The sequence below is a fragment of the Sphingomonas sp. M1A8_2b genome, from assembly GCF_053345535.1.
Map to the genome: position 1 here is coordinate 400926 of NZ_JBKFAH010000003.1, position 115343 is coordinate 516268.

Sequence of the window (115343 nt, forward strand, 5' to 3'; positions counted from 1 at the left end):
GCCACGGCGATAGTGGCGGCGATGCGGGTTCGGTCGAGGAGGATCACGGCGAGGACTCGCCAAGGCGGCGTGTCGGCGTCGAAGCCCTCAAGCGCCTCCGCGAGCCTGTCCAACGCGGCATGGCCGTCCGCGGAGATCGGCAGGTCCCGTCGCGCGGCAAGCCAATCGAGCGGCTCCCGCTCGTCGTCGCGCAGAGTCGCGAGTATGGCGCCGACGTCGTCGAGCGACATGGCAAATTCAGTCATGCCTGCGGCGCGAACGAGGCCCATCGCCCGGCGGTCGGCGAGCAGCGACAACATCGACAGAAGGTCCTTGACCTCGCCGCGCTCGAACAGACTGCCGAGGAATAGAACTGGGACGCCCATTCGCTCGAGGTCCCGGGCGATCACGCCGAGCCGCTCGTTGCCGGTGCACAGCACGACTTGGTCGCGGTAGGCGAAGCCGGCCTCGTGCATCTCGGCGACGCAGTCGGCGATCGCGACCGACTGCTCGTCCTTCATGGCGCGGGTCCTGAGCTCGATCGGGATCCCAGAGTGACCACGGTCCGCCTTAAGCAGCGTCTCCGTCTTGCTCGCCGTCATTCTGACCGCGAAGGCGGAGTAGGCCGTGACGATCTCGTCGAACGAGCGGTAGTTGACCTTCAGCCTGCCCGACACGGCACCAAGGAAATCCTCCGTCGTGAACTTGGAGGTACTGATCGGGGACGCTCCCCGGAACCGGTAGATGGACTGCCGCGCGTCGCCGACGACCCAGAGGTTATCGCCGGTTGGGCGGATCGCCTTGAGTAGCCGAACGCTGGCGCGGTTGACGTCCTGATACTCGTCGACGAGCAGATGGTCGTACATTCCGCCGAGCTTCGCGGCGATGTCAGTGCGCCGCTCGAGGAGTTCGACGGGGAGCGATACCAGGTCGCCGAAATCGACCGCCCGCCGTTCGCGCTTGATCCTCTCGTATAGCGCATAGACCCGCGCCACCTCGGTGGACTTGAGCGCCTCGGTCGTCCGTGCCTCGTCTCCGACCGCAGCGACGAGCATGGCCTCCGCGTGCCGCGCATATTCCTTGGCGGTGACCACCTCGTCCTTCGCTCGCGAGATCGCCGCGAGGATGTCGCCGATCAGCCGCGTCGGGTCATAAAGATCCTGATAGTGTTCGAGCGCCAGCTTCGGGAACTCCCGCTCGAGCAGCTCGACCGCCTCGACCCTGTCCATCAACTGCGGATTGTCGGGAAGCGAGAATTCGGCGCTGAGGCGTCGGATGAGGTCGAGCCCGAAGGCGTGGAACGTGCCGATCCACATCGCCGCTGCCTTCTCGGGACGCTCGGCCGCAATGCGGTCGGCCATCTCCCCGGCTGCCTTGTTCGAGTAGGTGAGCACGAGGAGCCGCTTGGGATCGACGCCCTCGTCGAGCAGCTGAACGACCCGCGCGGTCAAGGTTTGAGTCTTGCCGGTGCCGGGCCCTGCCTCGAGCAAGTAGGGGCCGCCGCGATGGGCCGCAGCGATCGCCTGGGCCTCATTCAGCGGATGGAACTCGCGGACTTTGTCGTCGGGTTCGATCACGGGGAGTAGGAGACCGTCGAACAGCTGCTGCGCTACGACGTCGAACGGGGCTTGCATCCGCTCGGCGATGTCGGACGCGGTCAGACCATCTTCGAGGTGGAGGCGGCACACCACTTCACGGGGTAGGAGGAGCTCCCGGCCGAAGAGGTCCATCTGGACCTCGCGTCTTTGCCGGCGGCCATAGTCTACCACGCGGTCGATGCCGGTCGGCGAGGGCTCCGAGCCACGGGCCGGATCCGCCTCAGTGACCGTCGGGGACGAGGTTCCGTCCCCCAGCTCGTGATGCCCGATCTCATGAGCGACGAGGAACGCCCGCTCGAAGGGCGACCCGATGTTCTCATGGATGATGAGGTCATCCTCCGGAACCAGCGTCGCGCGTCCGTTGTCGAGGACCGTGGCACCTGGATTCGCTGAATCGACGTCGAGGCCGCGATCCTTCGCGATCGCGACCGCGAAGGCGTAGGGATCCGTCGGATCGAGTCCCCGCGCGACCGCGCTGGCGTGCAGTTCCGCCGCGCGTCGGCGTCCTAGCTCGATTGCGTCCACGGGTCAGCCGTCGGCCATCAGCCGAACGCGGTCGGCTTCGGATACGCCGGCATCCGTCAGCACCTGCTCGAACGTGGTCTGCGCGACGGACCCGGGTGGACCGTCCGACTTGTAGCTTCTGGTCGCCGCCATCCCCGCCGGAGGTCGCGCCATTGCGGCGATCACGTGCGGCTGAGGAACGCCCAGCGCCACGGACAGCTCGCGCGTCACGGGCGTCGGGACGCTGGAGGCCAGCACCCTATGCTCGCGGATGCAGGTGATCACCTGCCGCGGCACGCCGAGCTTAACGGCGAGAGCCTTGCCCACGTCGCCGGAAAGGCGAGCCAAGGGATCGGCGTTAGTCGCGGCTTTGGGCCGGGCTGCCTGATGCGTGATCCACGCCGCGTCGACGCGGGACTGCTCGGTCGCGGTCAGGCCGCCCTCGTCCTCGGTGTCGGGCGTGGCGATTAGACGGGAGAAGTCGATCAGCTGCAGCGCGAACTGAGGATGGGCCGCGACGTAGCGGGCGAGGACATCGCCGTCGTGGACCTCCTCCATCTGGAACAGGTCGAGCACGGCGTCGAGCGCGAGCGGCGGGTTGGTGGCGGTCATTCGTCGTCCCCAGGATTGAAAAGGGCGCCAAGCGTCTTTAGCGCCCGGTCCCGATAGTTGCGAACTGACCGATCCGAGCAGTCCAGGGCCCTAGCGATCGTCATGACCGACGGGTCGCTCGAATGGATCTGCCACCCGATCAGCAGGAGATGCATGGTCCTGCTTTGTTCTGGTGGCAGGGCGTCAATCGCGACGTAGAGCCTCTCCCGGAAAAGCGGATCGGAAAAAATTTCGGCGTCCAGCGGGTCGGTCGTGCCGGCGGAGGCTGCCGCCTCAGCGGCGCCGCCCTCCTCGTCGTCCATGGAAACGCCGCGGTTCGCTTCGCGCCACACCCGCTCTTGGGCGTCGAGCCGGAGCCGCTTGATGGCGAGATCGAACCGCGCCTCAAAGAAGTCGAGCCTGTCGTCGGGCTCCGCGCGGTCCTTGGCGAGCAAGTCGACGAAGTTGTCGAAGACCGCGTCGCGGATGCGCTCGTCAGTGGCGGACACGGTGCCGCCCGAAGCGATCGGCACCGCCCGCATGACGCGCTCGGCGAGCGCCTTGTAGAGGCGCTCGAACGAAGCGTCGGAGTTTTCGCAACGACTGGCGCGGATGAAATGAACCAGACATTCGCTGGGCACGTAGCCAGGATCCTTTCGATTGCGGATCCGGGCCCGCTCGAGCAGTCCATCGCGCGACAGGACGCCAAGGGCGGGGAGGAGCGCCTCGACTTTGTCGGGGCGCGTATACAGCGTCCCGTCCTTCTTCTTCCGGGTGAGCGGGGCGATCAACTTGTCCTCCCTTTCGAAGCATCAGCATAACTGCGTTTCAGGGGTAATCGCCATGGAAACTGAAACCGGAACGGCAGAATGGATTATTTGGAACGCGTCGGCGTGTGCCCGACCAGATCATCGCACCTCTTGCGCTGACAACTCAACGGCAGCTTTCCGCGGAGAAGCACCGAGGACCGGACTGTCGGCAATCGGCCCACTTCCTGCCGCACCGTTTCACCTGAACGAGCGACCGCTTTCGAGACGCCTTCAACCGGCGCCGAACGACCGACACTGGGTCTCGGCACTTGCGATCATCCGAAGCTATCGTTTCATCCCGATCGATTTCTCCCCGTATTCGCAGTCTACGCTTCTTCGTCAGTGAGGTATGTCATTCTGCAAAAGTCAGCTGACGCTGGCAGCACCCTCTGGTCCACCCGGCCCGCAAGTTCCACAGATCGTGGTGCCCAGAGATTGGCGTGAAGCCGCATGGGAAGGTGCGGGACCGGCGTCGGATCCCAGCTTCGGCGCTCGTGAACCGTGACGCCGTCCACTGACCATGAAATGCGATCGGGAGACCATTCGATAGCATAGACATGGAAGTCGGCGGATGCGTCGAAGCCAAGGTCGACGCGGCACGGTGACCCGCGGTAGCCGTAACCAATCGCGGCGCCTTCGTTTCCCGGGTTGAAGTAGACGTTGACTAGCATCCGCCAGGGATCATTGCCCATCAGCTCAATGTCGATCTCTTGTCGCGGCGCATCGCGATGGAGGAAGAAGCCTGTCACGAGACCAGGCCCGGCAGCTGCCCTGATCTCCGCCTCAAATCGCCCGTGGCCGAACCTACGTGCCGACGCGAACGCGCCGGAGCGGAAGGGTCTGACGTCCCCAGCCGCTGCGACCGACAAAACAAGCCGCTTCCCCTCAGGCAACTCGATGACGCCTTCCCGCGTAAAGTCTGCCAAGTTGCCCGGAAAGGTCTCGACCAGAGTGACGAGCTTGGGTGAGCAGGGTTTCGTCGACGTCCGCGCGCTCCCGCTCATGCTCAAGTCTTCCTGCTTTTCGATAGGTCGCGGTCGCCAGGCAGCGTTCAGCGGAAGCACCCATGGCGAGTTATCCATAGGCATAGCTTTGACCGCCACGGTCGCCTCCGATGGCTGGGATGGATCCGGCCGGCCGTCGTAGAACATTTCCGTGCCCGCCGGCGCACCGGCTGGGAAGTCCTCTGCCGGTTGATCGAGACCCAGGAGGCGGCACACAGGTTCCCAGCGCGGATTGGCGCCATCGATGACGGCAGTCCGCGCCACCGGAAGCCGCTCGACCCACGGGCCGTGCAACCCGTTTACTCCGGTTTCGACGACGAATTGAACGTCCAGCCGATCGATTATCGCGCGGACCGCGTCTAGGTCCAGTGGAGGATTGACGATGGCGTCGAAAACGTCGCCGATCGCTACGATTTGGAGGGCCGAGAGTTTCGGCTCAGAGCCGGAGAACGCCCTCGTTCGCAGACCCAGCATAGAAAGCGCCATTGCGAGACCGTCGCCTTCACCGACGGACCAGGCGATCGTAAAGCCGTTCGGCAATCCTTCCGGCCGGACCGGCGGGGCGCCGGCATCAACCGTTCCGGCTCGGGCGAGGAAAGGCAGGATAGAGTACGCATTGTCCGATGGGCCGTCCTCTCGCTGGAGAATTGCCGGACGCGTCAAGGCCAGCGCGCCGAGTTCGACGAAGCGATAGTTCATCCAGAGGTCTACTGGGCCGACGACTGGCATCGCCCTAAGCAGCATGGCTGCACCATCGCGTGACAGCACGTAGCCGGATAGGAACCAGAGTCCACGAACGGGTCGGAAGAGTGCGGCGCAGGCCTCCGTCCTAGTCGCCGCCCCATCCGCGTCTTTGAAAGAGAGGTAGAGGAGATGTGGTTCTCTAGCGGATCCGCGTCTCCGCAGTGCCGCGCGCCATCCAGAGTTAATCGCTCTTGCCGCGCGCCGCCGAAACCAAACGTCATCTTCCAGCACGAGGACGTGCCGGTGTGGCCCGGCGGCGACCGCCTTCCATGCCTCAACGTGCGAGCGCGCGACTGCGACCTCCTGCCGCGTCATTCGGATCGGGTGCTCAGCGCCGAAGCATTCCGCTAGCCTTGCATCGGGCTGTACGAACAACTGGTCACCAAGACGATACATCACGTCGACGTCCGCGGTCGCTGCCACAGCGCGACCGTCGCGAGCGTCCACCGCAGACATCCGTTGAACAATCGTCGGCAGGCGTTCCCCGGTAGCAATCCTGAAGCGCCCGAGCTCTCGAAGCAGTCTTTGCCAGCGCAAAGGCTGTCGATCGAGATTGATGGCTAAGATAGACCCGATCTTGTCATCGCCGGGGCCGAACGCGGAGATGCGCCCTCCCGGCAGCGAACACGCGATAAGCCGCGTGGCCCGGAACGCGAGACGTCGCAGACCCCCAGACGTTTCTTGAAGGTTCACGCTGAGGTAGTCCTAGCCGCCATGCCTCAGTCCATATCCATGTTGCGCCAGTTTCTAGCGTCGCCACGGTAAGAAAGCTCCCAGCGGGTTTCCGCAATAGCGTCCCAGTCACGGATAAAACGGAAGTCGGATATGCGGCCAGATTCATTAAGTTCGCGCGCGTGAGCGGCGAGGGCTGCCGTCAGATTACCAGGCCCTGTAGTCGACTGTATCTCCGGGCGCGGGTCGTCGCCGAGCAGCAGCATAGTACAGCGCGCCAATGCTCGAGCGAGAATTGGGTGGTCAGGAGCAGCTGCCAAAGGGTTATTGTTTGCGTAAAAGATTCGATGTCCTGCCGGTAAGTCCGGCCGCCACAAGTCCCCAGTCGGCGCCATTGCTTGCGAGTCTACGTCGTAGCAAAGCGGTTGAAGCTTGAGCCTACCATCTGCTACCATATCTTCTACGTTGAAGCGGACGAGTACGTCGTCTGCGTCGACGTAGAGGCCGCCCTCTCGTAGAATGAAGCACATCCGCAAATAGTCGCTGCGCATAGCCGGATGTCGGCAACGACTGAACGCGTTTGATTCGCGATGTGTGTAGTTTTCTCGGATGTATGCGGCAGCTGATACGTCATCAAAGGTCCGCACCTCGAATCCGTCATTTTGGAGCCGGTCCCAGCTGGCGAGGCAGGCCCGCACATCGTCTGGGAGGTCGTTAGGGTCGTGCCAGTAGCGCACCAACGTCCGTGGTGTTGAAGGCCCGGCGGGCGGATAGACCGTATCCACTTCCTCGCCCTGGCGAAGCACGAGCTGCCGGACGAAAGCAGACCGCAGGTCATCGTCTTCCTCAAAGCCGGGTGAAAAGACGTGCGCGTCCTCGTTCAATGTCCCTCGTCCGTTCTCTTTGGTTGCGGTCTCCGCATCAGTGCACCTCCGGCGAGGGGGTTAGGGGGTTACTTTCCTGCATACGCCGCTTCGCCGGTTTGAAGTGAACCTACGCGGCCAGCATGAGCTTGATACCGCGGGGAAGATTTTAGCAGGTAAGCGCGACCTTGAACGACGAAGCCATCGAGGCCGTGTTCGACCGCGTACGTGTCGAGGTCGGCGATGTTGTTGATAAACCCCTTCCCGTTGAAGTTCAGCGAGGTGTTGCACAGAACGCCATAGCCGGTGAGATCCCTGAATGCGGCAAGGAGGTCATAGAGCGGGGCGTTGGTGGCCTTCGTAACGGTCTGTAAGCGTGCAGTGCCGTTGACGTGAGTTACGGCTGCCAGCGCATCGGTGGTTGCTCGGTGCGTGAATAGCATGTACGGACTGTCGTTGATGCAGCCGAACCAGCGCGCTGCGTCCTCGCGCAGGCAAACGGGTGCAATGGGTCGAAACTGCTCGCGCTGCTTGATCTCGTTGAGTCTGATCCGTGTGGCGTCGGCGAAGGGCGCGGCGAGGATCGACCGATTCCCGAGCGCCCGTGGGCCGATTTCCCAGCGCCCATTCACCCAACCTAGGATTAGGTTGCTTGCTAGCAGGTCCGCGACGAGTTCAGGAGTCGCGTCTATCATGTCGTAGCGGCTGGTCTCGAACGCCCTGTCTACCTCGAACTCGAGCCCGGCATAGACATCCCATTCGATCGTGGCGTCGCCAGTAAACTGGAGCTGGGCATCAATAGCAGTTCCTATCGCGGACCCAGAGTCGTTAGCGACCGGTGGGACAAATACCTGCGGAAAAATTCCGGTCTCAACCCACTTCGTGTTCCAGTCGCAATTAAGCCCGCATCCTCCGGCCACAATTAGCGGGAGGCCTTTGCGCATGTTGGCTCGTGCGAAGACCTGGAATGCGTCGAAAATCCGATCGCTGTATATGCCCGCGAAATCGCGAAACTGTGCATCGTCCACGCCTACGTCGAAGTAGGGCGAGTTCGCGAGCTTGTCGTACATGTCGAGCCGCACATCAGGAGCTGAAAGTAGAAACTGCATCAGCTCCTCCTCCGCCGGCGTGGCTTCGCTCCGCCTTGAAAAGGATGCGAGCGCCATGAGCTTGCCGGCGTCGGAGAACCGGGAGAACGGCGCATTCTTTGGGAAGGTGGGATCTGCTAGCCCATATATCGAACAGTACCGGTTCCCAGGTTGATTCATGACATCACCAAGTAGGGTGACGTTTGCCTCTGCGTCGATTTCGTAGAAGGCGCCGAGTGCTCCCTCCCAAATCAGCGCGTAGCACGGAGTGCCTTTGGGTAGGCCGGACATGCCGTACGCGCAGAGCAAGTGTGAACGCTCGTGAGACGACGAAAAGTGCCGGATGAATTGTCCGAACATTTGCCGTTTCTCGACTATAATGCTCGAAGCTTCGATCCCGCGGTAGTTGGCATGTGCGGCTGATCCCACCGGCCGGGCCTCGTGGGACCACCAGCCCCCGACGCAGACGACATCGGGGATCTCGTCCATTAGTCCGAGAGACGCAAGCACGTCATTGGCGGATATCGGCATGTACCGGTAGTTCGAGTCCTTCTCCGCCTCGATCGAGAAGACGAGTTGGCCGTCCCGAAGGTAAGCAACGGCCCCATCGTGCCCTGGATTGTAGGAAAGGATTCTCATGTCCGGCGTGACCTCACCGAACCGTTAGTCCCCAACGCGTGCGCCTGCATGTTGATAATCGCGACCCATTATTATCCTTTTTAGAAGCCTACTGCTTTTCATCTGCAAGGAAAGGGCAGACCGGTCCAAATCTGCCCGAATTGTTGAAGGACGTACGATCATCGGCATCGCTCACGCATACCTAAATGGATGTCTGATTTTGGGAGGCGCCGAATGGACTGCGAATGTCCATTCCGGGTCGATTCTGTCAGGCCAAGTCTAAATTTATGGCTTCTGCTCTGCCTTGTCAGGTTGGAGCAAATGAACGGCAGTTTCGCGAAGGCGTATCCCAAATCGTTGATCATAGCTGAGCCAAGTGCCGGTGATAAGCATTGCCCAAAATACACTGAACAACGAGCCGACAAGAAAGTATTCCGCCGGCAGTTTAGTATCAAGCTCTTTGAACCGAGCGACTGACTTCAGTGCAATGACTGCAGCAAGAACCTCCCAACTATGGGCGATGATGCCGATCGCAAGGATGAGACGTTCTAGCCATCCGATAATACGACCGGCTGAATAGGCCTCTTCGGGCGTCGCGGCCATCGCTTCCTTCATCCCCGTCAGCGATAACAGACTGCGGCACGCCCCATTGCCAACCCCAGTAAGCAGCCATAGGGCAAGTCCAGAGTAAAGGGCGCAATGAAGGTAGGTAAGCATCAGTTCATCCCACGCTGCGCATCAAGGCGCGCTAAGGTTTCTTGGATAGCATGCCACTGGACAACGTAGGTGTCGAATTCCCCCGAACTACGCACCTTATAGACGGTATGAACCGAAACGTTGCGTCGCTTGGCAATGTCGGCGGCAGTCGCTCCGCGGAGTAGCTCGGCGATGTCCTCGCGCTGCCGGCCTGTCCAGCGGCGTTCAATCGAGGTCAGGCCAGCGCCTAGTGCCTCCAGGGTTGTTTCGACAAGCGGATCGTCTGTTACTGCGAACCGGTAGAGCGAGCCGGACCGCTTCTCGTTGAGCTTCTCGCGAGTGCGAGCCAAGCCCGGACCCATCATATTCCAAGCTTTGTCTGTGTTGAGAGGGGTTTGCAGTTCAACGTGCCCGATCGCGAAACGGCACTCGATATCATGGGCCATGAGTTGGAGGCGAATGTCGCGTATGAGCGACAGCATCGCGGTAAGCGATGTGCCTAGGCCCTGAAACTCATCGCCAAGGGTGATAGTAAGGGGGGACGACAGCAGATTCTTGTAGTCGCGGTTCTGCTTTTCAACTGCTTCGTTGAAGCGGGTGTGGAGCGATGTTGTAGCGAGAGTTTTCTCGCTGCCGACCAAGTCGCCCATGACGACGGCATATGAATGTGATGTACCCGCCATGGGGTCACTTTAGATATGTGCCCGCATACGGGTCAATATGTGATTTGACCCGTATCTGGGGAAATACACTGGCTAACTGATCAGTGCGTCAGTCCAAGCACCAAGGCCGACAAAGCGAAACAGGCGGGCAGGTAGAGTGCAGACGACCAATCCCGACATGAACGGGTAGCTGGATCTGGGTCATCTGGGCTGAAGCCCCTGCCGAGATTCTCAGGGAAATGGTTGATATAGCGGCGATCAGCTAGCGTACCGGGGTTCGGGCTAGCGTGCCGCCTCCTTGGCGAGGTCAGCAAAGCTTGTTCCCCTTGTGTGCCGCCCCGCCGTCCCCCACTATCCTTGGAGGGCGGAGGACCGAGATGGCCAAGGTATTCTTTTCATACTCGCACGCTGACGAAGCGCTGCGGGACCAGCTGGAAAAACAGCTGTCGCTTCTAAAGCGGCAGGGGATCATCGAGACTTGGCATGATCGGCGGATCGGAGCCGGGCAGGAGTTTGCACGTGAAATCGACCAGCATGTCGAGACTGATGACATAATTCTGCTTCTGGTCAGCGCCGATTTCATTGATTCCGACTATTGCTACGAGCTGGAGATGCGGCGGGCAATGGAGCGACATGAGGCAGGCGACGCAATCGTCATCCCAGTGATTCTTCGCGCATGTGACTGGCATGGTACGCCATTCGGCAAGCTCAACGCGACGCCACCCGACGGGAAGGCAATCACCACCTCGCCTGATCGTGATCAGGCGCTGCTGGAAGTTGCGAAGGCCGTGCGTAGCGCAGCTGACCGGCTTAGCGGCCGCTCGTCGCCGACGAGTGTTACGGAAGCTCCTGGGACCACAGCTGTCAGTGTAGCGCTGCCGCTATCCACCAGAGGTCCGCGGTCGAGTGCCCTGGCTCTGGCTCGTACATTCACCGAACGGGACAAGGACACTTACAAGCTCGAGACCTTCGAGTATATTTCCCGGTACTTTGAGAATTCAGCGGCGGAGCTAACTGCTCGCAACCCGGGCATTGATGCAACGTTCCGCCGGATAGACGCGAACCGCTTCTCGACCATCATTTACCGTGACGGGCAGTCGATCGCACGCTGCTCGATATTCATGGGCGAACGCCCATACTCCTATGGGATCGCGTATTCATCGTCCGACATGTCCACGAATGGATACAATGAAGCGTTGAACGTCGAAGCAGACGACCAGAGCCTGTTTCTGATCAGCATGGGCATGGCAGCAATGGGTGGCCACCGCGGCGGGTCGGGTAAGCTAACCCAGGAAGGCGCCGCTGAGCTCTATTGGCAAATGCTTATAAGGCCGCTGCAGCCACGAATGTGACGTACAGCGCTCAGGACGTACAGCGCTCAGAAGGCCGTACGGATAACATTCGGACGCTTAGGGACGGGCATCGCGTCCTGTTTTTAGCTAGAAGCTCAGGCTTCTGCGCCTCTCCATTGTATCCCAAAGACGATCCGGGGCGCCTTAGCCCGCTGTGACGTTCGATGTGCTGAGATGAATGAGTGCGTGAAGTTGGGAAGCGGGGGAGGGCACGCGAATGGCCAATAGTGGTTCGTAGCTGCGGATATCGAGCAGCTTCACTGATGGCTACACATCAAAGCGAACGTCTGTTCCATTAAATCTTGCCGGTCGCAGAACGCCAAAGGGTGGGTTGCGGACGCGAGTACGCGGTTGCCGGCGACGCATTAGATCTACGGCAAGTATTTGAGCGGTAGGGAGGCACCATGTCACGTGTCGACCCTCTTCCTCGCCTCGCCGTCCTGATTGACGCTGAGAACATATCGCCCCGCATTGCGCAGCGCCTTTTCGAAGAGATCGCAACTTTCGGTGAAGCGAGCGTGCGACGCATCTACGGCGATTTCTCGGAGGAGCGGCTCAAGGGTTGGGCTCAGATTCTCGCCGACCACGCTATCATTCCTCAGCAAAACTTCGCGCTGACCGTTGGCAAAAACGGGGCCGACATCGCGCTAGTGATCGACGCGATGGATCTGTTGCACAGCGGGCGTTTCGCAGGGTTCTGCCTAGTGTCGTCGGACAGCGACTTTACACGCCTTGCTGCTCGCATCCGTGAGCAGGGTCTCGACGTGTTTGGCTTCGGCGAGGCCAAGACCCCCAAAAGTTTCCGTCAGGCCTGCAAGCGCTTCGTCTTGACTGAGAACCTGCTTCCTCAGCCTGGGACCCTCGCACCAATCGCCAGCGAAAAAGCTGCGGGCGGGTCAGCTGCGACGCCCACCCTGGCACCGCGCAAGCCTACGCAGGCCACTGCTATGGTCCGACGCGCGATCGCGCAACTCGAGGACGAGGATGGCTGGGTCCATCTCGGAGGCCTCGGATCGCGGCTCCTGGCGATGGACCCCGAGTTCGATCCGCGGACATATGGTTGCGCGAAGCTGACGACACTGATTGAGCAAGCAGGCGGTTTCGAAGTACGCCGTGGCGGCGGCATGTCGGTGCAAGTTCGGCAAAGGAGCGCCGCGAATTAATCTACTTCGTCGTCTACCGGCGCGCCATGGCAACCGAGACGCGGGCAAATCGAAACATGAACGAACGGCGGCTTTCGGGAGGCGGGCTGGCCAGCCAGAATGTCGTGTATTGGGTCTCGCTGGATCTGCACTGCTGGCCGTCTTGGCGCCTTGCGGCCAAACGGAGAAGTTGATCTACCGGAGTCGGATTATGATGGGAGCCGTTGAGATGCCCGACTTAGCTACGCCCAACCTTCCTTCTAGGCAGTTCGAGATTACAGCCCATTTCTACGAGCAGTTTGGATTTGAGCCGACTTGGAAAGACGCTAGTTGGATGATCCTTAAACGGGGTGATCTCATCCTGGAATTCTTTCCGTTCCCCGATCTTGATCCGGCACAGAGCTCGTTTAGCTGCTGTTTTAGGATGAACGATGTTGGCGCGTTTTTCGAAATTCTATTATCTGCAGGTGTACCCGAAACCACGAAGGGCTGGCCGCGCATTCATCGGCCGAAAACGGAGCCGTGGGGTGGCCTCGTTGGCGCGCTAATCGACCCGGACGGCTCGCTAATCCGGCTAGTTCAGGCTCCGAATTGAATGTCCATTATCCCTCCATGGCGACATTCGCGAGTGCGAAGCCGGGTTTCGAATTTGGTCACATCGCGAAGTTGAACCAGCGTCTGAAGTTGAGGAGCTTGGGAAGGCACGTGAACGTCCAGATCTGGGTCAATGCGCACCGGCACGCACGGGCTGCGGCAAAGGATCTCCGTAAAAGATGCCTCGGCCATCGGTTGCCAAGTAGACGCGGCCGAAGAGGCGAGGATCGCCCGTGATGACTCGGTATCTAAGACCCCATTGGTGCGCGTCGTCGTTAATCCGGAACCAGCGCGCGCCCGCGTCGGTCGAGCGCCACAGCCCGCCAAACGTCTTCGTGACCCCGAAGGCGTAGAGAGTCGGCACGTGCCCGCCGGGCGCCGCCTTGCCGAGACCGAAGCTCACGAAATACATGTCACGCAACACCGGATCGACTGGCGTGGACGCCACGAACGTTCGGGCACCGTCGCTGGTGTGGAAGAAGCGGCCGCCTAGGATCAGCCAGAGCTCGCCGGCCGTCCCCGGCGTTGCCGCCGCCATTGGTTGAAACTCCCGTGCCGCCGGGCGCGAGCTGGCAATGCCGGCCGGGAGTCCCTGCGCGGGTGCCTGCGTGAACGTCTTCGCCCCGTCACGACTGACGAAGATACGCGCGCCAGCATAGTCGATCGCGTACCAGGCGAGGGGATCGACCTTGTCGGCGACCGCATAGGTTCGTTCCGGTAACCCCTTGGGTCTCCACCAGATCCGCCCCCTATCGGCCGTGGCGAGCGTCACTAGCCCAGACACCAGGAAGGTGCTTCCATCCGCCGAAACAGTGATCGGTGCCTGGCCATCGGCGTCGATCCGCCGTGGCGCGGCGGACCCGATCGCGACTGGCGACGCCAGCATCTTATGCCAGCTGCGGCCTCTATCCTCCGACCAGCCGAGCGACGCCCCCTCAGGATCGGGGGAATAGCCTGATGCGCTCCGAACGATGAGCTTGGGCACCACGCCGGCATAATCGACATTGTTGGTCTGCGGCAGGTCGGGATCGGCAAAGGCCCGCTCCGGCGCGCGGTCGAGCTGATCGTGGACGAAGCCGTGCGTGTCGCCGATGCCGGAGATCAAGTGGGGCCCCTCGGGCGGGCTGACGAGGCTGAGCGGCACCGCCTCTTCGATCCCGGCGACCCAGGGCCGCCAAACCATGTCGGCCTTGTCCGCTTGCCTGGTCCGGAACACCGTCAGCCCCGTAGCATAGGCAAGCGTGGCACCGTCGAACGGATCGAACGCCAGACCGGCGATCCAGCCGCCAAACCCGCCCTTGTCGAGCCGGAGCCAGGGCGCCGGCGAGAGATCGCGTGAACTCCGCTCCCGCAGGCTCGACCAGTGCGCGCCACTGTCGGACGACAGCCAGACGGTATCGCGATGGTTCCAGCGATCGACCGTCGACACCGCCAGCCGGCCGGGATGGAGCCGATCGAGGCTGAGCCCCATGTAGCCGCCCTCGGCCTCGTCACCGCGCGCAGGCGTGATGTTCGTCCATCCGCCCGACCTCGGGTCGAGCTTCCAAACCTCCCCTAGTGCGACCCCGTTCGGACCGATGTCGGAGCAGTAATCGATGTAGAGCATGCCCTGTTGGTCTACTGCCGCCTTGACGGGCAGCATGGTCGAGGCCGGACCTCCGGCGACGGCGCTCCAGCTTCTACCGGCGTCGGTCGAGCGGTACAGGTGTTGCACCGTTGCGTCTGCGACGCCGGCATACATCGCGCGCGACCGGCCAAGGGCAGTTTCGCCCGGCGGGCCGAAGACGACGAAGGAGACGCCGCCATGGGTGTGGTTCGCGGCGGGACGGCCAAACCCCTTCCACGGGAAACTCTCGACCTTGTGCCACGTCCGGCCGCTGTCCTTACTGTCCCAAAGACCGTCGTGCCGCGATCCGAAGAACAGGTGCGTCCGCCGATCCGGATCGATCGCGAGGCGCTCGCCCAGACCGCGACCGTCCTCGTTGCCGCCCATGCTGAAGGGAACCGGCGTTATCTGCCAGGACGCGCCGCGATCGGCGCTCCGCATGATCGCCGCAGGCTGGCCGAAGTACATGCCTGCGGCGAGGTAAATGATGTCTGGGTCTACCGGGTCCGGCGCGATGCTTTCGACGCCCATGTAGCTGTTCTGCGCTTGGCCGTCCTGAAGCGCAATCCAGCGCTGCGTAAGGGCATCCCAGCGATAGGCGCCACCCACATCGGTGCGCAAATATGCAAGGTTCCTTTCAGCGACGCTGAACACGATGGCGGGCGAGAACCCGCCGCCACCAATCAAGACATTGTTCCATTGGTACGGCAGTTGGGAGGGAACAGGCAAAGTGGGAGCGGCAGCGAGCGAAGCCGCCGCGAGTCCAAGAAGCCGGATAACAAGTCTCACGCGGTCACCCTCTCCGATGTGCCCATGTTAGCGAAGCAGGATCGGAACGGATAGTCGAGTCGTCTCACATATCGGCCTAGCCCCGCCAGAAACGCTACACTTGGTTCAGGTGCTGATTCGTGGTTCGAAAACAACTGTGAACTGGTTCGTATCGTCGGATTAACGTCCGTCCGTTTTTGGGCGCGGTACGATCGATCACGAACGGCCGTATGTGGGTCTTCAAGCCAAGATAGCATCAGAACGCCTCTACAGTCGGCCTTGCTCGGAAATTTCAGCGATGCGATCACGAACAGTCTGAAGGCATTCATCCGCTCGAATACCAATCAAAAGCTCATTGCATTGATCAGCAATATAAACGGCGTTCTGGGCGGCTTGCTCGATCAAGGCCAGCTGCTGCAAACGGGCTTTCACTTCTGGCATATTTTTACCTCCGTCATCTCAGCAGATTTCGCGATGCCCTCTAGCGAACTCGATGTTCGCCGCCTCGTTTGAGATCTGTTTTCCAGCCATATTCGGGTCTCTTCCCGAAACTCAGCGGGAACCCGCGTGGCGGCATGATCAGCCATGTCGCGAAGTGTTCTCGCTTTCAGAACATCCTTCATCCGCGCGTCGGCTTCCAGCATCACGGCGTGGATCCCGCATACGCCGGACGTCGCCCAGGCAGGGGGCGTTTGACCGTACAAGGGGCATGCATGCCTAACATTGCGGCAGTCGAAGAGCGCTTTTTGGCCGTCGACTGCGATCACGACGTCATAAAACGATATTTCTTCAGCCGATCGGGCGAGGCGAATGCCGCCCCGCATACCCTCGGTCGCGACGACTATCCCCGCCTTGTTAAGCTTGGTCGTCACGCCTGCCATGAACTTCACTGGCAGTGCGCGCAGCGTAGCCAGATCCTTTGAACTTGGCGCCGCTGCGTCGTCAGGCAAGTCAATGATGTAGAGCAGGGTATGAAGTGCATACTCGACTGCCGTACTGATATGGCTCACGTGAAACTCCGACCCGGCGGGTAGTAGTTAAACCAATCGCTCGCTCACGGCAAACGCTGAGTTTCTCACGCTACCGAGCACCTGAGCGTTCACCTCCGCCCACGCTTTGACGCGAGCGGCAAAGGGTCTCACCGCGGTCGATTGCCAACAGCATCAAACCCCAGCATCTTTGTGCGTTTTCGATCGTCTTTTAGTTGTGCTAGATGGGGGGGTAACAACCGGTAGCAGTCACGTGCCAAGCATACGAAGTAAGCCGATCTCGCAAACCTTGAGAAAATCAACTTAAATTATTCGAAAGGCGCTGAATGCCCGTCGCTCATTGTGTATCCAGCATGGCAGGGATCATTCTAGATTTCGATCACGGGTTCTGTCGACTGGTTCAGCGCAGGCCTGATCGGTTAATTGGTATATCGTACAAAGCTATTACCGCTCCTGCTGATCTCTCCAGAAGCAGTAAAATGCTTACGGGGCTGATAGATAAGGCCGCTCCAACCCATCTGCGCAAAGCATATGTACGTCCCGATGGCAGCCTTATAAAAGCGGATCTGTTGGTATCCAAGTTCGGCGACGAAGGACGTTTGATAACGACATTGTCTTGGATTGACGGGAGGCAGGAACCGTCACCGTCACGGCTTTGGAAAGCAGCCCTTCGGGTCAAGCATGTTTATGACGCGCGGCTCATCGAGTTAGGAAAAGATCTTTTTAGCGATCATGTGGGCCTGATTCTACTTCACATGTATCTGGCAGAGGCGGAAGGTCGTGTGGTGACGGCTTCACAAGTCGCAAAATTAATTAATCTTCCAGAACAATCTATGGATCGATGGTTAAAAGCTCTGGTTCATCGTGGCCTCGTAGAAATCCCGGTCAGTAATTTGGGATACATTCAGCTCAGCCAGGATGGAATTATAAGGCTTGAACGCCTGTTTTTCGCGACGTTAGCGCCTGAGCCGCTGGCAGTTGCCTAGGCGGACCTTCCTTTTTCGCGTTTTCGCCGCAAGTAACAGTTAGATGGCTCTCTCACCCGACTATTATTCTGTTTTAGGTGTGCGCTCGACGGCAAGTCGCGAAACTATTCACGCCGCGTGGAAAGCGCTTCTTCGTCAATATCACCCCGATGCCAATCATGGTGCGGATGTCTCTGCTCGTGCGAAAGAGATCAACGAGGCGTATTCCGTTTTGGGGAAGAAGGAAGCACGCGCCGCCTATGATCGGTCGCAGATCAGGCCGTCTGCCCACCGAGCGACCGCGGATCGCCCGTTTCACCCTAGGAAAGCCGGCAGGCGCCCTATGCGACCTAGCCCGTCGATGCAGCCCAGCGGTGGCTTCTCGCAGCCGCTACAGCCCAACGAATGGCTGATGGGCCTTTTCCTGCTGATCCTCACCGCCGCACCGATCGCTACAATCCTGGTTCTGTGGAACGAGGAATCCGGATTGGCACCTACGGTTCGACGTAGCGTCGCCGCTCATCCCGTGCGTGAGCCTCTCGCAAAAGCCGTCGGAAGCTCATCGCGCACAAAACTTCGACCTGGACAGCCTGCTCCTTAAACTATTGCCCTGTCACGACATTCGAGTTCGCAGGGTCAGGCTCCCAAAGCGGTCGTAACCCCGGGATGAACGAGCGGCCGAAGCTGGGAAGGGGGCGGGGACGTCTGCTTGTGGGTCAACGTGGCCTGGTCAGTTTTTGTTCGTGCTGGCGCGGCGTCATGCCGCGTTGCACGGTTCGGTCATGCATCCCAGAAACCGCTTTTTCGTGGGTGACGCCGTTTGAGGTCTTCTACATAATTAGCGTGGGTTGAATGCCCCGCAAAATTGTCGATGCGCCGGGCAAGATGCTCGCAAGTCTGGAGATGGCGGGCGGCGTGGCCGTAGCGCTTGTACTTGGCGGCATCTAGCGACAGATCGATCATCGCCCTGAGCACAAGCGTAGCAGCGAGCGGATGTCGCTGCTCAAGCGCGTCGGCTGCCGGGGTTAGCAGACCATAATCGTTGCCATCAAGTTCGTCGATCCGCGTCAAGATGAGGCTGGCGGCACGGTCGAGAGCGGGCCAGTCGATCAGGAAGGCGAGTGCTTGGTGAACGGATGGATGGCGTGAGACGACGCCGAGCGCCCGCTCCTCTGCTTCTATGTCGTCGAAGTCCGGCAGCCGTTTGAGGTGCGCCCGGAGGTATCCCGCATCGAGACCGCGCTCGAACGCCTGCCAGCGTTCTTCCTGGGCGTCGCTGGAGCGCCCTAGTGCGTCGAGCACCTCGATCCGCGCACGCTGCCAGTTGGGCCAGTAGCCGCCCTGTCGGAAGGCACTGTCCGCTTCGTCAAGCGTCACTAGTGCCTCCTGGCTGCGATCGGCGGCCAGCAGCCGCTCCGCAATCGCTGCCGCAATTGCGGGGTTGGCCCGCTCTGCTTCCGAATAGCGGCTCACGAACCCATCGACGTCGCCGAGCGCATCGGCGATCTCGGTCATCGCCGAGCGGACAAGACGTCCACGATAACCGCGCTCGTAATCGTCTTGGTAGATCGGCCCGCGTGTACTCAAACCGATTACCCTGCGTTCGCCGCCTGCGCCCGTGGGTGCGTTCGCCTCCAGCTCCTCGAACTGCGCCTTGAGCCGGCTCAGCCCATCAGCCCCAAGCGCCTGCGCTGTCAGGCTGATCAGCTCGTCAAACTGGCCATAGTCGTTCGCGCAGACAGCCGCGAACACCCGATCTACCAAGGCGCCCACTGGCTGTCGGGCTTCAACGGCGATAGCGCCGAGATCTTCCCGCGCATCTGCGATGATACTGCCGATCGTGCCGTTGCTATCGTCGCACCGCTCGTAGAGCGAGGGAGCCATCTCCAGCATGCGCCAAAGAAGGTCCAACGCCTGATCGGGGTTCGTCGCCGCGACGTGGACTGCGATGGCCTCGCGCTGCGCCGCGAGGTCGCGAGCGAGTTCCTTAACCTTGCGCCAGTCGACGAACGAGCGCGACTTAGCGATGGAGATCAGCCGTTTGCGGATCTCGCTCGTGACGTTACCGCCTCCGCAGCTCGCCAGCTCGAGCCGCAACCTGCGCTTGGCCACCGCGTCACCGGCGGTTACATCGAGCAACAGCTCCGCCAAGCGCTCGGCTCCAACGGCGGCGAGGTTCTTAGCATTCAACGTCGTCTCGGACGGCATGTCCTTCCGTCGCGATCAGAGCTTGATTCGTCAAGCGGCTCGACAAGTTGGAGACCGGCGAAAGCCGTGTGATGCCGCTAGATTGGACAACGGAGATCGACCGCCCCGTGCGGTTCAGGCGACTCAGCTAAAACCCCCACACCATCTGCTTTGCCGAGGTGAACGAAGGACCGGAGTTGGGAGGGGTAAGCTCGCTCTGAATGTCGCTTTATGGGTCACAGGTCCCCAGTTGGGAAAGCCGGCCCAAGCAGAAACCTGTTCACTCCTCTAGGGTTGAGCGACAAAGTAGAGCCTCGGCTGCCGTGTCGGCGACGGCAAGCAGTCTTGGCTCGTCCCATCCCTCTCGCGCTGCAGCCGATAGGCCGAGCATTGTCGTAGCAACGTAATCTGCGACACGTCCGGAAGCTTTAATTCCCGCATCGTCCAGAAATTCCGCCACCCTACTGCGGTTTTCTCCCGCAATTTGTTTGGCTGCGATGCCCCAATCCGTTGTGCCCGCTTTTGCGTGTTCAAGGATCAGGCAACCACGCCGCTGCGGACTATTGGTATAAGCGTGCGCCGCAGCTCGCAGCATGTCGCCAAGCGCCGCCATCGGCGCTGCACCCGGCGTCAGGAAGCGGTCCAGCGGCACCACGGTGGCCGAGTAAAGCCTTAAACACTCTTTGAAGAATGCGGCCTTGCCGCCGAACGCTGCATAAAAGCTCGGCGGGGCAATCCCGATCGCCTCGGTCAGCGAGGCCACGCTGACGTTCTCATAGCCGCGCTCATGAAACAGATGCTGCCCGGCCTCGATCGCAGCCTCAAGCGCGAAACCACGGGGGCGCCCCCGTTGTCGCTTATTTACATTAACGTTCATTACAGAAATCGCTTGCCTTGGAAAGTCGTATTTATATAGCGGGCATTAACGGAAATAGCGATGCCTCCGGATCGTCACGATGCAGAGGCGGGCATTACATCGACGAACTAGGACACTCATGCAGCCCTCCTCCAACAAAACCGGCGTTCAAGCGGGCTCAGCGGCGCGCGCCGCACTCCCGATCGCGGCCCTTGCCGGCCTCGCCGCCAGTGGCTTCCTGTGCATCGTCACCGAGACGCTGCCCGCTGGCCTACTCCCGCAGATCGCATCTGGCCTGGGAATCTCCGAGGCGATCGCGGGACAACTCGTTGCCGTCTATGCGCTTGGGTCCTTACTCGCAGCGATCCCGCTCACGAGCATGACCCAAGGCCGTCGCAGACGACCGGTACTGCTTGCTACCATCATCTGCTTCGTTGTGGGCAACACGCTGACCGCTTTAGCCGGATCGATCACGGTCGTGCTGGTCGCGCGGTTCGTCGCCGGGTGCGCGGCGGGCCTCGCCTGGGGGATCCTTGCGGGTTACGCGCGCAGCATTGTGCGTGCCGATCAGACCGGCCCGGCAATGGCCCTCGCCATGGTCGGCGTGCCGCTGGCGCTTTCACTCGGTGTTCCCATAGGCACCTACCTAGGCGGTTTGGTTGGGTGGCGCGGATCGTTCCTGATCCTCTCGGCACTGAGTGTCGTGCTGATCGGCTGGATTATCTTCAAGGTGCCCGATGCTCCCGGGCGGACGGGTGACGATCGTCTTTCTCTGCGCCGCGTAGTCGCGACACCGGGTATCATACCGATCCTGCTCGTCATCCTTGCATGGATGACGGGCCACAACATCCTCTATACCTACATCGCGCCGTTCGCGACCGCTGCGTCCGCGCGGGTCGATCTCGTCCTGCTGGCGTTCGGCATCAGTTCGCTCGTCGGCATCTGGATCGTCGGGCGACTGGTCGATCGGATGCTGCGCATGCTGGTATTGCTCGCGATCGGATCGTTTGCGGCCATTGCAGTTCTTCTGACGTTTGCCGGTGGGCAAGGCCTTGCCGTCTATGCGGCAGCCATCGTCTGGGGCCTTGGCTTCGGTGGTGCCGGGGCGATGATGCAGACGGCGTCGGCGGACGCAGCAGGGGACGGCGTAGATCTGGCGCAGGCGATGGTGACCACGGCCTGGAACCTGGCGATCGCGGTCGGCGGGGCGCTGGGCGGGGTGCTCCTTACAACGGGAGGGACCACGCTGCTGCCGCCCGCTGTCGTCGCGCTGACCCTGATCGCCTTCCTTATCGCGCTTGTCGCACGCCGTTTCGCCTTTCCACCGGGTCACCGCTTAACGCCGGCCAGCCAACGCTAAAATACTCTCAGAATACCGTTCCCATTGAGAACGCCGGCCCGACATCGAGTTGGAATTGGTTCAGCACTCCTTAGCCACCAACATGAATGGACGGCAGAAGTTGGGCGGCGGTAAAGGGGCCGCGAACGGCCGTTTCTGGGTCTGGCCGGCAGCATGGGCAGGTACTCCCGCCCCGTAGCTGACGTTCTTAGCTAAGCTCCCTCCAGCGGCTCGAGCCTCCATTTGGCAGCAAGCATCGACTGCAAAAGATCAACGTAGCTCCAACCCTTGCCGCGGGCGGCGATCGCTGAGAGACAATCCTGATCTTCGCGCCCCGGGCGGCCTGGCCCCGTCATGTTGGGTTTCATGTTGAGGTCGAACAATTTGAACAGACCATGACGATCGGCGCGGCAATCGATCCGGATCGCGGTGCGGGCGTCGACCAGCGCGGCCGCCGAGACGCAGCTGTCGATCATCGCTACGATGGCCGGATCGAGCAGCCGCTCGGGAGCGATTGCGATGCTGTTGGCGGTAACGGGAACGTCGCCGTTATACGGAGCTACGCCGGCGTGCTGATCGAAGCGGTACACGGGCGGCAAGGCCCAGTGCGTCGGTGCCCGCGAACCGTCTGGACGCGGAGACGCGGGCGGCATGACGGTGACGGTCATCTCGTCACCGCCGAGAAACTCCTCCACCATCAACATGTCGCCGAAGGTGGCGGCTGCGATCAACGTAGTCGCGGCATCGCGCAGGGCACCCAGGCTTTCCACCAGGGTGACGCCTTGGCTGCCACGTCCGCGCACCGGTTTGACGATCATCGGAAAGGACATGCCGCGCGAAGCACACGCGTCCTCGACATCGGCCAGCGCGCAGACGTTCTCCTTCGCCGTGCCGGACAGCAGAAACGACCGCGCTACCGGCAGGCCAGCCTCGGCCAGGAGTTGGTTGGTCTCGAACTTGTCGTCGAACGCCTGCATTGCCGCGGGAAGCTGCCCGACGATGTCGAAATCGGTCATTGCGGCCTCGAGCGGATGTCCTTCGAACAGGACCGTGTTCGCCCACAGGACCGTAGCGCCGGCCGCGCCCGCGCTACGGATGCCCTCTGGCGTGTCCGGGAAGACCCAGTCGAGTGCCTTGGAAGGGTGTGGCGAGGAGGTGGGCGTGACCACTTTTACCCCGGCCCTCCGCAAGGCGAACGCGATGTCGGCGCCGCCATCTGAATATCCGCCCGGTTTTGCGTCCTTTCGCAGTCCGTCGATCAACGGTGGTGGAAGCGCTTGGTAGAGAAGGGCGACCGGCGCTGTTTTCATGAATAATCTCCTACGCACCGCGCATTAGCCCGCAGCGGCGCGCGCATGAAAGGGGCATCGATTGCGGTCACGCGGCAGTGATACCTCATGCATCGGCTTGACCTTGACGGTGGCGCCGTTTGCGCTGGGGTATCCTGAGGATCGGACCGGCTAACACCCGGCAATCCGCTCGACGATGGTCTTGATCGCATCGCGCTCTAGGGGGGCGCGGTCGATCGAATTGTGGATGCCGATACCCTCGATCAGCGCGTCGAGCGCGCGCGCCGTGAGCGGGTCGAAGAAGCGGCCCAGCGCGGCTCGGCTGCTGTCCATCCAATTTTGCATGACCGCGCTGACTGGTGGGTGCCGGGCTGCGAAAGCGTAGAGTTCGTAGCTCAACAATAACGTGCGCGGTTCCGCCCAAATCTGGTTCGCGATGATGTCGATGACTGCCGTACACGCCTCTGCGCGGTCCGTCGCGGCTTCGAGGCGCGCGCGGAAGGCAGCGGATGAGTCCGCGGCCAGTTGCAGGAAGGCTGCCGTGAGCAGGTCCTCCAGGGTCGCAAAATAATAGGTGACCGAGCCGAGCGGCACCTGCGCCGCCTCGGCGATGCGGCGATGAGTCGTTGCCGCGGTTCCAAGATCGGCAATGACCGCGAGAGTCGCATCGATGATGCGTTGCCGCCTTGCCGGATCGTTGCGCCGGGACTGTTGGGTCATCGCCTCTTTACCTCGATCTTGGCATGTGTACATATGTACATAACATCAAGGGTGATTGGAAGGCAGCGGCTATGACGGACGATCGGGTGAGCAGGCGGGCGGTGATCGGAGGTGCTGCGGCGCTGACGATTGCGGGCAGTGCCGGCGTCGTAACTGCGCAGGGTTCGGCAATCTCGGCGCTTGGGCGGAATGATGGTCGCTGGCTGAATGCGCCTAAGTCTTGGAAAGTCGCACCCGGCGGAGACCTGACGCTCTTCACCGACAAGGGCAGCGATTTCTGGCGCGAGACGCATTACGGCTTCACCCGGGACAGCGGTCATTTCCTCGGCTTCACCGCGCCTGCAGCGTTTACCGCCCAACTGCGCATTCGCGGCCAGTATCAAAAACTCTACGATCAGGCCGGCATCATGGTGCGGGTCGACGAACGACGCTGGGTCAAGGCGGGGATCGAATTGTCCGACGGGCGCACCATGCTGAGCAGTGTGCTGACCGACGGAAAGTCCGACTGGGCAACCGGCCCCTATGAGCATGACGCGCAGGATTTCTGGATGCGCGCGACCGTCGCCAAGGGCGTCCTGCGTTTGCAGGTCTCGGCGGACGGCAAGACCTGGCCGTTGGTCAGGCTCGCGCCCTTCCCGATCGCGTCCTCCTATCAGGTCGGGCCGATGGCATGCACGCCCGAACGCGCCGGACTGGAAGTGCACTTTTCAGACCTGAGCATCACAGCCCCGTTGGGCAAGGACCTCCACGACCTGAGTTGATCGCGATGACGCAGAAGGAACGGATGCTGGCGGGCCAACTCTACGTCGCCGACGATCTGGAACTCGTCGCGGACGCCGCGCGTGCCGCTGCGTGGTGCGACCGCTATAATCGCGCATCGACAGCTACTGTGGCGGAGCGTCATGCGCTGCTGGTGGAAGGGCTTGGTCACGCGGGGCGCGGTGCGACGATCCGACCGCCGTTCCACTGTGACTATGGCTATAACATTCACCTCGGTGAGGGCGTGTTTCTCAATTTCGGATGCACGGTGCTCGATGTAGTGCCAGTTCGGATCGGTGCGGGCACGCAGGTCGGTCCGGGCGTGCAGATTCTAACCGCCGACCATCCGCGCGATCCGGCTCAGCGTAGCCAAATGCTCGAGCTCGGACGGTCGGTCACCATCGGTCGAAACGTCTGGATAGGCGGTGCGGCGCTGATCCTGCCCGGCATCACAATCGGTGACGATGCGATTATCGGCGCAGGCAGTGTTGTAACACGGGATGTTCCCGATTGCGTGACCGTGGCGGGCAACCCCGCTCGCCTACTAAGATAGGGTCCGATTACTTACATGCCGGGTTTCGCACCGACATGAATGAATGTCCGAACTTCGGAAAGTCAAAAGCGCCCGCGAACGTCCGCAACTGGGTCTACCAGCCCCGCGCTACGGAACAACCTTGTCCAATTGCGGACGCTCTAGTTGCAGATTGAAGCGCCCGATTCTGTTAATCGTTCAGGCCAATCTGACCTGCTCGGGCCATGGTGGATGACAAGCCAGAACTCATGCGACTGCTGCTCCATCGTCGACGGCAGAGGGCTTCAGCAACATCGTACGACGAACGCGATCTGGCTCGGCCAACGTCCGCGATGGTTTACCAATTAGGTAGCCCTGGATCGCCGAGCATCCCTCCCTTGCGACAATCGACAGCTGTGCGGGCTGTTCGACGCCTTCGGCCAGTACCGGGATGTTCAACGTCAGGCCCAGCCCCGCAACCGAACTTAGAATCGCTACCGCTTGATCATCACGTTCGATCTCAGCCACGAAAGACGCGTCCAGCTTGATGCGGTCGAACGGAAAAGACCGAAGAACGTCGAGGGACGAATACCCCACGCCAAAGTCGTCCAGGGCAATGGCAATACCCATGGCCTTGAGAGCGTTAAGCTGGCCCAGCGCGAACCGGCGGTCGTGGATGATGGCGCTTTCAGTCAGTTCAAGCGACAGCCGTTCGGGCGGCAGGCCGCTGTCCTCCAGTGCCGACCGGACCGTGTCGACCAGTCGCGGATCGGCAAGGTGTATCGGCGAAAGATTGACGGCGACGGGATGCCTGTTGGGCCACAGGGCGGCCTCAAAGCATGCTTGGCGTAAAATCCAGATGCTGAGCGGGACGATGTCCCCACTCTTTTCTGCCAGCGGGATAAACTCGGATGGTGGAACCATCCCCCTGGTCGGGTGCCTCCACCGGACCAAAGCCTCGTAACCCGAAATCTCCCCCGAAGGGAGCGCCGCCTGGACCTGATAGTGAAGCTCGAATGCTTCGTTATCGAGCGCAGTCCTGAGGTCGGCGATCAGCTCGCGACGCTCTCGTATCGCGTCGTCCATCTGGCTCTCGTAGAAGCAGGGTTCGCCGGAATGCGCGGATTTGGCGCGGTACATGGCAAGGTCTGCCTTGGCGAGAAGCACGTCGGCGTCGAACCCGTCATGTACGGCGAGCGCGACGCCAATGTTGGCTGAAATCGCTGCAGTAAAGCGGTCGAAAACGAAGGGTGCGTCGCATGCAGCGCGTAACCGATCCAGAAAGTCATGCAGGTCGCCTGCACCTTGGTATGAAATGACCGCCGCAAACTCATCGCCGCCAAGGCGTGCAACACATTCGCCCGGCTGCAGGAACGCGGTGAGGCGCGCGGCAAGCGCAACAAGCAACTGGTCGCCCGCCTGATGGCCGTAGGTATCATTCACGACCTTGAAGCGCGATAGGTCCATCATGACCACGGCCATGCAAGAATAACCACCCTTGATCAGAAAACGCTGCTCAAGCTCCTCGATGAAACTGATGCGGTTCGGCAGATCGGTCAGACCATCGTGCATCGCCATCCGGCGCAGCCGGGTATAGGATTCGGTCTGGGTGTGACCGTCGATCAGGGCGCTGATCGCTGCGCAACCGACGATGATACAGGTCGCTACCGCTGTGGTAATGGCAAGCGCAACCATCGTCAGATCCGACAGTCCCTCACCGAGTTGCAACACGGTGACCTGCATGGCGGCCATGCCAGTGAAATGCAGAGCTGCAACCGCGAGCGCGAGCAGCCCTATCGCCTTGGAGTTACGCAGTCGGCTGTGGCCCTTTAGAGTATGAAATGCGCTAGCGCTTAGTCCACACGAGAGCACGACTGACGTAAGGACATAGCGCCAGTCCCATGTAACGATACCGTCCACACGGTACGCCGCCATGCCGACATAGTGCATCACAGCGATGCCAGTACCGATGACGCCTCCACCAGCCGCGCCGCTCCAGGAACGACGTTGCGCAGCGAGAGCCAAGCCGGGCACCGCGAGGAAGGTCACTGCGAGAAGCGAAAAGAGGGTGAGGATGGGATCCAGAACCACTGGCGCAGTCGCACGGAACGCCATCATGGCGACGAAATGCGTCGCCCATACCATCGTACCTGCGCTGACCGCGGTGAGCACCACCCACCCGAAGCGACTGTAGCCCGCGGCCGCCCTCACGCGATGGAAGAGCTGAACGGTTGCGGCAGAACCGATCAGGCAAATCAGCAAAGCCAGCCCAACGAGGCGCAAATCATGCTCCTGCGTTATGCAAAGTGCTACCCGCATCATGCGGCAGCACCTCGCTGGAGCAGATCCAATCGCGCCTCAAGTGCGGTCGACGCCTGCCGCGCCAGCCCAATCAGATAGGCTTTCTGATCTGGCGATGCGGCGGGCCGACGCTTGGTGTCGAGGATGCATAACGCCCCTACATCGATACCGCTTACTCGTCGAAGTGGCGCCCCGATATAATAACGGATGTGAGGTTCGGCAGCAACGACAGGTAGGGTCGCGAACCGCGGATCGCCCTGAGGGTCTGCAACTTCGAGTATGTCTGGTCGATCAAGCGTGAAGCTGCAAAACCCGCTGTCGCGTGGGATACAATCGATGACGAGGCCGTGCCCCGCCTTGAACCACTGTTGATCATCATGGATCAGTGACATGAGCGCAATCGGCGCATCGAACGCATTGGCCGCAGAAGTAACCAAACGGTCGAAAGTTGGTTCGGAGGCAGAACCCAGAATACGTAGGCCACTAACGGCGTGAGAGCGTTTTCGCTCCCTGAACAGGCTCTTCAGCATTCGTCTCTCGTCATCGCGCGCGGTGACAATCGTAATCGCTATGAACGATTAAAGAACCGTTTCGAGCGAATTCGCGACGCATTCGCTGCTATGAACGTGTGCGTCGTCTCCTCCAGCGGACCGCCTTTTGGAACACGCGCGATAACTGCTCGATCGAGTAGGGCTTGTGGAGCAGCTCGAAGCCATGCTGCCCGTTCTGCGCCAGCACGTGGCTGTAGCCGCTGGTCAGGATCACCGGCAGGTCAGGATGGCGGCGTCTGATCTCCTGCCCCAGCTCCAAACCGCTCATGCCCGGCATCACCACGTCGGAGAAGATGATGTGGAAGCGGTCGCAATCGCTTTCCAGCTCCACCAGCGCCTCGTCGGCGTTTGTCGCTAGAATCGTCTGATAACCTAGCTCGGCCAAGGCCTGAACGGCGAACTCGCCCACCCCCTTGTTGTCCTCGACGACCAGCACGCAGATACCGTCGCCATCGACACGCGCCTCAGGCTCGATCACATCCTCTTCGACCATGCCGTCGGCGCTGACGCGGGGCAGGTAGAGGGTGAAGGTGGTGCCCTGACGCTCGATGCTTTCGGCGCGAATGTCACCGTCCGACTGTTTGGCAAAGCCGATAACCTGGCTGAGGCCAAGACCAGTGCCTTTGCCCAGCTCCTTGGTGGTAAAGAAAGGCTCGAAGATCCGGTCGAGGTCGCCGACAGTTATCCCGCTGCCGGTGTCCGTGATGGTGATCGCAACGAAGCTGCCGGCGATCGGCGGATGCGTGCGGATCGCCGGGATGCCGGACACCGGACCGACGGCGATCGTCAGCCGTCCCGCACCGTCCATCGCATCGCGGGCGTTGATGCTCATGTTGATGATCGCCGTGTCGAACTGTCCGCGATCGGCGAGAACGAAGCAGGGTTCATCCGGCGTGACGATGTCCATCACGATCCGCGACCCGGTCAGTGTCCTTACAATGGAGGCGACCTCGGCGAGGCTCGCGCCAGCATCGAACGTTTCTGGCTTGAGCGCCTGACGCCGGGCAAACGCGAGCAGCTGTTTGGTGAGCTTTGCGGCTCGATCCGCGGTTTCCGCGATGGCATCGACGTAGCGCTCGCGGCGTTCGTCGGTGATGCCGGGACGACGCAGCAGATCGACCGAGCCGCGGATCACGGTGAGCAGATTGTTAAAATCGTGGGCCACGCCTCCGGTGAGTTGGCCGACCGCCTCCAGCTTCTGTGCCTGCCGCAATGCGTCTTCGGCCGTCGCCAACTCTTCGGCCTGCCGGCGCTCGATCGTGACATCGCGTGTGCTGCTGTAGAGTTTGCCCTCGAACGGCACCGCGACCCAGGACAGCCAATGCCAGGAGCCGTCCTTGGCCCGGTAGCGATTTTCGAACCGCGGGACCGGCTCGCCCGAACGAACCTGCTCGAAGGCGGCGGCACTGCTGGCGATATGGGCCGGATCGACGAAGTCGGAATAGGCCGCGCCTTCCAGCACTTCCGGATCCCAGCCCAGGGTCTGCCATGCCGGATTGACGCGGTCGAACCGGCTGGTGGCCAAATCGATGACGGACAGCAGTTCGGGGCTGACGTTCCAGGTGACGGCGCGCTCGCGGCCGCGCGCGACGACCTGATTTTCCAGATCGGCATTGAGCGCACGCAATTCGGCCTCGCGTGCGGCGAGCTTTTCTCGTTCCGCGACGAGCCGCCGTTCGTTGAGGATCTTGGCAGTGGTCTCTGTCGCAATGTCGAGGAAGCCGGCGACGCGACCGGCGTCATCGCGCAGCGGGCTATAGGAGAAGGTCCACCACGTCTCTTCGGTGTAGCCATGGCGCATCATCGTAAGTGGCAGGTCTTCATAGCCCACCGCTTCGCCTGCCATGGCCTGCAGGATGGGTCCCTTGATATCGTTCCAGACGTCGGACCAGACCTGCGCAATCGGTTGTGCCAGCGCTGCGGGATGCTTGCCGCCGAGGAACGGCACGTAGGCGTCGTTGTAGAAGAGCGTCAGCTCCGGCCCCCAACCTATGCACATGGCGAATTTTGACGACAGCATCATGTCGATGATCGTCTCGAGCGATCGCGGCCATGCGTCACGACCGCCCAGCGGCGTCGCGGCCCAATCACATTGGTCGATCATCTCACGCAGCGTCGGCATGGCCATGTCCCTGACGCCCTCGTCGACGTGACGACGGTGTAACCGGACGCCGGCTTTACGAACAGCACCGATTGGCCGGGGTTTTCAGGGCATCATGTTTGGGGGGGGGTATCAATAAGTCGTATGTTATCCATCGCTTCATCATCCTGAAACGGACTCGGGCATGCCAGCTTCAGCCTTCGGCCGGTGCCCCGACGAACACCGCCACCAGGCAGATCAGGCCGATTACCGCGAAGCCGATCCGTTGACCGATGCCCCCGGCCCGATGCTTGATCGACACCAGCAAGGCGAGGACGCACTGCATCGCGTAAAACAGCGCGAACGCCCGCGACGACAGGGCGACGACCTCGAACGGGTCGGTCAGCCACACCACCAGTACGGCAAGTATCCCGGCGAGGGTGAAAGCGAGTGGAACGCTGATCTTGCGGCGCGATACCTCGTTGACCAGGCCGCCCGATCCGATCGAGTCCGCCACTGCCGCGCTCAGCTGGCTAGACACGGCCCCCGCCAGCACAAAGATGCCGAGCGCCGGCGCAATTAACCCCATGATGTCGAGGATGCCGGCGACCCCCTCGGTCGCCGCGGCGCGCGTCAGGAACGGCGTGAGCAATGCGATGAAGGCGAGGTAGATCGCCGACGCGATCCATTGCGCATGCCGCATCGTCTTGATGCGTAGATCAGCGGGGTAATCGTGGCCGAGATACCGCGACGTCTCGAACCCCTGTACCGTGATGATGAGCCCGAGCAGCATCGGGATGCTCGCCCAGGACAGCCGTGCGGGCGGCAGCGGACCGGACATACCACCCGTCGCCCAGGCGATGCCCAATGCGACCAGCAGGCCGGCGATAATGCCGATCTTGATCGACACCGTACCGTGCGCGAGATGCTCGACCTTGCGCAGGCTGCCGCCCAGCGCGAGCAGCGTCATCAGTCCGATGATGACGGTCACGATGATGTTGGCCGCCATCGGCTGCCACGCAGGGTTGATGGCGACCGGTTTTAGCGAGAACTCGGCGAGCAACTTCAGGTAATAAGCGACCGAAACCGCATAGGCGAGCGCGAGGACGCCCTGGGTGATCCGCGCCGTCCAGGCGATCGGATCGTTAAAGGGCGCGGTCGCCAGATGGTTCTCGACATGCACGATGTTGAACCGGATCACCCATCCGGCGGCATAGGCAATGGCGAGAAGCGCAGCCATCGCAAGAAGCGCGGCGCTGCCGAACTCGCGGGCAAGCAGCGGCCCGCAGATCAGGAACCCCGATCCGATGATTGAGGCGAGGGGCGTGACCGTGGCGCGCCATCCGTCGCTGCGGGCGAAGCGGCTGAGAGTCAACGCGAGCGTCACGATGACGGCGACGATGAGGGCGATGGCGACGATCATGCGGTTTCTCCCAGACAGGCCTGCCCGTCGCGCAGCCGGCGTTTGTGGTCGGGCGCGGCGAGCGCGTGCAGCAGCTCGTCGGCGCGTTGCAGAACGACATCGCGGTTCACGCCGGTCAGCGCCGCGTCGGCTAGATCGCGGAACTCGCGGGTCAGGCTGGCCAGCTTTTCGAGCCGGTCGGGTGCATCGCAGCCGAGTGCCACGTCGCCCAGCACCGCAAGGAAGCGCTTGCCCGCGATCATGTCTGCCGATGCATATTGCGACAGCGAGCCGAACGCCCGGTCGACGAACCCTGCGAACGTGACCGGGTGCGTGATAACGCGAAGCTGCCCACCGTCATCGGCCCGTAACCGCGAAGGCAACTCTCGTCCGGCAAGATCGGCCAGCGCGGCGCCGAGCCAGTCGAGGCAAGAATTGGCGGTGAAGGGATCGTTGACGCCCGGCGACAGCGCACGGGCAGCGATCTCGACCAGCTCGTCGATAAGGAAGCGGAGGTCCTGCAAGGCCGTGCGGCGCGATCCCGAGGCGAATGTATCGCGCAACGCGTCGATGGCATCATCGTCCAGTCGATCGGCGGGCCAAACTTCGAGCAGCGTGCTACCACGATGGACGAAGTCGCCGGGCTGATATTGCAGGCGGACGATAAGATCCCGGTTGCGCGCGACCCGGAGCAGCGTCTCCGCATCGACCAACTGGACATAGCCCGCATCCTTCGCACGGACGCAGGCCCGCTGTGGGAGCATGGCTGGTGGAGCATCGCGGGCGAACGCCGCGGGAATCGCACCCTCGCCATCCGCCCGTTCTGCCTCGTTGCCGATCGGCTTCGGGAAGCGGTGTTCGATCTCCAGCAGCAGCCGGTCGCCGATCCGCTCGATCACGCTGTTAATATGGATGCGGCTGGGCACGTGGTGGATGAAATAGATCAGCACCGCGATCGAGCAGAGCACCAGCAGCACTCCCACCAGCACGGCGAGCTGGGGTACGAACGCAGCCTCGCCCGCGGTCTCGTCGGGCGATCGGATCGTGCGCAGGACGATGAGCGAATAGAGGAAGGTCGCGATGAAGGTGCCGAGCGTCACCTGATTGCCGCGATCGGACATGAAGTTGCTGAGCAGCCGCGGACCGTATTGGCCCGAGGCATAGACCACCGCGGCGATCGTCACCGAGAAGGTGGTGCCGGCCACCCCGATCATCGACCCGCCGATCGACGACAGTAGGCTGCGCGCACCAGACGGCCGCGCGGCATAGAGCCACGGCAGCCTGTCCATCCATGTCGCCATGTGATGGCTGTCGAGCCACACCATCGCCGCGGCGAGCAGCAGCGCGGCGATCGCCATCACAGTCGGCACGAACCAGTAGCTCTCGCCGAGCCCGTTCGCGAACCTGAGCAATCGGGCCCTCATTGATTTGTCTCCCCGGCCGTGATCCCGTTCGCGGCCGCCAATCCCGCGCCGGGCACGAGCGCGAAGCGCTGGCCTGCAGGGGGCATGGCGTTGGCGGTGATTCCCTGTGTCCGCAGCATCGCGGCGACGGCCAGTGCGCGGCGTTGCGAAAGGTTCGGTCTCGCCGGCGGGTCGCCTGCCGGAAGGCCGGGCACGCCCAGCGACGGCACGTTCCAGCGCTTTGCCGCCCAGATCGAGGTCGCGACGGCGTCGCGGGCGGCTGCATCGAGAGTATCGACGTCGTCGGCGAACGCGATCGGCGGCAGCAGCGACTGCGGCGGTACGACCGCGACCGACCATCCCGTATCCTCCGCGGTGGCGCGAGCTTCGAGCACGCGATAGGTCTCGAGGCTCGCACCGGGCAACGCGCGCGCCGAGGCGACTACGCGGTGATGATCGCGATCGATCGTCACATCGTCCGCTGCGACACCCGTGATGAGCCCTACCATGCGGGCGAGCGATGCGCTCCGTTCGGCCTCCACCTTCGCGAAGTCGCCCGCCTGCCGCAGTTCCTCCCTTTGCGCCTCCAGTGCGCCGGCACCGGGTTCGAGCAGGATCTGGTCGAGATCGAGCCTGATCCTGCGGTCGAGCCGATCGGCCAGCGCCTTCTGCAGGGCGAGCGTCTTCTGCATGGCACCACGCGGTGCGATGACGACCGCGCGAACGATCAGCGGGTCCGCAGCGAAATCGAGGTCGAGTTGCGTCACCCGCGCCTCTTCGCCGAACCGGTCGTTGAGCAGGGTCCGCGTCTGCGAGACGGCCACCGCCTCGCGGCCGATCCGGTTGAGCGAGATGCCGAGCGGGACCGCCATCACGACGAAGACGAGGAAGAGCAGTATCGTCTGCGTCCAGCTCTGCCGGCGCGACAGATGGTGGCCGAAGCCGTAGAAGCGCGCCATCAGCGTCGCCGACAGCGCGATCGTGATGAAGTTGGTGACGAACAACGCGAACGCGCCTGCGCCCACCGGCATGTTGTGCGTGGCGATGCCGTAGCCGACGACGGCCAGCGGTGGCATCAATGCGGTGGCAATCGCGACGCCGACGATCGTCTCGCCGCGGCCGCGGATGATCGCGAAGCTGCCGGCGAGCGCGGCGAACAGCGCCACGGCCAGATCGAACAGGTTCGGCCGCGTCCGCGCGACGATCTCCGCGGTAGGCGCTTGTAACGGCGAGATCAGCACGATCAGCGCGGTGAACGCGACCGCCGCGACCGAACCGATCGCCAGCGCCTTCAGCGACCGGCGCAACTCGCGAAAGTCGAACAGCGCGAGGCTGAAGCCGAAGCCAAGGATCGGGTTCATCAGCGGCGAGATCAGCATCGCCCCGATCACGACCGCCGGCGACGAGAGGAGTAGGCCGAGGACAGCGATCCCGGCGGACATCATCGTCATGAAGGCGAAGCGGGGCGACCAGCCGCTTTCCTCGACAATCCGCGCGACGACGGCTTCGTGATCGACCCGCGCGACTACCGCTCGACGCCACCAGCGATACAAAGCCAGTCGGGCGATCCGCCCGTTCAGATCGATTCGGCTGACCGCTGCATCGCTCATGTCGCTCCCCGTCCGGTGGTCGTCTTGTCCGGCGCAGGTGACGTGCGACGCCGCCCGCCGAGGTACAACACGCAAGAGCCGGCAAGTGCCGACAGGACGGAGCCTGCAAGGACGCCGAGCTTCACCTCCCGCTCCAGCGTGACATCGGTGAAGGCGACCCCGCCGATGAAGAGGCTCATAGTGAAGCCGATGCCGCAGAGCAGAGCCGTGCCATATATTTGCATCCACGACGCGCCGCGAGGTTTGCTCGCCCAGCCCATGCGTGCGGTGCCATAGACCGCGCCAAGGACGCCAACCTGCTTGCCCACCAGCAGGCCCGCGGCGATCCCGAGCGGCAGCGGGGCAAGCAGCGTGGACAGGCCGAAGCCCGCCAGCGATACGCCGGCATTGGCAAAACCGAACAGCGGCACGATCGCATAAGCGACCCAAGGCTGCAGGCCGTGTTCGAGCCGATGCAGCGGCGACCCTGCCGCATCTGGCGCACCCGGCGAGCGGCGGATCGGGATCAGCGCCGCGGTGACCACCCCGGCGATGGTGGCATGGATGCCCGACATCCAGACCGCGATCCACAGGAGGAGCGCCAGCGCGAGGTAGGGCAGCAGCCGCACTACCCCGAGGTGGTTGAGGACGAACATCACGCTCGCGATGACGGCCGCGGCGAGCAGTGCCAGGCCACTGATCTCGCTGGTATAGGCGAGTGCGATCACGGCGACCGCGCCCATGTCGTCAACGATCGCGACGGTGGTCAGGAACAGCTTGAGCGACGCCGGTACACGGCTGCCGAGCAGGGCCATGACGCCGATCGCGAAGGCGATGTCGGTGGCGGACGGGATCGCCCAGCCGCGTGCCAGTCCGGGCGTGCTCCCGGCAATGGCGAGATAGACGGCCGCGGGCACCGCCATGCCGCTCACCGCCGCGATGGTCGGCAGCACGCGATCGGACCAGCTCGCCAGGTGGCCGACGACCAGTTCGCGTTTGATCTCCAGGCCGACGAGCAGGAAGAATAGCGACATCAGCGCGTCGTCGATCCAGTGGAGTACCGACAATGGGCCGATATGGGCGTTTAGAACGCCGAAGTAGCTATCACGGACGCCGCTGTTGGCGATGATCATCGCGGCGAGTGCAGCAGCCATCAATACGAGCCCGCCCGACGCGCCGCTGCGCAGGAATGCGCGCAGCGCCGACTTTGGCTTCAGACGGACCACCAGTTTGGCTGCGGTGGCAAGCGTCGGCAAATGTGTTGAATCATGATCGGGCAAGCCGACACTCCGGGCACAAAGATTCTTCGTTGGCGGCCCGACCAACGGAGAAACCTGCCGACTCTCGCAAGAGCTGACACCCATTTCCTTACTGACACTTGAGGAAGCGTATCACAACCCAATCGCGCACTTTCAGAATGGGATTCCGCCTGCATCGCGCTTCCAAGAGCTTGAAATCTGCCCTCGTTCTGATTTCCCGTCCTTTGCGGGGGGGGGGGGGGGCGGCACAACCGTCCGGGGGGACAACGACGCGTAAGCCACCGTTTGTTACGAAGTTTGGGGTGTCAGAAATCTGCGTCAGATTGCCTGCTGGGGGGAGAAAAGTCGGCGAGCCGGTGTAGCCCACCTTTTGCACTCGGTTCGTACCTGCAGAGATGAACAAGCGTCCGTTTCCGGGAAAGGCAAAAACACCGCTGAATGACGGCAATTGGGTCCTATCAGCCCCGCGCTGCCGGGCAGTTCCGCCCAAATTCGAACGTTTGGGCGTGCGATCAGATCTCCCGATAGCCGCCATCCGTTAAGCTAGCTTACGAGCAGTAGTAGAAATTGCAGTGAGCGTCGCGCATCCATACTATCGACGTCGCCGGGTTAAGACAGATACATTGTCTCTATGAGCTCTGATGACCCGCTGACGGCCCAAGATTTGAAGGACGAATTGGAAGTGTTACTACAGCTCGCGGACGACCTCGGCCTCACGGTCGTTGGTGCGTTGCTAGCTTCTGCAATAAACGTGATCCCGATTGTTCGACACTGATATCATTCCTTCGCATCTCGACCATTTCGCTTTTAACCAATAAGCTGTGTCGTTGATCAAACCGCCTTTTTAAGCGGCTCCGGTAATTTGTTGTCCGGGAGCATGTTCCGCAAATGCTCGTGTACCATGTGCTTGTTGAACGGCTTGGAGATGAACGTAGCCTTTTCGGGCATCTCGCCCGCTTTCGGTAGAACATGGCCGGATGCGATGACGATTTCGATCGCAGGCCAGCGTTCGGCGACATGCCGCGCCAACGCAAAACCGTTGGTATCGCCGGGCATGTCGACGTCAGAGAACAACAGTACGATGCTTTCCCAGCTGGTTGCTAAGACGCGCTTTGCCTCGTCGCCGTCCATGGCTTCGTAGAAGCGAAATCCGGCGTCTTCGAGGATGGCAGTCGTATCCATCATGATGAGCGGATCATCATCGACAACGAGAGCGTAGGGCACAGTTGAAAGGGTCATGGAGCCCTAACCCTCCCGCCATAAGCAGAGTTGCGGCGCGCGAGGATATTTGGTTGATTTTCTTAGAATGCGACTGCGGCATGGCCGCATTTGCGGGCCATGCCGGGTCTAGTTTGCAGGCTGTTAACCGAGTAGTTTTGTCACAATGGCCATCGTAGCCTACTGACACTAAAGAACTAAAAAAACATAGCGTCCAACGACATAAGGCCCGTTGAGCGTGTGAACGGAGTGACGTGTGCGAGATATCCAGGAAGAAGCGCGGATCGTCCGCGAACTGACGCGCGGCGATAGCGGATCTGACCCTTTTGCATCGGCCGTGCGGGCAACGCGCATGCCGATGATCATCACCGACCCCCGGTTGCCTGACAATCCCATCGTGTTTGTGAACGACGCCTTTGGGAAGCTGACCGGATATGCCCGCAGCGAGATCATGGGTCGCAACTGCCGGTTTCTGCAGGGACCGAACACGGACATGGCCGACGTCGGCCGCGTTCGAGACGCGATACGTGCACGGGAGTCGATCGAACTCGACCTGCTGAACTACAAGAAGGACGGCACGCACTTCTGGAACCGGTTGCTGGTTTCGCCCGTGTTTAACGATGACGGGGTGCTGCTCTATTTCTTTGCCTCGCAGTACGACGTCACTCTTGAGCGCGAACGCCTCGTCAATCTTCAACTCGATCGCGATGCCCTCGAAGCAGAGGTAGAACGCCGCATAGCCGAGCTCCAGGAGAGCGAACAGCGGCTTCAATTTGCCTTGGATGCGGGCCGTCTGGGATCCTGGAGCATCAATCTCGCTACGTACAGGCTGACGGCATCTGCCGAGTGCAAGAGGATATGCGGTCGTGCACCAACCGATCCTCTGACCCTCGACGAACTGCGAGGTTCGATCCATCCGGATGACCGGCAGATGCAGGTTGATGGCATAGAGCGCGCCGTGCGCGACCGATCGCTGCTGGACCTCGAGTACCGCTTGCGGACGCCGGCAGGCGAGGAGCGCTGGGTACAGATCCGGGGACAGGCGAGCTACCGCGCCGATGGCACACCGTTGGCAATCGTCGGTACGACACAGGACGTGACCGCACGGAGGCGCGCTGAGGAGCATCGGACCCTTCTGGCTAATGAGCTGAGCCATCGGGTAAAGAATACGCTCGCGTCCCTTCAGGCGATCGTCTCGCAAACGATGCGCCGGGCAACCTCTGTGGCGGAGGCCGGCACGACGCTGGAAGCACGGATACACGCGATGTCTGCCGCCAATGACTTGCTGATCAGTGGCAGGTTCGAGAGCACCTCCCTGCGGGCGCTCATTGAACGCACGCTTATTCCCTTCGGCGTGGAGGACGATCAACGGTTCAAGATTACCGGCGAAAACCTTCAGCTCCCGCCCCGCCTTGTTGTCGCATTCGCGCTTGCCCTCCATGAGCTTGCAACCAACGCGGCAAAATATGGCGCGCTATCGACCGCCGATGGCGTGATTGAGCTAAGCTGGAAGGTCATGGACGGCTGGCAGCCGCATGATCTCCACCTCACCTGGGTTGAGTCAGGGGGCCCACCGGTTACGCCCCCGACACGGACCAGCTTTGGCACACAGCTCATTCAGCGTGTTTTGGCACACGAAACCGGCGGAACGGCTAAAATCTCATACCTTCCTGGCGGCGTCGTGTTCGAAGCCGTCGCACCGTTGGTCGACAGCGCCGACAACGACAACGAGCAGCATAATAGAGCCGAAGAAAGGAACTAAGGGGCTGGCCTCTCACAAACCACTAAGCACAATGCTTTCAGCTCGGCGTGATAGCCCCTATCCGTTTTGCCACTGATGGGTGAACAACGGCCCGTTCCCACAGGGTAGCAGGGACGGACCGGCCACGGCCGGAGGACGACCGCGGCAGGGTATAAACGATACCCATCAGATTAGTTCCCGACGGTTTTTGCCGTTTTGCTTCGACTTCCCAACCCGGCCATTTCCAAAAACTCGATCCTCTTTGGGAAAGCCGACAGCTGCCCGATGTCTGCTATCGCCGCCCGCCTTCCCGAAAGCAGCCTGTCCGCTTTCCTCCCCATTCACGACATCCATGACGGTCGATCATGCGGCAAGCCATTCAGCGCGGAGATGAACGAATGTCTGGAGATGGGGAGCGGGGGAGGGGGCGCGAATGTCCGGGTTTGGGTCCTCCCAGCAACTGAGCGGTCGATGACAGCATTATTCAGCGTCAGCGGCTTCCTGACAGGTGCCGCCTTCCAGTTTTCTGTCGGCCTCTCAGTGTCGGGAACCCACCCACACTCTGGCCGACGGCGCATCAACCAAGACCGGTAGGAAAACAACGGCTTGAAGCTACAGCCCAAGTTCCTCCAGCCCCGGATGATCCTCGGGCCGTGGCCCGAGCGGCCAGTGGAACAGTCGCCCCTTTTCGGAAATCGGAACGTCGTTAATGCTCGCCATCCGGCGCGCCATCAGGCCATCGAGCGTGAATTTCCAATTCTCATTGCCGTAGGAGCGATGCCACGCGCCGGCATCGTCATGCCACTCATAGGCGAAGCGCACGGCAATTCGATCGCCGTCATGCGCCCACAGGCCCTTGATAAGCCGATACTCGTGCTCGCGACGCCACTTTGCGGTTAGGAAGGTGACGATAGAATCCCGCCCCCGAAGGAAATCAGACCGGTTTCGCCACTGGCTGTCCTCGGTATAGGCGAGCGCGACCCGCGCTGGATCGCGGCTGTTCCAGCCGTCCTCGGCGGCGCGGACCTTTAGCGACGCAGTCTCATGGGTGAAGGGAGGGAGGGGCAGTCGTGGCATCGAACGGATCCTTTCAGTCAAAGGGCGTGGCAAACTCCAGACGGATCCCGCCCGGAATGAGGATCAGGAAGTGGCGCGCCGTTGATCCGGGACGGATGGCGCCCGGCGCTGCGTCGACCACGACTTCTGGATGCGCCGTCACGGCGGCCCACGCCGCTGCCAGTGCAGCATCGTCGGCGACCGAGAGCGAGAGATGATGGAGACCGATATTGGCGCGCCGGTCAAAGGCGCGGGCCGTCACGGGGTCGGCCGCGCGCCACAAGGTCAGCAGGATTGTGCCGTCCGATACGAAGATAGCAGGATAGTCGGGCACGCCGCCTACTTCATCGAATCCGAGCGTGTCGCAGAAGAAGGCGCGTGCCTGATCGAGGTTGGGCATGGTTAGCCCGACATGGTGGACGCCGCGTGTGAGTTTGCTGGTCATGATGCTGCCCGTTCAAGTTGAGCGATGTGGGCTCGAAGCACCGCAATCTCGTCAATGAGCGGCTGGGAAGTGCGGCGCACTTCCGCCTCGGTGAAACGCGGCGTGATATGCTGCGGGCAGTTCCAGTCGAACCCGACGACATCGATCAGAAAGCCACGCTCCGGCTCGGCCGCGTAGCCGGACGGCATGAGCGCTGCGATGACGGCGGGGTCTTTGCTCACGTGGGCATGGCCGATGATCTTGAGGCGCCGGCGGTTCGGATAGTCCATTAAGAACAGCGCAACCCGGTCGTCGGCCGCAATATGCGCGACGGAGAGATATTGTCGGTTGCCGCGAAAGTCGGCGAACCCGAAACAATTGCCCCCGAGGTGTCGGACGAAGCCGGTTGCCCCGCCGCGATGCTGGACATAGGGCCAGCCATCTTCGGACGTGCTCGCCAGGTAAAAGCTGTCGCGGGCGGCGATGAACGCAAGTTCTTTGGCCGTAATCCGGTCGACCGTCTCCGCGCCGGCTTCCATGCGTGCGTAGGACGCTCGCGACCCCGCTGCTTCTTGCATCGCGCGAGCGCGTGGTCCGAAAAGGGTGTGGAGATATGCCTGCGCCATGGCCACGAGGATGGCGAGTTGCCCGCGATGTGATAATTCGCAATTACTGATACGGACTATTGCGATACGGGGAATAATGGACCGCTTCGAGAGCCTTTCCGTCTTTGTCGCGGTGGCAGAGCAGCGCGGCTTCGCGGCTGCGGCGCGCGTCCTCAATCTGTCGCCTCCTGCCGTGACCCGTGCGGTCGCGGCGCTGGAGCGGCATCTGGGCGTGACGCTGTTCCACCGCTCGACGCGAGCGGTGTCCCTGACGGACGACGGGGTAAGCCTGCTCGATCGGGCGCGGCGCATACTCGCGGACATTCGCGAGGCGGAGCAGATCGCCATGGGCGGTCGCTCGGTTCCCCGGGGGCAGCTCTACGTAACTGCGCCGGTCATATTCGGGCGGCTGCATGTGTTGCCGGTCATCAGCGCGCTGCTGGCCAGCCACACCGGCCTCAACGCGCGCATGATGCTGCTCGATCGTAATGTCCGCATCGTCGAGGAGGGTGTCGATGTGGCGGTGCGGATCGGGACGCTGGCGGACAGCACGCTGCGCACCGTGACGATCGGTTCGGTCCGTCAGACCATCGTGGCAAGCCCGGGCTATCTTGCCGAACATGGCTTGCCCATCGATCATGGCGACCTGGCCCAGCATCGGTGTATCATGGGTAGCGGTGTGCGCGCCGGCACCCGATGGTCGTTTGGCGCGCGCGGCGAGAGGCTGTTGGAAATCGTCCCCCGCCTGACCGTCAACGGCATCGATGCGATCCTCGCTGCTGCGGAAGCAGGCGTCGGCCTTGCCAATGTACTGAGTTACCAGTCGGCCGCGCATATCGCGAGCGGGCGACTCATTGAGGTTTTGGCCGATCATGCTCCGTCCGCCATGCCGGTAAGCCTGCTCTATGATCCCGGTCGAGCCGCTATGCCCGCGGTCAGGGTGTTCATCGACGCGATGCGGGAACAGGGGCGGCGGGGCGTGTGGTCCTGACCGGGACCGCCGGACAAGCTATTTCGCGGCGAAGGCTCGGCAGATTTCCATTTCAGCATTCCTCCCGGTGAAGGCTCAAACGCAGGCCGGCGGCGTTCCGGCGGCGTTCGCCCATTGATCGCGGCGTCGCCGGCGCCTGAACGAACTGCAAATGTGTGGATGGGCGAGAGCGGTTCGGCAATGTCGCTTTCTGGGTCGGAGCGGTTGAAGGGCAGACGATCCGCACCTAGCCCACCTGGCGCCATTCACTTAATGCGCTGGCGTAGTCATAAGCGGACAATTGTTCATAACCGGATCCGGCGTAGGTATGTCTCTCATCGATCGGTTTGAACTCTCGGTGCCCTTGATCCAGGCGCCGATGGCAGGCGTCGCCACACCTTCGCTGGCGGCAGCGGTATCCGAGGCGGGAGCCTTGGGATCGATCGGAGTAGGCGCGACCGACGCCGCCGGCGCACGGGCGATGATCGAGGAGGTGCGCAGCAGCACGACCCGCGCGTTCAACGTCAACGTCTTCGTCCACGCTGGCCCAAAGGCCGATCTGTCGCGGGAAGCGCAATGGCTGGATTGGCTTGCCCCGCTGTTCGCCGAGTACGGCGCACAACCCCCGACGGCACTCATGACCATCTACAAGAGCTTCGCAGATGATCCCGACATGGTGGCGGTACTGCTCGACCTCGCGCCGCCAGTGGTTAGCTTCCACTTCGGGTTGCCGTCCGCCGACGTGCTCTCGGCGTTGCGAGCGCGTGGTATCTATCTCATGGCGACCGCAACCAGCCTCAACGAAGCACACGCGATCGAGGCCGCCGGGATCGATGCGGTGGTCGCGCAAGGGATCGAGGCTGGCGGGCATCGGGGTGTCTTCGACCCCATCGCGCCTGACGACGCGCTCGGCGTATTCGCGCTGACCCGGCTCCTGGTGCGCAAGAACAACCTACCAATCATCGCTGCTGGCGGGATAATGGACGGCGCCGGCATCGCCGCGGCGCTCGACCTGGGCGCATCGGCAGCGCAACTGGGAACTGCCTTTGTCGCGTGCCCGGAGTCGGCCGCAGACGATGCATACCGGGCGGCCCTCACCGGTGCGGGCGCTTACCACACCGTCCTCACTTCGCTAATTTCTGGTCGACCCGCGCGTGCGCTGGCCAACCGGTTCACGGCTCTGAGTCTGTCGGTTGATGAACGCCGACCGCCTGATTATCCTATCGCCTATGATGCGGGAAAGGCCTTGCACGCGGCTGCCAAGGCGCAAGGCGAGCACGGTTTCGGAGCGCAATGGGCGGGGCAAGGTGCGCCGCTTTCTCGTGCCATGCCGGCAGCAGCCTTGGTCAGGGTGCTGCGAGAGGAATTTGAATTGCGACGGATTAGAGGCTCGGTTGAGCGTTGCGACGTTCCTTGATCGGACTGGCCGTTTCCCCACTAGAAGCCGTATAAGCAGACCTTTCAGCGTACTGAAAGCCTCAAATCATGATGAACCAGCGCCCGAAGTTAAGAAGCAAGGTAAGGGGCGCGGGCGTCCTTTTGTTGGTCTCCGCGGCCGCTGGTTGCCTGATCGCAGCATGATCACGCTCGTCTGCTCCCAAGGTCTTTCGCATCCTGGAACTCGCTGCTTTAAAAGGCTCAAAGCCTTTCCGTTTCTCCGTGTCCACCAGCCCATGTTGGGAAAGTGTATGCGGGAAAGGGTTTAGGGAAAGCGGTTTACGATGGTGAACGGTCGCGTGGTAAGCACGGGCGGCATACCAGTGAGAGGGCAGTAATGACGGACGCCACAAACGTAATTGCCGTGGACCACACAGGCTTCGCTGTGTCTTCTTTGGACGAAGCCGTTCGGTTCTGGACGGGAGCGCTCGGTTTCACACTTGAGCGGCAATCGGAGATGGGGGGCGACTTCCTGCATCAGGTGACAGGTGTCGATGATCCGAAAGTGAGAACGGCAATCGTCAAGGCACAAGACGGCTACGTGGTCGAACTGTTGGAATATTCAAACGGGCTCCAGAACGGGACGGTGCCCAGCGGCGCGGGATCGATCGGAGCGGCCCACCTGGCTCTGACCGTAAAGGACATTCATGTCGCCATTGCCCGTGTCGAGGCAGCAGGATGGAAGGCGAAAGGTAATCCGCTGCCGATCCCAGGTGGTCCACGGAAGGGAACGTTGGTGGCCTACGTTTCAGGCCCCGATCATATCACGATAGAGCTTATGCAGCCGACAGCCCGTTAATGGGCCGGCAAAAGCTTTGCCGCCTCATCATCCTTTGAAAGCTGGCGAGTCAGCGTGCAGGGCCGAGGCTCAGCACCTTCTCTGCTGCAATACTGAATGGATGGCAGAAGTTGGGGAGCCAGAAAGAGGCCGCGAATGACCGCAAGTGGGTCTCTCAGACCTCGGTGCGTTCGGCCAATTCCAAAGCGTCCTCCACGTCAACGCCCAAGTAGCGCACCGTGCTGTCGATCTTGGCATGGCCGAGAAGGATTTGAACGGCGCGAAGGTTGCCAGTCGCCTTGTAGATGATCGACGCTTTCGTGCGCCGTAGCGAGTGCGTCCCGTAATCCTGCGCCGGTAGGCCGATGCCGACCACCCACTCGCGCACGAGGCGGGCATATTGCCGCGTGCTCATGTGGTCCATGTAGTCGTTGCGGCTCGGGAAAACGAAGTCGTTCAGTGTCCCCCCACGTCGCTCCAACCATGCTCGCATCGTCTTTCGCGCCGTGTCCATTATCTCGAACTGAACCGGTCGTTTGGTTTTCTGCTGAACCACGACGGCGCGGTCACGGACGCGCCCGCCGGAAACTACATCGCCAATCCGCACCCTGACCACGTCACAGCCGCGGAGCTTGCTGTCGATGGCGAAGTCGAACAGCGCTCGGTCGCGCAGTCTCCTCTGCTGGTCGAGCCAGAAGCGAATGGCCCAGACCTGTTGCTGTTTCAGCGCCCGCTTCGCACCAATCAGCCGGCCTTCGTTCCAAGGCCGAAGTTCGTGAAAGGCGGGGTCCATTGACGAGTGACCCATCGATCATCTCCATCGGCCCAGATCGGTCGATCGAGTATACGCATGCGCAGTAAACCGCCGGTTTAGAAATGTGGTTGATCAGCCGTCGATGATGCTGAACGAGTTGTCGGTTTCGGGCGGCGCCTGGCGGCCTCTGTGCGGCCGGAAGTGGGTCCTCTCTCAACTCTGAGCTACGCTTGGTGGCCTATGGCTTTGCCAAGCTCGTCTGCCGATTTGTCCAGTGTTTCTCGCTCGAGAACCGCGTGGCAGCGAGCAGGGCTACGACCCCCTAACCATAAAGTAACGCTTTGGCGTCAAGCGGGGTTCGGGGGAATAGCCTGTGCGACTATCGATATCGGCGCGCGTATCCATAGCCTGCACATCTGTCATCGTGATGGCGCTAGCATTGCTGGCTATCGGCCTTTCGGTTGGCAACAAGATTCATCAGGCTGACCTCCGTATCACTTCCCTCAGCGACGCGTTGAGCCGCGAGGATCGGCTGGACCAAGCACAGCGCCGGTTACGCCAGGATGTTGGCCGCCTGACCCGGGATGCTGAACATGGGGTGAAGGTACCCGATGCACGCTGGAAGAACCTGCACGAGCGGATCGGGCGGTTCAAACTGGAATCGTCGCAAGGGGGCCAATCGCCTAATCGCGGATCGAAAGCTGCAGCGACTCCCATTCAGGAGGAGCAGAAGGCCGCAGCGGTATTTGCCACGGCCTCCGACCAGCTGATCGAAACGAGCCGGCTCCGACCCTCCGATATCAAAGCGACCATGCCACGGTTCCTGAGTGCGCTGACCTCCTTGGAAGTGAGCCGTAGTCAGGCGCGACAGGAACTGACCTCGGCGATTGCGAAGGCGGCGGACAAGAACCGCCGTGAGAGCCGTCGAGACATCATATCGGTGCTCCTCGGTGGGCTCGGCATCGTAGCCATCATATTTAGCCTGACGATCTGGCTTCGTCGAAGACTGGTTTTGCCCATCACGATCATGGCCGCGCGACTGCGCGATTTCCGGAGGGGTGAAAGTGACGGAGACGTACCCGGACGTGACCGAGCCGACGAGCTTGGAGATCTTGCGCGCGGTCTGCACGAATACCGTGAGGCTGTAGATAGCCGCCGGACCGCTGAGCACCGTGCCGAGTTCCTAGCCAACCATGACATGCTGACCGGGCTTGCGAACCGCCTTCTATTCGAGAACCGTCTTGCCCACGAACTCTCTCGCAGCGTGCGCACAGGTGACGTCGTAGCGGTGTTCGCCGTCGATCTGGACGCGTTCAAGGCGATCAACGATCGACTGGGCCATGCGGGCGGGGACCGGGTGCTCAAGCGCACCGCACAACTGCTGTCTTCGTGCGTCCGTGGCGATGATCTGGTCGCGCGTATCGGCGGTGACGAATTCGCTCTCATTCAGGTAGCGCGGTCACAACCCGCAGCCACGGAAGCACTGATCTCACGCATCTTCAAGATAGCCTCCGCACCATCGGACGAAGGCGTAGCGATCAAGATGAGCATCGGAGTAGCCCTTTCTGAACCTGGTCAGACCGGAGACGAACTGCACGAGCTTGCGGATCTTGCCTTGTATCGTGCCAAGGCCGACGGCAGGAACACGGCCCGCATTTACAACAAACATCTGAAGGAAGAGGAGAGCCGACGCGTGCGGCTCTCGAGGGACCTTGAGAATGCCATCTTTGCGAACGAGTTCCGTCTGGTGTTCCAACCGATCGCCGACGCCGTTTCATTGGAGATCGTCGCGTATGAGGCCTTACTCCGCTGGCAGCACCCCAGCCTGGGTGAGATACCGCCGGACATCTTCATACCCATCGCTGAGTCCAGCGGACTTATCGGCACTATCGGCTCATGGATGATCGATCACGCACTTCGTGCTGCGTCGACCTGGGATCCGAAGCTATCACTAGCGATGAACCTGTCGCCGACACAGTTTCGTTCCGTTGGCCTTGCTACCGAAATCTACGATGGGGCACTGCGGTGGCGGGTAGCGTTCGACCGATTGGAACTTGAAGTTACTGAAAGTGCGACGCTCCTTGGTTTCCAACGGGACAACGTCCTCGCGACCCTCGGAGAGCTGCGGAATTGGGGCGCCAAAGTCGTGATGGACGACTTTGGAACAGGGCACTCGTCACTCAGCAATCTCAAGGAATTTACGTTCGACAAAATCAAGATTGATCGGAGCTTCGTGGCTACCATGCACAACAATGCGTCGTCGTCATCGATCGTTAAGGCGACGATCGGGCTAGGCAAAAGTCTAGGCCTCATCATCGTTGCCGAAGGGGTTGAAACCCAAGAGCAGCTGTCTGTACTGCAGCAATGGGGTTGTGATCAGGTTCAGGGTTTCCTGATCGGGAAGCCATCCGACCTCCGCAATTTAACCGGGCTCCCGGAGCCTGAGGTGGAGCTCAGGATGGAGACTCCGATCGCAGCCGACAAAGTATAATGACGCATCACGCGCTCCTCAAATTTCGCTGCTCGCCGGTACTAGTGTAGCGATGATCCGGATTGGCGAATAGGTAATGCCTCTGGTGTCGGAGCCGGAGACTTCCCGCCGGTTGTAGACCCACAGCGTGGCGGGAGATTGGCCGTACAAAAGGGCTAACCTCGCGGCCGCTCATCCAAGCGGCGCCAGAGCTCAAGGGCGACGGCGTGGCACCGGGCAAGCAGGCTGCCCCGTAAGATTACACCGATGTAATGTTCGCAACAGGCGGCGCTCATCGTCCGGTTCCAAAAGGAGCATATGCTCACAGGACAAGGACAAAGACCGTGATACTCAACCGTCGACTGACCGTACGCCCGCTGATCGCTGCCGTCGCGCTGGGAACCACGGCACTCGTCGGCGTCGCAGGCGGGGCGATTGCCGCGGATGACGGTCGCACCAGCATCGCCGAGCGGTTCACGGCACCCGGGCCCGCAGCCGTCGCGTCGACAGGGGTGCATGCCTCGCTATCGGACATGGTCGAGGCTGTCGGACCGAGCGTCGTTCAAATCCAGGTCAAGCCCGCGTCTGCGCAGGAGCAGCAGTTCGAACCGACGCAGTTCGAATCGGATGATGGCGAACTGGCCGATCGACTAGGTCAGCTGTTCGGGTTCGGCATGCAGGATCGCGGTGGGCAGTCCGAGGCGCCACAACAGCAAGGTCCGCAGCGCGGATCGCTAGGCTCGGGGTTCATCGTCGATGCATCCGGGATCGTCATCACGAACAACCATGTCGTCAACGGCGCCGACCGCGTCACCGTCCAGATGTCGGACGGCCGCGAGTTCGCCGGTCGCGTCTTGGGGCGTGATCCCAAGATCGATGTTGCTGTGGTGAAGATCGAAGGGCAGGGTAAGTTCACCCCAATCAAATGGGGCGACAGCGACCATATCCGCGTTGGAGACAGCGTGTTTGCCGTTGGCAGTCCGTTCGGCCTTGGAAATACCGTGACATCAGGCATCGTATCGGCACGTGGGCGAGAAATCGGGGCGGGGCCTTATGACGATTTTCTGCAGGTCGATGCTGCGATCAACAGCGGCAACTCGGGTGGTCCGCTGTTCGATAGCGCGGGCCGGGTCGTCGGTGTGAACACCGCGATCTTCTCCCCGACTGGCGGCAACGTGGGCATCGGGTTTGCGATACCTGCCGCCATGGCGCGGAAGGTCGCGCTTCAGATTGCGCAAACCGGCCATGTGTCGCGTGGCAGGATCGGCGTCTCGTTGCAGGACCTGACACCAGAGATCGCCAGCGCGATGGGTTCGAACGCCACCAAGGGCGCGTTGATCGCTGAGGTCGAAGAGGGCGGGGCAGCCGCGCGGTCAGGCCTGCAACGCGGCGACGTCGTTCGGCGCTTCGGATCTAGGCCGGTCGATAACGGGCGCGACCTTGCCCGCGCCGTAGCAGAGGCTCGGATAGGTTCGATCGTTCCGACACAGGTGCTGCGTGACGGCCGCCAGGTTTCCCTGAACCTGCGCATCGCCGGCGAAGCGATAGGCCAGTCCTGAGCCCATGGAACCGGGGGGCGGTACACGCGTCCGCTCCCTGACACCTCGAATGGAACGGTCCGACCTTGAAGCTGCTTCTGATCGAAGACGACGCACAGACCGCAGAGTATGTCCGCCGCGGGCTGGTCGAGCTTGGCCACGTGTCCGATCACGCGGCCACCGGCGTCGACGGCCTCACCGCCGCAATCGTTGGAAAATACGACGCGATCATTCTCGACCGGAACCTGCCCGAGCTCGATGGACTGTCGGTGCTGAAGGCATTGCGTGCGAAAGGTGATCGGACGCCGGTATTGCTTCTATCGGCGCTCGGGCAGGTGGATGACAGGATCGCGGGCCTTCAGGCCGGTAGCGACGATTACCTGGCCAAGCCCTTCTCGTTTGGCGAACTCGTTGCGCGCCTGGAGGCGATAGTCCGTCGCCACAGCGACACCGACATGACGCAAGGTACCCGCCAGACGGGCTCGTTGACGCTCGACCTGCTCGGCCGCACGGCCATGCGCAACGGCAGGCGTATCGAACTGCTCAACAAGGAGTATCAGCTGCTCGACTATCTGACCCGCCATGCCGGGCAGGTGGTGACTCGCACGATGCTGATCGAGGCGATCTGGGATTACAATTTCGATCCGGGGACGAACGTCGTCGACGTCCATGTCAGCCGCCTGCGCGCCAAGATCGACGGTCCGGATGACGTTCCGATGATCAGAACCGTCCGCGGCTCGGGCTATCGACTGGATGCCGTCTGACGATGCGCCGGCCATCGACAGCCGCGCTGCGCGGTGCACTCTGGATCACGCTGATTGCGCTGATCGCGACCGGGATCGCCCTGAGCGTTCAATATGTCCAGACGGTACGTCTGCTCGACGCCCGCGCCCAGGCGGCGGTCGACGACGAGACGGCAGGGCTTATCGAACGGTATCAGAGCGAGGGGCCATTTGCCGTGGCGCAGGCTGTGTCGCGTGCAGTCGGGCGCCCACGCGTTACAGACTTCATCTATCTGATGACCGACGCTTCGGGCCAGCCGGTCGCGGGAAACCTGGCGAAATGGCCCAGCGAGATCGACCGTACCGGGTATCGTAGTTTCGATACGCAGGTCGCAACGACGCGGGGCACGGTGATCGAGCGACAGGTCGCCGCGCGTACGGTGCTTCTCGGCAACGACTATCGACTGCTCGTCGGCAGCCTGTCGGATGATCGCCGCCTGCTGCATGATCGCTATATTTCCGCACTAGCCTGGTCACTGACAGCCACGGGAGTGATCGGCCTCCTGTTCGGCTTCTGGTACAGCCGGCGCGGGCTCGCCTTTCTCGATGCGGCCAGCACCGCCGGCGATCGTTTCCAGGCGGGGCATCTGGACGAGCGCTTGCCCGTGACGGGGCGCGGTGATGAATATGACCGCCTTGCAGCGACGCTGAACCATAGTTTTGCGGAGATCGAACGCCTGGTGGATTCGCTGCGAACCGCGACCGACGCGCTTGCTCATGATCTGAAGACGCCGCTGACGCGGATCCGGTCTCGGCTCGAACTTGCGGCCCTTGGCGGGGATCAAAATGATGCGACGTCGGATATGCGCGGAGATCTCGATGCCTTGCTCCGGACGATCAACGACACGCTACGACTGGCTAGAGCAGAAACGACGATGGCCAGCGAGTTCGTTCCGGTCGATTTGACGGCGATCGTGATCGAGGCCGTGGAGTTGTTCGAACCCTTGGCAGACGATCATGGTCTGAACCTTGCGATCGAAACCACGCCGGTGACGGTAGGCGGCGTTCGTTCGCTGTTGGGGCAGATCGTCGCCAATCTGCTCGACAACGCGATCAAGTACACGCCGCCCGGCGGGGCGATCCGGGTGACGCTTTCGTGCGGGCCCGATGGGGTCACGCTCGTCGTGGCGGATACGGGACCGGGTATAACGGCCAACCAGCGCGAGCATGCCATGACGCGCTTCGCTCGGCTCGACACCAGCCGTCATTCCGAAGGCAGTGGCCTTGGTCTCAGCATCGCACGGGTCGCCGCCCGCGTTCATGGCGCCTCGCTGACGCTGAGTGACAATGCACCAGGGCTTCGTGCGGCTGTGCACTTTCCGAAGGCGTAAGCTTTTAGTCTGTCGTGACGTCGCCAAACATGACGTATTCATGAACTTATCGCGAGCTAGGACCCAAAACATGTAAGCGATGTTAGGGGCTTAAGGTCGGCGCCGGGTCGTCCTCATGATAGGGGGCTCCCTCGTGGATCAAACCGCTTTTCTGATCGGCTTCAGCTTGATGTCGGTCGCGTCGCTGGCGATATACGCGACGGGTAAGAAGACTCATCCGTCGGGTCATCATACACTCCTGCACGCCAGCGTTCCGTTCATCGCGGCAACCGCGTATCTCGCAATGGCCTTTGGGATCGGCACGCTGATTAACAGCGACGGCTCGGCGACCTATCTGGCACGCTACGTCGATTGGTCGGTAACGACGCCTATACTATTGTCCGGGCTGGTGCTGCTGGCGTTCCACGAGCACGGAAAAACGGGTGAAGTCGGCGGGTATCTGACATCGGTCATCGTCCTCGATGTCCTGATGATCGTCACGGGCCTGATATCGTCGCTTGCCGCCCCATCGCTGGCGAAATGGATCTGGTACGGATGGTCCTGCGTCGCGTTTCTCGGCGTGCTGTATCTACTCTGGGGTCCATTGCGGTCACAGGCCGTCAAACGCGGTGCGGCGTTGGGCACGGCCTATAGCAAGAACCTCATATTTCTGACGGTGATCTGGTTCCTCTATCCCATCGTCTTCCTGGTCGGGCCGGAAGGTCTAAAGCTGATCACTGATCCCGCATCGGTCTGGGCGTTCCTGTTAATGGATATCATCGCGAAGATCGTCTATGCGTTCTATGCGGCAGCCAACCTAGACAAGGCGTTGGCGCATCAGGGCGACGAACGCGGCTACCGGGCATGACAAGACGCGCCCCGGCCCTTGGCTGGGGCCTCGTTTTCGGGGCGGCTTTGATCGCATCATTCTGCTTGCTCACCGTGCAGCTTGCGTTCGCAGCCATCGCGGTCGGCATCGTCGGCATAGTGCACGGCGCCAGTGATCTCGAAATCATTGAGCACCAGCGACGCCCGACATTCCTGGCACTGTACGTCTCTGCGCTACTGGTCTGTCTCTGGTGGTGGATCGTCGATCCCGCGATCGCACTTCCCGCATTCCTGCTGGCATCCGCCGTCCATTTTGGCCTTGAGGATGCCCCGGCAAGCCGGCCGTTCGAGAGGATGGCCCGCGGCATAAGCCTCGTTGCCACCCCTGCGACCCTGCATGCGGCGAGCCTGACCCGCATTCTCGATTCTGCCGGCGTTCAAGCGTCAAGTCTGCCGACCATGGTCAGCAGTCTGGCGATTGCCGGTGGCATAGCCGCCGGCTGCCTCGCGATCATCGGCGTGGCGCGTCACGATCGACGTCTCCTGGTCGGAACGACGGCACTTCTGGTTCTACCCCCGCTCGTCGGGTTTTCAGTGGGGTTCCTCGTGCTGCACGCGGTGCCACAGACGAAAGAGCGTCGTGATCGCTTGCAGTGCGTCACGACCACCGCGTACCTTCGTACCACGGCCCCGGTCCTCGTCGCGGCCGTGACGCTGGTGGGGATCGTGGGCGGGTTGCTGCTGCGATGGGACCCTTCGGGCATGCGTTCGCTATTTGCCGGCATCGCGGCACTGGCAATGCCGCATCTGCTGGTGACCCCGTATTTCGAAAGGGCTGCCCGGCAATCGGAGACTATGCCCCAGCCTCAAGCACGCCAGAGCTTCCTGTAAGCCGTATCGAATGCCGTCAGGTCGTCAGGATCCGTGATGGTGGTCGTCACCCGCTTCGCGTGGCGGTGCGCCCAGCGTTCGATTGCGGCTCGTGCATCAGGCAGGTTCGCGTGCAGCGCCGCCAGCGTCGCTGTCAGCCGCAGCGATACCTCGACCTCTTGAACGCCTTCGCGCAGGATCGGCCCGAACGCGTCCGTCAGCATATCGTCCATTGTCGGTCTGCCGATGTGAACCGGATGGGTTTCGACCTTGTCATCGATGCGTGCTTCGCCCGGCCGAAGCGTCAGGAACACGCGAAGCAAGGCGTTGAGCACCTCGATCCCCGTGCCCGGATCGTTGGTTGCCGGCGCCAGCGCACGGCTCGCGATCTCGGACAATGCGATCAAGCCCAGCCGCGGGTCCTGATCGAACGAGCGATGTCGCTCGATCGTGAAGGTCTTGATCAGGGCGGACCGGATCGCGTCGTTCGCCTCCCCCTTGACCCGCAGAAGCGTCCGCGCGGGGTGCATCATCGCGCCGGGCAGGACGTTGACATAGATCGTCAGGCGGTGGCGGTCGGCGATGGTGCCGAGCGCGGCGACGTCGATATGCGTGATATAGCCGGTCTGTGGAGCACTCAGCGCCACGGCGTCGGCGGGGATGGCGACAGGAGCCCGCCCACCAAGATACGGATGCGCTGCAAATTCCTGCATGGCGTTGATCGCGGCCTCCTCGACGCGGTCGATCACGTCGGCCATTCGTCCGAAGGCGGTGATATGCCCGATCCAGCGCAACAACGTGCCGACCACCAGCAGGATGATCAGCACCGTCGCCGCGAATAGGATGATCCGGCCGTCATGGCCGTAGGCGCTGGTGTTCAGCCCGACGATACCCACCATCGAAAAGACGAAGGCGCCGAGGAATGTCGACAGCGCGTTCTGCGAGGTCGGGTCGCTGACCATCAACTGGGTCGCGCGCGGTGTCGCGAGCTGCGTCGCCGAGGAATAGGCGCTGACCATCGCGGTCAGGGAAAAGGTCGTGACCGCCAGCATGCTGGAGGCCATGATCTGGAGGATCGTACCGACCGATTGCTGCCCGATATCGGCGTCGAACGTGTAAGGTAGATGCGGCGTGACGAGCCCGGCGACGATCGCCAGCGCGACGCTGAGCAGACTGATGATCGCCGCGCGGAACCAGATCTGCCGGACGATCCGCTTCAGGATCCATGACCATTGCCTCATGTTGCGTTCCTCAAGCGGTCGTTGTCCCCGATCATCATGACGACAGCAGCTTGGCGATCCAGCGACTACGATCGAACTGGCCGCAGATCATCACGATGGCCGCGGTCAGCGGCACCGCGATCAGTGCTCCGGCGATGCCCCATACCCAGCTCCAGAACGTCATCGCGACGATGATCGCGAGCGGCGACAGCGACAGCTGCTTGCCCTGCAGGATCGGGTAGACGACGTTGCTGATCGTCATCTGTAGAACCACGAATCCTGCGAACACCAGCAACGGCATCTGCCATCCGCCGAACTGGATGAACGCGAAGAGCACGGGCGGGACGATGCCGACGATGTTGCCGATGACCGGGACGAAATTGAGCAGGAAGTTGAGGATGCCCCAGACCAGCACCAGCTCGAGCCCCGTCATCCACGACCACAGGGACGACGCGACGCCGGTCAGGATGCTGGTCGCAAGCGTGGTGCCGAGATAGCGGCGGATCTGGCCGGAAATCTTCTCGCCGACTTCGAGCATGTCACGTCGCGCACCGCCCTCGAACATCTCGTACAGCTTGCGCCGAAGCCGTGGCACTTCAGGCAGGCCGAGCATCACCACGATCCCGATGAAGCCGACATAGGTGACGAAGGCGTAGACGCCGCTCGCCAGCATCTGGACCATCATCGTGATCCGCTGCCGGTTGATCGTCCCGGCGATCGGCACGCCGCGATCCGCAGCCCAGGTGGCGAGGTGGTTGTAACCGCGTTCGAGACCTGCCCATTGCGACGCAACCGCGCCGATCACCTGGCCGACCGACAGGTACACCGCCGCGGCGAACGCTCCGAGGATCGTGACCAGCGACAGGAGGGTCAGCGTATAGGCGACCCAGGAGGGCATGAACCGCGCCAGCCAGCGCTTCAACGGCCAGAGCGCGGCGACGATGATCGCGGCAAAGGCGATCGGCATGATGACCGCAAAGCCGATGCGCAGCGCAGCGATCAGCAGGATCGCGGTGATGATGCCGAGCAGGCGGTTGCGATAGCGGTCCTGCACGGAGATGTCGGTCATTCCGCACGTTCCTTTATGTGTTCGCCGGCATGGCACATGGCTTCGGCATTGAGGCGCGCGCCCAGCAGAAGGGCCCAGGCCGACACCATCAGCCAGAGCATCAGCACCACGACCGCGGACAGCGAGCCATAGGTGTCGTCGAAGCGCGCGAACCGCGCGACATAGGCGCGAAACATCATCGTCGCGGTCAGCCAAAGGGCAACGCCGGCGATCGTGCCGGGCAGGGCGCTGCGCCACGCGATAGCCTCCGACGCCGGGGCATAGCGATACAGGATGATCAGGCCACCACCCGCGCCGAGCGTCAACGAACCGAACAGCGTGACCGCCGAAACCAGCCGGGCCCCCGGCAGTCCGTCGGGAACATAGCTCTGCAGGAACGTGAGGACCGACAGCGAGACGAGCGCCGTCAGCACTAGCGCGGCGCAGCCCAGCACTATGATCGTCGACACCAGCTGCCGACGCAGTCCCCGACGCTCGCGCTCGATGCGATAGGCAAGGTTGATCCCGTGGAGCAGCGACCGTCCCGCACGACGCGCGCTGAACAGAGCGATGCCAAGGGACACGATCAGTGTAACGATCCCACCACGACCGCTGGCAAGCCCGTGGTTCAGGTTAGCCGCCACCAAATGCTGCGCGCTGACCGGCAGGATGGCGACGATCTTGTCCATATTGTCAGCGACCGCGGTCGGCGGAACCACCATGCCGTAAACGCCCGCGACGACGCCGACGAGCGGTATCATCGCCAGGAATGCGGCAAAGGCGATTGAGCTCGCGGCAATGCCAAAATCGTCACGGAACGCGCTACGGACCGTCCGGGCCGATAACACAGCCCACAGCCCGATCCGACCAAGTGCTTGGGTAGACATCTTGAATCGCAGTAGACGAACACCGGCACGAAGGGATTTGCTACCCTTCAAGTCCGTAACCATCATGGGTCGGTATTTCCGGTCCATGGGCAAGCTGTGAAGCAGCGGCACGATAAGTCGGTCACGGTAAGCTCCAATTGCATCGGCATACCGTTCGAGATGGGGACAGAGTTCCCGCGCGTCGTACTGAGCCAGTCGCCGGATACAACTCGGACTTGGGTCGTCTCTATACAGCCCGCCGTTAACGGCCGTTTTCTCGAGGAAATTTCATGAACGACGTGGACATACGGCATCTGCAACGGTGCGTTAAGTTGGCGACAGAAGCGGTCGACGCGGGCGATCAACCGTTCGGCTCGATCCTTGTATCGCGGGACGGAACCGTATTGTTCGAGGACCGAAACCGGACAGGCGGTGGCGACGCCACGCGTCATCCCGAGTTCGCGATCGCCCGCTGGGCGGCCGACCATTTGTCGCCCGAGGAGCGGCAAGATGCCGTCGTCTACACGTCCGGCGAACATTGCGCGATGTGTGCTGCGGCGCATGGGCTCGTCGGGTTGGGCCGTATCGTCTACGCGACGTCCACGCCACAGCTCAGTAACTGGATGCAGGACCTGGGCAAGCCATCGCTCGGCATCTCTCTGCTGCGCATCACCGACGTGGTGCCGGATGCGGACGTGGCTGGCCCGGTGCCCGACTTTGCCGACGAGATCCGAGCACTCCACGCACGTGCCGTCAGCTAGTGTGATACAGGCGGTCAGACCGCGAGGCCATTCGCCTCGACATGGCCGGCGATGTCGCCGGCGGTCGTCCACCAGATACGGGGATCGTCCGCTTCCCGAAGCTCCGTCAGGACGCGGGCAAGTGCCGGAACGCGGTGTGCCTGCCCCATGATGAAGGGGTGGAGCGCCATGCCAAGGACGAGCGGCCGCCGGTCGCATTCGGACAACAGTTGTTCCACGCCTGCGCGTATCATTGCCGCAAACGTCTCTGCCTCTTGGTGGCGCTCGATGATCGCGGGGAGGTCGTTGATTTCCTGAGAGTAAGGAACGGAGAGAAGCCCGCCATATTTGGTCGAGAGTCGGGTGGGTTGATCGTCGTGCGCCCAATCGAGCACGTAGCGGTAGCCGTTCTTGGCAAGCAGATCCGGTGTGTTTTTGCTTTCTGAAATCCAAGGCCCCAACCAGCCAGACGGTCGTATACCGAGCGTCGCCAACCTCTCGGTAACGTCTGTAATCAAGCTATCCTCGCGCAGGCCGAACATGTTCCCCTGCGCCTTCGCATTGCTGCTGCCGTGAGCCGCAATCTCGTCGCCACGATCGCGGCATGCCTCTGCCAAGCCGGGGCAACGATCGAGCACGTCGGCGTTGAGCAGTGCGGTGGTCCGCAGCTTCAACCGATCAAAGAGATCGAAAAGCCGCCATGCTCCCACGCGATTGCCATAGTCGCGCCATGCGTAGTTCATCACGTCAGGTTCAGTCTGAGACGGCGCTAACTTTGGCCCCAAACCGCCACCGAAGTCGAAGACCTCATAATTTACGCCGACATAGATAGCGAGGCGACGTCCACCCGGCCAGTCGTAGTCCGGCCGGTTTGTGATGGGGCGGTATTCATATCGGGCATGATTCAGATTGCTCATGACGGCGCAACGCACGGACAAGCGAATGGCGTCACCGCGATCTCACGAAACGTCTATTTTCGGGCACCGATGCTCTCAAACTGGTAACTTTTAGGGCTCAGTTCCCCCGCAGGGTCAGGGCCGGATACCCTTCGCCTTACTGTCATGAATATCAATATTGACGCCGAACCATTTTATGATCTTTCCGTTCTCGTCGCGCAGCGGCACGGCATGAACGTGCATCCAGCGGTAGTTTCCGTCCTGTCCTTTAAGGCGGTATTCTGCGTCTACCGCTTGCTGATCCTGAACGGTATTACGCCATTGTGTAACCGTCGCTATCCGATCTTCAGGGTGGATTGCAGTCAGCCATCCATAGCCTTTCCAATCGTCGTAACTCTGACCGGTGTAAAACCGCCAACTAGGGCTGTCGATTTCAATTAAGCCGTCTGGCGCGCTTTCCCAGGTTGCCCTGACAAAGCCTTCGGCGAGAAGTCGAGCCCGCTTTTCTTCATCGAAAGGCGCATCGCTATCGAAGAAACCCCATGCCCGAGCATCGCCCATGTCAGGCCTCCTCAGGTGTTCGGCTATGCCGACTGTGTACACTGTTGGTCGGGCAAAAGAGAGGGTATTTGGAGGTGTCTAGTATTAACTCCCGTTCAATGCGCAACCTCATCCTCTCGGGGCCGTATACTTGCCAAGTTACCACGGCTTAGAGCCGTGACCTTTCGGTCGAATAACGCCGCTGTCCCTTGCAAGCTGTGACAGGTGCTCAGCTGCTCGCAGGTGTATAGCCCTCACTTCCTCGATCGGGGACAAAACCGCCGCAACAATGTGCTTCGACATCTCAATATGAGGATCATTTAGAAACGGCGACTGAGACATGCACTACCCCTCCTGTCGCTTATTATCGCCGAAGCCAGCCACGTTTATAACAACGCAGCAGTGAAAGGTTCGGCCTGCAAGTCCGGCTAAATACTAGACTTTTGTCGGCCCTCAGATGGGCCGGATCACTGGCAGAGCTTCGCTTCACTATCGGTCGGCGATTGCTGGCTCAGGCGGGCGCTAGGCTTTGGAACGCCGCAATAAGAGCCTGTTCGTTGATCGGTTTGTCGAGAACGATCATCGATGGCCGACTTACATGGCATGCTTCGCGCGTGCCGGTCACGAAGATCACGGGCGTCGGGCCATGCTCCAAGATGATGGCTTCCACCGCGGCAGGGCCGGTACCGGCTGAGAGATTGACGTCGGACATGATGATGGAGGGAGGCCTCAATCTCGCAGCATCGATTGCCTCATCTTGCGAGGCAGCCTGATCAAATGATGTGCCGCCGGCCCGCTCGATCAGCTGGATGATGTGGTCGGCGATGAGGAAATCATCCTCGATGACGAGCACATGGCACATATGACAGATCCCGATAAGCTGAGCTCTTAACCAATGTGGTCACGCAATGGGCCCGCCACGGCGTTAATAAATGTCAGACAAGGTCGAGAGCTCAGATCGGCGCTTCGATTGCGAAGCGAACACCTTCCGGCAGATATTGGATTTCCGCCTTGCCGCGGATGTGGCGTGAAAGGACGCGCTCAATCATTCTCGTACCAAATCCAACACGTGTTGGCATAGCAACGATAGGTCCATCCTGCTCCGCCCAGGAGAAGGTAAGTCGGCGTTCGGTTGCATTGCCGTTCAGGTCCCAGCGTATGCTCACCTGCCCCTCCGGTACCGAGAGCGCTCCATATTTGATCGCATTGGTCGCCAGCTCGTGCAGCGCCATCGACAACGCAAGTGTCACTTCCGGGGTCAGACGTATCGTCGGGCCGACAGCGGAAAACCGTCGACCGTTGCTGTCCATGAATGGCGCCAGCACCCGCTCGACAATCTCACCGATTGCCGCGCCTTCGATCTCGTCCTTGAGCAGCAGTTCGTGCGCAGACGCGAGGCTAGCGATGCGGCCCGACACCGCATCCCGAGCCTCAGCAAGGGACCCAGCATCGCGTAGCGTCTGACTGACAACGGCACTTACCGTCGCAAGCGTGTTCTTCACACGGTGCGTCAGTTCATGTGCCAGAACCGACCGTTGCTCCTCGGCGAATTTGCGCGCTGAAACATTGCTCGAAAAGCCCGAAACCGCCAACGGTGTGCCATCCGCGCGACGCTGCAGCGAGCCTTGGGAATGGATCCAGCGTTGCTCGCCTTCAGGCGTCAATATGCGGTATTCGACGTTATACCGCGTGCCATGCTCGATAGCGCTGTTGAGCGAGTTCGTGAGGAGGTCTCGATCCTCTGGATGAACGCATGCCAACATACCTTCCATCGACAACTTTTCGCCGACAGGCCTTCCAAAGTTCGTCAGGCAACTCGGCGAGTAGCTAAGCCGCCATTCCGGCAGGTCGATGGTCCAAGTGCCCAGTCCGCCAGCATCAAGCGCAAGTGCCAGGCGGGCCTCTCGTTCGGCTAGCGCAACTTCGCGCTTCGCGAGCTCGGCGCTCAGCGTGTCGCGGTCGCGTTCCAACTGCAACAGCCCGTGCCGCTCGAGTGTGACATCGAGCTGAGATGCCACGAAGTAGCGTAGGCTGCCGGTCGCGTCATGCACGGGAGCGACCATGAGGCGGTTCCAGAACGGCGTGCCATCACGACGGTGATTCAGGAGGTCGATATCGATCGGCTTACGGAGAGCAATTGCGTCCTTCATGCGTTGGACGTCGGCCTGATCGGTCAACGGTCCCTGCATGAAACGGCAGTTCCGGCCAACGACCTCGACCGCCGAGAACCCCGTCAGAGCCTCGAACGCACGATTGACGTAAACCAGCGGGTTATCCGGTAGCGTTGGATCGCTGACGACCATCGGCGTAATGCAGTGATCGAACGCCGCAACGAAGGGGTCATGCTCGTTGAGGCGGGACGCAAAGGCGTCGACAGCCTTGCGTACGACACCTGAGGCATCGTGCGGTCGAATAGGCGAAGGTGGGAGTGGCTGACGGTCCAAAGCGGGAACGTCCTAGCGGTAAGACGTTGATGGATCAACGTAATCGAATTTATGTATAACTTCTGTCATCTGTTGTCCCACTTCGTGAGGCCGTGGATTGTCGCTTATCACCCGGAAATCAGGGACTGGTCTGGGACCACTCTGCGGCAAACGCGGGCGCCGCAATGAAGCTCGCTGGCTGCGGGGATACGGGCGGTGGATCGCAGACACCCTCTTCGATGTAGCGCATTGCGGACATCAGACCATTCCGGGAGAAGGGCTTGGGTATGACGCCATGGCCTCCGGCAAAGTCGGCTGGGATCTTAAGTGGGTTTGCAGTGACGAAAACGACTATTGCGTCCGCCCATCGCTTCCGGATCAGTGCACAGACATCTAGGCCGCTGGTGCCTTTCGCAAGCTGTATGTCGACAAAAGCCAAGTCCGGATGGAGATCGCTTGCCAGGTCTTCAACTTCGTAGAGAGACGCGGCCTCGGCGACGACACGGTGACCGGCGTCTTCGATCATCGCTTCAATATCCATCGCCAAAAGAGCTTCGTCCTCGACGATCAGCACATTCAACGGCGGTTGGGCACGTACATTCATTAATTGTCCACCGGGAATGAGAGAGATACACGAACACCGGGGGCGGCGTCAGACCACACGACGTCGGCCCTGACTTGCTTGGCGAGGCGGGAAATAAGCATTTTGCCAATGCCGTCCGGCTGAACGTCATTGCTGGCAAGCCCATGCCCATCATCGGTGATTTCGATCAGGGCATTATTGCCTTCTAGGGCGGTGCGGACGGAAATCGTACCGGCTCGCCCGTCGGCAAATGCATGCTTGATGGCGTTGGTCGCTATCTCGTTGAGGATCAACCCAAGCGATGCCGCCTTACTGGACGGCACCTCTATTTGCGAAATGTTCGAAACAAGCTTGATGTCGTCGCGTCGGCTGGCACCAACGACGTCGCTGATTAGATTTTCGGTAAACGCCCCGACATCGAACCGGGTGACGTCGTCCGACTGATAAAGACGGCGATGCACTGTCGCCAGCGCATCAACCCGTTCGAGCATGGTTTCAAGTTTTGATGAAACGGCCGGGTCTGATATGCTCCGCGCCTGCAAACGCAGAAGCGAACCGATCATCGTAAGGTTGTTCTTTACGCGATGGTCGACTTCGTGAAGCAGCAGAGTTTTCGCATCTAGCGCGGCCTCGAGGTCTGACGTGCGCGCCTCGACCTCCTGTTCGACCAATAACTTCTGCTTTGAAATGATAGTCTGCGCTTTGACGCGGTCAGTAACATCAAGCTGGGAGGCGAAGAAGAACACAACCTTGCCAGCGTCATTGCGTACAGGGCTCAGATACAACGCGTTCCAGAACGCAGATCCATCCTTTCGATAGTTTAGGAGGTCCACGGCAATGTCGGTCTGGGCGTCGATTGCCCGACGCACTTTAGCCACCTGCTCTCGGTCGGTGTCGGGACCCTGCAGGAAGCGGCAGTTACGGCCAATGATTTCGCTTCGGTCATAGCCCGACAGCATTTGGAAGGCTTCGTTGCAGAAGACGATCGGGTTATCGGCCTGCGAGGGGTCCGTGATGACCATAGGCATTCGGGTAGCCCGAACAGCCGCGGCAAAAGGGTCCGCTCGCCCGTGCTCGTAATCGAGCGCTTCCGTCAGATGCCAATCGTCCCGCTGCTTCATCACGCCTCCGTGGAGCGTGCCGACCAGCCGAACTCCGTGCCGGGACTAAATCGTTTTGATCGGCTTCCGTTCCGCTGAGAGATCGAGTTCGTCTCACTAAGGCATGGCCATTGGGCGGCATGGCTTGCGCGTACAAAGCCTCTTTGAGTCCGAAAATCGGCGACCCGTCTTGCAGGCTGGAAGCTGAACGAATGGCAGAAGTAGGGAAAGGGGAAATGGCTCGTAAGTGTCCGCTTGTGGGTCTGCTCAAGCTACCATTCGTCCGCCAGTAAGGCGTTTATTCGATTATCGTCGGAAGGACCATTTCGATCCGGCTCGGCAAGCCGCTGCCCGCCTCGATCTGACCGCCGTGAAGAAGGACAATCTGGCGCGCGAAACTGAGGCCGATGCCGCTGCCGTGGGGCTTGGTCGTAAAGAACGGCAGGAAGACCTCGCGCGAGAGGTGCGGTGGGATGCCTGGACCGTTGTCGGTCACCGCGATCCTGATGCGACCGTGCGGCTTGAGTTCGGCGGTGAGGGCGATGGTCGGATGTGGAGTATCCGTGACCGCCTCGCTGGCGTTCTTCAACAGGTTGAGCAGGACCTGTGTCAGCAGCGCCACGTCGCCCTCCAGCGATGGCAGGCCGAGCATGATGTCTAAGGTGAAGGGCGCGATCGCGTTTGGCGTCGCGGCGTGGATGGCTGCAGTACGGCTGAGCCAGTCGGCGATGTCGATCGGTTCGCGGCGCAGTAGCGGAGCCTCGCTGAACCCCTTGTAGGTTTCGACGAAATGTTCGAGTTCGCCAGCTCGTCGCGCTAGCGCGCCGACGGCGAGTTGCGCGTCGCCGATCGCCGGGTGGTTGGTTGCGCCGAGCGCGTCGAGGAGCTGTTTTGCCGTCGCGGCTAGCGAAGTCACCGGGGTGAGCGAGTTCATGATCTCATGCGTTAGGACGCGGACGAGGTCGACTTGCGCGGCGAGTTCCGCACCGTCAAGTTCCGCCTGAATGATCTTCACCGCGACAATCCGCCGTGCGTCGCCACCGAGTTCAATTAGCGTGGTATCGATGACGACGCGCTGCGACAGGCCGTCGACGACGATCCGGCCAAGCCGGCTTGGTCCGGGCCTTGCGCTGCGTAGCAAGTCGACGAACCCCTCGCCGTACATACTCAGCGCGGCGATGTTCGTCGGTGTTCCGCGGCCGAACTGTTGCCGTGCTGCCTTGTTTCCCAGAGTTAGAGAGTTGCCAGGACCGATAACGAGTAACGGTATGGGGGCGCCATCGGCGAGCGCGCTGGCAAAGGTTGCCGCAGTGGCGCCTCCGGTTCGTTCCTCGCGTAGCCGGGCGAGCACGCGTTCATATGCCGCGCCGAGCCGGTCGAAACCGGCACCCCGGCCGCTCCAGGTGAACGACTGGCTGAGATCGGCGCGATCGAGCGCGGCGACGAACCGAGCGAGATCGGCATTGCTCTCAGATACGAGGCGCCAGAGACCGATCGTGATGAAAAGCGCAAGGCCGACCGCAAGAAGCATTGCCGTCGGTGCGCGCTGGTAGGCGGCGAGGAGGCTTGCAACACTCAACGTGACCAGCAACAGCAAGACGCGAGCTGCGAGGCGCACCACGAAACTGCGTTTAAAGGCCATGCTTTTCCATCCGCCGATACAGCGTGCCGCGCGACAGTCCCAGTTCCGTGGCAGCAGTCGAAATATTGAACGCGTGCTTCTTCAAGGCCTGCTCGATCGCCTGCCGCTCGACACGGTCGAGGTTGAGGTCGTCGACGGGTGTCGCCTCGGCTACCGGTGCCGATCGGCCAAGTGGAAAATCGGTCAGTGCATAGGTGCCGCCCTCGGCGAGAATGACCGCGCGCTCAGCGGCGTGGCGCAGCGCGCGGACGTTGCCGGGCCAGTCATATGCGACAAGGGCTGCGAGGACATCGGCCGGTAATTTTCGATCCGGCTTGTCGTATCGCATGCGGAACTCGTCGAGGAATGTGTTCAGCAGCAGCGCAATGTCCTCGCGACGCTCGCGTAACGGCGGCAATTCAATCTCGACGGTGTTGAGCCGGAACAACAGATCCTGGCGAAATAGCCGTTCATCGCCAAGGCTCGTCACGGCCATGTTCGTCGCCGACACCACGCGGATGTCGATCGCCACAGGTTTGTTCATGCCAACCGGCGTGACGCGACGTTGCTCCAGCGCGGTCAGCAATTTGGGCTGGAGGTGGAGCGGCAGGTTGCCGATCTCGTCAAGGAACAGCGTACCGCCATCGGCCGACTGGAGGCGCCCTACGCGGTCCGTACGCGCATCGGTGAACGCGCCTTTGGCATGGCCGAACAGTTCGGAGTCGAACAAGGTTTCTGAAATCGCACCGAGATCGACCGTCACCAGATCGCCAGCGGCTCGCCGTGAAAGGCGGTGCAGTTCGCGCGCGACCAGTTCCTTGCCGGTACCGTTCTCCCCCAGGATCAGGACATTCGCATCGGTCGGCGCGGCCTTCTCGATCAGCGACTGGACGCGCGCCATCGCCGGAGACGTGCCGAGCAGCGGCGAGCCTGCCGTCTTCGCATTCGTGGACCCGGTATCCGACCGACGCATCCGGCCAAGCGAAGCGGCGTTGCGCACCGTCCCCAGCAGCCGATCGTTCTTCCAAGGCTTGGAGACGAAATCGGTCGCACCCTGCTTCATGGCGGCGACCGCCACCGCGACGCTTCCATGCGCGGTGATCATCACGATCGCGGCGGTGGGATCGGCCGCCTGCATCAATCCCAGCCAACGGAACCCCTCCGAGCCATCGGTCGCGCCCCGCGCGAAATTCGCGTCGAGCAGCACTGCGTCGAAATGCTCGCGTTTCATTGCCGCTACCGCTTCGTCCGGGGATGTGGTCGTGATGACTTCGAGGAACAACGACGCGAGCAGCAGGCGCGCGGCAAGCAGGATGTCCTCGTCATCGTCGACGACAAGGCAGCGATCGAAGGAGGGTCTGGGAGACATTGGCGCAGCTTTGGTCATACCCGCCCTACAATCAAGATGCGTGCCAGTGTCAGGCCGTGGACACCCCGTGTCCAATCCTGACCATGAAGACCAAGGGTAAAATGGACGACGCTGAATAAATGATAGCCAAAACAAAGACCTAGCAGGTTTGGCACGGCTTATGCGGAGAACGGTGGATCGGCAACAACGCCGACCGAAAGGATCTTGCCATGACTATGACCCAACGGATCGTCTGCTCCGTCCTCAGCCTCGCCGGTGCTGCCAGCCTCGTCGCCGTCTCCAACCCTGCCAGCGCAAGCACGGTCGGCATCGACGCTCGGCGACAAACCACGGTAAAGTACCACGATCTCGATCTGAGCAACGCCGCTGGTCGGGCCGTGTTCGACCGTCGCGTCGCTGGCGCCGCCAATCTGGTTTGTGCCCAGAATGACCGCTTGCTGTCGGCATCCGAGCTGTCCTGCCGTCGCGACGTCGTCGAACAGGCACACCGTACCGCCGGGCTCGACAGCCATTCCGTGCGTGGTTGAGCAGCCAGGATCGCGACTGTCCGAAGCTGGACAGTCACCGTCCGGATTTGGACACTCGCGCATGGATGACCGATCGTGACATCTGCCTCTCCTGAAGTCCCAGCCGTTACGAGTGGCGCGAGTATGGATCGCCGCGTCGAAACGCCGCGACTCTCGCGTCGGCGCATCGGCATATGGGCCGCGGCAGCGCTTGCCATCCTGTGTGCGTTGGCGCTGTGGCGCGCCCTGCCGTCTGCCAATTCGACCGACGTCGCGGTGGCCGATGTCGAGACTGGCACCGTGACGCGCGCGCCGTTCGACGATGCGGTTCCGGTACGCGCGACCGTCGCGCCGAACGTGACGACTCTGGTCGGCGTGGTCTCGGGCGGCCAGATCGAGCGCCTGATCGTGCAGGACGGTGCAGCGGTGACCGCGGGCCAGCCGCTGGCGACCCTCGCCAATCCCCAGCTGAAGCTCGATATCCTCACGCGCGAGGCCGCGATCGCGAGCCAGCTCGGCCAGGTGTCGGGTGAGGATCTCTCGCTGGAACGCAGCTCGCGCGACCGCGATACGCAAGTCGCCGGCGCGGACTACGACCTGATCAAGGCGCGGCGCGACCTCAGCATTCGCCAGCAGCTCCACGATAAGGGTTTCGTGTCCGACGCCGGTCTGAAAAGCTATCAGGAGGAAGCTGCGTACCAACGACAGCGCGTCGCGCGGTTGCATGCCGCGGAGGGCGCCGAGCAACGCATCGCCAAGCTCCAGGCAAGCAGGCTGTCGGATACGCGCGGCCGCCTGTCGAGCAATCTCGCAGCGGTGCGCGATGGCCTGGACGCGCTGACGATCCGCGCACCGGCGACGGGACGCCTTACCAATTTCACCATCCAGCCCGGCCAGTCGCTCAAGCCCGGCGATCCGGCCGGACAGGTCGACAGCGAAGGATCGTGGAAGCTGATCGCCGATGTCGACCAGTATTTCCTCGGTCGCGTCCAGATCGGGCAACAGGCGAGCGGCGAGGGGGTGCCGCGGCTCGTCGTCACCAAGGTACTGCCTGCGGTGACGGACGGTCGTTTTCGCGTCGAGCTCAGCTTCCGCGGTGCGGCACCAGAAGGCCTCAACCGTGGTCAGGCGCTCGACGCACGAATCACGCTGGGCGCAGCACGTCCGGCAATCGTCGCACCGCTTGGCGGCTGGCTCGACAGCGATGGTGGGGCCGCGGCCTATGTCCTCGATGCGAGCGGCACGCACGCGACGCGCCGCACGATTCGGATCGGCCGCCGCAACGCGTCCCAGGTCGAAGTCCTGTCCGGCGTCGCGGCCGGCGAACGCATCGTCACCTCCGACACCAGCGGCTTCAACAAAGCCGCCTCGATCAACCTCAAGTGAAGGGTTCGCAATCATGATCACCCTGGACGGCATTCAGCGTCGCTATCTCTCCGACGCGGTCGAGACGACCGCGCTTGCCGATATCAACCTCCACGTCGCCGCCGGCGAGTTCGTCGCGATCATGGGGCCATCGGGTTGCGGCAAGTCGACCTTGCTCAACACACTCGGTACGGTCGATCGGCCGACCGGTGGGCGCTATCTGTTCGACGGTCGCGATCTGGCGAGCGAGGGCGAGGCGACGCTGGCCCAATTCCGCGCGCAAACCCTGGGCTTCGTGTTCCAGAGCTTCAACCTGATCGACGAACTGACGATCGCCGAGAACGTCGAACTCGGGCTGGCCTACCGCAAGGACCAGAAGGGCGACCGGCGTGGGCGGATCGAGGCAGCGATGGACCGTGTCGGCATCTCGCACCGCGCGCGTCACTATCCGCACCAGTTGTCGGGCGGCCAGCAACAGCGCGCGGCGATCGCCCGCGCGATCGTCGGCGATCCCAAGCTGATCCTCGCCGACGAGCCGACCGGCAACCTCGATACCGAAAACGGCGCGCAGGTGATGGGTATCCTCGAGAGCCTCAACGCCGCGGGTGCGACCATCATCATGGTGACGCACAGCCCCGCGCACGCCGATCTCGTCGGCCGCCGCATAGACATGCTCGACGGGCGCATCGTCGCCTCCGTCGCGCGCCAGATCTGAAGGGACCGGCCATGAATCGTTTTGCCCTAATCAGCTTCTGGCGCTCGCTGACCCGCCACAGGCTCTACGCCGCGCTCAATATCGGCGGGCTCGCGCTCGGTATCGCGGTGTTCCTCGTTCTGGCGCTCTATGTGAGGTTCGAAACGAGCTTCGAACATTGGCTGCCCGGCCATCAGCAGGTCTATCTGATCGAAAGTCGGACCAACGACGATCTCAACAGCGTCCGGGCGCGGGAATCGACGCCGGTCGCGGCGTGGACCGCGATGCATGCCGACCTCCCCGATATCATCGGGACACGCATCGTCGGCAAGGATGCGGCGGTGGTGAAGGGCGGGGTCGGGATCCGCGAGCGCATCGGGCTGGTCGACCCGAACGTGTTCGACGTGTTCCGCATGAAGGCGATCGACGGCGTCCTGCCCGCCCGCTTCGACGATCCGACTTCGATCGTCATTACGAAGCGGACAGCGACCAAGTATTTCGGCTCGGACTCGCCGATCGGCGCACCATTGGCGGTGTCGTATGGTGGCAAGCACTATGCCTACCGGGTGGCGGCGGTAATCGACGACCTGCCGGACAATACCTGGCTCGACAGCGATCTGATCGCCCCGCTGGTCATCTCTCAGGATCGCGCAGATCCGTTCTACCCCGACAATCACCAATGGAATTATGGTGGACCCGAAACCTATGTGCGCTTGCCCGACGCGGCGTCCGTGACGCGGCTAACGGCGGCGTTGCCTGGTATCGTCGCGCGCCACGTGAAGACCGAGACTCCGGGCAACGACAATTTCGCGCTGACGCTATCGCTGTGGAAGCTGGACGACGCGCATTTCCGGACGCCGGGCGCGCTGCTCATGGTCACGACCTTGGGCATCATCGGGCTGCTGACGCTCATCGTTGCGATCGTGAACTACGTGAACCTTGCCACCGCCCGTGCGGGGCTTCGTGCGCGTGAAGTGGGTATGCGCAAGGTCCTCGGTGCGGATCGTGCTACGCTGCTTCGGCATTTCGTGGGGGAAGCGGTGGCGACGGCGCTGATTGCCGCCGTGTTCGGCCTGGCGCTTGCCGAGCTCGGCGTGCCGCTGGTCAACGCTGCGACCGGGCTCGAGCTGTCGATCCGCTACACAGGGGGCGACGGCGTGCTGCTACCGCTTCTCGTGCTGGCGGTCGTCATCGGCATGGTATCTGGTCTTTATCCGGCCGTGATCCTTTCCCGCGTGCCCGCTGCGGCGGTGCTCGCATCCGCGCGTTCGCCGGGCGGCGGGCGGGCAGGGGCCCGTATCCGTGAGGGTCTGGTCGTCTTCCAGTTCGCGGTCACAATCGCGTTGATCGTCGGCACGATGGCGCTGGTCGCGCAGACCCGCCACGTTCGCGAGACCGACGTCGGCTATGATCGCGACCGGCTGCTGCTGGTACGCTCGTTCGGCAGCGACAGCCTGGATGCGGCACAGCGCGAGTCCCTGCTTCATCGCTTTGCCGCGCTGCCAAACGCGCGCGGGGTCAGCGTCGGCACCTCGGTTCCGGGGCGTGGGCTGTTCACCTCGACGACATCCTATCCGATCCCGGGCATGCCCGGTCCGGGGCCTTCGATTGAACGGTACGACATCATGCCGGGATATTTCGAGGTGCTTGGCGCAAAACTGATCGCTGGACGGGCGTTCGATCCGTCTCGCCCCGCCGACATCAATCCGGACAAGCCCGGGGTGGAAGGATCGGAACGCCTGCCTGCCAACATGATCATCAACCGGAGTGCGGTCCGCGCCTTCCACTTTGCCAGTCCCCAGGCGGCGATCGGCAAGACCGTCGGTCGGGAAACGCCCCGGACGATCATCGGCGTGATCGAGAACATGCGGGTCAACTCGCCGCGCGACAAGATTTCACCCACCGGATACATGTTTAATCTGCGACCGCCGAGCTTGTCCGTCGCCTTGATCCGCTTCCGCGGCGAGGCCAAGCCGTTCACCGAGGCCGCGCGCGATGCCTGGCGGCGCGAAGTGCCTGCGATCCCGTTCAATGCGAGCACGACGATTCAGGCGCTCGACAAGCTTTACAAGGCGGACGACCGCATGGCGAACCTGTTCGCCATCGGTGCCGGGCTGGCGGTCGCGATCGGCTGCGTGGGTCTGTGGGGCCTGGCGTCCTTCACCACGGCACGCCGGGTACGCGAGATCGGTATCCGCAAGGTGCTAGGCGCGTCGTCCGCCGACGTCGTGAAGCTGCTGGTCGGGCAGTTCCTGCGCCCGGTGCTGATCGCCAACCTGCTCGCCTGGCCGCTCGCCTATGTCGCGATGCGTGCGTGGCTCGCCGGGTTCGACGATCGGATTGCGTTGTCGCCATTGTACTTCCTTGCAGCGAGCGCGCTGGCACTGGTTATCGCGATCGCCACGGTCCTGTCGCAGTCGATCCGCGCCTCGCGTGCGACGCCGGCCTGGGCATTGCGTCATGAATAGGGTCTGGACGATAGGTGCGGCTCTGCTGGTCGCTGGCCCGGCATCCGCCGAGACGCTGGCGGACGCGGCGCGGGCGGCCATCGCGAGCAACCCCGTCCTGGCCGCAGCAACTTCCCGGCAAGACGCGCTCGCCGAGACGCCCGAGCAAGCGCGGGCTCTGGGGCGGCTGACCGCAGATGCCGCTGCGACCGGGGGGTACGACCGCTATGATCGCGGCACGAGCGGTAGCGGCACTGTCTCGGTATCGCTGCCGATCTGGACCGGCGGTCGGGTCCGCACCGCGGTCCGCGCCGCTAACGCCGATGTCGCGGCGGGCGAGGAAGGCGTCCGCGACACGTCCGCCGCCGTGCTCAGCGCCGTCGCGAGCGCCTATGCTGATCTGCTGTTCCAACAGGAATCCGTTGCGATCGTCCGTGCCGACATCCAGTTGCTCGAAAGCCAGGTGGCGGAATCCAAGGCACGGTTCGATCTGGGGACGGGGACGCAGACCGACGTTTCTCGCCTCGTTGCGCAACGGGCATCGGCCGGTGCGACCGAAGCCAGTGCAGTAGCGGCGCTCGCCGCTGCTGCCGCGGATTACCGTGCCGTCGTTGGCACCGATGCGGGAACGCTCGCACCGCCACCAGCAATATTGGCGGGATTACCTGCAACCGCCGACGAGGCTCGGAAACGGGCGATCCAGGCAAACCCTGTGTATCGCCAGGCGCGATCAGCGGGGGATGCTGCCGACGCACGGATCGGCGTCGCACGAAGCAACGGAGCGCCCAGCATCGGGATCGGCGGAAGTTATGGCTATGGCTACACCTCGGGTAATGACAGCGGAGGCTATGTCCGCAGTGCCGCGGCTGGCGCGACGTTCCGCGTGCCGTTGCTCACCGGTGGTCTCGTCGCATCCCAGGTTCGGCAGGCAACCGCGGACGCCAGGGCCGCCCGCTACGATATCGAAGCCGTGTCACGGACCGTGATACGCGCAACCGATACCGCCTGGGCAAACGTGGCCGCTGCCAGGACGCGGGTAGATGCCAACACGCAAGCGGTTGCCGCTGCCGATCGTGCGCTTTCCGGCGTAAAGGCCGAATATGCGGTGGGCTTGCGCTCCACGCTCGACATCCTGATCGCCGACGAAAGTCTGCGCGGCGCGCAGTTGGCACTTGCGAGCAGCCGAAGCGACTTGCTCACCAGCGAAACCGCGCTGCTTCGGGCTACGGGCACGCTGAACGTAGCAGCATTCGACGGACGGAAGACGGGGTGACAGCCGTGGATCGAGGACGATTATAAAACCAATCGTTCACCGTAAAATGCATGCACATAGACTGTGAATGAATGTCGGAAGTTGGGGAACGAGAAACCCGCCGCGGACGTCCGGATATGGGTCTAGTTGGAAGCCGTAGGGCAGGGCGTGCTCGCCCACACCCAGACGTTCAGGCCGGCATCCGGGCTACCGATAACGGCCATTCGTTAAGCGCGATCGTTCCCGTTTCTCCGCCTCTGATTGGCCATTTCGGGAATTGAGAGCAGATTTTCGGAAAGCGAAACCCGCAGGCGTCCGCCAGCGCGCTCGAGGCGGAGATGTTCCCGCCAGACGTCCCTTTTGGGAAAGGCGGAGCGGCCCCTGTCCATTATTCGGACACAGATTCACGGTAGTGCTCGCAGGCCCGATGTTCGACAGGAACGCCCACACCCGGACGTTCAGGCTGGCGATCCGGGCTCCCGATAACGGCCATTCGTTAAGCGCAATCTTTCCCGTTTCTCCGTCTCCGATTGGCCATTTCGGGAAAGAGCAATTGGGAACAGATTTCGAGAAAGCGAAACCCGCAGGCGTTCGTCAACGCGATCGAGGCAGCGAGATTCCCGCCAGACGTTCGCTTGTGGGAACGCGGACGCTAGCGGCGTCGGGTTTGGTCTACGATCCAATCGCCTACGGTTCGCAAGGCGGTGGGAGCGATCGTCTCCTCGATACGGCTATACTCGCCCACTTGCCCGGTGTCGGCGGTCTGAAGCAGGTGGTTCAGGCCCGGCAGCTTCACGATCGTTACATCAGGGTTGGCGTGAAGCGCCAGTTTGATGCCGGCGAGATTGCTGTCGGGTGCGACCTGAGGGTCCTTTGATCCGCCCACGGCCAGTACGGGGCACTCGACCTTGGCCAGAACGGGGCGAGGATCGTAGCGCACGAACCATCGCATCCAGGGGGACGCGACAACCTTGATCTGTGCCGGCACGCTGCCGGATGGCCGGCCCTGCTCGGCGGCAATGGTTTCCCATGCCGTTTGCAGCGACGCGTCCGCCGAGGCTTGGTCAGGCGCGTCCTTGACCGCGTCATAGAGCCTCTGCATCGTCCGGGCGGATCGATCCACCGCCGCAGGCGGTAGGCCCAGGGCGGTTTCGATCAGCCGCTTCTGTTCGAGCATCAGCGCCTCGCCTGTCTCGCCGGACCCGGCGAGCATGACGACGAAAGCGATGCTTCGATCCTGCGCTGCGATCATCGGGGCGATGATCGCTCCCTCGCTATGGCCCATCAGCCCGATCCTGTGCGGATCGATGTCTCGGCGGGAGCGGAGGAACGCAACGCCGGCAGCCACGTCGCCGGCGAAGTCGGCCGTGGTGGCGGTACGGACCTCGCCCGTTGACCCACCTACCTGCCGATCATCGACCCGCAGCACGGCAATGCCACGCCGCGTCAGCGTGTCAGCCCAGAGGAGGAAAGGCTTGTGCCCGAACACCGTTTCGTCCCGGTCCTGCAAACCGGAGCCGGTGATGAGCAGCACGGCTGGGAACGGCCCCGGCCCGCTCGGCAACGTCAGTGTGCCGGCTAGATGGGCGTGGCCTGCTGGGTTGTCATAGGCGACTTCTTCGCTGCGGTAAGGAAAAGGCGGATGGGGCATTTGCGGGCGAGCCAGGGAAGCCGCAGCCGTGGTCGCTGCCCGCGTCATGGTCAGAGGCAGCGACGCGCCGCCCTGGGACCACTGCCCGACCAGGGTCTGACCGTCCGGCGAGAGCGTCGCGATGTAGCTGGCGTCAGGGGCGGCGATCTTGAAACGGACGACCGCGCTCTCCTGCACGACCTCGGCGACCGGTAACCCCAGCGCACCTTGCGATGGGCTGTCGAAGGTCGCCGTCAAATGACCGGGCGTTCCCGCGACATGCATCACCAGGGGGATGGATCGGCCTGACGCTGACAATGCGCCATGCCACTCACCTAAAGCGGAACCGGCCGCTGCTCCTGCGGGTGCTGGTACCGCCTGAGCGTTCTGGATCGGCATGATCAAAGCCCCCAACAGCCCCAACATCTCGCGCATCGACCTACTCCGCCATTCTTCGGGGGGGCTATAAGCTTGAACAATTAAGGCCGCGAGAGTGGATCGCAATCAGGGGGCGCCCGTTCTCGGAATTGTTACTCGAGCGGGTTTCGGGGATCAGCTCACATTCCCATTTCTCGATCGGTTCCGAGAATGCCTGGCGGTCAGAGGGAGGGGCTTGCCGTCCTAACTTCACTCTGGGGGTGGACATGAACAAATGGCCGAAGTTGGAAGGCCGAAGGAGCCCGCGAGTGTTCGCTTCTGGGCCTTGCTAGCTCTCCGCTACCGAGTGGTCCTGCCAACCAATACCGCGATCCGGAGCCCCGACGATAGCTGTTGGTTTAGCGTGACCGATCGGTTGACTGTCCCACGATGTGTGCGTTCGAGGGTAGGGGAAGGATTGCGCCTAAGGGCCGATGTCGATCGCCTGCGCTTCCGCCCGGCGCGCCGACGATTTGGCGAAACCCAGTTGCTCGGCGATTGGATCGTTCCATCCGTACGGGTCGGTGCGGAAGGCTATCCCCCCGTCGGCACCGACATAGACATTGTGATAGAGCAGCCGGACCGGAATGCGACGCGGCAAGGGCACGAAGGTCATCTCGCCCGTCGCCTGCGCGGCCTGCCAGGCGTCCGCGACGCCCTCGTCCTCGGCTAGCATCTGCGCGAAGCCGAGCGCGTCCTCGACGCGGACGCAACCATGGCTGAGATGGCGCTGGCTGCGCTCGAACAGGGCCGGCGCCGAGGTGTCGTGCAGGTAGATCGCCTGGTTGTTGGCCATATCGAACTTGACGAGGCCGAGCGCATTGTCGGGCCCCGGCTGCTGGACGATCCAGCCGTCACGGAGCACCATGTTGTGCGCCTGCAGATACGCGTCGTCGACATTCGCCATTTCGCCGTTCTGGATCGATTTCGGCACGGTCCAGGTTGGGTTGGCGACCAGCCTGAAGATCGGCGATGCGAGCGCCGGGGTCTCGTGCCCGGGTTCTCCGACCACGACCTTTCGCTCGTCCGCCACCGTGCCGTCGCGGTAATAGCGCAACTGTGACGCGGCGGTGTTGACGTCGATCCGCGTGGCCGGTGGCGTGCGTTCGAGCCAGCGCCGGCGCTCCAGCGCAACGCCCAACGCCCGGGCGCGATCGCCGGCGCTTAGGTTGAGCACCTTCAGCGTCTCGGGGCCGACGACGCCGTCGGCGGCAATCCCGTAATCGGTTTGCAATCCCTTCAGCGCGTCCGACAGCGCCTGCGTGTAGCGCGCCGACGCGGGGGAAGGCGCGAGCTGCGACGGCTCTGTCGCTAAACCGGAGGGCGCCGGATAGCCGCTTTGCGTCAGCTGATCGGCAATGGCCGCCACTCGCGGGTCTTGATCGCCGACGCGGATAAGGCCACCGGCGATCGGCTGGGTCGGCCCGGCCGCGGCTGCGGCTTGGCTGAAGCTGAGATAGGCGTCGGACAAAGCTCGGTATTCTGCGTCCTGCGGTGCCAACGACGCCAGCCACTCGGTGAGTTTACCGGTCGCAAGGGCGACGCTGAGGCCGGCTGTAACGTCGGTTTTCGGGCGGGGCAGGGTGTAGACTTCGTGCAAGGAGGCAGGATCGATGCGTCCTCCTGCCAACGCTTCGGCATAGGAAAGAGCGGCGCGCGACCGCGCTACGTCGGCGACGGCGGGGCTTGCATCCATTGCGTCCGCGGCGGCGAAGGCCAGGTGGTCGAGACCGTGCCGGCCGCGGTCGGCGAGCGCGGACTGGAATGCCGCGATGTTCTGCTTGGACCACAAAGCTCGCCATTTCGACTTGGCGTACAACGTCCGAAGGTTGGGGTCCGTCACTTCGGCCTTGTCGATCGCCATCGCGATGGGGTCCGGACAGACTACGGTGTCGATCGGAACGACCTGAGCGTGCGCCGCTCCGTGGGTCAGCAGGATCAGCAGCGGGACCGTGGACCGGTACAATGTCTTCAAGTGCATCCCGGTCTAACGAGCCAGTCGGCAATGTGGACCAGCACGACGGCCGGTCGCAGCATAAATGTGCCGTTCGGCGTGCTATCGCTGGTGTAAAATCGGCGCCGGTCTAATATCGGACGCCGTCGCTACTCTTGGAGGCGTTGGCCAGGCCTGCCTCACTCGCAGATCGCACCGTGGCGCTAGCCATGCGCAACGCCCGACAATCACGCTCGAAAGTCAGCGCCTCGTCGGCGCGCCGCGGCGTCTTCCAGCTGACAGTGCGCAATCGCCCCGAATATAGCGGGGGTACGCATCGCCAGGCTTTCGGGGGTCGTCCTAATTCTCGCCATCAAGACGGCCCCGTCTGCAACGGTTTGCCTACATGAACAAACGGCGGAAGTTGGGGAACGACAAGCCGACCCCAGTGTCCGACAATGGGTCCTGCCGTACTCGCCATCCTCAACCGCTCCCGAGTATCCGATCCGCGGTACGCAGGCTCAGCGCCATGATCGTCAGCGCGGGGTTGGCGGCGAGTGAGCTCGGGAAGACCGAATTGTCACAGATCCACAGATTGTCGATCGCGAAGCTGCGGCCCCACGGATTGACGACCGCGGTATCGCCGCTCTCGCCCATCCGGCAGGTGCCGATGGTATGCGCGGCGCGCGGCAGGGTGCCGATGTCGTGGGCGCCCGCCGCCTGCCAGATCGCGGTCATCGTCGCGATCGCGTGTTTGTCGATCGCCTGCTCGTTGGCGCCATAGCCGAACGTCACACGCGCCTTGGGGATGCCGAACGCGTCGGTTTCGTCAGCAAGCACCAGTCGGTTGTCGTCGCTTGGCAGGCATTCGCCGTTGATACCGATGCCGGCCAAATGGAGGTATTTGTCCATCACGTCGACCAGCTCCTGGCCCCAGCGCCCGCCGCCGCGCGCGAACGACGTCGCCAGCGTGACGGGCTGAACGCCGAGGCTCTGCATAAGGTAGCCGCCCGCGAAATCGGCACCGTCTGGGCGCAGCATGTCCTCACTGATCAGCGACGAGGGATAGCCGCGGTTGCAGCGCATCTCGGCATCGAATCGACCCCAGACCTGCGTCGCGACATGCGCCATGAAGTTGCGGCCGACCTGACCGCTCGCATTCCCGATCCCCATGTGGAGCAGCAGGCGCGGGGTCTCGACGCCGCCTGCGCTGAGCACGACCGCGGCGCACCGCTGACGGTGCTCCTGCCGGCCGTTGCGGTAGACTACCGCGACGATCCGGCCGGCGGCGTCGCGCTCGACCCCGGTCATCCGGCAGCCGGGGCGGATCTCGGCGCCGGCGGCGACCGCGAGCGGGAGATAGGTGGTATCCATCGACGCCTTCGCGCCGTTGCGGCACCCCTGATGGCAAGCGCCGCAATTGACGCAGGCCTGACGCAACCCGCCGCCTTCCTGCCGCCAGTCGCGCGAGACCAGCGCAGCGGGGGCGTCGGTCGCGGTGATGCCTACCGCGGCGCACCCCGCCGCCATCGCATCGGCGGGCGCATTGCGCTTGACCGCGGGCAGTTGATAGCGGCGGGCCGCGTCCCACGGGTAATCGGCGGGGCCCGAAACGCCAATGAACGCCTCGACCTGTTCGATGTAGCGGATCAGCTCGGCGTGCTCGATCGGCCAGTCTTCTCCTTGGCCGGTCAGCGTCTTTAGGCGCAGATCGCGCGGATCGGGACGAGGGCAGAACGCGCCCCAGTGCAGCGTCGACCCGCCAACGCCGGTGCCGCTGTTGTTGCCGCCGAACGCCTGCGGCATTGCGCCGTCGCTCAGCCGCTCGTCGATCCAGTAGATGTCGCTCGCCGCGAGTTCATCCGGCGTGTGCCGTTGGGGTTCGCCGTTGGGGCCGGCTTCGAGCGCGACCACCTTCAGCCCGGCCTTGGCGAGGCGGGCCAGCAACGGTGCGCCGCCGGCACCGGTGCCGATCACCACGACATCGACGACATCGGTCTCGGCATAGGCGCGCATCTGGTCAAGGTTCATCGTGCGGGCTCCCAGCCTTCGCGTTCGTCGGCGGCGGTCAGCGCATAGCCCTGCTTGCGGACGCCATCGCCACCAATGGCAAAGCCGTCATAGCCGACCCACGCCATCGTTGCCGGATGCGCGAGCCACAACCGCACGGCGTCGGCGCGAACGTCCTCGAACCACAAGGTCATTTGCTCGGGGGTAAGCGGGGTCTTGGCGGACCAGTCGGCGGCTTCGATCGTGTGGAGCAGGGCGTCGCGGTCTTCACCAGCGAGTTTGGCGAAAGCCCCGTTCGCAAGTGTGTCGAGCGTGTCGAGCCCTGCGCGATAGGCGTCGGCGTCGACGGGAAGCGCGGCGAACCGCCAGCCATCGCCTTCGCCGCCCGCGAGTTGCGTGTCGATCCGCGCGGCGAGGTCGATCCCGTGCTGCGGGATCACGCGGTCGACGAGCGCGCGCAGGGTTTCGAGTTGCTTCGCCGACACGATCTTGGGTTGATAGTCGGGGTCGTCTGCGATCGCGCGTTCGGCCAGCGTCGCGCGGGTGCGCGCGCTTACGCGGTCGGAGGCGATCAGGCGTTCATAGTCGGCGGGGATGCTCGCTGCACCGACGGCGTGCGCGTGATCGCGGATCAGGTGGGCGACGCTGTCCGGCTGTTCGAACGGGAGAAGATGCGCGGCGCCGGCGATGCTCTGGAACCGGGCGTGGGTATAATGCGGCACGTTGAGCTTGCGCTGGTTCGCCTCGCCCAGATCGCCGTCTTCGGCGCCGGCGATGATCACGGCAGGGGTGTTGAGCGTGCCGACCTGATCCGACCAGTCCTCGCGATAGCCCTGTTCGAGCCATGCTCGCCATGCCTGGGGATTGGCGCGCTGAACGTCGGCGACGGCGGCGTCATAGACAGCAGGCGGCAGCGGGGCGGCGATGTTCTGGTCGACGAAGTCGCGGGCGTCTTCGATACCGACTGGGCCCTGCTTCACCCAGTCGATCATCGTCGTGCGGCGTTCGTCGTCGATCGGCTCGGGCGAGGGGGGCGACGCGGCCATAAGCACTACGCCGGCCAGCCCGGAGAGGCGTCCCGCTTCTGATCGCTGCGCGAGAATCGTCGCGATCTTGCCGCCCATGCTGTGGCCGACGAGCATCCATCGGTCCGCGTTTTCCGCGCGGATCTGTTCGGCGATGGTGTCGGCCATCTCCTCCACCGTGAACCCGGTCGCGTCGGACGCATCGCCGAAGCCGTTCAGGTCGAGCGGTCGGCAGTCGAACGCGCCGAGTTGCGCGATCACCGCGTCCCACGACCGGGCGCTGCCGCCCAGCGCATGCAGGAAGAACAGCGTCGGGCGCATCACGCCGCGTCCCATGCGGCCTCCTTTTTGAGCGCGATCTCGTCGTGGTTGCCGCAGGTCATCACGGCCTGCTCCTTGCCGTCCTCCTTCAGGAAGACTGCGAAGTCGCCAGCGGCCACATCGCCTTCGATCCGGCGGTCGTCGGGTTTGGCTACGTGACCAACATAATGGAGGCTGGTGTCATACTGCCCGGTCCAGAAGAACGGTGTGTCGCCATAGCCGCCGGTGACTGCGCCGAGCAGCGAGCGCGCCAGCCATTGGCCCTGCCGTTGCGCATGGACCCAGTGCTCGACGCGGATCGGGTGGCCGAGCCTTGGGTCGGCATAGCTCGCGATATCGCCGATCGCGTAGATACCGTCGGCCGAGGTCCGTAACTGCGCATCGACCGAGACGCCGCCGCCAGCGTCCTTTTCTGCGATCTTCAGCCCTGCCGCCTTGGCGAGGTCGATCCGTGGTTCGACACCGACGCCGACCACGAGCAAGTCGCCTTCGATAGCCGTGCCATCGTCGAGCATCGCGGTGTGGCCGTCGTACTGCGCGAGTTCGCAGTCGAGGTGCAAGGTCACGCCCTTCTCCTCGTGGAGCGCCTGCACGAACTTACCGACTTCCGGCCCTGCGACCTTGGCGAGCGGTACGCTGTCCCTGGCGATCACCGTCACCGAAAGCCCGGCTTGGGTAAGCGATGCGGCGGCCTCGAGCCCGATGAAGCTCGCGCCCAGCACGATCGCGCGCTTCGCGTCCTTTGCCGCGGCTTTGACTGCGTCAGCGTCGGCAAGCGTGCGCAGCACGAACACGTTATCCGCGGCCTTCACGGTGTCCGGCGTGACCGGCGTCGCGCCGGTGGCGAGGATGAGAACGTCGTAGGGGACGCGGTCTTGGTCGGCGGTGACGACAGCGTGACCTTCTACGTCGATCGACGCGACAGCAACGCCGGTCCGGACGTTCGGCGCAGGACCGCGACCCAGGCCGGGTTCGGGGAGTGCGGTATCGTCGCGCTCGGCATCGCCTGCGAGATAGTCCTTCGAAACCGCGGTCCGGTCATAGGGCGCATCGGCGTCGTCGGACAGGATCGTGACGTCGCCGCCGAGACCCGAGCGTGCGAGCATGTCGGCGCAGGCGTGCCCCGCCGCACCGCCGCCGACGATGACGACCTTGCCGATCGACCGGGTCGACGGGGTGGCCCGCGTCTGCTCCTCCTTGCCGGTAATGGTGACGACGCCGTCCTTCTCGACCACGGTGAACGTGTCGAGCGGCGCGAACGCAGGGGCGGCGACAGCCTCGCCGTCACTGAGCGAAAAGCGCGCGTGGTGCCACGGGCAGCGCACTGTCCCGTCGATCACGAGGCCGGTTTCCAGCGGTGCGCCCTGATGGGTGCATTTGCCAGCGAACGCGCAGACCTTGCCGCGATGCCGGACCAGAATAACGTCCTCGCTGCCGAATGATCCCGCGACCGGTTTGTCGTCGTGCAGGTCCGCTGCGGGCATGCCCTTGCCGAGATCGATCGTTGCCATGTTCCAAATCTCCCAAATTCCGGAGTGAACGATGCAAATCGACATCCGGTGCCGTGGAAATTCGTTCTCGGTCAGCAGCTTCGACTGCAAAAGTGCTTTGCATCAACGATTACCAAGCTCGCCAAGTAAGATGGTTCGCGCTCGGAAACCGTCTGCTACAACAAGCGTGCTTAGAACCGCTTCTGGGCCTGCTAGCTGGGACAAGCGGGATCACCGACCCCTCTGCTCTGGTAATAGCGGCTGACGCTGGCCCAATCGTGGCGTCCTGAAAGCCTTGGTGCACCATAGATCCTATGGCCACCTCAGCTGACTGCGGACGTGCAGCCGGCTGAGGTTTAGCCATCAGAATCAGGAAATTGGAACCCCGCCGGTCACGGCCACGACATTACCGGACATGTAGCTCCCCTCCGCCGACGCGAGCATCACATAGGCGGAAGCGAGTTCGCCTGGCTGTCCAGCGCGGCCGAGCGGCGTGTTCTGGCCGAGCGTTTCCAGTTCCTCCGGTGACTTGGCGATCGGCTGGATTGGCGTCCAGATCGGGCCTGGCGCCACCGCGTTCACGCGAATGCCTTCGCCGGATAGAAGGTTGGACAGGCCCACCGTCAGGCTAGAGATAGCGCCCTTGGTTGCTGCGTAGACAATCATGTTCTTGCCAGCGACCTTTGCCTGTTCGCTGGTCGTGTTGATGATCGCCGAACCCGGCTTCATGTGCGGCGCTGCTGCCTTGGCCAAACGGATCATGGCAAAGACGTTAGCGGCGAACGCGGCCTGCATCTCGTCGTCGTCGATGCTATCAAGGCCCTCGTTCATTGTCTGAGCGGCAGCGTTGTTGACGAGCACATCGATGCCACCGAGTTCCGCGATCGTACGCTCAACCAGGGTTATGCAGTGATCCCGGTCGCGAAGATCGCCCGGAAGCAAAACACAACGTTGCCCCGCCTTTTCTACCCACGTCAGTGTCTCTTCGGCGTCGGCTTGCTCGTCGGCAAGGTAGGAGATCGCAACGTCGGCTCCCTCACGGGCATAAGCAATCGCCACTGCCCGGCCGATACCGGAGTCCCCTCCGGTTATCAGCGCCACCTTGCCCTTCAGCAGGCCCTTGCCGACGTAGCTCTCCTCGCCGTGATCGGGTTTGGTTCGCATCCTCGCCGTCAAACCGGGTCTTGGCTGCCGCGGCTCATCAGGAAAACTTGTCGGCTGGCTGGTACGCGGATCGTCGGTCATAGCGGTTCCTGCTGGTGGATAGCCGCCATTGGCAACGCCAGCGTGCCGGGTTGCGCGACGACTGCAACAAAACCGATCATCGCCGGTAATCCGACGATCAAGGCCACGATCCCGAGCGCGGCAAGCTTGCCACGCACCAGCTGTCCGCGCGAGACACTCTGCAGCATCAGTAATCGCAGTGTTCCCCGTTCGGTTTCGCGCGCCAGCACGCCGAAGCCCAGGAAGATCAGCAGTAATGGGGCGACTACCTGAAGGACGAAGGCGGGGGTGAGTTGCCCAAAACGGACCAGCAAGGAGCTTTGCCGCACGTCGCCAAAATTGGCGCTGTTCTGGCGGTGGCCTTCGAGGAACATGCTGTTGCCCGTATAGGCGTCGACACCGGGATCGAACGCGGCCAACGCCCCCAGCGGGCGATAGATGAAGGTGCCGTAATGGACCATGCGGTGCGGGTGGCGATCAGGTTGAGCCTTGAACGCCGCAGCGGCCACCTGCTGATGCCGCGTGCGTAGCTCGGCAATGCCGCGTTGGTGCGACCATGAACTGAGTACAGCCGCCAGGGTCAGCAGGACGAGCAGAACAAGCGCGATCACCGCCACGCGGTTGCGTGCCATCAACCGAAGTTCGTCACGCGCGATTAGCCGACCAGCAGCATCCGCAGCATCCGCAGCATCAACTCCGGGTCAATCGAGGGTCGCCCGCTCGGGCTATAGCTCGCCGCCAGCGCCTCACGGACGAAGCTGAAGTCGAACAGCCCGTCGATGCGACGTAGGAGGTGGTCGGCTGGCACATGATCGTCGAGCCGGAACCCGTAGAACAGTGCGCCTTGCGCCATCTGCCGACCCATCATGTTCGTGATCCCCCGACGCCTATCACGAGTGAATCACGCCTCGGTCACCATCGCAAGCAGGCCTTTTTCAACAGCCTCAGACGGTTGTGAAGCTACCGCGGGCCCCAAACATTTTTGCGAAGCAGGAAGTGTCAGAACCCCGGTTCGAATTGTCCGCTTTTAAAAAGCGGCCGACCTTTCTCGCTATGACCGAGTTTGAGCGTAAGCGGAATGGCCGGAATGGGCAGGAAAGCGGACGGGCGGCTTTCGGGCTAATGCGCTGGAAAGTTGACGCCGTGGATTACCGACTTGTGAGCAACCGCTTCCGATACAGCGCGTCCGGGGCTTTAGCCGCTTCGATCCTGATACGGCGATGAAGCACCCCCACCATCAACGGACCGCCTACTAGAAGCAGACCGACCAGCGCCTCTATGAAATTCGGCGACCAGCCAGCCAGCAGAGCCGCTCCATAGATCAGCACAAAGAACCCGAACCATGTAAATGCCGCAACATCAACGATCAGCAGCGGCGTCCTGTTTTGATAGTGTTGGTGTGCAAAACGCCAAAATGCCGCTTTCATGCTGCTCCCATCTCGATTTAGGGCCAACCGTAACGTCGGCTTTCGGGAAGCGCTACCTGCGCTGCGAACGGCAACAATTGGGCGTCTGTGAGTGCTGGGGGTGGGCGACTATCGAACCGGCGCGGCGCTGACACCCCTGCCGCTATTGCTCGGAGATTACCTTTCCGAAATCGGTTGTCGCTTGCCCGGTAATCATGGCAATATCCTCGGAAGCGGTGAGGTAGACGGCGCGGATGCCGTTGTTAATGGCCCCGATCCTGTGGAGGGAAACGCCTACCTCACCGCCCCCTGCGGGAGCCAGTTGCCACCGGACATTGGGTCCAAGCCCGATCGCAACCCCATCTTGTTCAACCAAAGAAAAGCGGCATGCAAGGGGGTGCGGTCGAGGTTAACGACACGCACAAGACGAACCGAGTATGTGTAGCCGCGATAAGTCACGGTTAAAGCCGATCATCCCCCTTCAACACCATCTCGTTCGTCGTTCGCGTTCATCGACCGCATGGACGTGAACAAGCAGCGTCCCGATACCACGTCTGCACGAACCAGTCCTTCCCGGTATCGACGGTCACGACGCTGGGGAGGATAGCGGCCCGACCGCTTCTGCCGGGTGCGGTTGAATGAACGACCGGTTATAGGCAAGTCGTAAGCAGCGCTGAATGTCGGCGTTTGGGCGATCTCTTACGAACCCGCATTCTCGCGAGGAACGAGTTTCGGGAATGTCCGAGACGGGAAGGAAAGGGGACAAGCGGCTTTCGGGCGGCATTAGAGGTTATTGCCCTCTCTTACATCCTCCCACGCTTATTCCGAGCGATGACTTTGGGATCGTACTGGCCGACCTGCTTTCGCCTGTTCCGCACGTCGACGATCAGAATTCCAATGGCGGCAGGGACGATAACAAGCTGCGGGTTCTGAAACACGCCCTCGCTTGGAACATAGCTACCCCACCAGAGGAAAGCCCCGATCACCGATCCAATGGCTATCCCGACAGTCATATTCCATGGCTTCATCCGGGCAGCATCCCGCAAGTGCTCTATGACTGCAAGTGGGCGTCAGCGGAATGGCCGGGATGGGCAGGTTAGCTGCCGTTCGGATCACCGCCGACAAAGCGAAATATCGCCATAGAAACGAAGCGAAGAACGACGGCAAAGAGCATCATCGGTGGCGCGAGCCAGAGTATCTGTCTGTCCCATCCCCAGCCGAGATCAAAGGCCCAATCGCAGAGGGTTGCTCCCCACATTACCGATACGAGGATCGCGAACGCCGCGAAGACGAAGTTCACTCCCTTTCGCTGGCTAGCGATGAGGCGTTCAGTGTTCATCCCGCGATCATGGCACCGGGCGGTAACGTCTGCAATTGGGCGTTACCCGTCGGTTTGTTTTTGAATTAATTCATACACCGAGCGAACGTTTTCTATCCGCAAAAATTGAGGCGTTGCATCGAACGTCGGCTGCCAAATGCCGAAATTCCGGCCATCAAACAAACTCGTCGCTGCGCCAAACCGTATAGTCCCGGACCCGTCCGGTCGTTGGTCGAGATCAATGGACGGCAATCGCTTGATGTCGACCGATTTAATCGAGCTACCGCGATTTTTGTAGATAAGAACCCGCTTATCAGTAACCGCATATCGTAAATGTATTCGCAGCCGAATGTCGATCAGGAATCGACCAAACGTCATGTACAGGCCTGCCAATAGAAACGGAATTCCAAATAGTTTAAAAGGTAGGTCGCCTGTGGCTTGGTCCGTAGACCAGACGCTGACATTCCAAAAAATAATAAAACCGCCCCACAGAAGACTGAACGGGATTAGGAAAAGCTCGATTGGGCGAATGATTAAGCCGGTATGCGGCTTCCCCTTCCAAAGGACTCGCTCCCCGGGAAGCAGCGCCGCCTGCAAATCGCCATCCATTCATCCGTCCCCACTTAAACCAGCCACACGGGCTCACGCCGATGGGCTAGGAATGCGCATTAATCAACGTCGGCTTTCTGGGTAGTTGCACCGCTTTGGGAACGGCAAGGTATGGGCGTTAGCAGAATGGCCGATATGGGAAAGGAAAGCGGCCAGTCCGCTATGAAGGGCAAATGGCGTTAGCGGGCGCTGCCAGACGCTGCGGTCTTTCTCGAAAAGCATCGAGAAATGGGAATTGCTACCGGGTGTGCCGAACCCCGCGGTAGTGTCAGTTAGTCGTAGCGCAGCGACCACCGCCTCTTTTCATCCGAACGAGGCCTACAATCGCCAAACCGATTGAAACCCCCATTGCCCCGCCGATCAGATTGTCCGGCACATGCTGGCTCACCAATACCGGCATAAGCACCGCCGGCATGATCGCGGGGACGATGACGAGCGGCAGGTAGCGGGTTCTTCATGTCTAGCTCCTGGATTGCAGGGTTACAGCGTCTCACACGGCTGGTTCCTCGACAAGATGCTACGAACGCGGAATCACCGAGATGGGCAGGAAAGCGGACGTTTGGGTGTGCGGGGTCAGTAGGCGTTGGGTAAGACGCCCGGCAGGCGGCAAAGGTGCGCAAAAGCGGCGATTGTCCCGGCGTCGTCTGATCCGTGACTCTGAAAGTCGATGTTGAGCTCACGGGACACGAAGTTCTGGCCCCATCCCATACCGCTCACCCGTCGTAGGAATAACGCAAACGCCGCGGGGTTGGGGGCAGTCCAAACGAAATAACTGCCGCCCTGAGCCCGGAGTGGGTATGACCACGTTTCGGATAGCCTAAGGGCCGGTGATGCCCCGGATTTCACAGTCGTATGACCGGCGGGATAGACCTCTACGGCAAAGTCCCATGCACCTTTGCGAATTAACTGACACGTCGCGTTGATCCGATCTCCTTTGGGAGAAACCGTACTGAGGTAATAACCTCCTGTGGTCGCTCGAATACTGAAGACAGCAAAAAAGCTAGGATTGTTTTGAGCACTGAGCGGCGACGGCGGCAGTGCTATCAGCGCCGTTCCCACCGCCATCGATAACAAACGTCCCATGTGACTCGCCTCCGTAGGGGCACGATACTCGGATGCGTAACGTCTACAACTGGGCGTTTTTTAACCGCCCGTCATGCCTATGATAGGGAAGCGCTGCTGACCGATCATCAGGACAGCGTCGTGGATGACCAGATGACCGAAGCCCAAGGCGATCTCCTAGGCAGCGTTATCGTGCTTCTCAGCACGGCCCTGCTGCTCGGCGCGGTGCACTTCGCCAGCACCGCCGTGGACTAGCGAAAAGTTCGATGGCTTACAACGCTGAGCGTCATACTGTCGATCGCAGGCGTGGCCATCGTTATCGTTACATGACGACCGCTTTGGAGAGGATTGCGGCCCGGCTACTTTTAGGCGAGGTTCGATGAAAGCAGATGATAACCGGCTTCCATTTCCACCGCGCATTTGCCTCAACGACGTAGCGGGAGATAGCAGATGACTGCTTTTTTGATCGGCCTCATGCTGACAGCCGCCTCTCCAAGCTTGGCAAATTCGACGGTCGTCTGCAAAATTGGAAGCATCGCCATTCACGATCTATTAAAGGTCAACAGCAACGAAGAAATTGATACTTACTATGCCGGTGCTGATGCAAATCGCCCTGATCTGCTGACGGTGTGCCCTAAGCTCAAGAGCGAACTTCCCAAAAGCTATCCGATTGCAGATGATGATGCCCGATCGCGAGCCGCAGTGCATGCGCCTGCTCCCGGCCAACACGTTCGAGAAGCCTTCATCTATTCTGTGGGTGTTCCAAAAATCAGTAGCGACTCTAAAAGTGCCGTCGTCCATTTCGGATTTTCGTGCACAGGCCTTTGCGGCGCGGAATTAGAGGTTCGCTATATTCGCACCTCAAAGGGATGGCAGCGCAGCGGTGAGATCCGCACGCTCTCCGTTTCTTAGCGCACTAAAAGCTGAACGATAGGCAGATTGCGGGAAAGCCGCCGCATCGTCGGAATGACCGATTATGGGCGAAAACAGACCGACCGAAGTTGAGCGCCTACTGTCTTTCGCGCTGTCGGAAAACACATGTTTGTCGACTCAGCACACTGCACATTTTGAAGAATGGCGGCGCGGGCGGTGGCGTAGGTGCTCCATGTTCGCACCATTGTGCGAAATACCCTGTCGGATTGAGAAAGTGCGCGACAACCTCGGAAGTCGGGTTTTCCGTCAATCGGAAGATGTGGCCGATACCGTCGTATTTCTAGCAAGTCCGGCGTCTCGTCACGTCACCGGAGCGATACTAAATGTTGATGGCGGGCAGACTGCCTGAATCTGATCGATGCGGCATCAATCCAAGGGCGGTCATCCATGCCGCCCCTAGATCGACTTGAACAGGAATCTGCTAGGCGGTAGCCAGTGGTGAAAACCGAGTGTTAGCTACTGGGACGCCGATCATCTACCGCGTCAACTGTAGCGTCACTGCGGACCATCCAAAATCCTGGCATCTGCGCCGCAAGACGAGCTTTTTGTTCAGCAGATGCACCTAGCGTCAGTATCATCAGCGAGAACGGCGTATGCTGGCCCTTTCCTCGTGAGTCGAGAAATCTGACGCGTCCTCGAAGAAGATAAATATCGGCGTCTGGACTCAGAGTATCGTGAAACCATGGCGAGTCCGTTCGGACAGGGACAAGGCAGATGACGGTTTTCACTCTGCCGGCCTGCCATTCGAGATAGGCTCGCCGCAGCCACTTTAGCAGTTCCGAGAATGGCGGATTGACGAAGACCGTCGTGCCTGACCACTCATCGACGAGCCCATCGCCGCCTTCGTTCAGCAGGATACGACGCTTCGCGACGACAGGACTGAGGCGGTGGCCACACGGATCAAGGTCGATCTTGCCGAACGCCGCGTAAATGTTCGCCATGAAGTCCGGCGGCGTAAATCGACTGTCCCGGTCATCCTTGTCGCCCTGGCCCCAATAGGATCGTTCCAACGCCCGGCGCCGAGCGCCAGGCGCGATCACTGCCAGAAGACGCAAGAAGGTTGCAACCGTGCCGCCGCCCCGCTCAAGGCTGGCAACGGTGGCTCGCGACAGGCCTGCTCGCGAGCCTGCTTCATCCAACGACATGGATCGTCTGCGTCTCCGGGCACGAAGTTGTTCGGCAAGTGTCTTGCCGGGACCAAGTCCGGTCAGACGAAAATCGAGCACGGTCATGACGGCGATCAAGGTCGGCATCGATCCGACGCCGTTCTCCAGCCGTTTGATAGTCTGCGCATCGACTCCGATCCGCTCCGCCAAGGTCCGCTGCGACCAGCCAGCCGATCGTCGAGCCAATTTCAGTTGTTCGATCAAATTCTAACCCCATTAAGGATCATATTTTGATTATCATGACGCGACAGAACGTCACTTGGCAACGTGATTTGCGGCTCGGTTCACAGCAACGCCCTTCAGGTTGATCGATCTGTCAATAATCCACAACCAAGGAAACTGCGACAGCGCCGCAGGACTTACGAACACCATCGGCGGCACACGGAGGACCCGCATGCGGCCACCTGACATCGTAGGCGGCCGGGTGCGTGAGCGAGGGGCAGGGAAACTTCAAGATTGAAACTTACGTTCGCAAGCTCAGTTAAAAGGCGAAAACTGCATCTCTCCGCCCAGCTCTGGTGGTCGGCTGTGGCTGACAGTCGGTCTTCGCGGCAATACCGGGCGCGTGTTCCTTTCGTCGCACGGGATTATCCGATGGAGTGTAATGGTGCGCGGCAGCGTGGAGGCGTTCTGCGTGCGTCTGGAAGCCTTGCTCAAGGTCGAGCGGCTGGCGCTCCCCGCGGGGGGGGGCGCTGAGCCGCAATTCGGTCGACCGCCGGCGGTTGACCTAGTGGCAGACGGTCGAACAGGCGGACGGACGGCAAAGCCGCGTCGCAACGATGAACACGATATCGAGCGAGATGACTTCGCGGCCCTTACGCCTGACGATATCGCTGCTGTCGCGGCACTAATCAACGAGCGCCCCAGCGCGCGGGTGAAGGGAGGGTTTTGCGCTGACAGACTTGCGTTCGCAAAAAGAGTTTTAGGGAACCGATTATTATCAAAAGTGCCAGCTGCTGATAAACCCGCACCTTGCGGATTATAAGTCTTAAAATGAAAAAGTTAGCATTAGAGAAACTAGAACTCGAGGGACCTAAGGCCCGTGGGATCTGGCTTAAAGTTAAAGAAACCGGCCTTATTCCACTCTTCTAAGCCAAACCATCCCTCATAAAGCGTGTGGAAAGCGTGGCACGCGTCTTCTTCCACATAGTGGATAAACTCGATTGGTGTAGCTGGCGGCAGAAAACCGCCATCTTGGATGTGATTCCAAATCGCGGCCTGCACATGAAAGTTCTCAGGCATTATGTCTGATTCTGCGTCAAGCCAGCGGTCGCGAAGCGCGTATCGCCGCTCAGAGCGCATCGCCATTGCAAAGGCATAAGATCCGGATCCCGCCTCCGAGAGCCCCAGCAGCATTCTGGCTTTGAACCGTGCCCGGAATTGATCGGCCTCATTCAACGAAGATGTCTCCTTGACGAAGTCCGGCACCTGTAACGACATCGCCCGTCGTGTTTTCTTACCGAGCTGGGTAGAAAAAGCAGCCGCTTGCTTTGGCGCGAAGAAAGCGTTGATATCGGCACCGGGAGGAAGAGTCTGGTCATAATCAGCCTTGCGTGGAACCGTGACATCCGGATTAGCAGCGACAAAGGCGGCGAGCGTGGTTCGAGCGCTGTTTGCTAGATCCGTCTGCAACTTCTCATCATTGCCAAACCAGAACAGCGCCCGTTTTTCGCCTTCGGTCAGGTGCTCCTTGACGCCTGCCATCAAGGGCCAGCCCGCACCGATTGCAGCCTTCGCGGCGACGCTGGTGCGAAGCTGCGTGAGGAGGGAGCTCGCCACTACCAGTCGTAGAGCATCGTTGTAGGCGTTCTCGTAATCTGTTCGTCGATCTCGCGCCTTTTGATGATCGGCGAGCTCAAGGATGCGCTTACGCTGCCGGTCTATGAACTTGGAGGGGCTCTCTCCCACTCGACCGATTGAGTAGGTAACGTTGTCTCGCAACTCGAAACTGCCCTTTGTCAGAGCTTCCATCCAGGCAAGCCCGTCAGGTTCAGGACCCACAAGTGCTCGAACGAGCCTGGATAGAAATTCCTCCCGAGCACCTTGCGGCTTCACGATTGCGCGGACTGCTGCTTCCGCCTGTGCAGAAGCAGCGTCGGGCTCGCTCGACCATTGTGCCTGAAGCGCAGCGACTATGTCCGGACCGAACAGCTCATCTAGGGATAATTTTAACATGCCTGGCACCAGATCTAGAAGTCCACAGTATGAACGTATGAACGATGTCAATCGCTCCCATTTTGATGATGAAGGAGGAAAGCAGATCGTAAGAACGAAGGACAACAAGTCAGAAATGGCATGACAAAAAACGAGATCACGCGTGACAACAAGTCAGTTTGTCCGTGACAAGGCAGTTGGCGCAATACCGCAAAACTGGGGCACCCACTTTTGCTTTGGCGGCGCGTGCGCGCGCGGCGGCCTGCGGCCGCTGTGGAGGCGGCGCCTCCAGGTCCTCTGATACTGCTACGACAGTATCTCCGGAAGGCGGACTGGGAAAGATCAACCCGCAAGCCGGCTTGAAGAGAGATAGCGTCCATCGTCGCCCGAGTATCCATGGCGGGCATGGGCGTGCCCGCTGAAGCGATAACATTCGGACTATTCGACCGCATACGGCTCAGCAGTGTCGACCAGCGTTCGCCCAAACCCGTTTCCAGTCCAAAATGCCACGATCTCGTTCACCCGCGTTGTCGGGTTTTTTGCGCTCGTTCATGCGTGCTGGCGCAGAGCGGGAACGACGGTGCCGCAGTGACGGTGATCGTCTTTATGGGGCGGGAAACGCATGCTGGGCATTTCGGACCAGCCGGGAATTTCGGGTAGGGAGGTCGCCCCTTCGTGTCGTGATGGGGAGGAGAAAAGGCAGTCCGCCTCGGTCCCCGCGACGCTGGAGGACTTATGGGCAAACTCTACGTCGTGCGCGAGCAACACGAGAACCAGTCAGGTCTGAGTAGTATCGTCACGCTGCCGGAAGGACGCATCAGTATACCGGTCGACCGCCCGATCGCGAAAACTGTACACGGCGCTGAGCCAATCAAGGCGCGTGTGACCATCACCGATGTTGAATGCCTAGAGAGACTTGGCTTCATCGACACTGCGCGCGAGCGCGCTCAGATCGAGCTGGCGGCGCTGTGAAGGGCGGCCGACGGCTTGCCCTGCCGCATTACTGGACGACGACGCTGGGGCTGTGGTTGCGACAGTCCGGTCTAAATGGCAACGTGCTGACCGACAGAGAGACGATTCTCACTTTTGAGCAGTTGCGCGTCATAGAAGTGAATGTCCGCGGGTGGTCAGTGATCGAGATCATCGAATGCCTATACACGATGCGAACGCCTCCGTTCGCCCGGCCCGAGTTGCGCCACCTTGCCATGGCCGACCTGGAACCGTTGCTCGGCTGCAAGGCGATCAACCATGTCGAGGTGATGCGGCTCATGTCGCTCGTGCCGGGGTGGCAACCGTGATCGTCTGCACGTCGTGCAATCTTCAAGCGAGAGCCCGTGTTTGCACCGATGCCGATCTGCGTTCCAGCCTGTGGTGCCGTATCCCCACTTGCGAGGCGGTGCCGGCCTGTAAGTTTGAAGTTGATAACTTGCTCTGACATGAGAGCAAACGCCTTTACGCCTGAAACCCTGGACATACGCGTCCACCTACCCGCCGAAACTCGTTCAATCGTTATTCGGTTCGTAAGGGCAAGATTATCGCGCCTCGTCCCGCTTGCTGGCAGATGAGCCGAGCTCAGGAGAGGCAGGCTAACTAGCCAAGACCACATCCGCTTGCCTTCGTGAGCGTAATGTACGGGGCCGGCAAGACGAAGAAAGATTGCAGAGGGGGGGGGAGAGCCTTTCGGCTGAACCGGAAGGTGAAACGATCCCTGGCAAGACGACGCGAACAGCCCGCGCGCTTGCTTCCTTAAGAGACCAAGAAGATGACGCATTATTCTACCGAGGCTGCTGCGATCGCGGCGGCGCTGATGGTTGCTCGCCTAGCCGGGTTACGTTTCGAGCATGATCTCGACACGTCAATGCCGATGCCGTCGGTCGGCAACTATCTTCACTCGCGCGCTGCACGGCTGGTACTCGTGCCCTCCACCGTGTCGAACAGCAGCGATATCGCCGCGGTGGGCGAGGTGATGGCGGCGTTCGGCTGCGACGCGCTGGTGGCGCGAGCAGATGGCGCCGATACAGCGAGTGTCCGCTTCACGATCGGTTTGCATGGACATCGCCGGTTCTGGTCGGCGCCTGCCAGGCTGTGGCTCGGAGCAGGGGCACCGGCGCATTTCGTCCCCAATCACCCAGACGACACCGTCTTTGCGCTCTTCAGCGTAGGGCTGCGCGGTTGCGAGGTGCCACCGTGGAGCAGCGACGAGGATCGCGACGAGGGATTCGCGCTCGGCGCCGACGCGCTTGCGGCCTTGATGGTGGAACGCTGATATGAGCCAGCTCCAGGTTTGGGCCAGTCCCAGCGAGGCGTCGGACATGATGTTCGATGTGCGCCAGCCGGGCGTGACGGGGCTCGGTTACGGTCTACTGCGTCCCCGCTCCAAGGGGCAGGAGCGCAGTGTGTCGCGGCTTGCCTTCGCCAAGATGAACCCGATCGAGCCCGGACCGACCAGCCCGCATACCCGCTGCGGTATGCCGACGACCGCCCGCGATCACCGGCTGCTGCTCGCGCCGGGTGTCGCAGACCCGGTGTCGCTCGAACGGCTGTTTGCCGATTATGATGCGGCGGTGCCCGAGCATCAGCGGCTGCTCGCTGCTGTCCTGACGCTGCCATTCGTTCGCGGTGAACCGCTGCACGATCAGTTCGACAAGGTGACCACCTGGGCCATGCTGCATCTGGCACGGGCGAGGCAGCTCACCAGCCTTGCCGTGCTGCACGCGCCCGGTGATCAACTCGCCGCGGAAGCGCCGCACGCTCACATCGTCGTGCTCAGCCGTATCCATAATGCGTGCGGATGGGCTCAGCTGCATCCGGACCTTGCCGAAAGCGAGCATGGCGCCTGGGCCGAGCGATGGCTCGACTTCTGCGAGGCATGGCGTCGCAGGCCGGAGGCGTGAAGGTGAGGGTTCCGAGCGCCTCCGGCAATCGGCACCACCGGCATCCGGATCCCGGTGGCCAGACGCTGGATGATCTCGATGGGGCAACAAGCCCGATGGAGAAAAGACGATGATCGTGCGCAATCCACCCATGGTGTTCCGCTTCGCCGCCATGCTGCTGCTCAGTTCTGCCGTGCTCGGTCAGTGGTGGCAGCGGCAGCAGCTTGACGCCGATGGCCACGCTTTGGTGACCATGATGCACTCCTATTGTCCTGGCGTAGGTGGCGAAGCTGGCCCGCTTACAGTGGCGGACAGCGCCCGTCTGCTCGACCGCTGGGGCTACGCCCTTCTCGGCGATCTGACCGGATGGAACGGCAGGGATCGCTGCACGCTGCCGCGACCGCGGAAAGGGTAAGGGATCGGCAGGACAGGCAGGCGAAGCCCGGGAAGCGCGATGAAAAGCGAACGGGCTTGATCCGAACCAGTCGGTTCGGGGATCACGCCAAAAGAAGGTCTACCGTCATGCACCGCATGCTCCACGAACCGCTGCCGTCCACGTCGAACGCATTGCTCGACTATTTCCTCGCCGCGCTCGGCGGCGAAACCTACTACCCACTCGGCGGCAACACCGGCTTGCCCGCCGGCGCCCTCGAGAGCCTGGATCATAACGTCGTGCTGGCCGCCACCCCGGTCAGCGTCCGCGTTTTTGATGAGGCGCTGCTGCGCTCGGCTAAGCATCGTGATACGCTCCTCGTGCGTCACGGTTTCAGCCCAGAGACGCTCGACCCGGTGCGGGTCGATGTCGCCCTGAGGTCGACAGCTGGGCCGATCCTTGTTCCCGACCTCAGTCTCTTCCGCGACATGGACGGGCAACTCCACCTCGTGCCACAGCACCAGGACCTGTTTCTCACCGTTGGCCCCGACGGGATCTGGGTGTCGCTCATCGCACCGTTCGACCGCTGGACCGATCGAGCGGCCGGCCTCGAGCGCGCTGCGGCTGACGTTGTTCGCGCCTGCTCCCGCGCGCGTGCTGGTCTGTAAGGCTTAAAAAGGCGGAGCGGCAAGTCGCTGCTCCGCCAATGACGCTTAGGATAAAGCCGACGGTCGAATATGGCGACCTTCGCTGATCAGGCGGATCGGCTCCGACATCGCTATTGGTAGGCGCTTGCTCCGAGCAACGATAAAGTTGATTTACGCTGCTATAATCTATCGTTGCATATTTGATCCTCTTTAGGATCACATCGTATCCACGATGCCGCCCACGACTTACTGTGGATCGGCGTGGAAAAAGGACCCCGGTAGCGGGGTGATCGGCGTCGAAAAAGGACCCCTCATTCCGTTGGTCTAAGGCTGTCCGCTTGGCAGATGTCAGGCGGCGAGATCGGGATGTTGGTATTGGAGACGGTATTGAGGATCCGGCGCGAGCACGCGTCGGGCAAAGCCATCAAGGCGATAATGCGGGACCTGCATTTGTCACGCGGTGTCGTGCGCAGGGCGATCCGGGCGCCGGAGGCGGACACCAAGTACCGGCGAGAAGTACAGCCGTTGCCAAAATTGGGGCCGTTTCAGATGCGGCTCGATGCGCTGTTGGAAGAGGATGAGGCACGACCGCGGCGCGAGAAGCTGCGCATTACGCGTGTCCACGATCTGCTGCTGCGCGAGGGGTTCGACGGCTCGTACGACGCGGTGCGCCGCTACGCTACCCGCTGGCGGCAGGCTCGGCGTCGCGACGTAATGGACGCGCCAGCGTTCATCCCGCTGCTGTTCCGGCCGGGCGAGGCCTACCAGTTCGACTGGAGCCACGAAGACGTCGAGATCGCGGGCAAGCCGATGCGGGTGAAGGTTGCGCATGTGCGGCTGTGCGCATCGCGGGTGATGTACGTGCGAGCCTATCCGCGCGAGACGCAGGAAATGCTGTTCGACGCCCATGCGCGGGCATTCGCCTTCTTCGGTGGCGTGCCGACGCGGGGCATCTACGGCAACATGAAGACTGCCGTGACGAGCGTGTTCACAGGCAAGGAACGGGTTTTCAACCGGCGTTTTCTGGTCATGGCGAACCACTACATGGTCGAGCCGACCGCATGCTCGCCGGCAGCCGGCTGGGAGAAAGGCCAGGTCGAAAACCAGGTCCAGACGGCGCGCGGTCGGTTCTTCCAACCGCGCCTGCGCTTTGTCAGCCTCCAGGAGCTGAACGGCTGGCTGGAGGCGGAATGTTGCCGCTGGGCCGACCTGCACCAGCACCCTGAGCAAAAGGAACTGACGGTTGCCCAGGCATGGGCTGCCGAGCGCGGTGTGCTCCAGCAGGTCGCCGCGCCCTTCGACGGGTTCTACGAGAGCGAGCATGCGGTGAGCGGCACGTGCCTGATAAGCTTCGACCGCAACCGCTATGCCGTCTCGGCCAAAGCAGTGCGGCGCACGGTTCAGGTGCGTGCCTATGCTACGCGCATCGTCGTGCGCCTCGGCGGTGAGGTACTCGCCGACCATCCTCGGTTCTTTGGTCGCGACCGCACCATCTACGACCCGTGGCACTACCTGCCGGTGCTCGTGACCAAGCCCGGCGCCTTGCGTAACGGCGCGCCATTCCAGGACTGGGAGTTGCCGCCTGCGCTGTCACGACTGCGGCGTAAGCTCGGCGCTGGCGATGATGCAGACCGGCGGTTCGTGCGCGTGCTTGCAGCGGTGCTCGACGACGGGCTCGATCTCGTCGAGGCGGCCGTCCGTGAAGCATTGCTGGCCGGTATTACCAGCGACGACGTCATTCTCAACATCCTCGCCCGTCGGCGCGAGCCGCCACGACCGTTGGCCATCGCCACACCCGAGGACCTGGCGCTGCGCCATCCACCTCGTGCCGACTGCGGTCGCTACGACAGCCTGCGAGGTTTCCATGCAGCGGCATGAGATGATGACGGCGATGGCCGAGTTAGGGCTCAAGGGCATGGCTGGTGCCTTCGACGAGGCGGTCACCACCGGCCTGCAGCGCAAGCGTATGACGATGGAAATCCTGACCGACCTGCTGCGGGCAGAGACGGCCCATCGCCATGCAGCGTCGGTCCGCTACCGGATGTCAGCCGCCAAGCTGCCGGCGGTGAAGGACCTTGACGCCTTCGTATTTGACGGCACGCCCATCAACGAAGGCCTGGTGCGCTCGCTGCACAGCGGCTCCTTCTTGGCCGGCCAGCGCAATATCGTGCTCGTCGGTGGTACGGGCACCGGCAAGACGCACCTCGCCAGCGCCATTACCGCCAACGTCGTGCGAAACGGCGCCCGCGGTCGCTACTTCAACACGGTCGACCTGGTGAACCGGCTCGAGGAGGAAACTCGCCTCGGCAAGGCCGGCGCGCTTGCAGCTCAGCTGTCACGCCTTGAGGTCGTGGTGCTCGACGAGCTTGGTTATCTGCCGTTCGCCCGCTCGGGCGGCCAGCTGCTCTTCCACCTGGTCAGCAAGCTCTACGAGCGGACCTCGGTCATCGTCACTACGAACCTTGCCTTTGGCGAATGGCCGACTGTCTTCGGCGACCCCAAGATGACCACCGCGCTGCTCGACCGCATTACGCACCACTGCGACATCGTCGAAACCGGCAACGACAGCTGGCGCTTCAAGCACCGCAGCTAGCCCTCGGGAACCCGACAGAGGAACGCTTCGCGCTGGTTACGCCTCCGGTCGGGCTACGCCCGCCCTACGCCGCAACCAGCGCGAACGGCGCGTCCGCTACCGTCACGCCGCCCAACGAAGGGGGTCTCTTTTGGACGCCGATACGGGGTCCTTTTTGGACGCCGATTGACACACGACTTACGTCTACAATTGACCGACCAAGGGTGTTAGCTCGACGAGTCGCGGGCCCGTGCCGCCGCGATCAAGCGTGGCCAGTCGATGAAACCGACCTTGAGGTTCTTGAGATGAACATGCTGGAGCTGGATAGAAACAAGCCCGTATTTCTCGCCCTCAGTCAGGTTCGCATGTCCCTTGATGCTGTTAGCAACTCGAGTCGGCATCTGGCTAAGGTCGGCGCGGTCGGTAAACTCGTGCCGAGTGGAGTGAAAAACAAAGCGAGGATCATCAGTAACTACTCTGTCAAGATACCTGTTAAGACGTTGGCTTAACCCCTTAGTCAGCGATGCACCTTTGGTAGCTTTGAGATCAAACAGTCGCGTCTTGCCCGTCTTGCGACGGCCTTCTACATAACTGAGAAAGCCGAGCTCGATGAGTTTTTCGTGAAGTACGACGTAGCGTTCGGACGCCTCGTTCTTGGTCTTTTGCCCCGAACCGGTTCCCGTAATGTGCAGAAATGTGCAGTTTCCCGTTATGTCGCCTCCGAACGTGCGATGCAGGTCACAGTCATGGACGTTGTCGAGGGCTAGCTGGCCTATCTCCCCCAGCCGCGGCCCGCCGACGACGCCGAACAGTAGGCACCAATACAGTTCGTCCTGAAACACGTGCGGTCCAGGCTGGGTCCGATCTATGTCGCTGATCCCGGCGCACCCGGTGAACAAGGGGCTGTCGAACAGCCGCTGCATCATTGCGGGTGTGAAAGGGAGGTGAGGTCGCTGCTGGCCCTGCCGGTTTTTGGTGTACCCAGCGATCTGAATACGTGCGGCCACGTTCGTTCCTTCGCCGAGATCGGACTGGACCGCGCCGAGAATCTGGCTGATTGAACCAACATCCTTTTTAACCGAACCCGGTGCCAGCCGGCCCGGCTCTGGCATCTGTCGGTCGCTTTTCTCCCAAGTTTGCCGCTCTTCGCGTGCCTGGTCGATGACCGAGCGAAGCGTTTGGCCTTTAGCGGTGAGCTTGGCGAGTTCGGTTTGAGGAGGAATGTCTGCAATGAGATTGCGAAATTCAATCACTTGCGCTCGGTTAATGGTGCCGATGATTACATCGCCAAACAGTGCGATGTAACGGGCTACACCACGGCGAGCTTCGTTGACTGCCGACTGGCCGGGCCGACGCTGGTCGATCCAGTATTGTAGCCCCTCTGACAAGCGCATCGCCAGAAGGCCCTGATAGCGCATGTCGACTGGGGCAGGTTGTGGTCTGGAAGTAGGGACCGGAGCCGCCCCCCGGCCAAGCGGTGCCAGCGCATCGGCAACATTTTCCGGCCAGCTTTCAAATCGGTATTCTGCCAGTCGACGGAGGAAGGCTTCGGCTACGACTTCGTAGGTCGCGTCCGGTGCGAGGGGCAGCCGAGGCTCAAGCGAGCGCATGTAGCTCACCACGCACCAGATAGGGTGGAACACTCGCCGATCTAAAAGGATGGCGGCAAGTTCCTGGTAAACCAAGCCATCAGCGATGCCGCGACCCTCAACCAGACTGGCTCGCAGGCGATACATCGCGCGCTCGCGCTCGTTGTCGAAAGAAGGGATGGCCTCATCGGAGGTCACGGGCTCGCGGACAAGGAAGTCACCCCACCATTGTGCGCCCATGTCCCTCCCCGTCCCGACCCATGAGTCGAGAACGAAGCTCCCCAGCAACTGTAGCGGTAGCTGAACTGCGCGGTCCATCGTCCCTCGGGCCTGAGCCAGCAAACTGAACGCGCGGTCGAGAAGCACGATAGCGTCGGCCTTTGCCCGGTCGACGATCCCCTCCCGCGCCTGTCTGATCTCTGCCGTGCACCGGATAATCAGCTCGGCGCGCTTTTCACGCGCCACGAACGGGTCAGTGGTGCGGAGCGACTCCGTCCACGCCGTTTTGCCGATGACCTCCCGGACATCCTCGGGAACGATCATTCGAAATTGTTCGAAACGCGATTTGCCGCGCTTGACGGAATGCGACATGCGACGCCCCATTTGTAGCACCCTTCTGTAGCACCGGGCGCCTAACGAAGCGTTGATTTTATTGATGTTCCGCCAATCTCCGCCACTTGGCGACGAGATGGTGACCCCTACGGGAATCGAACCCGTGCTTCAGCCGTGAAAGGGCCGCGTCCTAACCGCTAGACGAAGGGGCCTGCGTGGTGGAGGCCGACTAAGGGGAAGGGGGCGGGGCGTCAAGCGTTTCGGTGCAACAATTTAGTCCGCCCATGCCGCATCCTCGACATGAAGCTCGGCCGACGGGCGCGAGGACCAGTCGTCGATCTTCGCACGGCCGGCCAGCCAGAGTTTGCGGTGGGGGGCGGCGCCGAGCAACGCCTGGCCGAGCGCGCTCTCAGCCGACCGGAAGGCCATCGCCTTGATGCTGCGGCCGTCGTCGCCGGCGACGATCGTGCGGACATGGCCGTTGCCGACGACGTCCGCCTTGATCACGCGGACCGGACCCATCGCCACTCTCGGTGCGGGCCAGCCCATGCCGTAGGGGCCGCCGGCTTCCATTGATTCGACGAGGCCGGGATTTACGCCGCCGGCTGCGAGCACTGCGTCGAGCAGGAGCGCGCGGTCGCCGTTGGAGCGTTCGACGGCGGCGGCGAGGCGCTCTTCGAGGAAATCGGCGAAGGCGGGGATCGCGGCCTCGCCGATCGTCAGGCCGGCGGCCATCGCGTGACCTCCGCCCGCGACGAGCAGGCCGTGTTCGCGCGCGGCCATGATCGCTGCGCCGAGGTCGACGCCGGGGATCGAGCGGCCCGACCCCTTGCCGACGCCGTGCTCGTCGATCGCGATGACGATTGCCGGGCGGCCGAGCTTCTCTTTCAGGCGGCCGGCGACGATGCCGATCACGCCGGGGTGCCAGCCGTGTCCAGCGACGACCGCGACGGCGCGGTCGCGGCTGGAGAGCAGGTCGGCGGCCTCTTGGACGGCGGTTTCGATCGCGCGACGTTCCTCGTTGAGGCGGTCGAGTTCGGTGGCGATCGCGCGCGCTTCGTCGGGGTCCTGCGTGGTGAGCAGCCGCACGCCGAGATCGGCGCGACCGACGCGGCCGCCGGCGTTGATCCGCGGGCCCAGCGCGAAGCCCAGGTCGGTGCAGGTCGGGTTGCGGGTCAGACGCGACGCCTCGATCAGCGCGGCGACGCCGATGTTCTTGCGCGCGCCCATGACCTTGAGGCCCTGCGAGACGAACGCGCGGTTGAGGCCGCGGAGTTGTGCGACGTCGGCGACGGTGCCGAGCGCGACGATGTCGAGCAGGTCGATCAGCTTCGGCTCGGCGCGATCCTTGAAGAAACCGCGGGCGCGGAGCGTGCGGACGAGCGCGGCGGCGGCGAGGAAGCACATGCCGACTGCGGCGAGGTGGCCGTGCGCGGCGCCTTCGGTCTCGTCGAGGCGGTTGGGGTTTACCAGCGCGAGCGCGTGCGGGAGCGCGGTCGAGCATTTGTGGTGGTCGATGACGATTACGTCGACCTGCGCGTCGCGGGCGGCGTCGAGCGCGTCGAACGCCTGCGCGCCGCAGTCGACCGTGACGATCAGCGTGGCACCTTCGTCGGCGAGGCGGACGAGCGCTTCGCCTGATGGGCCATAGCCTTCGAGCAGGCGGTCGGGGATGTAGGGGCGGGCTTCGATGCCGAGATCGCGCAGGACGAGGACCATCAGCGCGGCGGAGGTGGCGCCGTCGACGTCGTAATCGCCGAAGATCGCGACCTGTTCGCCGGCTTGCACGGCGTCGGCGAGGCGCTCGGCGGCGCGGTCCATGTCGCGGAAGATCGACGGGTCGGGCATGAACGCGCGGATCGAGGGCATGCGGTGCGCGTCGAGCGCGTCGCGGGGGCAGCCCCGGGCGAGGAGGAGCTGGGTGACGAGGTCGTCGCCGGTAAAGCCATCCCGGCCGTCAGCAGCGAGTGCGCGCCAGCGCCAGGGTTGGCCGAGGATCGAAGAGGTTACGCCGAGAACTGTCATGCCTCGGACGTAGTGGTTGCGGGGGGATTGTCGAGCGGGGAGGGGGCAGGGCGGTTGCTCGTACCGTCATCCTGACGAAAGTCAGGATCCAGAATTACGGGAGACGGGCGCTCATGGCTCTGGATCCTGACTTTCGTCAGGATGACGTGAGGGGGGCGTCGTTGGTAGGGCGGAGGCTCAACGAGGGCGAAGTCCCCGACACCCCCGTTCGTGCTGAGTAGCGACCGAGTAGCTTCGTAGAAGCGTATCGAGGGCGCGTATCGAGGCAGGGTTCCGCGCGCCAACCTGTCCTTCGATACGCCGTCTCGATACGCTGCGTTGCAGCTACTCGATGGCTACTCAGGACGAACGGGGGGAATCCGCGCCGGGGGGCTCCGCGACGGGGGAGCTGCGAGCTGGCAGTCTACTCGCCTCGCCTCACTTGATCCAGGGACGCTCGCGGAACCACTTCGTCACGATATACTTCACGCCCTCGACCACCGGCATGCCCTCGTGCAGCGTCAGCCCGTTCGGGCTCCCGTCCGGGTTCATGTTGTTCCACGCGAGCAGCATGCCGCGCTTCGGCGCGATCTTCACGCCGGCCTGCGGAAACCACGTTGCGCCGCCTTCGGGCACGTCGTTGAGGAACACCATCGCAGTCCAGGTGCGCTGGCCGCCTTGCTCCTGCATCTTGGCCCAATAGCTCTCGGACTCGTGGAAATAGTCGTGGTGCGCGCGGAATTGCTGGCCGGGGGCGTAGCGCTGGCCCTGCATCGTTTCGCCGTGCGGCAGGTCGATCCCGAGCAAGGTCGCGATCGCCTCGTCGGTCGGTTGCACGTCGGGCGACCAGCGATCCATGTCGCAGCTCTCGCTGGTCCGGAAATTGCTGTTCGGGCGATCCGAGAGCAGCGTCGATGGTCGCCGCTTCGAATCGATCATCGCGATCAGCCGCTTGCAGGTCGGCGGATCGAGGAAGTCGGGCTGGTAATAGAATTGCACCGTGTCCATCGCGATGCGCTGCACCGCGGGATTGGCATCGAGGCGCGCAGCGACCTGCGATCCGAAGGCTTGGCGAAGTGCCGCGGCCGGATCGACTTTCTTGGCTTTTGAAAAGATACCCACGCCGCAGGATTTGGCGAACTGGCCCCGAAACGCAAGGGGCCCGCATATCCTCCCCCGGCAGGGGGGGGTGTCGCCGAAGGTGACGGAGGGGGAGGATACGCAACGGCGGTTTGTCTTGTCCTCCCCCTCCGTCAGGCTGCCGCCTGCCACCTCCCCCTGGCGGGGGAGGGTTTTCGTCAGTCGCCAAAGCCTACCAGAAGATGTCGTACACCGTGTCGACCACGCGACCGCTGTCGAGATCGACCAGCAACGCGTCGTTGTAATAGCGTACCCAGCGATACGGGCCGTACGCCTCGGGCAGGCGGTAGGTGTACGGGTCCTGGATCCAGTAATTCTGGTTGTAGAGGATCCGGTTCAGCGAGAAGCCGACGCCGAAGCGACGATAGCCCGAGCCCCAACCGCTCGGCGCATAATAGCGCGGGAGGCGATAGGCGCCGCGGTTCGACGCGCGGTAGTTGCTCCAGGCGTAGCGGTTGTCGCTGCGCCAGCCGCGGTTCCACGCGCTGCCCTGGTTGAATCGGCCCTGGTTATAGCCACCGCGGCCGTAGCCTTGGAAAGTGCCGTATGCGCGGTCGGGTTGGTGGTTCTGATAGCCTTCGCGGCTTCCGTTGCGCCAGTCGCCGCGGTTGTCGCCCCGGCCGTCGTTCCGCCAGTCGCCCCGACCGGCATTGCGTCCGTTGCGGTCGAACTGGCCGCGATCCACCTGCTGGTTGCCGCGATCGAACCCGGGACGACCCTGGCCGCGGTTCCAGTCGCCGCGATCCTGACCGGCTTGCAGGCCGGGGCGGTTCTGTCCGTTCCACCCCTGGCCGTTCCACCCCTGGCCGTTACCACGCTGGCCGTTCCAGTCGGGCCGGCCGCGACCATCCGGGCCGTCGCCACGGATCTGTGCCTGTACGCCGAGGTCGGCGCGTTGCGGGCGCTGTCCCTGGTCGGGCGCGGCAGGGCGATCGGGGCGCTGTTGCTGGAAGGCCTGGCGGTCCGGACGCGGTCCGCGGTCGGGGCGCTGGCCGCGATCCTGACCCTGTGCGTCATCCGGCGCGCGATCGCGACGATCGCCGCGGTCCTGGTCGACCTGTTGCGCGCTGGCGGCGGTCGCCATCATCGTGGCCGGTACCAAGGCGGAGGCCGCCATCAAGAGTTTGAGAAACCTGCCCGTCATCGTCGTCGTCCTCGACTGCCGGCGCACGAGCCGGCTCCTATGATGTCTCGGCTCTAGGCGTCGGGTAGTGTGGTGAGGCTGAATGGGTTCGTCAGTGATTAGACAGGTTTAGGTGGCGGATTGGGCGTAGTCACCGACAAGTCGCTCTTGCCAATCTCGTAGCAACCACCCCGGCGAAGGCCGGGGCCCAAGTGGGGAAGGGAGGTCACGAAGCGTGCGTTCCATCACCCGGGACGTTCCAATTGGGCCCCGGCCTCCGCCGGGGTGGTGGAACCTGCCTGACCTGTTCACTGCCAACCTTGTTCTCCCGCCTTCGCGAGAGAACACGGTTCGTGGGATATAGCTTTGTCGGTCCGGGGGAGGGGAGGCTACCGCGCCGGCGGTGGCACGAGCGCGGGTACCAGCCGCGCCGAGTCCGCCGGATCGATCCCCGGCCGCGGCCCCGCCGGTATCACCTCTTCCCCGCGCATCGCCCGCCCGGCCCGTTGCACCGCCTCGATCACGCGCGGATACACCCCGCACCGGCACAGGTTGGTGATCTGTTCGCGGATCGCATCCTCGCTCGGGTCGGCATTCCGCTTCAGCAACGCCGCCGCCGCCATGATCATCCCCGGGATGCAGAACCCGCATTGCGGCACCGCCTCCGCGATGAAGGCCAGTTGCACCGGATGATTGCGCTCGCGTGAGAGCCCCTCGATCGTCGTGACGTACGCGCCCTCGATCGAGCCGATCGGCACCCGGCAACTCCGCATCGCGCGCCCATCGATATCGACCGTGCACGCGCCGCAATGGCCGGTGCCGCAGCCATATTTCGTCCCCGTCAGGTTCGACGCATCGCGCAACGCCCACAGCAGCGGGGTATCCTCGTCGAGCTTGTATTCGATCGGCTCGTTGTTGACGGTGAAGCGGCTCATGCCCGTCGTCCTAGCGCGCCGGGCAGGATCGCACCAACCGGCATTGCCACGCGCTGCCGCACCGGCTTATGTCGCGCGAATAATACCGCGAGAGGGCGCAACACGATGCACGTCGATACCAAATCCACCGCCTCAGCCGGCGGCGATGCCAGCCACGGCTACGATGCGCCCGACCTGCGCGTTTTCGTGTTCGCGCTGTTCTTCATCTTCGGCGGCATCACCTCGCTGAACGACATCATCATCCCCAAGATGAAGGAGCTGTTCACGCTCGACCACGCGACCGCGATGCTGGTCCAGTCGGCGTTCTTCCTCGCCTATGCGCTGTTCTCGATCCCCGCCGCCGCGATCGTCCGCAAAGCCGGCTACATGCGGACCGCGTCGATCGGGCTCGTGACGATGACCGCAGGCTGCCTGTTGTTCATCCCCGCCGCCGGGCAGGCGAGCTTCGGCATGTTCCTGTTCGCGCTGTTCGTGCTCGGCGCTGGCATCACCGTGGTGCAGGTCGTCGCCAACCCGCTGATCTCCGCGCTCGGCCATCCCAAGTCCGCGTCGAGCCGGCTGACCTTCGCGCAGGCGTTCAACTCGCTCGGTACGACCATCTTCCCGTATGTCGGCTCCGCGCTGATCCTCGGCGGGCTGGCGACCGTGGATTCTTCGACGCTCACCGGCGCCGCGCTCGACGCGTACCGCACGGAGTCGTCGCGGACGGTCGTGCACACCTATATTGGCCTCGCGATCGCGCTGTTGATCGTCGCCGCGGTCGTGTGGACCCGTCGCAACCGGCTCAACGAGGAGCAGGACCAGACCGGCAGCATCTTCCACGCGTTCACATTGCTCAAGCGTCCCCGCTTCGCGATGGGGACGGCGTGCATCTTCCTGTACGTCGGTGCCGAAGTCGCGGTCGGCTCGCTGATCGTCAATTACCTGATGCAGCCGAGCGTGATGGGCCTGAGCGACGTCGCGGCGGGCAAGCATGTGCCGTTCTACTGGGGCGGCGCGCTGGTCGGCCGGTTCATCGGCGCCTATGTGCTGAACAAGGTGTCGCCGGGCAAGGTCCTCGCCGGCGTCGCAACGGGCACGCTGGCGCTGATCCTGATCTCGGCAAATACCGAGGGCGCTTTGTCGGGCTGGGCGCTGCTGGCGATCGGCCTGATGAACGCGGTGATGTTCCCGACGATCTTCTCGCTGGCTTCCGAGGGTCTCGGCAAGCGTGCGGCGGAGGGCTCGGGCGTCATCGCCACGGCGATCGTCGGCGGTGCGATCATCCCGTATCTGACGGGGATGCTCGCGGACAAGTCGGGCAGCCTGCACTTTGCGCTGCTGCTCCCGGCGATCTGCTACGCGTTGATCCTGGCGTACGGGTTGTATGCGCGGAAGCCGGTGGCGGAGGTCGCGGCCTAACCCACTCCGTCATCCTGGGCTCGACCCAGGATCCAGAGCCACAAACGTTCGCGCTAGTGGCTCTGGATCCTGACTTTCGTCAGGATGACGATCGGGGCAGCATCGGTGCCGCCCGCCCGGTCGCGAGGTCGGCATCCGAAAACCGGATCGGCGTACGCAGCCCCGGCACCAAAGACCCATCCGGCCGCGCCACGTCGATCGCCATCCCCCGCGCGATCACCTGCGGATCGTCGAAAGCCTGGGCGACAGTATTGATCGGCCCGGCCGGAACCCCGACCGCCCCCAGCCGCGCCAGCAACTCGAGCTTAGGCACCAGAGACGTCGCCGCCTCGATCCCTGCGAACAATACGTCCTTGAACGCCAGCCTTCCGGCATTGGTCGCGAACCGCGGATCGTCGCGCATCTCGGGCAAACCCAGCGCGTCGCAGAACCGCCCGAACTGCCCGTCATTCCCGACTGCGAGGATGAACCACCCATCGGCGCACGGAAACACCGCATACGGACACACATTCATATGCGCATTCCCGACCCGCGTCGGCGACACGCCGCTCGCAAACCAGTTCATCGCCTGGTTCGCCAGCACCCCGGTCATCGTATCGAGCAACGCCATGTCGATTTGCTGACCCCGGCCGGTGCGCTCACGCATCGCCAGCGCCGCCTGGATCGCGATCACCGAATACAGCCCGGTCATGATGTCCGCGAAGGCAACGCCGATCTTCAGCGGCGCGCCATCCGGCTCGCCGGTCAGGTCCATGATTCCGCTCATCCCCTGGACGATGAAGTCGTAGCCCGCGCGAGGAGCGTAGGGCCCGTCCTGCCCGAACCCGGTGATCGAGCAATAGACGAGACGCGGATTGATCGCGGCGAGCGCGGCGTAGTCGAGCCCGTATTTGGCCAGCCCGCCGACCTTGAAGTTCTCGATCACGACGTCCGCGTCGGCGATCAGGTCGCGGACGACGGCTTGTCCTTCCGGCGTGGTAAAGTCGGCAACGACCGATCGCTTTCCTCGGTTGGCAGCATGAAAATACGCGGCGTCACGCGTGCCGTCGGGGTTGTCGATGAACGGCGGGCCCCAGGTGCGCGTATCGTCGCCAGCCGGGCTCTCGATCTTGACCACGTCGGCACCGAGATCGGCGAGAACCTGCCCGGCCCACGGCCCTGCAAGAATCCGCGCGAGTTCGACCACCTTCAAGCCGGCGAGGGGGGAGGGTTTGCTTTCCACGTTAGAACACCACCCCGGCGAAGGCCGGGGCCCAATTGGAAAGGTCGGAGGCACAACGCGCAGCGTCAGCCAATACGCTTTCCCCAATTGGGCCCCGGCCTTCGCCGGGGTGGTAGGACGTGGGGGTTGAACTCAAAACGCAGCGATACCCGTGATCGCGCGCCCGAGAATCAACGCATGTACGTCATGTGCGCCCTCGTACGTGTTGACCGTCTCCAGATTCATCAGGTGGCGCATCACCTGATACTCCCCCGAAATGCCGTTACCGCCGTGCATGTCGCGAGACATCCGCGCGATATCGAGCGCCTTGCCGACGTTGTTCCGCTTCACGATCGAGACCATCTCCGGCGCGAACCGCCCCTCGTCCATCAACCGCCCGACGCGCAGCGACGCCTGCAACCCGAGCGCGATCTCGGTCTCCATATCCGCCAGCTTCTTCTGGAAAAGCTGCCGCCCCGCCAAAGGCGTCCCGAACTGGTTCCGGTCCAGCCCATATTGCCGCGCCGCGTGGAAACAGAATTCCGCCGCGCCCAGCGCTCCCCAGGAAATCCCGTACCGCGCGCGATTGAGGCAGCCGAACGGCCCCTTCAGCCCCTGCACGTCGGGGAGCAGCGCGTCGTCACCGACCTCGACCTCGTCCATCATCACCATGCCCGTGATCGACGCGCGGAGCGACAGCTTGCCCTCGATCTTCGGCGTCTCCAGCCCCTTCATCCCGCGCTCGAGGATGAAGCCGCGGATGCCGCCGCCATGCTCGTCGGACTTCGCCCAGATCACGAACACGTCGGCGATCGGCGAGTTCGAAATCCACGTCTTCGCGCCCGAGATCACATAGCCGTTGGCCGTCTTTTTCGCCCGCGTCGTCATCCCGCCAGGATCCGACCCCGCATCCGGTTCGGTCAGCCCGAAACAGCCGATCCATTCGCCGGTCGCGAGCTTGGGCAGGTATTTCCGCTTCTGCTCCTCGGACCCGAACGCATTGATCGGGTACATCACGAGGCTCGACTGCACCGACATCATCGAGCGATAGCCTGAGTCGATCCGCTCCACCTCGCGCGCGACCAGCCCGTAGGCGACATAGGATGCGCCGACGCCGCCATATTCCTCGGGGATGGTCGGCCCGAGCAACCCCAGCGCGCCCATCTCGCGGAAAATCGCGGGATCGGTATGCTCGTGCTGGAACGCGTCGATGATCCGCGGCGCGAGCTTGTCGTCGGCATAGGCCTTCGCGCTGTCGCGGATCATGCGTTCGTCTTCGCTCAACTGGTCATCGAGCAAAAACGGATCCGCCCAGTCGAACTTGCCCATCCCGGCCATCGTCATCTCCTTCGTTGACCGCCGACTTCGTGGTTCGGCCAGCGAAAGTCCAGCCCTCTCGAACGGTTTACGCGTCGATCAGCGTCAGCACCGCGATCGTCACATGCTCGCGGCCGCCGATCGTCTCGATGCTGTCGACCACGAGATCCGCGACGAGATACCCGCGTATCGCGAACGTCGCGTCGGGCAGGCCGTCGATCCACTCTCGAAGACCGGGTACGGGGTCGGTGGCGATCGTCAGGCGGTGCTGCGTGCCGACGAACGTCGCGCTGGCCCAGGGCGTGCACGCGATCGACTCGACGTGCATCGTCACGCTCGCCGGCCTAGCCTGGCCCCGCAGCGCGCGGATCAGCAGCGTGCCGGCATCGGGGCCGCGCAGCGCGTCCATCTTCACGACCCGTCCGCCGCGATGAACGACTCGATCCGCGCCACCATCGGTTCGCGCGGCTGGCGGCCGCGGCGCAGGTCGTGGACCAGCCGCGGATCGCCGACCGCCAGCCGCCCGAACTTGCTCGTCGGCATGCCGGTCTGCCGCAGATATCGATCGATCTTCATGAGAACGGACATGGTCGCTCCTTTCGCGTTCCGGCCCGGGTCCCGACCCAAGTCCGTGGTCTGTGTTCCTGATCTGTTCCGGCAAATCCTACTTGTCTAGGAAATTTCCTACGCTACGGTCGGGCGATGGCGAAAATCGCATCCGATCCCGATCCGAGGGCCGCGCTGGCGACGCTGGCGGCGGCGCGTGGCGACAGTCTGGCGGCGCTGTCAGCGATGCTCGGGCGCAACCCGGCCTATCTCCAGCAATATGTCCGTCGCGGATCGCCCAGGCTTTTGGGGGAGCGCGACCGGCGGTTGCTGTCCGAGTATCTCGGGGTAAGCGAAGCCGTGCTCGGCGCGCCGCCGGAGCGCGCGGCGGGGTTCCGCGTTCCGAAGCTAGACGTCGTGGCCTCGGCGGGGCCCGGCGCGCTGGTCGACGGCGAGATCGCGCTTGGCACCGACACGCTTGATCCCGGCCTCGCGCGCCGGCTGGGGCTGAAGGAGGGGCAGGCGGCGATCATCCGCGTCCGCGGTACGTCGATGGAGCCGGGGCTGTTCGACGGCGATCACATCGTGATCGACACCGCGAACCGGACGCCGCGCGCGCGGGGCGGCGTCTACGTGATCCGGATCGACGACGCGGTGATGGTGAAGCGCGTAACGCTGGCCGGCGGGACGCTGGTGGCGACGAGCGACAATCCGGGGGCAGGGCCGATCCCGGACGGACCGATCGCAGTGATCGGCCGCGTCGTCTGGCAGATGCGCGAGCCGCGATAGGGAAGTGCCAAGTAATCCAGTCGTTGGCGCGTTCGCCTGACCCCATCAACTCCGACCCAAGCCGGTCGCGCTGGATGCGCCTACACCAGACCCCATACCTCGTCGTCATCCCCGCGGAGGCGGGGACCCATATGCTCAAAGGTTATCGAATAGATTGCGAGGTTTGCCCATATGGGTTCCCGCCTCCGCAAGAATGACTGCTCGATGCTTGCGGAACCCTATCGCCGGTCCCGCAGCCACACCAACACCGCCGCCACGACCCCGACCCCGGTCCCGATCAGGAACCCCGGCGTCGCCTGACCGATCGCAAAGCCGACCCCCGCGCCGCCCAGCATGCCCAGCGCGACGAGGAACCCACCCGCGGCGCTCGGGTCTTTGTGCGGGGGGACGGTATCGCGGGAGGTGGGATCGGCCATCGTGCTGTCCTGCCACGCGACGCGGCGCGATGCCACCCTAGCTGGTTGCCGCGACGCCCGGACGAAACGTGGCGCAAATGCGGCGTTAGATACTGTTCCGCAACGACAAGCCCGGCTAGGAGCCGGTGATGCTGTCCCGCGTCGGGCGAGCCGGGCCGGCCGCCGCCTTTTTCGTTCTGACGATCTCGGGTGCCACGGCCCAAAGCGCACCCGCGCCCGGATCTGCGCCCGCACCCTCGGCCACTGGGCAAGCAAAGGCGCCCGCATCGTCCAACCCCGCGCCCGATACGCCGATGTCGCTCGACCCCAATTCGCCGCTCGCCGCGCTCCCGGATATCGGTGTCGGCTGGCCCGATCTCGCGGCGACACCCGACGATCCCGCGACCACGATCGCGGTCACCGACGCCAATGCGGAGACGCGCTACACGTGGCGGATCGACGGAATCGACGCGATCGACACGACGCTGTTGCGGCAACGGTTCGCTCAGCTCTCGACGCTCGACGCGAACGACGGGCAGCCCGCCAACGCCGCGCAACTCGATCGCCGCGCGCGCGAGGATGCCGACCTGCTCAACAGCCTGCTCCGCGCGGAAGGCTATTACGATGCCAACGTCGTCACCCGCATCGAGCCCGGCGCAAAGCCGATGGTCGTGCTGTCGGCGACCCCCGGCACGCTCTACAAGTTCAAGGGCGTGACGATCGACGGCATCGCTGCGGCCGGCGGCAAGGCGCCGGGGCTGACGACCGCATTCGGCGTGAAGCCCGATGACCCCGTCAATTCGGATGCGATCGTCGCGGGGCAGGCCAAGCTGACGACGCAGATCGGCCGCGAAGGCTTCCCGTTCGCCAAGGTCGGCGATCCGGCGATCGTCGTCGACCACGCCACCCGCACCGCGACGCTCGATCTGTCGGTGCAGCCCGGCGGCGCGCGCAAGTTCGGCAACATCGTCGCGCTGCCTGGCAACCGCGTGTTCGGCGCGGATCATGTCGCCGACATCGCGCGCTTCTCGCCCGGCGATCCCTATGACGCAGCCGAGCTCGACGATCTGCGCCGCGCGTTGATCCAGACCAGCCTCGTCTCCGCGGTCGACCTCAAGCCGGTGCAGGGGGCGACGCCCGATACCGTCGACGTCGCGGTGAAGCTCGACCCGGCACCGCCGCGCACCGTTGCGGGCGAGCTCGGCTACGGCACGGGCGAAGGCGCGCGCGCGGAACTCAGCTGGACTCACCGCAACCTGTTCCCACCCGAGGGCGCGCTGACGGTACGCGGTGTGCTCGGCACGCAGGAACAGCTCGGCTCGATCGTCTTCCGACGCAACAATTTCGAGGGCCGCGACCGGGTGCTGACGTTCCAGGCGTCGGGCGTCCACACCAACCGCGACGCGTACGACGCGAAGACCTTCACGCTCGCGGGCAGCCTCGAGCGGCAGACCAACATCTTCTTCCAGAAAACCTGGACCTGGTCGGTCGGTGCCGAACTGCTGGCGTCGGACGAGCGCGACGTGATCGTCTCGACCGGCGCACCGCGGCGACGGACGTTCTTCATCGGCGCGCTGCCGACGACGCTCAACTATGACGGTTCGGACGATCTGCTGAACCCGACCAAGGGGTTCCGGCTCGGCGCGCGGCTCAGTCCCGAAGTGTCGTTGCAGAATTCCGTGTTCGGCTATGCGCGCACGCAGTTCGACGGCAGCGTGTACCAGCCGATCGGCGGCAGCGTCGTGCTCGCCGCGCGTACCCGGCTCGGTACGATCGTCGGCGCGCCGCGTGACGAGGTGGCCCCGTCGCGGCGCTTCTACGCCGGCGGAGGCGCGTCGGTGCGCGGTTACGGCTATCAGTCGATCGGGCCGCGCGATCCCAACAACGACCCGATCGGCGGCCGCAGCCTGACCGAATTCTCGGTCGAGGCGCGGGTCAAGGCATTCGGCAATTTCGGCATCGTGCCGTTCCTCGACGCGGGCAACATATACACCTCGCCGCTGCCCAAGTTCACCGGGCTGCAGTACGGCACCGGGATCGGCGTCCGCTATTATTCGAACTTCGGCCCGATCCGCCTCGACGTCGGCACGCCGATCAACCCACAGCCCGGCGACAGCCGCGTCGCCGTCTACGTCTCGCTGGGGCAGGCGTTTTGAGCGAGGACGCTCTTCCAAGGCGCCGGATCGCGTGGTGGCGGTGGATCGTCAGCGCCATCATGGCGCTGCTCGTGATCCTTGGCACGGCGTTGCTGATCGTCGACACCGGCATCGGCCACCGCTTCGTCGCGGACCGGATCGCCGCGATCAGGACCGCCAACGGGCTGCGCTTCACGGTCGGGCGGATCGAGGGATCGCTATACGGCGATACGCGGCTGATCGACCTGCGCGTGTACGATCTGGAAGGGTTGGTCTTCCAGGCGCCCAACGTCGAACTCGACTGGTCGCCGTTCGACTGGTTTTCGAACCGGCTGGAGATTCAGCGGCTGATTGTCGATCGCGCGATCCTGACTCACACCCCGCGCACCCGGCCGTCGAAGACACGCGGACCGGCCCTGCCTGATTTCGATATTCATATCGGCAAGCTGTCGGTCGGTCGGCTGACGCTCGCCAAGCGCGTCCTGGGAACGCAGCGGATCGGGACGCTCGAAGGCCGCGCCGACATCCGGTCGGGCCGAGCACTCGTCGACCTCAAGGCACGCGTCGCCGGCAGCGACGATCTGAAGCTACGGATCGACGCCGAGCCCGCACGCGATCGCTTCGACCTCGACGTTGCCGCGAAGGGGGCCGCGGGCGGTGTGCTCGCGCGGATGGTGAAGGCGAAGGGCCCGGTCGCGCTCGCGGTTACCGGCGACGGCAGCTGGGCGAAGTGGAACGGCCGCGCCAACGGCATCGTCGGCACGACGCGCGTCGTCGATCTCGCGCTCGCGCAGCTGGCCGGGCGCTACACGCTGTCGGGCACGCTCTCGCCATCGTCACTGCTCAAGGGGCGGCTGCAGCGGCTGACGGCGCCGCGCATCCTCGTCAACGGCAGTGCGGAGTTCGCCAACCGCCGGCTGGACGGGCAGCTCTCGCTGCGCACGCCCGCGCTGGCGATCGACACGACCGGGATCGTCGATCTCGGTGCGAACGCGTATCGTGACGTCCGGATCAAGGCACGACTGCTGCGGCCGCCGGCGTTGTTCGACAACATGACCGGCAACATGGTCGAATTGCGCGCGATCCTGGACGGCCCGTTCGCGACCGCGGCGTTCGACTACCGCCTCGATGCCAGCCGGTTCGCGTTCGACCAGACCGGGTTCGAGAATGCGCACGCCGCCGGCAAGGGCCGCCTGTCCGCCGCACCGGTAACCGTGCCGATTCGCTTCACCGCCGCACGCGTCACCGGCGTCGGCACCGTCGCGGGCGGGATCCTGCGCAACCTGTCGGTCGACGGCCTGCTCCGCGTGACGCCGACGCTGCTCACCGGCGACGCGCTCAAGCTCCGCTCCGACAAGCTCACCGGCAGCATCAATCTCGCGGTCGATCTGCGCAACGGCCAGTTCGAGGTGGGCATCAACGGCGGGCTCGGTCGCTATCTGATCCCCGGCCTTGGCATCGTCGACGTGAAGTCCACCTTGCGCGTCGTCCCCGGCCCCAACCGCCACGGCACGCGCGTGATCGGCCAGGGCAGCGCGCAGATGGTGCGGCTCGACAATGCCTTCTTTCGCAGCCTCGCAGGCGGGCTGCCGCGCATCACCACCAACCTCGAACGTACCACCGACGGCATCCTCCACTTCACCAACCTGATGCTGACCGCCCCGCAGATCCGGCTGACCGGCAACGGCTATCGTCGTCGTGACGGAACCTTTCATTTCGAGGGAAGCGGGCGCCAGCAGACCTATGGCCCGGTACAGCTCGTGCTCGACGGCCAGATCGAAAAGCCGACGCTCGACCTCGTCTTCGCCAGCCCCAATGCGACGCTCGGCCTGTCCAACGTCCGTGCGCATCTCGGCCCGACGCCGCAGGGGTTCGCGTTCACCGCAGCCGGCGGATCTCGGCTCGGGCCGTTCACCACAAACGGCGCCATCCTTTTGCCGCCGGGCGCGGACGCAACGATCCAGGTCGCCACACTGAACGTCGCCGGCACACGCGCGAGCGGTAACATCGCGGTCGTCGATGGCGGCTTCAACGGCGCGCTCGCGGTTGCAGGCGGCGGTATCTCGGGCGAACTTCTGTTCCGTCCGGTCGAAACCGTTCAGCGCATCGAAGGCCATCTCGCCGCCAAGGCCGCGACGCTCGACACCGTTGCGCTCCGATCGGGTAAGCTCGATTTCGTCACGTTGTTCGATCCCGCCGGCACCTCGATCGAGGCGACCGCAACCGGCCTCGGCCTGCGTCGCGGCACGCTCAGCCTCGCCCGGTTCAACGGTTCCGCATCGCTGCGCGGCGGCGTCGGGACGATCAAGGCATCGATCGCTGGCTCGCGCGGACGGGCGTTCGATATCCATAGCGTCACGCAGGTGACCGCCAACAGTTACGCGATCTCCGCGCAAGGCACGCTCGACGGCCGCCCGCTGAAACTGCTCACCCCCGCGGTGCTGACGCAGGCCGAAGACGGCTGGCACCTCGCGCCGACCAAGCTCAGCTTCGGCGGCGGCGAGGCGCAGGTCGGTGGCCATTTCACCGGCACCAGCACCGCGGTCGACGCCAGCCTGACGCGCATGCCGCTCGCGCTGCTCGACATCGGCTATCCCGGGCTGGGTCTCAGCGGTTCGGCATCAGGGCGTTTCAACGTCGCCACCGCGAACGGCGCCGCGCCGACCGGCAAGGCCGATCTCACGATCCGCGGGCTCAGCCGCGCCGGCCTTGTCCTATCGTCGCGCCCGATCGACGTCGGCGTCGCGGCGGTGTTGTCGCCCGACAAGCTCGGCCTGCGCGCGGTGATCGCGTCCGCCGGCAAGACGATCGGCCGCGCGCAGGCCCAACTGGCACCCTTAGGGCAGGGGGACCTCGCCTCGCGCATCACCAACGCGCGTCTGTTCGGGCAGCTTCGCTACAGCGGCCCGGCCGACACGCTCTGGCGGCTCACCGGGGTCGAGCTGTTCGACCTGTCGGGCCCGGTCGCGATCGGTGCGGACGTCGTCGGCACGCTCGCCAATCCGACGCTGCGCGGCATCGTCCAGGCGAACGGCGCGCGGATCGAGAGCGCCACCACCGGCACCGTCCTCACCAACGTCCAGGCAAGCGGTCGCTTCGGCGGGTCGCGGCTTGTGATCGACCGGTTCGGCGCGGACGCGGGCAAGGGCGGCCGCGTCACCGGCACCGGCCAGTTCGAATTCGCCGCCGCCGCGGGAGTGGGTCTCGACCTCAAATTGCAGGCCGACAAGGCGGTGATGATCAACCGCGACGACATTGGCGCGACCGTCTCCGGCCCGCTGACGTTCAGGTCGAACGGCGCGGGAGGGACGATCGCGGGCGACGTGATGCTCGACAAGAGCCGCTACCGCCTCGGCCAGGCCACCGCCGCCAGCGCCGTCCCCCAGCTCAACATCCGCGAAATCAACCTCCCCGACGGCGGTGAAGAAATCGATGCACCGACCAAGCCGTGGACGCTTGCGATAAAGGCGCGGGCGCCGAACCAAGTCATGGTCAGCGGGCTTGGCCTCACCAGCGAATGGTCCGCCAATCTCAAGATCGCCGGCCAGCCCGAGAACCCGGCGATCACCGGTCGCGCGACGCTGATCCGCGGCGATTACGAGTTCGCGGGCCGGCAGTTCGCGCTGTCGCGCGGCGTGATCCGCTTCGACGGCGGCGTGCCCGCCAATCCTGCCCTCGACATTGAGGCGAACGCCGATTCGACCGGGCTCAGCGCGTCGATCCGCGTCACCGGCTATGCGCTGAAACCCGAGATTGGCTTCACCAGCACGCCCGCCTTGCCCGAGGACGAACTCCTCTCGCGGCTGTTGTTCGGCACCTCAATCACCAATCTGTCCGCGCCTGAAGCCCTTCAGTTGGCGGCGGCGGTCGCGGCGTTGCAGGGCGGCGGGAGTGGGCTCAATCCGATCAACGCGGTGCGCCGCGCCGCCGGGCTCGACCGCCTGCGCATCCTGCCGGCCGACCCGCAGACCGGGCAGGGCACCTCGATCGCCGCGGGCAAATACGTCACCCGGCGGCTGTATGCGGAGATCGTCACAGACGGGCAGGGCTATTCGGCGACGCAGGTCGAGTTCCAGGTCACGCGCTGGCTCTCGCTGCTGTCGAGCATCTCG

The 115343-nt window shown here is 62.8% G+C and carries 97 protein-coding genes, 1 tRNA gene and 2 pseudogenes (2 of these 100 cut by a window edge); 38 read left to right on the forward strand and 62 right to left on the reverse strand.

The window, feature by feature from the left end:
• The 8 genes from ACLBWL_RS14260 to ACLBWL_RS14295 all read right to left on the reverse strand — a co-directional run.
• A protein-coding gene (locus ACLBWL_RS14260) for a UvrD-helicase domain-containing protein (RefSeq protein ID WP_447794119.1) crosses the window boundary here: on the reverse strand, positions 1-2102 show its 5' portion. 1303 nt of this gene lie to the left of the window's left edge; the window shows 2102 of its 3405 coding nt (coding positions 1-2102); it begins with the start codon at positions 2100-2102; its stop codon lies beyond the left edge, outside the window.
• 3 nt (positions 2103-2105) lie between these two features.
• Positions 2106-2693: a hypothetical protein gene (locus tag ACLBWL_RS14265; protein ID WP_447794121.1), complete on the reverse strand. Its 588-nt coding sequence runs from the start codon at positions 2691-2693 to the stop codon at positions 2106-2108.
• Positions 2690-3463 (reverse strand): DNA-binding response regulator, encoded by a 774-nt coding sequence (locus ACLBWL_RS14270; RefSeq protein WP_137898430.1) that lies wholly within the window; start codon positions 3461-3463, stop codon positions 2690-2692. The genes ACLBWL_RS14265 and ACLBWL_RS14270 overlap by 4 nt, the downstream gene beginning before the upstream one ends.
• A gap of 344 nt (positions 3464-3807) precedes the next feature.
• The gene (locus tag ACLBWL_RS14275) at positions 3808-5184 is read right to left on the reverse strand and encodes a family 16 glycosylhydrolase (protein WP_447794123.1); all 1377 of its coding nucleotides are present in this window, start codon (positions 5182-5184) and stop codon (positions 3808-3810) included.
• Between the two features lie 764 nt (positions 5185-5948).
• The gene (locus ACLBWL_RS14280) at positions 5949-6785 is read right to left on the reverse strand and encodes a glycosyltransferase family 32 protein (RefSeq protein WP_447794125.1); all 837 of its coding nucleotides are present in this window, start codon (positions 6783-6785) and stop codon (positions 5949-5951) included.
• Positions 6786-6853: 68 nt separating this feature from the next.
• Positions 6854-8491 (reverse strand): carbamoyltransferase C-terminal domain-containing protein, encoded by a 1638-nt coding sequence (locus ACLBWL_RS14285; protein ID WP_447794126.1) that lies wholly within the window; start codon positions 8489-8491, stop codon positions 6854-6856.
• Between the two features lie 264 nt (positions 8492-8755).
• Positions 8756-9085 carry a hypothetical protein gene (locus ACLBWL_RS14290; protein ID WP_447794128.1) on the reverse strand — a complete coding sequence of 110 codons (330 nt, stop codon included), beginning with the start codon at positions 9083-9085 and terminating at the stop codon, positions 8756-8758.
• A 101-nt stretch (positions 9086-9186) separates the two neighbouring features.
• Positions 9187-9816, reverse strand: a complete 630-nt coding sequence (locus ACLBWL_RS14295; RefSeq protein WP_166748294.1) for a SatD family protein — start codon at positions 9814-9816, stop codon at positions 9187-9189.
• Between the two features lie 389 nt (positions 9817-10205).
• Here ACLBWL_RS14295 and ACLBWL_RS14300 point away from each other — a divergent pair, with 389 nt between their 5' ends.
• The 3 genes from ACLBWL_RS14300 (at position 10206) to ACLBWL_RS14310 (ending at position 12917) form a co-directional block, all read left to right on the forward strand.
• Positions 10206-11180: a toll/interleukin-1 receptor domain-containing protein gene (locus tag ACLBWL_RS14300; protein ID WP_447794130.1), complete on the forward strand. Its 975-nt coding sequence runs from the start codon at positions 10206-10208 to the stop codon at positions 11178-11180.
• A gap of 404 nt (positions 11181-11584) precedes the next feature.
• A complete protein-coding gene (locus ACLBWL_RS14305) occupies positions 11585-12343 on the forward strand; it encodes an NYN domain-containing protein (protein ID WP_447794132.1) in 759 nt (252 codons plus the stop codon).
• A 208-nt stretch (positions 12344-12551) separates the two neighbouring features.
• On the forward strand, positions 12552-12917 hold the full coding sequence (locus ACLBWL_RS14310; RefSeq protein WP_447794134.1) for a bleomycin resistance protein: 366 nt from the start codon (positions 12552-12554) through the stop codon (positions 12915-12917).
• Between the two features lie 129 nt (positions 12918-13046).
• On the opposite strand, the gene ACLBWL_RS14315 is transcribed toward ACLBWL_RS14310, so the two are convergent.
• The 3 genes from ACLBWL_RS14315 to ACLBWL_RS14325 form a co-directional block, all read right to left on the reverse strand.
• A complete protein-coding gene (locus ACLBWL_RS14315) occupies positions 13047-15143 on the reverse strand; it encodes a WD40/YVTN/BNR-like repeat-containing protein (RefSeq protein ID WP_447794135.1) in 2097 nt (698 codons plus the stop codon).
• A 414-nt stretch (positions 15144-15557) separates the two neighbouring features.
• Positions 15558-15731: a hypothetical protein gene (locus ACLBWL_RS14320; RefSeq protein WP_165886618.1), complete on the reverse strand. Its 174-nt coding sequence runs from the start codon at positions 15729-15731 to the stop codon at positions 15558-15560.
• Positions 15719-16300, reverse strand: a complete 582-nt coding sequence (locus tag ACLBWL_RS14325) for an RrF2 family transcriptional regulator (protein ID WP_447794138.1) — start codon at positions 16298-16300, stop codon at positions 15719-15721. Before ACLBWL_RS14325 ends, ACLBWL_RS14320 begins: the two co-directional genes overlap by 13 nt.
• A gap of 332 nt (positions 16301-16632) precedes the next feature.
• Between ACLBWL_RS14325 and ACLBWL_RS14330 the strand changes: the two genes are divergently transcribed.
• Both ACLBWL_RS14330 and ACLBWL_RS14335 read left to right on the forward strand, forming a co-directional pair.
• Positions 16633-17265 (forward strand): PAS domain S-box protein, encoded by a 633-nt coding sequence (locus ACLBWL_RS14330; protein WP_447794139.1) that lies wholly within the window; start codon positions 16633-16635, stop codon positions 17263-17265.
• Positions 17266-17308: 43 nt separating this feature from the next.
• Entirely contained in the window at positions 17309-17845 is a 537-nt protein-coding gene (locus ACLBWL_RS14335; RefSeq protein ID WP_447794141.1) for a J domain-containing protein, read from the forward strand.
• 179 nt (positions 17846-18024) lie between these two features.
• Here the strand turns inward: ACLBWL_RS14335 and ACLBWL_RS14340 are convergent, their stop codons facing one another.
• Together ACLBWL_RS14340 and ACLBWL_RS14345 are read right to left on the reverse strand one after the other, a co-directional pair.
• A complete protein-coding gene (locus tag ACLBWL_RS14340) occupies positions 18025-19452 on the reverse strand; it encodes a DUF6880 family protein (RefSeq protein WP_447794143.1) in 1428 nt (475 codons plus the stop codon).
• 259 nt (positions 19453-19711) lie between these two features.
• Positions 19712-20308, reverse strand: a complete 597-nt coding sequence (locus tag ACLBWL_RS14345) for a TetR/AcrR family transcriptional regulator (protein ID WP_447794145.1) — start codon at positions 20306-20308, stop codon at positions 19712-19714.
• 118 nt (positions 20309-20426) lie between these two features.
• Between ACLBWL_RS14345 and ACLBWL_RS14350 the strand changes: the two genes are divergently transcribed.
• Positions 20427-21647, forward strand: coding sequence for an MFS transporter (locus ACLBWL_RS14350; RefSeq protein WP_447794147.1), 1221 nt, complete (start codon positions 20427-20429; stop codon positions 21645-21647).
• A 191-nt stretch (positions 21648-21838) separates the two neighbouring features.
• On the opposite strand, the gene ACLBWL_RS14355 is transcribed toward ACLBWL_RS14350, so the two are convergent.
• Positions 21839-22936 carry an ATP-binding protein gene (locus ACLBWL_RS14355; protein WP_447794149.1) on the reverse strand — a complete coding sequence of 366 codons (1098 nt, stop codon included), beginning with the start codon at positions 22934-22936 and terminating at the stop codon, positions 21839-21841.
• Between the two features lie 150 nt (positions 22937-23086).
• Positions 23087-23635: a TetR/AcrR family transcriptional regulator gene (locus ACLBWL_RS14360; protein ID WP_447794151.1), complete on the reverse strand. Its 549-nt coding sequence runs from the start codon at positions 23633-23635 to the stop codon at positions 23087-23089.
• Between the two features lie 71 nt (positions 23636-23706).
• Here ACLBWL_RS14360 and ACLBWL_RS14365 point away from each other — a divergent pair, with 71 nt between their 5' ends.
• Entirely contained in the window at positions 23707-24396 is a 690-nt protein-coding gene (locus ACLBWL_RS14365) for a DUF1349 domain-containing protein (protein ID WP_447794153.1), read from the forward strand.
• Positions 24397-24401: 5 nt separating this feature from the next.
• Positions 24402-24947 (forward strand): sugar O-acetyltransferase, encoded by a 546-nt coding sequence (locus ACLBWL_RS14370; protein ID WP_447794416.1) that lies wholly within the window; start codon positions 24402-24404, stop codon positions 24945-24947.
• Positions 24948-25172: 225 nt separating this feature from the next.
• On the opposite strand, the gene ACLBWL_RS14375 is transcribed toward ACLBWL_RS14370, so the two are convergent.
• From ACLBWL_RS14375 to ACLBWL_RS14410, 8 genes are all read right to left on the reverse strand, one after another.
• A complete protein-coding gene (locus ACLBWL_RS14375) occupies positions 25173-27227 on the reverse strand; it encodes a putative bifunctional diguanylate cyclase/phosphodiesterase (protein ID WP_447794155.1) in 2055 nt (684 codons plus the stop codon).
• Positions 27224-27736 carry a GAF domain-containing protein gene (locus ACLBWL_RS14380; protein ID WP_447794157.1) on the reverse strand — a complete coding sequence of 171 codons (513 nt, stop codon included), beginning with the start codon at positions 27734-27736 and terminating at the stop codon, positions 27224-27226. The genes ACLBWL_RS14375 and ACLBWL_RS14380 overlap by 4 nt, the downstream gene beginning before the upstream one ends.
• A gap of 88 nt (positions 27737-27824) precedes the next feature.
• Positions 27825-29885, reverse strand: a complete 2061-nt coding sequence (locus ACLBWL_RS14385; protein WP_447794159.1) for an ATP-binding protein — start codon at positions 29883-29885, stop codon at positions 27825-27827.
• 166 nt (positions 29886-30051) lie between these two features.
• Positions 30052-31260: a hypothetical protein gene (locus ACLBWL_RS14390; protein ID WP_447794161.1), complete on the reverse strand. Its 1209-nt coding sequence runs from the start codon at positions 31258-31260 to the stop codon at positions 30052-30054.
• On the reverse strand, positions 31257-32663 hold the full coding sequence (locus ACLBWL_RS14395; protein ID WP_447794163.1) for a DUF2254 domain-containing protein: 1407 nt from the start codon (positions 32661-32663) through the stop codon (positions 31257-31259). The genes ACLBWL_RS14390 and ACLBWL_RS14395 overlap by 4 nt, the downstream gene beginning before the upstream one ends.
• Positions 32660-34252, reverse strand: a complete 1593-nt coding sequence (locus ACLBWL_RS14400; protein ID WP_447794165.1) for a DUF389 domain-containing protein — start codon at positions 34250-34252, stop codon at positions 32660-32662. The genes ACLBWL_RS14395 and ACLBWL_RS14400 overlap by 4 nt, the downstream gene beginning before the upstream one ends.
• Positions 34249-35487: a Na+/H+ antiporter NhaA gene (gene nhaA / locus ACLBWL_RS14405; RefSeq protein ID WP_447794167.1), complete on the reverse strand. Its 1239-nt coding sequence runs from the start codon at positions 35485-35487 to the stop codon at positions 34249-34251. The genes ACLBWL_RS14400 and nhaA overlap by 4 nt, the downstream gene beginning before the upstream one ends.
• Before the next feature lie 834 nt (positions 35488-36321).
• Complete coding sequence (locus ACLBWL_RS14410) at positions 36322-36729, reverse strand: response regulator (protein WP_447794169.1); 408 nt, start codon at positions 36727-36729, stop codon at positions 36322-36324.
• Positions 36730-36964: 235 nt separating this feature from the next.
• Between ACLBWL_RS14410 and ACLBWL_RS14415 the strand changes: the two genes are divergently transcribed.
• A complete protein-coding gene (locus ACLBWL_RS14415) occupies positions 36965-38470 on the forward strand; it encodes a PAS domain-containing protein (protein WP_447794171.1) in 1506 nt (501 codons plus the stop codon).
• Between the two features lie 591 nt (positions 38471-39061).
• On the opposite strand, the gene ACLBWL_RS14420 is transcribed toward ACLBWL_RS14415, so the two are convergent.
• From ACLBWL_RS14420 to ACLBWL_RS14430, 3 genes are read right to left on the reverse strand one after another with little or no spacing between them, the layout of a single operon-like run.
• Positions 39062-39526 (reverse strand): nuclear transport factor 2 family protein, encoded by a 465-nt coding sequence (locus tag ACLBWL_RS14420; RefSeq protein WP_056025067.1) that lies wholly within the window; start codon positions 39524-39526, stop codon positions 39062-39064.
• 13 nt (positions 39527-39539) lie between these two features.
• Positions 39540-39950 (reverse strand): VOC family protein, encoded by a 411-nt coding sequence (locus tag ACLBWL_RS14425; RefSeq protein WP_447794173.1) that lies wholly within the window; start codon positions 39948-39950, stop codon positions 39540-39542.
• Positions 39947-40468: a pyridoxamine 5'-phosphate oxidase family protein gene (locus ACLBWL_RS14430; RefSeq protein ID WP_321163531.1), complete on the reverse strand. Its 522-nt coding sequence runs from the start codon at positions 40466-40468 to the stop codon at positions 39947-39949. The genes ACLBWL_RS14425 and ACLBWL_RS14430 overlap by 4 nt, the downstream gene beginning before the upstream one ends.
• A gap of 163 nt (positions 40469-40631) precedes the next feature.
• Here ACLBWL_RS14430 and ACLBWL_RS14435 point away from each other — a divergent pair, with 163 nt between their 5' ends.
• The 3 genes from ACLBWL_RS14435 to ACLBWL_RS14445 all read left to right on the forward strand — a co-directional run bounded on the left by ACLBWL_RS14435 (position 40632) and on the right by ACLBWL_RS14445 (position 43740).
• Positions 40632-41525, forward strand: coding sequence for a LysR family transcriptional regulator (locus ACLBWL_RS14435; RefSeq protein WP_447794176.1), 894 nt, complete (start codon positions 40632-40634; stop codon positions 41523-41525).
• A 307-nt stretch (positions 41526-41832) separates the two neighbouring features.
• On the forward strand, positions 41833-42921 hold the full coding sequence (locus ACLBWL_RS14440) for an NAD(P)H-dependent flavin oxidoreductase (RefSeq protein ID WP_447794178.1): 1089 nt from the start codon (positions 41833-41835) through the stop codon (positions 42919-42921).
• A 357-nt stretch (positions 42922-43278) separates the two neighbouring features.
• A complete protein-coding gene (locus ACLBWL_RS14445) occupies positions 43279-43740 on the forward strand; it encodes a VOC family protein (RefSeq protein ID WP_082441320.1) in 462 nt (153 codons plus the stop codon).
• A gap of 154 nt (positions 43741-43894) precedes the next feature.
• Here the strand turns inward: ACLBWL_RS14445 and ACLBWL_RS14450 are convergent, their stop codons facing one another.
• Positions 43895-44512, reverse strand: coding sequence for a tyrosine-type recombinase/integrase (locus tag ACLBWL_RS14450; RefSeq protein ID WP_093401111.1), 618 nt, complete (start codon positions 44510-44512; stop codon positions 43895-43897).
• A 388-nt stretch (positions 44513-44900) separates the two neighbouring features.
• Here ACLBWL_RS14450 and ACLBWL_RS14455 point away from each other — a divergent pair, with 388 nt between their 5' ends.
• The 6 genes from ACLBWL_RS14455 to ACLBWL_RS14480 all read left to right on the forward strand — a co-directional run bounded on the left by ACLBWL_RS14455 (position 44901) and on the right by ACLBWL_RS14480 (position 52292).
• Positions 44901-46964: a putative bifunctional diguanylate cyclase/phosphodiesterase gene (locus ACLBWL_RS14455; RefSeq protein ID WP_447794418.1), complete on the forward strand. Its 2064-nt coding sequence runs from the start codon at positions 44901-44903 to the stop codon at positions 46962-46964.
• 323 nt (positions 46965-47287) lie between these two features.
• Positions 47288-48502, forward strand: coding sequence for a trypsin-like peptidase domain-containing protein (locus tag ACLBWL_RS14460; RefSeq protein ID WP_447794181.1), 1215 nt, complete (start codon positions 47288-47290; stop codon positions 48500-48502).
• A 65-nt stretch (positions 48503-48567) separates the two neighbouring features.
• Positions 48568-49245 carry a winged helix-turn-helix domain-containing protein gene (locus ACLBWL_RS14465; RefSeq protein WP_447794183.1) on the forward strand — a complete coding sequence of 226 codons (678 nt, stop codon included), beginning with the start codon at positions 48568-48570 and terminating at the stop codon, positions 49243-49245.
• 2 nt (positions 49246-49247) lie between these two features.
• Positions 49248-50594, forward strand: a complete 1347-nt coding sequence (locus ACLBWL_RS14470) for an ATP-binding protein (protein ID WP_447794185.1) — start codon at positions 49248-49250, stop codon at positions 50592-50594.
• A 133-nt stretch (positions 50595-50727) separates the two neighbouring features.
• On the forward strand, positions 50728-51441 hold the full coding sequence (locus tag ACLBWL_RS14475; protein WP_447794187.1) for a bacteriorhodopsin: 714 nt from the start codon (positions 50728-50730) through the stop codon (positions 51439-51441).
• A complete protein-coding gene (locus ACLBWL_RS14480) occupies positions 51438-52292 on the forward strand; it encodes a Brp/Blh family beta-carotene 15,15'-dioxygenase (protein ID WP_447794189.1) in 855 nt (284 codons plus the stop codon). The genes ACLBWL_RS14475 and ACLBWL_RS14480 overlap by 4 nt, the downstream gene beginning before the upstream one ends.
• Here the strand turns inward: ACLBWL_RS14480 and ACLBWL_RS14485 are convergent.
• From ACLBWL_RS14485 to ACLBWL_RS14495, 3 genes are read right to left on the reverse strand one after another with little or no spacing between them, the layout of a single operon-like run.
• The gene (locus ACLBWL_RS14485; protein WP_447794191.1) at positions 52268-53512 is read right to left on the reverse strand and encodes a DUF2254 domain-containing protein; all 1245 of its coding nucleotides are present in this window, start codon (positions 53510-53512) and stop codon (positions 52268-52270) included. The two genes, ACLBWL_RS14480 and ACLBWL_RS14485, sit on opposite strands and share 25 nt — an antisense overlap.
• Before the next feature lie 34 nt (positions 53513-53546).
• Entirely contained in the window at positions 53547-54560 is a 1014-nt protein-coding gene (locus tag ACLBWL_RS14490; protein ID WP_447794193.1) for an AI-2E family transporter, read from the reverse strand.
• Positions 54557-55513 carry a YihY/virulence factor BrkB family protein gene (locus ACLBWL_RS14495; protein ID WP_447794420.1) on the reverse strand — a complete coding sequence of 319 codons (957 nt, stop codon included), beginning with the start codon at positions 55511-55513 and terminating at the stop codon, positions 54557-54559. The genes ACLBWL_RS14490 and ACLBWL_RS14495 overlap by 4 nt, the downstream gene beginning before the upstream one ends.
• Before the next feature lie 182 nt (positions 55514-55695).
• On the opposite strand from ACLBWL_RS14495, the gene ACLBWL_RS14500 reads away from it, so the two are divergent.
• The gene (locus tag ACLBWL_RS14500) at positions 55696-56166 is read left to right on the forward strand and encodes a nucleoside deaminase (protein ID WP_447794194.1); all 471 of its coding nucleotides are present in this window, start codon (positions 55696-55698) and stop codon (positions 56164-56166) included.
• A gap of 14 nt (positions 56167-56180) precedes the next feature.
• On the opposite strand, the gene ACLBWL_RS14505 is transcribed toward ACLBWL_RS14500, so the two are convergent.
• The 8 genes from ACLBWL_RS14505 to ACLBWL_RS14540 all read right to left on the reverse strand — a co-directional run bounded on the left by ACLBWL_RS14505 (position 56181) and on the right by ACLBWL_RS14540 (position 64677).
• Positions 56181-57062 carry a polysaccharide deacetylase family protein gene (locus tag ACLBWL_RS14505; protein ID WP_447794196.1) on the reverse strand — a complete coding sequence of 294 codons (882 nt, stop codon included), beginning with the start codon at positions 57060-57062 and terminating at the stop codon, positions 56181-56183.
• A gap of 114 nt (positions 57063-57176) precedes the next feature.
• Positions 57177-57602, reverse strand: a complete 426-nt coding sequence (locus ACLBWL_RS14510; protein WP_447794198.1) for a PAS domain-containing protein — start codon at positions 57600-57602, stop codon at positions 57177-57179.
• A gap of 490 nt (positions 57603-58092) precedes the next feature.
• Positions 58093-58443 carry a response regulator gene (locus tag ACLBWL_RS14515; protein WP_093401120.1) on the reverse strand — a complete coding sequence of 117 codons (351 nt, stop codon included), beginning with the start codon at positions 58441-58443 and terminating at the stop codon, positions 58093-58095.
• Positions 58444-58534: 91 nt separating this feature from the next.
• Positions 58535-60025 carry an HWE histidine kinase domain-containing protein gene (locus ACLBWL_RS14520; RefSeq protein ID WP_447794201.1) on the reverse strand — a complete coding sequence of 497 codons (1491 nt, stop codon included), beginning with the start codon at positions 60023-60025 and terminating at the stop codon, positions 58535-58537.
• Positions 60026-60143: 118 nt separating this feature from the next.
• Complete coding sequence (locus ACLBWL_RS14525; RefSeq protein WP_447794202.1) at positions 60144-60608, reverse strand: response regulator; 465 nt, start codon at positions 60606-60608, stop codon at positions 60144-60146.
• Positions 60608-61708, reverse strand: a complete 1101-nt coding sequence (locus ACLBWL_RS14530; RefSeq protein WP_447794204.1) for a histidine kinase dimerization/phosphoacceptor domain -containing protein — start codon at positions 61706-61708, stop codon at positions 60608-60610. The genes ACLBWL_RS14525 and ACLBWL_RS14530 overlap by 1 nt, the downstream gene beginning before the upstream one ends.
• A 277-nt stretch (positions 61709-61985) precedes the next feature.
• A complete protein-coding gene (locus ACLBWL_RS14535) occupies positions 61986-63329 on the reverse strand; it encodes a sensor histidine kinase (RefSeq protein WP_447794206.1) in 1344 nt (447 codons plus the stop codon).
• The gene (locus tag ACLBWL_RS14540; protein WP_447794208.1) at positions 63319-64677 is read right to left on the reverse strand and encodes a sigma-54-dependent transcriptional regulator; all 1359 of its coding nucleotides are present in this window, start codon (positions 64675-64677) and stop codon (positions 63319-63321) included. Before ACLBWL_RS14540 ends, ACLBWL_RS14535 begins: the two co-directional genes overlap by 11 nt.
• Positions 64678-64886: 209 nt before the next feature.
• On the opposite strand from ACLBWL_RS14540, the gene ACLBWL_RS14545 reads away from it, so the two are divergent.
• From ACLBWL_RS14545 to ACLBWL_RS14565, 5 genes are all read left to right on the forward strand, one after another.
• Positions 64887-65204, forward strand: coding sequence for a UrcA family protein (locus ACLBWL_RS14545; RefSeq protein ID WP_447794210.1), 318 nt, complete (start codon positions 64887-64889; stop codon positions 65202-65204).
• Positions 65205-65327: 123 nt separating this feature from the next.
• Complete coding sequence (locus ACLBWL_RS14550) at positions 65328-66569, forward strand: efflux RND transporter periplasmic adaptor subunit (protein WP_447794212.1); 1242 nt, start codon at positions 65328-65330, stop codon at positions 66567-66569.
• Positions 66570-66582: 13 nt separating this feature from the next.
• Positions 66583-67263, forward strand: coding sequence for an ABC transporter ATP-binding protein (locus ACLBWL_RS14555; protein ID WP_380785503.1), 681 nt, complete (start codon positions 66583-66585; stop codon positions 67261-67263).
• 11 nt (positions 67264-67274) lie between these two features.
• Positions 67275-69710, forward strand: a complete 2436-nt coding sequence (locus ACLBWL_RS14560) for an FtsX-like permease family protein (RefSeq protein ID WP_447794215.1) — start codon at positions 67275-67277, stop codon at positions 69708-69710.
• A complete protein-coding gene (locus tag ACLBWL_RS14565) occupies positions 69703-70962 on the forward strand; it encodes a TolC family outer membrane protein (protein WP_447794217.1) in 1260 nt (419 codons plus the stop codon). Before ACLBWL_RS14560 ends, ACLBWL_RS14565 begins: the two co-directional genes overlap by 8 nt.
• Positions 70963-71593: 631 nt before the next feature.
• Here ACLBWL_RS14565 and ACLBWL_RS14570 read toward each other — a convergent pair.
• The 11 genes and pseudogenes from ACLBWL_RS14570 to ACLBWL_RS14620 all read right to left on the reverse strand — a co-directional run bounded on the left by ACLBWL_RS14570 (position 71594) and on the right by ACLBWL_RS14620 (position 84324).
• Positions 71594-73006, reverse strand: a complete 1413-nt coding sequence (locus tag ACLBWL_RS14570; protein WP_447794219.1) for an alpha/beta hydrolase family protein — start codon at positions 73004-73006, stop codon at positions 71594-71596.
• A gap of 406 nt (positions 73007-73412) precedes the next feature.
• On the reverse strand, positions 73413-74963 hold the full coding sequence (locus tag ACLBWL_RS14575) for a L,D-transpeptidase family protein (RefSeq protein WP_447794221.1): 1551 nt from the start codon (positions 74961-74963) through the stop codon (positions 73413-73415).
• A 441-nt stretch (positions 74964-75404) separates the two neighbouring features.
• Entirely contained in the window at positions 75405-76952 is a 1548-nt protein-coding gene (locus tag ACLBWL_RS14580; protein WP_447794223.1) for a GMC family oxidoreductase, read from the reverse strand.
• Positions 76949-78292 (reverse strand): alpha/beta hydrolase, encoded by a 1344-nt coding sequence (locus ACLBWL_RS14585; RefSeq protein WP_447794225.1) that lies wholly within the window; start codon positions 78290-78292, stop codon positions 76949-76951. Before ACLBWL_RS14585 ends, ACLBWL_RS14580 begins: the two co-directional genes overlap by 4 nt.
• Positions 78277-79788 (reverse strand): FAD-dependent oxidoreductase, encoded by a 1512-nt coding sequence (locus ACLBWL_RS14590; protein ID WP_447794227.1) that lies wholly within the window; start codon positions 79786-79788, stop codon positions 78277-78279. The genes ACLBWL_RS14585 and ACLBWL_RS14590 overlap by 16 nt, the downstream gene beginning before the upstream one ends.
• 348 nt (positions 79789-80136) lie before the next feature.
• Complete coding sequence (locus ACLBWL_RS14595; protein ID WP_056476130.1) at positions 80137-81012, reverse strand: SDR family oxidoreductase; 876 nt, start codon at positions 81010-81012, stop codon at positions 80137-80139.
• 17 nt (positions 81013-81029) lie between these two features.
• Positions 81030-81623, reverse strand: a pseudogene (locus tag ACLBWL_RS14600) (ABC transporter permease); the annotation flags it as partial.
• A gap of 44 nt (positions 81624-81667) precedes the next feature.
• Positions 81668-81859 (reverse strand): annotated as a pseudogene (locus tag ACLBWL_RS14605) (IS1182 family transposase); the annotation flags it as partial.
• Between the two features lie 280 nt (positions 81860-82139).
• Entirely contained in the window at positions 82140-82418 is a 279-nt protein-coding gene (locus ACLBWL_RS14610) for a hypothetical protein (RefSeq protein WP_447794229.1), read from the reverse strand.
• 1075 nt (positions 82419-83493) lie between these two features.
• Entirely contained in the window at positions 83494-83736 is a 243-nt protein-coding gene (locus ACLBWL_RS14615; RefSeq protein ID WP_447794230.1) for a hypothetical protein, read from the reverse strand.
• A gap of 42 nt (positions 83737-83778) precedes the next feature.
• Entirely contained in the window at positions 83779-84324 is a 546-nt protein-coding gene (locus ACLBWL_RS14620) for a hypothetical protein (protein WP_447794232.1), read from the reverse strand.
• Positions 84325-85836: 1512 nt separating this feature from the next.
• Between ACLBWL_RS14620 and ACLBWL_RS14625 the strand changes: the two genes are divergently transcribed.
• Entirely contained in the window at positions 85837-86298 is a 462-nt protein-coding gene (locus tag ACLBWL_RS14625) for a hypothetical protein (RefSeq protein ID WP_156359200.1), read from the forward strand.
• 193 nt (positions 86299-86491) lie between these two features.
• A complete protein-coding gene (locus tag ACLBWL_RS14630) occupies positions 86492-86668 on the forward strand; it encodes an SDR family oxidoreductase (protein WP_447794234.1) in 177 nt (58 codons plus the stop codon).
• Between the two features lie 103 nt (positions 86669-86771).
• Here the strand turns inward: ACLBWL_RS14630 and ACLBWL_RS14635 are convergent, their stop codons facing one another.
• Positions 86772-87689 (reverse strand): DNA N-6-adenine-methyltransferase, encoded by a 918-nt coding sequence (locus tag ACLBWL_RS14635; RefSeq protein WP_447794236.1) that lies wholly within the window; start codon positions 87687-87689, stop codon positions 86772-86774.
• Positions 87690-88502: 813 nt separating this feature from the next.
• Entirely contained in the window at positions 88503-89660 is a 1158-nt protein-coding gene (locus ACLBWL_RS14640; RefSeq protein WP_447794238.1) for a hypothetical protein, read from the reverse strand.
• A 714-nt stretch (positions 89661-90374) separates the two neighbouring features.
• Here ACLBWL_RS14640 and ACLBWL_RS14645 point away from each other — a divergent pair.
• From ACLBWL_RS14645 to istB, 8 genes are all read left to right on the forward strand, one after another.
• The gene (locus ACLBWL_RS14645) at positions 90375-90611 is read left to right on the forward strand and encodes a hypothetical protein (protein ID WP_447794240.1); all 237 of its coding nucleotides are present in this window, start codon (positions 90375-90377) and stop codon (positions 90609-90611) included.
• Positions 90608-90937, forward strand: coding sequence for a hypothetical protein (locus tag ACLBWL_RS14650; RefSeq protein WP_447794242.1), 330 nt, complete (start codon positions 90608-90610; stop codon positions 90935-90937). Before ACLBWL_RS14645 ends, ACLBWL_RS14650 begins: the two co-directional genes overlap by 4 nt.
• A gap of 464 nt (positions 90938-91401) precedes the next feature.
• Complete coding sequence (locus ACLBWL_RS14655; RefSeq protein WP_447794243.1) at positions 91402-91905, forward strand: hypothetical protein; 504 nt, start codon at positions 91402-91404, stop codon at positions 91903-91905.
• A gap of 46 nt (positions 91906-91951) precedes the next feature.
• A complete protein-coding gene (locus tag ACLBWL_RS14660; RefSeq protein ID WP_447794245.1) occupies positions 91952-92533 on the forward strand; it encodes a hypothetical protein in 582 nt (193 codons plus the stop codon).
• 109 nt (positions 92534-92642) lie between these two features.
• On the forward strand, positions 92643-92927 hold the full coding sequence (locus tag ACLBWL_RS14665) for a hypothetical protein (RefSeq protein ID WP_447794247.1): 285 nt from the start codon (positions 92643-92645) through the stop codon (positions 92925-92927).
• Between the two features lie 107 nt (positions 92928-93034).
• Positions 93035-93553, forward strand: coding sequence for a hypothetical protein (locus ACLBWL_RS14670; protein ID WP_447794249.1), 519 nt, complete (start codon positions 93035-93037; stop codon positions 93551-93553).
• Between the two features lie 345 nt (positions 93554-93898).
• The gene (gene istA / locus ACLBWL_RS14675; RefSeq protein ID WP_447794250.1) at positions 93899-95410 is read left to right on the forward strand and encodes an IS21 family transposase; all 1512 of its coding nucleotides are present in this window, start codon (positions 93899-93901) and stop codon (positions 95408-95410) included.
• Positions 95397-96125, forward strand: a complete 729-nt coding sequence (gene istB, locus ACLBWL_RS14680; RefSeq protein ID WP_133032303.1) for an IS21-like element helper ATPase IstB — start codon at positions 95397-95399, stop codon at positions 96123-96125. Before istA ends, istB begins: the two co-directional genes overlap by 14 nt.
• Before the next feature lie 206 nt (positions 96126-96331).
• On the opposite strand, the gene ACLBWL_RS14685 is transcribed toward istB, so the two are convergent.
• From ACLBWL_RS14685 to ACLBWL_RS14710, 6 genes are all read right to left on the reverse strand, one after another.
• Positions 96332-98284, reverse strand: a complete 1953-nt coding sequence (locus ACLBWL_RS14685; RefSeq protein ID WP_447794253.1) for a DUF6538 domain-containing protein — start codon at positions 98282-98284, stop codon at positions 96332-96334.
• A 98-nt stretch (positions 98285-98382) separates the two neighbouring features.
• Positions 98383-98457, reverse strand: a tRNA-Glu gene (locus tag ACLBWL_RS14690).
• Positions 98458-98518: 61 nt separating this feature from the next.
• Positions 98519-100270 (reverse strand): single-stranded-DNA-specific exonuclease RecJ, encoded by a 1752-nt coding sequence (gene recJ / locus ACLBWL_RS14695; RefSeq protein WP_447794254.1) that lies wholly within the window; start codon positions 100268-100270, stop codon positions 98519-98521.
• 417 nt (positions 100271-100687) lie between these two features.
• Positions 100688-101371: a prolyl hydroxylase family protein gene (locus ACLBWL_RS14700; RefSeq protein WP_447794255.1), complete on the reverse strand. Its 684-nt coding sequence runs from the start codon at positions 101369-101371 to the stop codon at positions 100688-100690.
• A gap of 190 nt (positions 101372-101561) precedes the next feature.
• Complete coding sequence (locus tag ACLBWL_RS14705; protein WP_447794256.1) at positions 101562-102533, reverse strand: RcnB family protein; 972 nt, start codon at positions 102531-102533, stop codon at positions 101562-101564.
• 368 nt (positions 102534-102901) lie between these two features.
• Positions 102902-103447: a (2Fe-2S)-binding protein gene (locus tag ACLBWL_RS14710; RefSeq protein ID WP_447794257.1), complete on the reverse strand. Its 546-nt coding sequence runs from the start codon at positions 103445-103447 to the stop codon at positions 102902-102904.
• Positions 103448-103552: 105 nt separating this feature from the next.
• On the opposite strand from ACLBWL_RS14710, the gene ACLBWL_RS14715 reads away from it, so the two are divergent.
• Positions 103553-104848: a sugar MFS transporter gene (locus ACLBWL_RS14715; RefSeq protein WP_447794258.1), complete on the forward strand. Its 1296-nt coding sequence runs from the start codon at positions 103553-103555 to the stop codon at positions 104846-104848.
• Positions 104849-104927: 79 nt separating this feature from the next.
• On the opposite strand, the gene ACLBWL_RS14720 is transcribed toward ACLBWL_RS14715, so the two are convergent.
• From ACLBWL_RS14720 to ACLBWL_RS14735, 4 genes are all read right to left on the reverse strand, one after another.
• Positions 104928-106070, reverse strand: coding sequence for a CaiB/BaiF CoA transferase family protein (locus tag ACLBWL_RS14720; RefSeq protein ID WP_447794260.1), 1143 nt, complete (start codon positions 106068-106070; stop codon positions 104928-104930).
• A gap of 132 nt (positions 106071-106202) precedes the next feature.
• On the reverse strand, positions 106203-107387 hold the full coding sequence (locus tag ACLBWL_RS14725) for an acyl-CoA dehydrogenase (RefSeq protein WP_056055772.1): 1185 nt from the start codon (positions 107385-107387) through the stop codon (positions 106203-106205).
• A 67-nt stretch (positions 107388-107454) separates the two neighbouring features.
• Complete coding sequence (locus ACLBWL_RS14730) at positions 107455-107781, reverse strand: hypothetical protein (protein ID WP_447794262.1); 327 nt, start codon at positions 107779-107781, stop codon at positions 107455-107457.
• A complete protein-coding gene (locus ACLBWL_RS14735; RefSeq protein WP_447794264.1) occupies positions 107778-107954 on the reverse strand; it encodes a hypothetical protein in 177 nt (58 codons plus the stop codon). The genes ACLBWL_RS14730 and ACLBWL_RS14735 overlap by 4 nt, the downstream gene beginning before the upstream one ends.
• Positions 107955-108068: 114 nt before the next feature.
• Between ACLBWL_RS14735 and ACLBWL_RS14740 the strand changes: the two genes are divergently transcribed.
• On the forward strand, positions 108069-108701 hold the full coding sequence (locus ACLBWL_RS14740; RefSeq protein ID WP_447794266.1) for a S24 family peptidase: 633 nt from the start codon (positions 108069-108071) through the stop codon (positions 108699-108701).
• Positions 108702-108919: 218 nt separating this feature from the next.
• Here the strand turns inward: ACLBWL_RS14740 and ACLBWL_RS14745 are convergent, their stop codons facing one another.
• Positions 108920-109153 (reverse strand): hypothetical protein, encoded by a 234-nt coding sequence (locus ACLBWL_RS14745; protein ID WP_447794268.1) that lies wholly within the window; start codon positions 109151-109153, stop codon positions 108920-108922.
• Positions 109154-109245: 92 nt separating this feature from the next.
• Between ACLBWL_RS14745 and ACLBWL_RS14750 the strand changes: the two genes are divergently transcribed.
• Positions 109246-111252 carry an autotransporter assembly complex protein TamA gene (locus ACLBWL_RS14750; protein ID WP_447794269.1) on the forward strand — a complete coding sequence of 669 codons (2007 nt, stop codon included), beginning with the start codon at positions 109246-109248 and terminating at the stop codon, positions 111250-111252.
• A gap of 59 nt (positions 111253-111311) precedes the next feature.
• A protein-coding gene (locus ACLBWL_RS14755) for a translocation/assembly module TamB domain-containing protein (protein ID WP_447794422.1) crosses the window boundary here: on the forward strand, positions 111312-115343 show its 5' portion. It continues 48 nt past the right edge of the window; 4032 of the gene's 4080 nt are visible here — the first part of the coding sequence; it begins with the start codon at positions 111312-111314; its stop codon lies beyond the right edge, outside the window.

Coding starts and splice junctions, on each gene's coding strand:
- recJ (WP_447794254.1), bottom strand. CDS start 100,270: ATGACAGTTCTCGGCGTAACCTCTTCGATCCTCGGCCAACCCTGGCGC.
- ACLBWL_RS14595 (WP_056476130.1), bottom strand. CDS start 81,012: ATGACCGACGATCCGCGTACCAGCCAGCCGACAAGTTTTCCTGATGAG.
- ACLBWL_RS14435 (WP_447794176.1), top strand. CDS start 40,632: ATGGACCGCTTCGAGAGCCTTTCCGTCTTTGTCGCGGTGGCAGAGCAG.
- ACLBWL_RS14265 (WP_447794121.1), bottom strand. CDS start 2,693: ATGACCGCCACCAACCCGCCGCTCGCGCTCGACGCCGTGCTCGACCTG.
- ACLBWL_RS14305 (WP_447794132.1), top strand. CDS start 11,585: ATGTCACGTGTCGACCCTCTTCCTCGCCTCGCCGTCCTGATTGACGCT.
- ACLBWL_RS14640 (WP_447794238.1), bottom strand. CDS start 89,660: ATGTTAAAATTATCCCTAGATGAGCTGTTCGGTCCGGACATAGTCGCT.
- ACLBWL_RS14365 (WP_447794153.1), top strand. CDS start 23,707: ATGACGGACGATCGGGTGAGCAGGCGGGCGGTGATCGGAGGTGCTGCG.
- ACLBWL_RS14385 (WP_447794159.1), bottom strand. CDS start 29,885: ATGGCCATGCCGACGCTGCGTGAGATGATCGACCAATGTGATTGGGCC.
- ACLBWL_RS14515 (WP_093401120.1), bottom strand. CDS start 58,443: ATGTGCCATGTGCTCGTCATCGAGGATGATTTCCTCATCGCCGACCAC.
- ACLBWL_RS14485 (WP_447794191.1), bottom strand. CDS start 53,512: ATGAGGCAATGGTCATGGATCCTGAAGCGGATCGTCCGGCAGATCTGG.
- ACLBWL_RS14705 (WP_447794256.1), bottom strand. CDS start 102,533: ATGACGGGCAGGTTTCTCAAACTCTTGATGGCGGCCTCCGCCTTGGTA.
- ACLBWL_RS14550 (WP_447794212.1), top strand. CDS start 65,328: ATGGATCGCCGCGTCGAAACGCCGCGACTCTCGCGTCGGCGCATCGGC.
- ACLBWL_RS14370 (WP_447794416.1), top strand. CDS start 24,402: ATGACGCAGAAGGAACGGATGCTGGCGGGCCAACTCTACGTCGCCGAC.
- ACLBWL_RS14275 (WP_447794123.1), bottom strand. CDS start 5,184: ATGAACTATCGCTTCGTCGAACTCGGCGCGCTGGCCTTGACGCGTCCG.
- ACLBWL_RS14395 (WP_447794163.1), bottom strand. CDS start 32,663: ATGAGGGCCCGATTGCTCAGGTTCGCGAACGGGCTCGGCGAGAGCTAC.
- ACLBWL_RS14715 (WP_447794258.1), top strand. CDS start 103,553: ATGCACGTCGATACCAAATCCACCGCCTCAGCCGGCGGCGATGCCAGC.
- ACLBWL_RS14615 (WP_447794230.1), bottom strand. CDS start 83,736: ATGAACACTGAACGCCTCATCGCTAGCCAGCGAAAGGGAGTGAACTTC.
- istA (WP_447794250.1), top strand. CDS start 93,899: ATGTTGGTATTGGAGACGGTATTGAGGATCCGGCGCGAGCACGCGTCG.
- ACLBWL_RS14360 (WP_447794151.1), bottom strand. CDS start 23,635: ATGACCCAACAGTCCCGGCGCAACGATCCGGCAAGGCGGCAACGCATC.
- ACLBWL_RS14590 (WP_447794227.1), bottom strand. CDS start 79,788: ATGGCAACGATCGATCTCGGCAAGGGCATGCCCGCAGCGGACCTGCAC.
- ACLBWL_RS14750 (WP_447794269.1), top strand. CDS start 109,246: ATGCTGTCCCGCGTCGGGCGAGCCGGGCCGGCCGCCGCCTTTTTCGTT.
- ACLBWL_RS14345 (WP_447794145.1), bottom strand. CDS start 20,308: ATGAACGTTAATGTAAATAAGCGACAACGGGGGCGCCCCCGTGGTTTC.
- ACLBWL_RS14410 (WP_447794169.1), bottom strand. CDS start 36,729: ATGACCCTTTCAACTGTGCCCTACGCTCTCGTTGTCGATGATGATCCG.
- ACLBWL_RS14340 (WP_447794143.1), bottom strand. CDS start 19,452: ATGCCGTCCGAGACGACGTTGAATGCTAAGAACCTCGCCGCCGTTGGA.
- ACLBWL_RS14655 (WP_447794243.1), top strand. CDS start 91,402: ATGACGCATTATTCTACCGAGGCTGCTGCGATCGCGGCGGCGCTGATG.
- ACLBWL_RS14310 (WP_447794134.1), top strand. CDS start 12,552: ATGCCCGACTTAGCTACGCCCAACCTTCCTTCTAGGCAGTTCGAGATT.
- istB (WP_133032303.1), top strand. CDS start 95,397: ATGCAGCGGCATGAGATGATGACGGCGATGGCCGAGTTAGGGCTCAAG.
- ACLBWL_RS14330 (WP_447794139.1), top strand. CDS start 16,633: ATGGCAGGGATCATTCTAGATTTCGATCACGGGTTCTGTCGACTGGTT.
- ACLBWL_RS14510 (WP_447794198.1), bottom strand. CDS start 57,602: ATGGGCGATGCTCGGGCATGGGGTTTCTTCGATAGCGATGCGCCTTTC.
- ACLBWL_RS14665 (WP_447794247.1), top strand. CDS start 92,643: ATGATCGTGCGCAATCCACCCATGGTGTTCCGCTTCGCCGCCATGCTG.
- ACLBWL_RS14610 (WP_447794229.1), bottom strand. CDS start 82,418: ATGAAAGCGGCATTTTGGCGTTTTGCACACCAACACTATCAAAACAGG.
- ACLBWL_RS14440 (WP_447794178.1), top strand. CDS start 41,833: ATGTCTCTCATCGATCGGTTTGAACTCTCGGTGCCCTTGATCCAGGCG.
- ACLBWL_RS14480 (WP_447794189.1), top strand. CDS start 51,438: ATGACAAGACGCGCCCCGGCCCTTGGCTGGGGCCTCGTTTTCGGGGCG.
- ACLBWL_RS14585 (WP_447794225.1), bottom strand. CDS start 78,292: ATGGGACGCGGCGTGATGCGCCCGACGCTGTTCTTCCTGCATGCGCTG.
- ACLBWL_RS14490 (WP_447794193.1), bottom strand. CDS start 54,560: ATGACCGACATCTCCGTGCAGGACCGCTATCGCAACCGCCTGCTCGGC.
- ACLBWL_RS14295 (WP_166748294.1), bottom strand. CDS start 9,816: ATGGGCGACTTGGTCGGCAGCGAGAAAACTCTCGCTACAACATCGCTC.
- ACLBWL_RS14375 (WP_447794155.1), bottom strand. CDS start 27,227: ATGATGCGGGTAGCACTTTGCATAACGCAGGAGCATGATTTGCGCCTC.
- ACLBWL_RS14660 (WP_447794245.1), top strand. CDS start 91,952: ATGATGTTCGATGTGCGCCAGCCGGGCGTGACGGGGCTCGGTTACGGT.
- ACLBWL_RS14670 (WP_447794249.1), top strand. CDS start 93,035: ATGCACCGCATGCTCCACGAACCGCTGCCGTCCACGTCGAACGCATTG.
- ACLBWL_RS14725 (WP_056055772.1), bottom strand. CDS start 107,387: ATGGCCGGGATGGGCAAGTTCGACTGGGCGGATCCGTTTTTGCTCGAT.
- ACLBWL_RS14285 (WP_447794126.1), bottom strand. CDS start 8,491: ATGAGAATCCTTTCCTACAATCCAGGGCACGATGGGGCCGTTGCTTAC.
- ACLBWL_RS14565 (WP_447794217.1), top strand. CDS start 69,703: ATGAATAGGGTCTGGACGATAGGTGCGGCTCTGCTGGTCGCTGGCCCG.
- ACLBWL_RS14560 (WP_447794215.1), top strand. CDS start 67,275: ATGAATCGTTTTGCCCTAATCAGCTTCTGGCGCTCGCTGACCCGCCAC.
- ACLBWL_RS14390 (WP_447794161.1), bottom strand. CDS start 31,260: ATGATCGTCGCCATCGCCCTCATCGTCGCCGTCATCGTGACGCTCGCG.
- ACLBWL_RS14400 (WP_447794165.1), bottom strand. CDS start 34,252: ATGAGCGATGCAGCGGTCAGCCGAATCGATCTGAACGGGCGGATCGCC.
- ACLBWL_RS14335 (WP_447794141.1), top strand. CDS start 17,309: ATGGCTCTCTCACCCGACTATTATTCTGTTTTAGGTGTGCGCTCGACG.
- ACLBWL_RS14540 (WP_447794208.1), bottom strand. CDS start 64,677: ATGTCTCCCAGACCCTCCTTCGATCGCTGCCTTGTCGTCGACGATGAC.
- ACLBWL_RS14710 (WP_447794257.1), bottom strand. CDS start 103,447: ATGAGCCGCTTCACCGTCAACAACGAGCCGATCGAATACAAGCTCGAC.
- ACLBWL_RS14645 (WP_447794240.1), top strand. CDS start 90,375: ATGGGCAAACTCTACGTCGTGCGCGAGCAACACGAGAACCAGTCAGGT.
- ACLBWL_RS14425 (WP_447794173.1), bottom strand. CDS start 39,950: ATGACCAGCAAACTCACACGCGGCGTCCACCATGTCGGGCTAACCATG.
- ACLBWL_RS14740 (WP_447794266.1), top strand. CDS start 108,069: ATGGCGAAAATCGCATCCGATCCCGATCCGAGGGCCGCGCTGGCGACG.
- ACLBWL_RS14535 (WP_447794206.1), bottom strand. CDS start 63,329: ATGGCCTTTAAACGCAGTTTCGTGGTGCGCCTCGCAGCTCGCGTCTTG.
- ACLBWL_RS14450 (WP_093401111.1), bottom strand. CDS start 44,512: ATGGACCCCGCCTTTCACGAACTTCGGCCTTGGAACGAAGGCCGGCTG.
- ACLBWL_RS14350 (WP_447794147.1), top strand. CDS start 20,427: ATGCAGCCCTCCTCCAACAAAACCGGCGTTCAAGCGGGCTCAGCGGCG.
- ACLBWL_RS14735 (WP_447794264.1), bottom strand. CDS start 107,954: ATGTCCGTTCTCATGAAGATCGATCGATATCTGCGGCAGACCGGCATG.
- ACLBWL_RS14630 (WP_447794234.1), top strand. CDS start 86,492: ATGTTCGCACCATTGTGCGAAATACCCTGTCGGATTGAGAAAGTGCGC.
- ACLBWL_RS14320 (WP_165886618.1), bottom strand. CDS start 15,731: ATGCCAGAAGTGAAAGCCCGTTTGCAGCAGCTGGCCTTGATCGAGCAA.
- ACLBWL_RS14570 (WP_447794219.1), bottom strand. CDS start 73,006: ATGCGCGAGATGTTGGGGCTGTTGGGGGCTTTGATCATGCCGATCCAG.
- ACLBWL_RS14580 (WP_447794223.1), bottom strand. CDS start 76,952: ATGAACCTTGACCAGATGCGCGCCTATGCCGAGACCGATGTCGTCGAT.
- ACLBWL_RS14505 (WP_447794196.1), bottom strand. CDS start 57,062: ATGAGCAATCTGAATCATGCCCGATATGAATACCGCCCCATCACAAAC.
- ACLBWL_RS14380 (WP_447794157.1), bottom strand. CDS start 27,736: ATGCTGAAGAGCCTGTTCAGGGAGCGAAAACGCTCTCACGCCGTTAGT.
- ACLBWL_RS14420 (WP_056025067.1), bottom strand. CDS start 39,526: ATGCCACGACTGCCCCTCCCTCCCTTCACCCATGAGACTGCGTCGCTA.
- ACLBWL_RS14355 (WP_447794149.1), bottom strand. CDS start 22,936: ATGAAAACAGCGCCGGTCGCCCTTCTCTACCAAGCGCTTCCACCACCG.
- ACLBWL_RS14685 (WP_447794253.1), bottom strand. CDS start 98,284: ATGTCGCATTCCGTCAAGCGCGGCAAATCGCGTTTCGAACAATTTCGA.
- ACLBWL_RS14300 (WP_447794130.1), top strand. CDS start 10,206: ATGGCCAAGGTATTCTTTTCATACTCGCACGCTGACGAAGCGCTGCGG.
- ACLBWL_RS14625 (WP_156359200.1), top strand. CDS start 85,837: ATGACTGCTTTTTTGATCGGCCTCATGCTGACAGCCGCCTCTCCAAGC.
- ACLBWL_RS14495 (WP_447794420.1), bottom strand. CDS start 55,513: ATGGACCGGAAATACCGACCCATGATGGTTACGGACTTGAAGGGTAGC.
- ACLBWL_RS14530 (WP_447794204.1), bottom strand. CDS start 61,708: ATGAAGCAGCGGGACGATTGGCATCTGACGGAAGCGCTCGATTACGAG.
- ACLBWL_RS14445 (WP_082441320.1), top strand. CDS start 43,279: ATGACGGACGCCACAAACGTAATTGCCGTGGACCACACAGGCTTCGCT.
- ACLBWL_RS14620 (WP_447794232.1), bottom strand. CDS start 84,324: ATGGATGGCGATTTGCAGGCGGCGCTGCTTCCCGGGGAGCGAGTCCTT.
- ACLBWL_RS14470 (WP_447794185.1), top strand. CDS start 49,248: ATGCGCCGGCCATCGACAGCCGCGCTGCGCGGTGCACTCTGGATCACG.
- ACLBWL_RS14555 (WP_380785503.1), top strand. CDS start 66,583: ATGATCACCCTGGACGGCATTCAGCGTCGCTATCTCTCCGACGCGGTC.
- ACLBWL_RS14525 (WP_447794202.1), bottom strand. CDS start 60,608: ATGAATGTACGTGCCCAACCGCCGTTGAATGTGCTGATCGTCGAGGAC.
- ACLBWL_RS14430 (WP_321163531.1), bottom strand. CDS start 40,468: ATGGAAGCCGGCGCGGAGACGGTCGACCGGATTACGGCCAAAGAACTT.
- ACLBWL_RS14500 (WP_447794194.1), top strand. CDS start 55,696: ATGAACGACGTGGACATACGGCATCTGCAACGGTGCGTTAAGTTGGCG.
- ACLBWL_RS14290 (WP_447794128.1), bottom strand. CDS start 9,085: ATGAAGGAAGCGATGGCCGCGACGCCCGAAGAGGCCTATTCAGCCGGT.
- ACLBWL_RS14545 (WP_447794210.1), top strand. CDS start 64,887: ATGACTATGACCCAACGGATCGTCTGCTCCGTCCTCAGCCTCGCCGGT.
- ACLBWL_RS14455 (WP_447794418.1), top strand. CDS start 44,901: ATGGCGCTAGCATTGCTGGCTATCGGCCTTTCGGTTGGCAACAAGATT.